Source organism: Frankia sp. QA3 (genome assembly GCF_000262465.1).
Classification (GTDB): domain Bacteria; phylum Actinomycetota; class Actinomycetes; order Frankiales; family Frankiaceae; genus Frankia.
This window is the reverse complement of sequence record NZ_CM001489.1, coordinates 3,854,010-3,969,352: the sequence shown is the minus strand read 5'-3', so window position 1 is coordinate 3,969,352 and position 115,343 is coordinate 3,854,010. Positions and strand designations below refer to the sequence as shown.

Below are 115,343 nucleotides of genomic sequence, written 5' to 3'. Positions count from 1 at the left end.
GAACCCGCGCGCCGGGCTGTTCGTCCGCGACGACGCCGAGCCGGGCGCGACCGCCTTCCTGTTCCCCGGCCAGGGCAGCCAGCGGCCCGGGATGCTCGCCGACCTGTTCGTAGCCTTCCCCCGGCTGCGGGGCGTGCTCGACCTGGCTCCCCAGTGGGTCGACACGATGTTCCCGCCGGCCGCCTTCACCCGGGAGCAGAAGGCCGAGCAGGCGGCGGCGATCACCGACACGCGGGCGGCCCAGCCGACGCTCGGCCTCGCCGGCCTCGCCGTCCACGACCTGCTCACCGGGCTCGGTGTCCGTCCGGACCACGTCGGCGGGCACTCCTACGGCGAGCTGGTCGCCCTGTGCGCCGCCGGCGCGCTCGACCGGGCCGACCTCGTCGGCCTGAGTGAGGCGCGGGCCGCCGCGATCCTCGCCGCGGCGGGGGACGACCCGGGCACGATGGCCGCCGTCCAGGCGCCCATCGAGCGGGTGCGCGAGGCGCTCGGCGGCATCGCCGGCGACGTCGGCGGCGGCCACGTCGGCGGCGGCCACGTCGTCGTCGCCAACCACAACGCCCCGCGGCAGAGCGTGATCTCCGGGCCGACCGCCGCGGTGGGCGACGCCGTGGCCGCCCTCGGCCGGGCCGGCGTGACCGCCCGGCCGATCCCGGTCGCCTGCGCGTTCCACAGCCCGGTCGTGGCCGCGGCCGCCGGCACGCTCGCCGACCGGCTCGCCGAGCTCGACGTCGCCGCGCCGGCGCTGCCCGTGTGGTCCAACGCCACCGCCGAGCCGTACCCGGCGGCACCGGAGCAGGTGCGGGCGACGCTCGCCGGCCAGGTGGCGGCGCCGGTGCGGTTCGTCGAGCAGATCGAGGCGATGTACGCGGCCGGTGTGCGGACCTTCGTCGAGGCCGGCCCCGGTCGGGTCCTCTCCCAGCTCGTCGGCAAGATCCTCGCCGGGCGGCCGCACCGGGTCGTGGCCACCGACGTCGCGGGCGAACCGGGGCTGCGCCGGTTGCTGCTCGCGCTCGCCGAGCTCGCCGCGGCCGGCGTCGGCGTCGACCCGGCGCCCCTGTTCACCGGTCGCGACGCCCGGATGGTGAGTGCCGCGGACGTGCCGCGACGGCCCGGCTGGCTCATCGACGGGGCCTACGTGCGCACCGCCGACGGCCGGTTCCTGCCGGGCGGGCTGCGGCCGCCGACCCGGCTGGCCCTCGCCGCCGGCCCGGGTGCAGACGACTCGGCGGCACCGGCCGCGGACGCCGCGGCGGCGCCCTCCGCAGCGGCACCCGCAGCGCCCTGCGTGGCAACACCTTCCGTACCTTCCGTGGCAACACCTTCCGTGGCGGCGCCCTCCGCAGCGGCCCGCTCCGCGCCGACGCCGGCCCCGGGGGAACGGCCAGCGGCCGGCGTGGAGCTTCCCGAGATCGCGGGCGTGCGGGGATTCGTCCCGCAGGACCCGGCGCCACCGCTCGTCCCCGCTGACCCGATCGACGATCCGGCGGTCCTCGCCACCGGACTGCCCGAGCTTGGAGGTGGCGGCCCGGTGGACGCCGTGGTGTTGGAGTTCCTGCGGACCACCCGCGAGCTGGTCGCGGCGCAGCGCGATGTGGTGCTGGGCTACCTGGGTTACGACCCGACCGGCCTCGGCCGCCCGGCGGCGCGCGACGGCATCGACAGCGCCGCCGCGGGTGCGCCCGCGACCCACGCCGACCCGCGGGACGCCCGTGGCGCCGTCACCCCCGCGGTCCCCCGCCAGGCCCAGCCGGCGCAGGCGCGGGCCGCCGGTGTACCGGCGACTCCCGCGGTGCCCCGGCCCGCCCCCGCGCCGGACGCGGCGGGCGTGGACCCGCCGCCGGTCGGCGCGGGGGCGGCCGCCGCGGCGCCGGTGGCCGCGTCCGCTGTGTTGGAGCGGTCGGCGGTGTCGGAGGCGGTGGTGGGGGTGATCGCGGAGCAGACGGGTTATCCGGTGGAGATGCTGGAGCCGGATCTGGATCTCGAGGCTGATCTGTCGATCGATTCGATCAAGCGGACGGAGATCCTGGGGGAGTTGGCGCAGCGGTTGGGGCTGGTGGAGGCGGGTTCGGGGGAGTTGGGCGAGGAGGTCGTCGAGGAGCTGGCGGCGATCAAGACCGTCCGCGGCATCGTCGACTGGATGATGGACCGTTTCGCCGCCGCCGCCGCGGGCTCGGCCTCGCCGGTGTCGCCCGTCCCGGCCGGGTCGAACGGGACCCACGCCGGCGCGACGGCGGCCTGGCCCGCCGCGCCGGGATCGAACGGCACGCATGCTGGGGCAGGCGACGCCTCCGTCGCGGCGATCCGTGCCGGCTCGAACGGCACGCACACCTCGGCCGCCGCGGCGCCGGTGGCCGCGTCCGCTGTGTTGGAGCGGTCGGCGGTGTCGGAGGCGGTGGTGGGGGTGATCGCGGAGCAGACGGGTTATCCGGTGGAGATGCTGGAGCCGGATCTGGATCTCGAGGCTGATCTGTCGATCGATTCGATCAAGCGGACGGAGATCCTGGGGGAGTTGGCGCAGCGGTTGGGGCTGGTGGAGGCGGGTTCGGGGGAGTTGGGCGAGGAGGTCGTCGAGGAGCTGGCGGCGATCAAGACCGTCCGCGGCATCGTCGACTGGATCGTCGGCTCCGCCCCCGGCGGGAACGCGCCCAGCGCTTCCACCGGGGGATCGGTGGTGACCATCGAGTCCCACGCGGCGTCGTCGGCCGGACTCCCGGTGGGGGAGCCGGTCGAGCCGCCCGCGTCGGTGCCCGCCGGGACTCTCGTGCCCGCCGGGTCTCCCGTCGCCGCCGGGTCTCCCGTCGCCGCAGGGTCTCCCACGGCCGGCGATCCGACCGGGGTCCCGCTGCGGCGCTTCGTCGTCGAGCCGGAGATCCTGCCCGCGCCGGCCGGCGCGGCGCCGGTCGACCTCGCCGGCTCCCGGTTCCTGCTGGTGGAGGGCGGTCTCGGGGTCGGCCTGGCGCTCGCCACCCGGCTGGAGCAGGCGGGCGCCGAGGCGCGGATCCTCGCCGCCGACGACACCGGCCTCGTCGACCAGATCCGGGCCGGGGTCGGTGCCGACGGTCTCGTCTGGATCGCCTCCGCCGACCCGGACGCGGACGAGCACGCGATCCTGCCCGGCGCGTTTCCCGCCCTGCGGGCCGCGGCGCTCGGCGGCAGCCGGCGGGTGCTCATCGCCACCGGCAACGGCGGGCGGTTCGGCCGGGCCGGCGCCGCGGGCCCCGGCGCGACGCCCGACCCGCGCGCGATCGACGCCCTGGAGTACGCCCGACGTGCCGACGCCGGGGGGTTCGCCGTCCGGCCGACACTGGGCGCGGGGCTCGCGGGCCTCGTCCGCACGATCGCCCGGGAGGTCCCCGGCCTGGCGCTGCGGCTCGTCGACGTCGAGCCGAAGGACGAGCCCCGCCGGATCGCGGACAGCCTGCTCGCCGAGCTGCTCACCCCCGGCGGGCCGCTGGTCGTGGGTTACCGCGACGGGGTGCGGGCCACCCCGCGGGTGCGGCCCGCGGATGCCGGTGGGGCCGGCGACCTGCCTTCCGGTCTCGGCCCGTCCTCCGTCGTGCTGCTCACCGGCGGCGCCCGGGGCATCACCGCGGCGGTCGCCGTCGAGCTCGCCCGGCGCAGCGGCTGCGCCATCGAACTGATCGGGCGCACCACGCCGCCCGCGGAGCCGGAGGACCCCGCGACGGCGGGCGCGGCCGACGCTCCGGCACTGCGCCGCGCGCTGATCGAGACCGGCGTGCGCCGCCCGGCCGAGATCGAGGCCCGCGTCGCCCGACTGCTCGCCGAGCGGGAGGTACGGGCGACGCTGGCAACTCTGCGCGGCCTCGCGTCCTCGGTGCGTTACCACGCGGTGGACGTGCGCGACGGCGCGGCCGTCGCCGCGGCGGTGGCCGACGTCTACGCCCGCCATGGCCGCCTCGACGGGCTGGTGCACGGCGCGGGCATCCTCGCGGACCGGCTGCTGCGCGACAAGACGCCCGAGTCGTTCGACCGGGTCTACCGGACGAAGGTCGACGGTGCCCGCGCCCTGCTCGCCGCGGTGCGCGACGACGTCGGCTTCCTCGCCCTGTTCGGCAGCGTCGCGGGGGTGTTCGGCAACCGGGGCCAGGCCGACTACGCCGCCGCGAACGACGCCCTCGACACGCTCGCGGGTGCGGCGGCGGGGCGCTTCACCGGCCGGGTCGTCAGCGTCGACTGGGGCCCCTGGGCCTCGCCGGCCGCCGCCGCGGGCGGCGGGATGGTCTCCGCGGAGCTCGCCCGCGAGTACGCCCGCCGCGGCATCGGCCTGATCGACCCGGCCGACGGGGTCGCCGCGCTGCTGCGGGAGCTGGCGGGCCCGCCCGGCGGCCCGGCGCAGGTCGTCTACATGTGCGCCGAGGCGGAGGCGTTCGATGCGTGACCCCGGTGGCGGGTCCGGGGTGCCGCCGATCGCCGTGGTGGGGATGTCGGCGCTGTTCCCGGGGGCCGGCGACCTCGACACGTTCTGGCGCAACATCGTCGGCGGGGTCGACGCGATCCGGGCGTTCCCGCGGGAGCGCTTCGACGTCGACGACTACTTCCCGCCCGAGCGGCCGCCCGGCGCGCCGGACGTGCGGCGGGGCGCGGGCACGGCGCCGGCCGGTGCGGCGGACGGCTTCTACTGCCGGCGCGGCGGCTTCGTCGACGAGTTCGCCACCTTCGACCCGACGGCCTTCGGCATCGTGCCGAACGCCGTCGACTGGGCCGAACCGGACCAGCTGCTGGCGCTGCGGCTCGCCGCCGAGGCGATCACCGACGCCGGCGGGCCCGACCGGCTCGGCGACGCCGAGCGGGTGGGCGTGGTGCTCGGCCGCGGCGGCTACGTGGGCTCCGGGGTGGCCCGGCTCGAACAACGGGTGCGCACCTCCCGCCAGCTCGTCACGACGCTGCGCGAGGTCCTGCCGGACCTGCCCGCCGACGCGGTCGAACGGGTCCGCGAGGCGTTCGTCGCCCAGCTCGGCCCGGCCCGGCCGGAGGCGTCGATCGGCCTGGTCCCCAACCTCGCCGCGTCGCGCATCGCGAACCGGCTCGACCTGCGCGGTCCCGCCTACACGGTGGACGCGGCCTGCGCGTCGTCGCTCATCGCCGTCGAGATGGCGATGCGCGACCTCGGCTCGGGCCGCACCGACACGATGATCGTCGGCGGCGCCCACCTCGTCCACGAGCCGTCGTTCTGGAGCGTGTTCTCCCTGCTGCGCGCGCTGTCGCCGAGCGAGGCGATCCGCCCGTTCGACCGGCGGGCGGACGGCATCCTCATCGGCGAGGGCGTGGGCATGCTGGTGCTGCGCCGGCTGGCCGACGCCCGCCGCGACGGCGACCGGATCTACGCGGTGCTGCGCGGGGCCGGCACGTCGAGCGACGGCCGTTCCGCCTCCCTGATGGCCCCCGCCGCCGACGGGCAGGCCCTCGCCGTGCGCCGCGCCTGGGCGGACGCCGGGCTCGACCCGACGGCACCCGGCGCGATCGGCCTGGTCGAGGCGCACGGCACGGCCACCCCGACCGGCGACGCCGTGGAGCTCGCCACGCTGGGCCGGATCTTCGGCACGGCGGCCGCGGCCGGCACGGGCGGCGCCGGACGGGCGGACATCGGGATCGGCTCGGTCAAGTCCATGATCGGCCATGCGATGCCCGCGGCCGGCGCGGCCGGCCTGATCAAGACCGCGCTCGCCCTGCACCACCGGGTGCTGCCGCCGACGCTGCACTGCGACGAGCCGCACGCCGCCTTCGCCGGCAGCCGGTTCGCGCCGGTGCGCGCCGCGACCGACTGGGACACCCCGGCGGGCGGCGGCCCCCGCCGCGCCGGCGTCAACGCCTTCGGCTTCGGCGGCATCAACGCCCACCTCGTCGTCGAGGAGGCGCCGCCGACCGCCCCGGCCACCCTGGCCCACACCTTCCCCGCCGCCGCCCCGACCGACCGGGCGGGTTCGCCGGACGCGGCGGCGCCGGCGGTCGGGCCACTGGCACCCACGGCGGCGGCACCCACGGCGGCGGCACCCACGGCGGCGGCGGTTGCGGTGGCGGCGCCGCGGGTGGCCGATCCGGCTGCGGAACCGGTCCTGCTGCTCGCCGGGAGCAGCCCGGCGGACCTGCTCGCCCAGCTCGACGCCGACGACGCGGAGCTGCTCGGCCGGGATGACGCGGCGAACCCGCCGCCCGGCGGCCCCTGGCGGCTCGCCCTGGTCGCACCGAACCCGCGCCGGCTCGCCCTGGCCCGCACGGTCGTGGGGCGGGGCAACCCGTGGCGGGGCCGCAACGACCTGTGGTTCACCCCGGCCGGCCTGCTCGACCCCGCCCGGCCGGACGGGACGCCCGCCGGGCAGACGGCGTTCCTGTTCTGCGGCCTGGAGGACAAGTTCTCCCCGCGCATCGACGACGTCTGCGCGCATTTCGGGCTCGCCCGCCCGGCCCTCGACGACACCGGGATGCTCGGCCGGCACGGCGTCGCGAGCGTCGAGGTGGGGCGCATCCTCGACGAGGCGCTGCGCCGGCTGGGGATCGTCCCGGACCTCGTCGGTGGGCACAGCATCGGCGAGTGGAACGCGATGGTCAGCGGCGGGCTGATCACCGACGAGTTCACCGACGCCTTCATCGCCGGCTTCGACCCGGCCTCGCTGGAGGTGCCCGGGGTCGTCTTCGGGGCGCTGGGCTGCGGTGCCGTGCGCGCCGCCGAGGTGATCGCCGACCTCGACGAGATCGTCGTCTCCCACGACAACTGCCCGCACCAGTCGATCATCTGCGGGCGCGAGACGAGCGTGCGCACCGCGCTGGAGCGGCTGCGCCGCGACGGCGTGCTCGGGCAGGTCCTGCCGTTCCGCTCCGGCTTCCACTCCCCGTTCCTGGAGCCCTACCTGGACCGGCTGCGGACCAACCTCGCCGGCGTCACCCTCGTCGAGGCGACGATCCCGATCTGGTCGGCGACGACGGTGGCGCCCTACCCTCGCGATCACGACGCCGTCCGGGCGCTCGCCCTGCGCCACCTCGTCGAGCCCGTGCGGTTCCGGGAACTCGTCCGCCGGCTGCACGACACCGGCGTGCGTGCCTTCGTCCAGGTCGGGGTGGGCAGCGTCGCCGGGTTCGTCGACAACACGCTGCCCGGCCACGACCACATCGCGCTGGTCACGAACTCCCCGAAACGATCCGGCCTGGACCAGTTGCGCCGGGTGGCCGCCGCGCTGTGGGTGGAGGGTGCGGCCCCGCGGCTCGATCTGCTGCCCTGCCGGACCCGCCCCGAGCCGCCCGCAGCCCTGGCGACGGCGCCGGTCCCGGCCGCTGCGCCCGCCTCCGGGCGGCGCATCGAGCTGCCGCGGCGCCGGGGTGCCCCCGTCCGGCTGAACCTCGGCACCCCGCTGGTGCGCCTCGGAGCCGCGGGCGCTGACCTCCTCGGCCCGGACATCGGCTCCCGGCTGCCCGGCGGCGAACGGATCCCGGCCACGCCCGCCGTCCCGCCGACCGGCGCGCCCGCGCCGCCGCGTGCCGAGCAGTCGCCGCGTGCCGAGCAGCTGCCGCGTGCCGAGCAGCTGCCGAGGCTGGTGGAGCCGGTCGCGCGCGGTGCAGCGCAGGCCCTGGGCGCCGCCGGCCGCCACCCGGTGCTCGACGAGCTGCGTGCGGCGCTCGCCGACGCGGACGCGGTGATGTCCGCGGTCGTCGATCGATGGGCGCTCGGCCCCGCCGTCCGGCCGGGATCGCCGCCTCGGCGGCGCGGAGTGCCGGCGCCGGGCGGTGCGAGCACCGTGCCCGCGCCCGGCGGTGCCGGCGCCGTGCCGGCTCCCCGCGGTGGTGGCGCGCCTGCCTGCGGGGGCCGCGCCGCGTCCGCTCCCGATGGCCGCGCCGCGCCTGCCTCCGGTGGCGGTGCCGCGTCTGCTGCCGGCGCCGGTGCCGCGCCGGTGCCCGCGCCGCGGACCGTCCGGCGTCGGTTGTCGCTGGCGTCGATGCCGCACATCGTCGACCACTGCTTCTATCGTCAGCCGCCGGGTTGGACCGACCCGTCCGACCTGTTCCCGGTCGTGCCGATGACCGAGGTGCTCGAACTCATGATCGCGCAGGCCGCGGCGCTGATGCCGGGTCGGGTGCCGATCGGCATCCGGGACGTCCGGGCGCTGCGTTGGCTCGCGATCGAACCCGCCGTGGAGGTGTCGGTCACCCTCACCCCCGCCGGGCCGGACGCGGTCCGGGTGACCATGGAAGGCTACGCCCGCGGCACGGTCATGTTCGCCGAGGGCTACCCGCAGCCCCCGCGGACGACCGCGGCCACCGCGGACCTGCCGGTGGGCCCGACCGGTCCCACCCTGCCCGGCGAGCGGCCCTCCCGCCACCAGGGCAGCGACCTCTACGGCGGTCACTTCCTCTTCCACGGCCCCGGATACCAGGGCATCGACCGCATCGAGGCGATCGCCGCGACCGGCATCCGCGGGCGGCTGCGGGTGCCGTCCGCGTCCGGCGCGCTGCTGGACAACGCCGGCCAGCTGTTCGGCTACTGGGCGATGGAGAACCTGCCCGAGGACTCGCTGCTGCTGCCGCAGTCCCTGGCCGACCTGCGCTTCCACGGCCCGGCGCCGGTGGCGGGCGACCTGGTCGACTGCGTCGTGCGGATCCGGCAGGTCGCCGAACGCACGGTGACCGCCGACATGGAGCTGCGCCGCCGCGACGGGTCGCTGTGGGCGGTCGTGTCCGCCTGGACCGATCGTCGCTTCGCCAACGACGACGTGCTCTGGGCCATGGTCCGCGCCCCGGAGGTGCACACCGTGGCCCAGCCCTCGGGCGAGGGCTGGGTGGTCGCGCTCGACCGCTGGTCCGACTCGGCCTCGCGCGAGCTGATCGTGCGCCACTACGCCGACGCCGCCGATCGGGCCCGGCTTGCGGGCCTCAACCCGCGGGCCGCCCGCGGCTGGCTGCTGGGTCGCATCGCTGTCCAGGACGCCGTCCGGCGCTGGTTGTGGGCGCGCGGCGCGGGGCCGGTCTGGGGCATCGAGGTCCGGATCGAGCACGACGAGCTGGGCGCCCCACTGGTCGGCGCCCTGCCGGCGCGGCCGGGCATCCCGGCCGGCGACCCGCCGCGGGTCTCCCTCGCCCACAAGCCGGAGCTGGCGGTGGCGCTGGTGTCCGCGGACGGGGCGGTCGGCATCGACATCGAGCAGATCGTCGCGCGGGCGCCCGGCGTCGAGCTGGCGGCGCTCGCCCCGGCCGAGCGTGACCTGCTCGACCGGGTCGCGGGCGGCGATCCCGGGCGGCGGGCGCTGTGGTTCACCCGCCTGTGGGCGGCGAAGGAGGCGGCCGCGAAGGCCGAGGGCACCGGGCTCGCGGGCCGGCCGCGCCAGTTCGTCGTCGACGGCCCGCACCCGCCCGGCCGGGCCTGGGCCGCGGCCGACTGGGCCGGGCATGACCCGCCCGAACTGGTCCGGGTCACCGTCTACGGAGATGGTCCCGACGGACCGCTCCCGCGGGGCTGCCGGTGGGTGGCGTTGCGTACGGTGGACGCCTCCGGCCGGATCCGGCCGGAGGGCGGCGAGCCCCGGGCCCCCGATGCGGACCCGGGCGGCGCCGGCGACCGGGCCGTGGCGACGGGCGTGCGCTCGACCACCGTCACCGGTCAGGATGCTGCGCGTGACGGCGCCCCCACTGATCGGGCCGGCGCCGCGACCTATGTGGTCGCCTGGACCTCCCCCGAGGTCGAGGCGAACGGCCTTCCCAACGAGAAGGAGTAGCGATCATGTCTGTTCAGGGGACGGCGGGACCGGGCGGCCCGGGCCGGGCCGAGGCCGAGGCAAGGGTCCTCGGCGAGGTCACCGAGGACCTGCGCGAGGTCATCGGCGAGGAGTACGTGATCGACATGGACATCACCATGGAGACCACCTTCAGCCACGACCTGGAGGTGGAGAGCATCGAGTTCGTGGCGCTCGCCGACCGGTTGCGGGAGCGCTACGGCGAGGCCGTCGACTTCGTCGGCTTCCTCGCCACGATGGACGTCGACCAGGTGATCAACATGCGGGTCGGCGAGGTCGTCCGGTTCATCGTCGACAGCCTGCCGGCGCCTGCGGTCGCCGGTTCGGCCTGACGGCCGCTCGTCGCATCCGATCCGACTGACGCATCCGATCCGACTGACGCATCCGATCCGACTGACGCATCCGATCCGACTGACGCGTCCGATCCGACAAGGAGACAAAGCCCGTGGCAGAGGTCATCGCGAACGGCGTCCGCCTGCACGTGCAGCGGCTCGAACCCCGAGGGGGAGCGTCCGCGGACTCGCCGATCGTCGTCATGGTGCACGGCATGGTGATGGACAACATCTCCAGCTTCTACTTCTCGCTGGGCACCTGCCTGGCCGACGCCGGCTGCGACGTCATCTGCTATGACCTGCGGGGCCACGGCCGCAGCGAGCGCCCCCGCGGCGGCTACCGCCTCGCCGACTCGATGGCCGACCTCGCCGGGCTGCTCGACGCGCTCGGAGTGGACCGCCCGGTGCACATCGTCGGCAACAGCTACGGTGCGACGCTGGCTCTGGCGTTCGGGTTGGAGTTCACCGCCCGGGTGGCGAGCCTGACGCTCATCGAGCCGCCGTTCCTCATCGAGGGCCTCGGCGAGGAGATGGCCCGCTCGCTGAGCCAGATCCTCGTCGCCATGACCGACGACGAGGTCCAGGAGTGGCTGGACAACGGTGCCGGCCGGGCGATCAGCCGGGCCACCCGCGCCGCCCAGCGGCTGCTGTCCGAGACGACGGTCGCCACCGACATGCTGGAGACGCCGCCGTTCTCCGCCGAGGCGCTCGCCGCGCTGGGAGTCCCGGTGCTCGCCGTCTACGGGGAGAACTCCGACATCATCGGGCAGGCCGCCGGGCTCGCCGCCCTCGTCCCCGATTGCACCCTGATCGTGCTGGAGCACCACACCCACATGGTGCTGCGCGAGGCCACCGGCTACCTGCGCAACCTGCTGCGCTGGTGGCTGTTCGACCGGCGCACGCCACCGCCGCCCTACGTCCGCGAGGCCGATCGGCGCTTCGCCACCCCCGAGTGGGTGACGCAGATGGTGCCGCCGCCCGACCTGAACGCCGGGCGCCGCCCGGCGGTGAGCTGACCGCCCGTGAGCCGCCTGCTGTTCGTCGTGCCGCCGCTGACCGGGCACGTCAACCCGGCCGTGGGGATCGCCGGGGAGCTCGCCGCCCGCGGTCACGACGTCGCCGTCGCCGGGCACGCGAGGGTGATCGGCGAGCTGGTCCCGCCGGAGCTGCCGCTGCTGGCGTTACCGGAGACGCTCGGCGAGGCCGACCGCGCCGACATCGTGGCCCGCTCGCGGGCACTGCGCGGCCCGGCGTCGCTGAAGTTCCTGTGGGAGGATTTCCTGCTGCCGCTCGCCGCGGCGATGGCACCGGCGATCGACGCGGCCGTCGACGAGTTCCGCCCGGACGTGCTGGTCATCGACCAGCAGGCGATCGGCGCGGCCTTGGTCGCCCGCCGCCGGCGGCTGCACTGGGCCACCCTCGCCACGACGTCGGCCGAGTTCGACGACCCGTACGGGGTGCTGGCCGGGCTCGGCCAGTGGGTCGCCGACCTGTTACGGGACTTCCAGCTCGCGCAGGGCGTGCCTGCCGCCGAGGCGGCCGCCGGCGACCTGCGGTTCTCCGACGAGCTCACCCTCGTGACGTCCGTGCGGGAGCTGCTGCGCAACCCGGACGTGCCCGGCCACGTCGCGTTCGTCGGCAGCACGGTCGGCCGGCGGGTGCGGACCGCCTCGTTCCCCTGGGAATGGCTCGATCCCGATCGCGAGGCGGTGCTCGTCTCGCTCGGCACGGTGACCCGGGAGGCCGGCGGGCGGTTCCTGCGGGCCGCCGCGGAGGGCCTGCTGGGCCTGGCCGCCCGCGCGCAGGCGGTCCTCGTCGCCCCGCCCGGCCTCGTCGACGACCTGGCCGCCGCCGCCCCCGACGACCTGTTCGTCGCCCCGTTCGTGCCGCAGGTCGACCTGCTGCCGAGGCTGTCCGCGGTGGTCTGCCACGCCGGCAACAACACCGTCTGCGAGTCGCTGTCCCACGGTGTCCCGCTGGTCGTCGCCCCGGTCCGCGACGATCAGCCGATCATCGGCGAGCAGGTCGTCCGCAGTGGCGCCGGCCTGCGGATCAAGTTCGGCCGGGCCGGACCGACGGCCGTGCGCGCCGCGGTGACCTCCGTGCTGGACACCCCCGGCCACCGGGAGGCCGCCGGGCGGCTGCGCGACGCCTTCGCCGCGGCGGGAGGGGTTGCGGCCGCCGCCAACCGGCTTGAGAAACTCGCCGTATGACGTTTCGCCGGCGCGGTGGCGCCGCAGTCGGGCCGGTACGGGGCTGACCGCCGTGCTCGACTGGCTGCCGGTCCTGGTCTGCGTCGGCCTGCTCATCAACGGGGTGCGGCTGCGCGGCCGGCTGCGCCGGCTGGAGACCCTGCCCGCCTCCGGCCGGCCGGTGGACTCCTCGCACGAGTTCCTCGTCGCGAACGGGGTGCGGCTGACCGACAGCGGGCGGCGCGCGGCCAGCTACCACGCCAGTCGGGACAAGCTCGACGTCCTCGACCTCGTCCCCGCGGACCTGACCGTCGAACGCGCCCTCGACCTCGCCCGCATGGTCGACACCCGCACCTACCGCACCGACCGGTGCGTGCCCGGCCGCGGTGCCTTTCAGGCATTGCTGGTCCGCTCGGAGATCCTCGACCGGGCCGGCATCACCCAACGCGACGGCTTCGACCCGGTGGAGCTCGTCGACATCACCGAGCGGCTGAAGACCTTCGCGTCCGGGTCGACCGACCTCGCCGTGCTGCCGGGGCTGCGTGCCGCCCGCGACGACGCGGCGATGCGGGTGCGGGTCCAGCAGCGGGCGTATCGGTTCACCCGGCGCAACCAGCTCTTCCCGTTCGTGCCCCAGCTCGCCACCGCCATCGGCGTGCACGTCAACCGGCCGTGGGGGCTCGCGGCCACGGCGCTGTTCTGGTTCCAGCCGTTCTTCGTCTGCGCGGGCCGGGTGCCGCTGTCCCCGCGCGACCTGATCCGCTCCCCGATCGTGCGCATCCTGAGCGGGGTGCTGTTCGTCATCGACTCCGTGCGCGCCGGTCGGGCGCAGGCCGCGAAGGCCGCCGAGGCCAAGGCCGCGGGGCGGCCCGCCGACCCGGTCAAGCACGCGAAGAAGCAGCGGACCGCGGCCAGCCGGGCCTCCTACGGCCGCGACCTCCGCGCCGGCCTGGCGCGGTTCCTGCGCCGCGGGCGCGCCGACTGCCCCTGGTGCGGTTCGGCGGAGCTGGCCACCCGGCTCGACTCGCCCGACATGTTCCTGCGTAAACCCGGCCGGTTCCGCCTCGACGGCTGCCGGCGCTGCGGACACGTGTTCCTCAACCCGGCGCTGAGCCCCGCCGGCCGGGAGTTCTACGACCGGGACCGCTACGACGGCCTGCGCGCCGGGATCGCCGAGCAGGCCCTGGCAGTGATCGCGCGCGACCGGCGCGGGCAGGCCGCCGCCGTGCGCCCGTTCACGGTCCCGCGTAGCTGGCTGGACGTCGGCTCCCGCTATGGCCACTTCCCGAACGCGGCGCGCGAGGTGTGGCCGGCGACGGTGTTCGACGGGGTCGACACGTTCGCCGGGCTGGACGAGGGCCTGCGGCGCGGTTGGCTCGACCACGCCCACCACGGCCGGCTGCCCGACGTCGTCGACTCGGTCGCCGGTCGCTACGACGTCATCAGCATGTTCGGCTACCTGGAACGCACCGACGACCCGTCGGCGGAGCTCGACGCCGTCGCCAAGGCGTTACCGCCCGGCGGGCACGTGCTGTGCGAGCTGGCGAACGCCGAGTGCCACCAGGCCCGCTGGCTCGGCCGGTTCTGGGCCGGCTGGGCCGTGCCGGAACGGGCGCATCTCATCCCGGTGGACAACCTCCTCGCGGCGCTGGAGGACCGGGGTCTGCGGCCCGTCCTGGTGCGCTTCGCCGCCAGCCGCGGGCTCGGCGACCTCACCGCCGCCCTGCTGCTCGCCGTCACCGCCATCGCACCGCGCCCCATGCCCTGGCTGCGCCAGGCCGCCGGCCCCGCCCACCTGGTGGCCTGGGGCGCCATGATGGCGGTGTTCAGCCCCCTGCTGATCACGGCCCGGCTCCTCGACCGGCTCGCCCGGCGCTACGTCCATGGCGCCGGCTTCGCGGGCACCTACCTGGTGATCGCCCGCAAGGAGGTCTGATTCGGGCGCTTGGGGCGCGTCGGGCGGTGATTGCCTGCGTGGCGGACTCTGATCAGGTGGATGCTGGGGGGCGGATGGCGAGTGGGATGCCATCGGGCCGTATTTGCTGATCGGCGGGCTCGGCCCTGTCCAGAGCGGGCGCGGGCGTAGTTCGAGGGTGTGCTCTGGCGGTTTCGGTCGGGTACGTGCTCCGTGGCGGGCGGCACGGTTCCGCGGAACACCGAGATTGCCGTAGCTTCCCGTGATCGGATATTCACGGAATCGAGCCGAGGTCCAGGCACGCTTTTTCGCCCTGAAACCGTGCTTGAACCTCGGCTCGATCTGGCCGGAATCTGGCCGGAAACCGGTATGGCGGGCAAGGTGGCCGTGGCTGGCTGTTCAGATCGGCTGGCTGTTCAGATCGGCTGGCTGTTCAGATCGGCCAGGTCTCGCGGCGCCAGGCGGCGTCCCAGAACATCCACTCGTAGCGTGCCGTCACCACGAAGTGCTCGGCGGCTCGCGACCGCTCCGCCGACGACGCGGACGCGCCGACCCGGTCGGTGAGGGCGACGACCCGGTCCGCCACCGCCTGGAAAGCCGGGTCGCCGTAGGCGGCGATCCACCGGGCGTACACCGGGTCGGGGGAGGAGTCGGCGAGCAGCCGCGCGCCGACCCGGGCGTAGATCCAGTAGCACGGCAGCACCGCGGCGAGCCCCTCCAGGAAGGAGCCGCCGTAAACGGTCGCGAGCAGGTAGCTGGTGTAGGCGCGGGTCGTCGGCGCCACCGCCGCCACGCCGCCCTCCCCTGCCACGCCGCCCGGCGGGGGGCCACCGAGCGCGGGGCCGGCGGGCGTGGGGCCGCTGGGCGTAGGGCCGCCGAGCGCGTCGAGGAGGTCGGCGTGCATGGCCTGCTCGGCGGCGACGGCCTCGGCGGCGTCGCTCGCGAGCGCCCGCACGTCGCCCTCGGTGGGCGCCTTCGCTGCGCAGACGGCCAGGGCGCGGGCGTAGTCGCGCAGGTAGTGCGCGTCCTGGACGACGAAATGGCCGAAGGCGGCCCGCGGCAGGCTGCCGTCGGTCAGCCCGGTGAGGAACGGGTGGCGCAGGATCGCCTCGTAGACGTGCTCGGTGGACGCCCACAGCCGCGCGCTGAACTGCGGCCGGGGAGTGCCAGCGGTGGTCAAGGCTTCGGCAGGTAGTCGTTGGTGACGACGTCCGTCGTCGGGACGGCCGCCTTGATCAGTCCCTCGGTGCGCATCCAGGTGATGAACGACGTCCAGGCGCCCGTGTCCATCCGGCCGAAGCCGGCCGGATTACGCAGCAGCGGCGCGGTGGCCTGGACCATCTTCGGCAGCAGTTTCGGGTCGTACCCGTCGGCGACGTCGGTCAGCGTGGCCCCGGCCTTCGCCGGGTCGTCGAGGGCCCTGGCGTTGCCCGCCGCGGTCGCGCGCAGGAAGTCGCGCACCAGGGTCGCGTACGCCGGGTCGCTGGCCAGCCGGCTGCGCCGGGCGACGATGACCAGCTCGTCGTACTCCGGCACCCCGGCCTCGGTCACTGGGATGATCTTCGGGGACAGGCCGCGGTCGGCGAGGGTGACGCCCTCGACGTTGCGGTAGGCGCCGAGGGTGGCGTCCACCTTCTTGGAGATCATGGCCGGCAGCAGGTCGGCGCCGACGTCGACGCGGCGGATCGAACCGGCGTCGAGGTGGTTGGCCTTCGCGATGGCGTCGAGGAAGGCCTCGTCGGTGCGCAGCCCGGCGGTGCCGATCGTGGCTCCGGCGAGGTCGGCGGGCTTCGTGATGCCGGCCGAGCCCACAGCCATGATCGAGTTCAGGGCGGTGGGGATGAGGGCGCCGACGGCGACGACGTCGAGCTTCTCGACCCCGGCGATGATCACCTCGGGTTCGTAGGAGATGCCCAGGTCGACGGTGCCGGTGCTGACGAGCTTGAGCGGGTCGGACGGGTCCGACGGTGAGCGCAGGGTGACGTTCAGCCCGGCGGCGGTGTAATCGCCGCCGTCCAGCGCCGAGTACAGCGCGAGATGGTCCGGGTTGGGCTCCCAGTCGAGCAGCACCGTGGCGGCCCGGCGCTCGGCGCTGGACGAGCCGTCGGAGCCGCAGGCCGTGACGGCCGCGAGCGTGACGGCGGTGAGTGCGGCCGCCGTCATGGTCAGCCGGCGGGAGCGCGGCGAGATCATTGGGTGTTCCCTTCTCGGGTGGGATTGCGGTGCCAGGGGACGAGCAGCCGTTCGGCGCAGCTCACCAGCGCGAACAGGGCCACGGACATCGCGGTGAGCAGCACGATCGCGGCGAACACCAGCGCGGACTGGAGTTGGGGGACGCCCTGGCGCATCACGTGGCCCAGCCCGTCGGAGGCGCCCGAGTACTCGCCGAAGACCGCGCCGGTCGCGGCGTAGGCGGCGGCCAGACGCAGGCCGGTGAACACCGAGGGCAGCGCCGCGGGGAACTCCACCCGGGTGAAGATGGCGACCCGTCGGCCGTGCAGCGTCCGCATCATCCGGACAAGCTCCGGATCGACCGAGGCGAGACCGTCGAGGGTGCCGACCACGACCGGGAAGAAGCAGATGAGCGCCACCAGGATGAGCTTCGGGGTGATGCTGTACCCGAAGATGATCGCCAGGATCGGGGCGAGGACGACGACCGGGATCGTCTGGGAGCCGATGAGCAGCGGGTAGAGGGCCCGGCGGGCCGCGGCGGAGAAGTGCAGCGCGCAGCCGAGGGCGAGCCCGGCGGCGACCGAGATGGCGAAGCCGAGGACAATCTCCGTGCCGGTGACCCAGGTGGCGCTGCGCAGGGTGCTGTCCCACCGGTCGACCAGCGTCGTCGCCACCTGGTCCGGCGCCGGCAGGATGTACTCCTCGACGTGCAGCACCCGGGTGACGAACTCCCAGGCGCCGAGCAGCACGCCACCGAGCAGGACGCTCGGCCACAGCGCCCGCCACCGCGCGCGTCCACGTCCACGCCTGCGCCCGGGTGTGGACGCCTCCCCGCGGCCCGGCCCCCCCGGCCCCCCCGGTCCGGCGCCGGTGGGTCCCACGCCGCCGGGCCCCAGGTCGGTCTGTCCGGCGTCCTGCGTCGCGGTCATCGCGCGCTCTCCAGGTGGGCGAGGACCGTGTCGCGCAGGGCGATGAAGTCGGGATCGGCGAGGCGGGCCCGCCGGGCCGCGGCGCCGGTGCCGGCGTAGGGGGGCACGTCGACCGACGCGACGATCCGGCCGGGGCGGGCCGACATCACCACCACCCGGTCGCACAGCAGCAGCGCCTCCTCGACGTCATGGGTGACGAGGACGACGGTGCGGGGCTCGTCGGCGAGCATCGCGCGCAGCCAGTCCTGCAGGTCCGCCCGGGTGATCGAGTCCAGGGCGCCGAACGGCTCGTCGAGCAACAGCACCGGCTTGTCCGCAGCCACCGTGCGCAGGAACGAGACCCGCTGGCGCATGCCGCCGGAAAGCTGCGCCGGCCGGTGGTCGGCGAACTCGGCGAGGCCGAACCGGTCGAGCAGCGGCCGAACGCGCCGTGACGCCTCCCGGCGGGACAGCCCCTGGTTCTCCAGCGGGATGCGGGCGTTGGCGAGGACCCCGCGCCAGGGCAGCAACAGGTCGCGCTGGGGCATCCAGGCGCAGCGGGCCAGCCGGCCCGGCGCGTCCGCGGCACCGAGGACGTCGATGGCGCCGGCGTCCGGGTCGGTCAACCCGCAGATCATCGACAGCAGGGTCGACTTGCCGCACCCGCTCGGGCCGACGATGCCCAGGCGGCTGTGCGCGGGGACGGACAGGTCCGCGCCGGCCACCGCGGTGGTGTCGCCGAACCGCTTGGCGATCCCACGGAGCTCGACGCCCGTCCCGACCGGCTGGAGGGGATCGGACGACGGCAGGGCCGTGCGCGGGCTCGATCGGCGGGCGAACACGAGTTCTCCTCCTTCCTGCGCTGCTGCTTCCTGCGCTGGTGCTGTCCTGCGGCGGCTACGAGCACGTGTCCGACGGGGCACGCAGGGGGCGCGTCACCGGCCAGGTGCGGACCGCCGGGCGGCGAACGCCTGACGGGGCCGGTCCGGCGGCGTCCGATCGGACGAGGACCGATCGGACGAGGACCGGGTCGACGAGGACCGGTCGGGCGCCGGCCTGGCGCGTAGGACTGGCCGGTCATGATCCGGGGCCGCTGCCGGGCATCGGTCGCAGCCGTCGGCACTTGGCAGGCGGTGCCAGGCGGGCTAGCGCCGTCCCGCACGGTACGTGGCCGACCGGGGACGGACGGCGCACCGCCGGTCGGCCGGGAACCGCGGCGGCCGGCGGCGCGGGGCGCTAGTGCGCCGTCCCGCCGCCGGCACCCATCGCGCTTGGTGGCGGTGCCGGCGGGCGGTGTGGCGGCGCCGGATGGCCCAGCGCCGACGGATGGCCCAGCGCCGCCGGACGCAGCGGCGCCCGCGGGCGGCGGATGGAGACGATCGGAGCCGGACGCGCCACGGCCATCACTCCCTACGCCGGAATTACCCGGACAGGTTCAGGCGGTCGGCGGCGCCGGGCTCCTGCCCAGCCGCCCTCTCAGCCTCCTCGGGTGGAAGCTCCCGCAACGTTCGCTCAAAGTTACGGCATGATCAGGCCGCCGCCAACCCCTCCGCCTGCGGCGGCGGTCGCCGCGTCAGGACGCCAGGGCCCGGTGGGGGCGGTCCGCCGGCGGCACCCAGCCCCGTTCGCGCAGGGCCCCGGCGACGATCGCGGCGGCGTCGTCCGGTGCGGTCCGCAGCAGGCGTGCCGGCAACCGGACCAGGATGTCCTGGCCGTGACCACCCTGCGTGACCGACTCGCCCACGACCGACCCGATCTCGACCCGCACCCGCCACGGCTCGTAGCGCACGGTCAACCGGGACGTCGGCTCGTCGGCCGGACCGTCGACCCCGTAGCCGGCGGGGGGCAGCTCGCGGCGCCGCTCGATCCGGCGGAACATGATCTCGGTGAGGTGCGGCGCGTCCTCACCCAGCCGATCAAGCGTCTCGGTGATCAGCGTGCGTCGGCTGATCGGGCCGCGGCGGGACAGCGCCTCACGAAGGCCGCGGATGGTGACGATGCGCTGGCGTACCGCGTCGCCGAGGAGGTCCTGCGCCAGCGCCCGGGATGCCGCCCACTCCGCCATGTCGATCACGGACCGGGCCGGCGTCGTCCGCCGGGGCAGCCGCAGCGGGTCGATCTCGGTGATCTCCAGGCGGGCGCTGTGGCGCAGCAGTACCCCCGGCGGGGCGCTGACGCGGCGGTCGGCCGGAACGAGCACCGTCACCGGCTGGGCGTCGTAGCCGACCAGTCCGGCGAGCGCCGCCGCGCACCCGCCCGCGAGCACCGCGTCCGGGCCGATGGCCTGCACGGCGGCCCACAGATGCTGCGTGCCGGCGGAGGGGGTGAGGTCGGTGATCAGGACGCCGCGGAAGGGCTGCCGCCAGCGGCCGTCGTTGAGCCGCCGGCGGATCTCGGTACGGGTGATGCCGGCGGCGACCGCGTCGCGGATCGTGATCACACCGGCCTGCGTGGTGGCGATCTCCTGCCAGGAGAGTCGGCCAGGGTTATGGGCCATGAGAAGACGATGACGGTTGTTCTTCCGTTGGGCCAGCATCTTTTTTTGATTGTGGATAACTACGTGTGGTGTTTGCCGGTCATGCCGGGTTCGGCGGCTGCCCGCCAAGGCGGCGCCGCCCCCTGCGCGGCGGCCTCCCCTCGGCACGCTGCCCGTAGGCCCCGGGGTCCTCCACTGGCCGCCCGGGGCCCTCGGCCTGCGGGTACGGCCCCGCCGCGGACTGCTCCCCGGCCGGGACCCAGCCGCCGGGGCGGGAGGGCCGTGGGGGCGGGCTCAGTCGGTAGGCCAGCTCCTCCGCGGCCGCCGCATGGATCGGGCCGATGCCGGGCGTAGCTGTCTCGATCGGACGCGGCCAGGCGCCGGCCGTCCGGCCCGCCGGCCCACCGACCGGAAGCTGGGCCGCTGGCGTGGGAGGCACGGCCAGGGGGACGGCGTCCGGAGCCGGGACACCCGGCCCCGGGGCCGCGGCTCCCGAGCCGCCTCGGGCCGCCGACCAACGGTCTACCGGCGAGACCCGGGGCAGCAGCACGGTGCCGGGGTTGCAGTCGCCCGGTGTCACCCGACCCGGTCCGTCGACCGGGCTGACCAGCAGGAAAGCGGTGGTGGGCAGGGTCTGCACGGTGGTGGGCTCGATGAGGAACTCATACACCCGCTGCGTGGTGCTGCCGTCGTTCGTCGAGTCGCTGACCGAGGTGTTCGTCGTGCGCTGCCAGGTCTTCGAGCGCGACGTCGTCACGGACTCCTGCCAGCCGGTGTTCGTCGAGGTGCTCTGCAGCCAGGGCAGCAGGCGGGTGCCGTCGTAGGTCCGGCCCGACCCGCCGCTGGTGCCGGTGGTGTCGGAGGTTCCGTCGGAGTAGCCGACACTGTCGCTGTCGCCCGTCGTGAAGCTACGCCCGATCTGCGTGGTCACCTGGGACAGGACGAACTTGTGACCGCGGCCGATGAACTCCGCCGCGGTCGCCGCGTCCTTGCCGTTACCGAGCCGCATGATGATCGTCGAGCCGCCCTGGCTGCCCAGGACCCGCTCGGCGTCGTCGGCGAGCCGCTCGAAGAGCAGCACGAGGCGCACCCCGGCGATCTCGGCGTGCCGGGCGAGACCCCCCAGCACCGGCCGGCCGAGGTGGTCCGCTCCGGCGACGACCAGCATGTCCCGCCCGGCCGCGGGGGCGAGCTCGCGGCGGCGGAGCTGGTGGAGTACCGCCTGGATGACGAGCCGGTCGGCGAGCTCCTTGTGATGCGTCGACGACGTGCGGCTGGAGGTCGCCACCACCCGCAGCCCCTGGACCGGCCACCACGCTGCCAGCCGCCGCAGGCCGCCGGCACCGGGCGCGCCGACGATCGCCGGCCGGTCCGGGGGCATGGCCGGGGCGCCCGGCGGGCAGAGAGCCTCCAGCGAGGAACGCAGGTAGCGCAGCTCGTCGGGGATCCGCTCACCGCGGCCGAAGGCGTTCATCCGGCTGACGAGCGCACCGGCCTCGGCTGTCGACAACGCCGCGGCCGCAGTGCCGTCGTCGAGACCTTCCAGCACGCGCAGGCCCTCGGCGAGCCGGCGGAAGGTCAGCCGTTCGCCGAGGACCTGACCGACCGTGCTCACGAGGTCGGCGTGCAGCGCCCGGCGGTGATGGTCCTGGTCACCCTCGCGGGTCGGGCCGAAGGCGTCCGCCACGAGCTCGCCGGTCTCCCGTGGGCCGAGCCCGTCGAGCAACGCGACCTCGTCGAGCTGGCGGGGCAGGTCCCAGGACTCGACGGGCCAGCGGGCCTGCCCGGCCAGCCGCGCCAGCCCGCCGCCGACCGTTCGCTCGCTGAGGTCGACCAGCAGGATGCCGGTGCCGCCGGTGAGCACCGAGCAGCCGGCGGTGGCCAGCAGGCTGGCCCAGCCGTTGCCGTCGCCGCCGAAGACGTCGACCCGCGGCGTCGCGGCCGGCGTCACGATGGGGAAGAAGGCGCTGGCGGCCTCCCGGCGACGCTCGTCGGCCCGGTTGTGCGCGTCGAGCTCGGCCCGCCAGGAGACCACCGCCTGCTCGTGCGTGGCGCGGGCGGTCGCCGTCGCCGTCGCCGCCCGGCGCCGGGCGCGGACCAGCCGGCGGTGGCGCGCCAGCGGGGGCAGGCCGGCGAGCAGCGCGAGGGCGAACCCGGCCGGCACGAAGAACAGCCCGCCCTCGGACGCCAGCAGCACCCCGAAGACGACGAAGGCGACGGGCAGCAGCAGCCGCGTCCACAGCGACCGGATCGCCCGGTCCCGCCGGGCGGCCAGCTCGGCCAGGTCGGGCAGTGCCGGTTCCGTCCAGACGGGGCGTTTGTCGGCGAGCGGGCTCGGCGCCGGCGGGCCGCCGTCGACGAACTCCCATCCCCAGCGTTCCCGGGGGACGAACAGCCCCTGGATCAGCTGGGCCTCCGCCGCCGTCAGGGCTGCGCCCCCCATCGTCGCCCCCCGCCAGTCGCGTCACCGCCGGACCCGGCCCGCCAGCCCGCACACCGCCCGGCCCGCCGCGCCGCCGTCGCCGGCGAGCACGCCCCGTGGCGAGACCCAATCCCTCCGTCTACAGTATGGCGCCGAGTGTCCGCTCTGTCGCGTTCTGCCGCCCGATCCCGCGGCGGCCCGGTGCTCCGCCCGCGCACCCCGGCCCGACCGGCCCCGGGACTTCCAGTGCCGCAGCGGCCTGCGGTGCGCCGGCTTGTCGGCTTACCGACAGCCCCCCGCCAGGCGGAGCCGTTCCCGCAGGCCAACTGTTGCGGGCCCGACCGAGCTCCGCGCGGGCCGCCCGCGAGATCCGCCGTTGCGGGCGGGCGTGGCCGCGAACTTTCCTACGCTCGCCTCGACATCACGCTCCTGCCACCCGTACTCCACGGCGTGCGGGCGGGACGCCTGGAGGTCGGGGCGGCGCGGCGGCCAGGGCGGGTGGACGAGGCGACGCGGGCCGGACGTGACGCGGGCCGGACGTGACGCAGGTCGGACGTGACGCAGGTCGGATGGGGGGATGGGCGATGGTGCGGGGCGCTCGGCGGCGGGTTCTCGGGACCGGCATCGCCGCGTTGGCGCTGCTGTGGGCGGCCGCCTGCGGTGGGTCTGATCCGGCGACGGGCCTACCCGCCCTCCCCTCCGGCACGGTCGCGCCCGCGTCGCCCCCGCGGCCTTCTCCCACGCCGACGGGCGTCGCCCCCGCGACCTACCAGCAGGTGCTGACCGGCCTGGACACCGCGCTCACCCCGGACTTCACAGCGGTCTCGGGTGCGCAGACGCCGACCGACCTGTCCGGGGCGCTGCGCACGGCCGCGGCGGACCTGACGACCCAGCGCACGACGCTGGAGCGCACCGCCCCGCCGGTGCGGGCGCGCGCCGCGCACGGGCAGCTCGTCGCCGCGCTGCTCGCCCTCGGCACCGATCTGGACAGCCTGCGCGCCGACGCCGACCGGCAGGTGCTGTGCACCGGCAGCTCGGGCGGGCGCCGTGCGTCGGCCGGCAACGGCGCGCACCTGACCCGGCTGGCCGTCGCGGCGCTCGCGACGGCGGACTCGACCAACCCCTACCGGGTCGGCTCGTTCCTGCCGGCCGGCCAGCCGGACCAGACCCGCCGGCCGGACAACGGCAGCATCGGCCCCGGCCGTCGAGGCGGCTACGGCAAGCTCACCGTCGAGGCGCCCGCGTCCCACGACGCCGTGGTCAAGCTGACCGAGGGGGGCGCGCGGGTACGCAACATCTTCGTCCGGGGCGGCAGCAGCACGACGGTCGATGGGCTACCCGATGGCTCCTTCGACGTCTTCTACACCCTGGGCGAGGACTGGGACACCGACGCCGCCCGGTTCACCCGCAACTGCTCGTTCAGCAAGTTCGACAGCGGTGTGGCCTTCACGACCCGGCGCCTGTCGACGTCGATCCAGTACAGGACGTACCGGCTCACCCTGTTCGCGGTGGCCGGCGGCAACGCCACCAGCGTGCCGGTCCCGGCGGCCCAGTTCCCCGCTTCCTGACCGCCGATCTCACCGGCCGGCCGCGGCCGGTGAGATCGGCGTCTCGGGCCCGGCCAGCGGGCCGCCCGCGCCCGTCTCGACGAGGTTGGCGATCTGGTCGACCAGGTCCGCCAGACCCGGGCCGGCGCAGGCGCGCTCCAGCGCGATCGCGACGGCCCCGGCATCCGTCCCGCCGACGAGCTCCCGCACCGCGTCGACCAGCCCGCTCGCCGTCACGTCGCCGACGCTGACCTGATCCTCGCCGCCGGCGTAGACCGGGCTGGCGCGCAGCCAGGCGAGCTGCTCGCCGACCGTGCCGCCGGCGACGGCCAGGCCGCGATCGTGCCAGGACGAGGTGAGCGGGTGGGGGCCCGCGTCCGGGCCCTGCCGGCGGACGGCCTCGCCGAGGGCCAGCCGGACGTCCTGCCAGCGGTAGACGCCCGCGGTGAACCGCCGGGAGTCCAACCGCGCGTCGGTGGGCGCCGGGACCAGCAGCCGGCGCAGCGTGGCGCGCAGCGCGGCGGCGAACTCGTCCGGATCGACGGACGGGCGCAGCAGCCGGGCGCGGGCATCGGTGGCCCGGTCGGTGGCGTGGGCGAGCAGGCAGTCGAGCCGCCGCGGCGGCTGCGCGGCCAGCATCGCCCGCAGCGCCGGCGCGGGGGCGAACGGCGCGAGGCCCAGCACGTGGGCGAAACCCATCACCTGGTGGGCCGCGACCGCCTCGACCCACAGCACCAGCCGGGGATCCTGGGCGGCGAGGGCGGCGGTCTCCGTCTCCTCCAGGGTGCAGGCCCGCCCGACGGCGCACGCGGCGCCGCAGCGCAGGCTGCGTCGGCCGGCCAGCGGGACCCGGTCGTAGCGGGCGAGGTGCGGCGTCTCCCGGGCGTCGCCGGCGACCATCCGGGCCAGCACCGGGCGGTCCATGCCGTCCACGCTGACGGCGGCCACGCCGGCCGGCAGCGCCACGACGGCCTCGGACTGCTCCGGGCGCAGGTTCATCGTGGCGCCGACGGCCTCCCGGTCGTCCGCGGCCGGCAGCCGGTGCATCACCTTCAGGGCGGTGTTCTTGATGACGTCAGGCAGGATCTTCGCCGGGATCTGCTCCACGACGACGAGGCCCTCGCCGTAGGCGCGGATCTCGGCGAGCAGGGAGGCGAACAACTCGACCGCGGCCGCCGCCGGCCCGTCGGTGACGTTCTTGAGCAGCCGGTGCGCCTCCTCGACGACGAGGACGTGACGCAGCCCGCCGGCGCCCGCGGCCCCGAACCGAACCCGCAGATGCTCGACGATGCGGATGAGAACCGCCCCGAGCAGGAACGCCTTGTCCTGGTCGCTGGTGATGTCCTCGAGCTCGATGACGACGTTGCGGGTCAGCAGCGCGCCGATGTCGATGGGGTGGCCGCCCTCGAAGAACCGCCCGGGGCTGCCCTCCCGCAGGCTGCCGATGCGCACGTCGACGAACCCGCGGACGTCGGCGGTGACCTCCGCCCCGTAGCCGATGTTCTCCACCACCCTGGCCGCGGTTCGCTGCAGGTCACCGAGGGTCGGGTAGCGCCGGCGCGCCTCGACCGGCGGATCCGCGTCCGGCCCGCTGACGCGGAATCGCGGCCGGTGCGGTGGCTCGGGCCGGTCGAGTACCAGGTTCCAGCCCAGGTCCCGGTAGCAGACGGTGAGCGCGCGGGCGAGGACCTGGGGGAACGGCTCGTGCGCCTCGAAGGCTGCGAGGAACAGCGCGCGGACCAGGTCGAGGTGGCTCTGCAACGGGAAGCCGGCCTCCGGCTCCAGCGGGTTCAGCGACGCCGGCGCGGCGTCGAGCCGGCCCGGCCGGATGACGAGCACCTCGCCGGGCCGCACGGCGTGCCCGACGCCCCCCGTGCCGTCGTGTCCCCCCGTGCCGTCGTGTCCCCCCGTGCCGCCGTGTCCCCCCGTGCCGTCGTGTCCCCCCGTGCCGCCGTGTCCCCCCGTGCCGCCGCGCTCCACCGGTCCGGCGAGATCGGCCAGCCGGCCGGCCATCCGCGCGTACTCCGCCTTCGCCGGCTCCAGGACCAGCCACGGCACCGGCGCCGGGGCGCGGGCCAGCGACTCCAGCAGGGACCGCACGGTCTGCGACTTCCCGGAGCCGGTGGCGCCGCAGACGAACGCATGCCGGTTCAGCGTGGACCGCGGGACGGCGAGCGTGCCGGCCGGCGACCAGCCGGCGTCGAGGACGTCGCCGAGCCGCACCGCCCCGGGCGCGCCGCGCGGGTCCGCGGGCCCGCCGCCGTCCGGGCTCTCCGGCGTCACGTCGAAGGTGTGCGGGGTGACGAGCGTGATGCCCGGAAGTTCCCGGCCGGGCGGGCGGGCCAGCGCGGCGAGCAGCTCGGCGCCGGCCCGGAACGGGCTACGCTCGGCCCCATCCGCGGGACCCGCCGGGCGCGGCGCCCAGGCGCCGGCGAACGACGTCGCGGGGCCCAGCGGGCGCAGCGTGTAGGGCAGTTCGTCGAGGTCGCTGGAGCTGCACAGCAGCGCCGCCAGGGAGAACGCGCCGGCCCTGCTGGCCCCGCCGACGAGGATCTCGACGTCCCACATCCCGCTCGCCGCGGCCCGCCCGAGCTCCCGATGGCGGTGCTCGGCCCGCTCCAGGTCGAGCCGGGCGTCCTGGTCGTGCTCGCGCAGGCGCAGCGCGGGGATGGTCCGGGCGAGGGCGTCGCGTTCCTCGGCGAGGCGGTGCGGCGGCACCGGCCAGGCCAGCACCAGCCAGGCGAACGGGCCGACGAGGTGGGCGGCGTAGTCGTCGAACGAGCCGCGTCGCGCGCCCGTCGGGGGTTGGACGCCGCTCTCCCCGCCCGGGGAAGGCGCCCACAGGGCGTCCGGGGTTCCGCCGCAGCGCAGCCAGTACGGGAAACGGGCGAGGTCGTCGAGGACGGCGCCGGGCGCCAGGGCCACCGCCGTCGACCCGGGCGGGTAGAGCAGCGGGGCCGGCCTGGCCGCCAGCGGCGCCGGCGCGGGCCGGGGGGGACTCGGGCGGGGCGGCCCGGGAAACGGCGGGAGCGCCGGCAGCCCCGCGCCCTCGGGACCCGGCCACCCGCCGGCCTGCGACGCCGGGATCTCAACAGCCGCTGGGAAGGTCCGGTCCGGCGGGAACACCCGGCCCGGTGGGAAGGCCGGGCCCGGTGGGAAGGCCGGGGGTGGTGGGGCAGCCGCGGGGATGGTACCCGGGGGAAAGTAGGGCCGGCCACCGGCGAGGAAGCGGATGTGCGACTCGCCCGGACCGCGCAGCCAGGCGACGGCGACGCCCGGCGCGGCCGGACCGGCGTCGAGCGAGGTCAGCTCGGCGTGCGCCCCGACGAGCGCGGCGAACAGCGCGGGCGGGACGGGGTCGGGACGGTCGGTCCCTTCCGGGCGCCGCGGGGTGGCCAGGATGCGGTGGAACTGGAAGCCGTCGAGCACGGTCGTCGGGCCTGATTCGGTGGGGGCCCGAGCGGTGACGGGCCGGATCGGTGGGGGCCGGGGCGGTGGCGGGGGTGCTCGGGCGGCGGCCTGGGAGCGCCGGTCCCGGCGACGGGCCTAACCCGGTCGGGCGTGATCCGACCCTCGTCGTTCGCGTGAGGGCGGCGGGCCCTGTTCACGGCGCCACGGCGGCCTGCCGACCCCGGCACGTCCAGCAACCGCCGGCCGGACGCGGCGAGAGCGGCTTCGATGTACTCGGCACCGAACCGGGCGAACCGATCACGGTGCTCGACGACGATCGTCGCGACCTGCGGGTCATGGAGCAACGCGGGCAACGCCCGTCGGTGGCCGTTCAGGGCCGAACCGACCTCGGTCACGACCCGACCGACCGGAATGCCCTGCTCACCCGCCCGCGTGGTGATCCGGGCGACCTGCCGGTCCACGTCACCACACTGGTCAGCGCACGACACCCGGGCATACACCCCCCTTTGGGCCCTGGTAACCACCGGCCTGCCGGCGGGCTGCCGATCGGCAGATCCGAGGTGGCAATCTATCGCCCTCTGCGTGGTGATCGTTCCGGATTGTATTCATCATTGCGCTGTTCTTGTCGGGTGTGCGCGTTTCGAGCTGGTTCGGGGCATGTCAGGTGACGAGCCGGAGGGGAGAGTGGGCGGATGATGCGGATCCGTCCCGGGTGGCATTCCCGGATGTCACCCAGCGTTCGCGTGTTGTGGCTGGATGGCGTGGGCAGTCCACTGGGGTACCCCGTGGAAGAGCAGGAGGCGATCCGTATCGTCGTGACCGGTGCGCCGTGGTCGCACCCCGGTGGCGCGGGCGCGGTCGCCGCCGGGAGCGTCGGCACTCGACAGCGCGACGCCGCCCCGCCCGCGGCGTCGTTCCGGAAGCCGGAGACATGGCCGATCACCGCAGCAGACCTCACCGGATCCGGGCACGCGCGGGCTCCGCGCGGGGCCGGTCGGTCGCCGTCGGCGTCGCGGCCGCCGGTGTGACTCTGGTCGTGGGCGCCGCGGGCGCCGTCCACTTCAGCGGTCCTGGCTCGGATCGGGACCCCAGGCCGCCGGCGTCGGCGGCCGCCGACGCTTCCGGGTCGTCGGCCGCACCGGCGGCGGCAGGCACGGAGCCGCTGCGGCCGAATCGGGCCGACGGCACGGACGGCGCGGCCGGGGACCGTGGCGCCGTCCCCGGCATCGGCGCGGTCATGTCGGCGAAGATCCCCAGGGACGCGCTCCAGGTGATCGTGGCGAGCGGCGCCGACCGGGACGCGAACACCAACAACGTGACGCTGTGGCAGCGCGCCAACCCGGACGCCCCCTGGGAGCCGTTCGGTGCCCCGCTGACCGGACGCAACGGCGCCAACGGGTGGACCTTCACCCACCATGAGGGCGACCTGCGCAGCCCGATCGGGGTGTTCAGCCTGACGGCGGCCGGCGGCCGGCTGGCCGACCCGGGCACCGGCCTACCCTACGAGTACCGGCCGGCGTTCTACCGGACGGCGGCGCCTCAGGGGCAGCCGATGGCTGACGCGTTCAACTACGTCGTCGCCATCGACTACAACAGACTGCCTGGGCGTCCCCCGTCAGACCCGACCCGGCCGCTGGGCGACCAGGTCGGCGGGGACATCTGGCTGCACGTCGATCACGAGGCGCCGACCCGGGGCTGCGTCGCCGTCGAGCAGGACGCGCTGACGTCCATCCTGCGCTGGCTGAAGCCCACCGCCCATCCCATGATCGTCATGGGTGACGTCTCCGACCTCGCCGCCGACACCTGATCTCGCCGCCGACACCTGATCTGTCCCCGCCGACGGGCTCAGCCGGCCGGCTTCGGGGCGTGCTTCTGCTCCGCGTGGCCGCCGAACTGCTTGCGCATCGCCGAGAGCAGCTTGTCCGCGAACAGGCTCTCGCCGCGGGAGCTGAACCGCTCGTACAGGGAGGCGGTCAGCACATGCGCGGGCACACCCTCCTCCACCGCGGCGAGCACCGTCCAGCGGCCCTCACCCGAGTCGGAGACCCGGCCGCTGAACTCGGCGAGTTCGGGATCCTCCTGCAACGCGGCGGCGGTGAGATCGAGCAGCCAGGAGCTGACGACGCTGCCCCGCCGCCAGACCTCGGCGATCGCGGCGGTGTCGAAGTCGTACTGGTAGAACTCCGGGTCGCCCAGCGGGGCCGTCTCGGCGTTGTGCTCCAGGGCCTCGCGGCCGATGTTCGCCTTGTCGAGGATGGCGAGCCCCTCGGCGAAGGCGGCCATCATGCCGTACTCGATGCCGTTGTGGACCATCTTGACGAAGTGTCCGGCGCCGTTCGGCCCGCAGTACAGGTAACCCCTCTCGGCCTGAACCGGCTCGCCGTCGCGGCCGGGCGTGCGGGGGATCGAGCCGACGCCGGGGGCGATCGTCTCGAACAGCGGCTCCAGCCGGGCGACGACCTCCGGCTCGCCGCCGATCATCAGGCAGTAGCCGCGCTCCAGGCCGAACACGCCACCGGAGGTGCCGACGTCGACGTAGTGGATGCCTTTGGCGGCGAGTTCCTTCGCCTTGCGGATGTCGTCCCGGTAGTACGAGTTGCCGCCGTCGATGATGATGTCGCCCGGCGCGAAGTGCTCGGCGACCGCGTCGACGGTCTGCCCGGTCAACCCGGCCGGCACCATGATCCAGGCGGTCCGCGGGGGACGCAGGGCCGCGGCGAACTCGGCGAGCGTCCGCGCCCCCGTGGCGCCCTCGGCCTCCAGGGCCTTGATGGCCTCGGCGTTCACGTCGTAGACCACGCACTCGTGGCCGTCGCGGATCAGCCGGCGCACCAGGTTGGCGCCCATCCGGCCGAGGCCGACCATCCCGAGCTGCATCTTGTCTCCCCGCTCGTTTCGTCACGGCGGCCCGATGCGGGGCGGCTGCGCCGCGCACCGGGCCCTGCTTCGCGCTCCCGACGCCATTGTTCCCTTGACACCCCGCGCCTCCCGGTCACGGGCGGCGCGCCGTCCGTTCGGGCCGGGTGCTTCTCGTCACCGTGTCCGCGCGTACGGTACGACCGGGCCGTCCCCGGCCATGCTGCCGGGGCCAGGTGACGGTTCGGGGTCGACGGGATAGCGGGTCCCTTACGGCCGCCCGGCCGGCCCTGCGGCGATGACCCGGCGGGGCCGGTAGGGAGGCGCGGGCGTGGACCAGGACGCGCAGGTGGATGTGATCGTGCTCGGTGCGGGACCCGCCGGGGAGAACGTCGCCGGCCGGTGCGCCGACGCGGGGCTCGCCGTGACCGTCGTCGAACGGGAGCTCGTCGGCGGCGAGTGCAGCTACTGGGGCTGCATCCCGAGCAAGACCCTCATCCGGCCGGGGGAGGTGCTGGCCGCGGCGCGGCGGGTGCCCGGCGCCGCGGCGGCGGTCACCGGCGCGCTGGACGCCGCGGCGGTGTTCGCCCGGCGCGACCGGCTGGTCGGCGGCTTTTCGGACGATTCCCAGGTGCCGTGGCTGACCGACAAGGGCGTGACGCTCGTCCGCGGGACCGGCCGGCTGACCGGGCGGCCGCGGCAGGTCGAGGTGACCGCCGCCGACGGCGACCGCCGGGTGCTGACCGCGTCGCGGGCGGTGGTGGTGGCCACCGGCAGCCGGGCGACGGTCCCGCCGATCCCGGGGCTCGCCGACGCCGAGCCCTGGGACAACCGTTCGGCGACCGCCGCCCGCTCGGTGCCGCGCCGGCTCGTGGTGCTCGGCGGCGGCGCCGTCGGCGCTGAGCTCGCCCAGGCGTTCCGCCGGCTCGGCAGCGCGGAGGTCACCCTCGTCGAGGGCTCGCCCCGGCTGCTCGCCCGGGAGGAGGAGTTCGCCGGGGAGCAGGTGCGGGCGGCGTTCGAGGCGGACGGCATCGCGGTGCGCCTCGGCACCCGGGCCGTGGAGGTGCGTCGAAGCCGCCCCGGCCCCGAGGCGCCGCGCGGCCCGGTGACCGTCACCCTCGCCGGCGTGGCGGGCACCCAGGCCGGGGCGGCGGGGTCGGACTCCGCCGGCGGCACCGTCGTCGCCGACGAGATCCTGGTGGCGGTCGGGCGCACCCCGGCGACCGGGGACCTGGGCCTGGCGGGCGTCGGCTTGTCGCCCGGCCGGTTCATCGAGGTCGACGACCGTTTCCTGGCGGTCGGGGTGAGCGGTGGATGGCTGTACGCGGTCGGCGACGTCTGCGGCCGCGCCCTGCTCACCCACATGGGCAAGTACCAGGCGCGGATCGTCGCCGACGTCATCACCGGCCGCCGGGACGCCGCCGGCGAGCCCGCCCGCGACGTGGCGGACAACGTCGCCATCCCGCGGGTGACCTTCACCGATCCCCAGGTCAGCGCGGTCGGGTTGACCGAGCGGGCCGCGCGGGAGGCGGGTCTGGCGGTGCGGGCGGTCAGCGTCGCGACCGGCGGGGTGGCGGGGGCGTCGGTGCGTGGTGAGGGAATCACCGGTACCTCGAAGATCGTCGTCGACGAGTCCCGGCGGGTCCTGGTGGGCGCGACGTTCACCGGCCCGGACACCCAGGAGATGGTGCACGCGGCGACGGTCGCGATCGTCGGCGCGGTGCCGGTCGAGCGGCTGTGGCACGCGGTGCCCTCGTTTCCGACGGTGAGCGAGGTGTGGCTCCGCCTGCTGGAGGAATACGGTTTTTGATACCGCTTTCGGCCGGCTGGAATGCGCCCGTCAACTGAACACCGAAACACCACCCGGCCCGATGAGCAGCCCGACGACGATGAGCACGATGCCGTAGATGAGACCCCCACGGACGATCGTGACAATTCCCGCGATGACGAAGATCGCCGCGATGATCCAGAGAATGGTAGCCATGCAGGCGTCGTTCCGCGCGCCGGCCTACTAAAACCCGGGCCGTTGCATTGCCCGGGTTCCGCCGTGGGACGGCTCAGCCGGCGGTCGGTGCGGGGGCGCGGCGTTCGGTGCGGCCCAGGCGGCGCACGTCGGGTGCGCCGAGCCGGGCCGCGTCCGCGGTGGCGTCGTCGGCCTGCCGCTGCGAGGCCCGTTCGGCCTGTACCCGGGCCAGGTAGTGCTCGACCTCACGGTCACGGGCGGCGGCGTCCCAGCCGAGCGTGGGGGCGATGAGCTCGGCGACGTGGCGGGCCGCCTCGACGCCGCGGTCGGCGGTCTCGATGGAGATGCGGGTCCGGCGGGTCAGCACGTCCTCCAGGTGCAGCGCCCCCTCATGGGTGGCCGCGTAGACCGCCTCGGCTGCCAGGTAGGTCGACGCTCCGGGCAGCGGCCGGGCGAGCTCCGCGCGGGACGCGGCGAGCTCCAGCACCTCCTCGGCGAGGGTGCCGTAGCGGTGCAGCAGGTGTTCGATCCAGCCGACGTGCAGCCCGGCCCGGCGGGCGAGGGTCTCCCGGGCGTTCCACAGGGCGGGGAAGCCGTCCGCCCCGAGCAGCGGGATCTTCTCGGTGCACGAGGCCGGCACCGCCCGGTTCATCCCACCCACCGCCGCGTCGACGGCGTCGGCGGCCATCACCCGGTAGGTCGTGTACTTGCCGCCGGCGACCATCGTCAGGCCCGGCACGGGGGTGACGACGGCGTGCTCGCGGGAGAGCTGCGAGGTGTCCTCGGACTCGCCGGCCAGCAGCGGCCGCAGGCCCGCGTACACGCCGGTGATGTCGTCCGCGGTCAGCGGGGTGCGCAGCACCCGGTTGACGGTGGTGAGCAGGTAGTCGATGTCGGCGCTGCTCGCGGCCGGGTGGGCGAGGTCGAGGTTCCAGTCGGTGTCGGTGGTGCCGATGATCCAGTGACCGCCCCAGGGGATGACGAAAAGCACGCTCTTCTCGGTACGCAGGATCAGCCCCGTCTCGCCGTGGATGCGGTCGCGGGGAACGACGATGTGCACCCCCTTCGAGGCCCGGACGGACAGCCGTCCCCGCCCACCCACCATCGACTGGATCTCGTCGGTCCACACCCCGGCCGCGTTGATGGTCTGCCGGGCGCGCAGCGCGATCTCCTCGCCGGACTCCAGGTCGAGCACCGTGACGCCGGCGACCCGCTCGCCCTCCCGCAGCAGGCCGGTGACCCGCGCGCTCGTCGCGACGAGCGCCCCGTAGCGCACCGCGGTCCGCGCCACGAACAGGGTGTGCCGGGCGTCGTCGACCTGGCCATCCCAGTACTGGATGGCGCCGACGAGGGCGTCGGAGCGCAGGGACGGGAAGACCCGCAGCGCCGCCTTGCGGCTCAGGTGCCGGTGGTGGGGCATGGTCCCGTCGCCGCCCGGCGCGATGCGGGCCAGGCCCTGGCCGAGGGTGTCGTACAGCAGCACACCGCTGCCGATGTAGGCGCGTTCCCAGCCGTGGTGGGTCAGCGGCAGCAGGAACGGGACGCTGTGGACGAGGTGCGGGGCGAGGGTGTCCAGCATGAGGGAACGTTCCCGCAGGGCCTCGCGGACCAGCGGGGCGTTGAGCTGTTCGAGGTAGCGCAGCCCTCCGTGGATCAGCTTGCTGGAGCGGCTGGAGGTGCCGGCGGCGAGGTCGCGGGCCTCGACGAGGGCCACCGACAGTCCGCGGGTGGCGGCGTCCAGCGCGACTCCTGCGCCGGTCACCCCGCCGCCGATCACGGCGACGTCCATCACCTCGGTGCGCATCCGGCGCAGCGCCTCGGCGCGGCGGGCGGGATCGAGGCCCGCGGTCGGCGCTGCGAGCCTGGTCGGCGTCATGCGGCTGTCCTCCTTCAGGCAGGCGGGTCCCGGCTTCATGCGGGCGGGTCCGGGCGGTGCCGCGGCGACCGCATCCCCATCGTGCCGGCTGGCGGTGACCGGCGCCTGTGCGCGGGTGAACGGCGGGCGTCCGGCGGGGGGCGCCGAGGCGTCGCCGGGGTCTGCGACCGGCGACCGGCGCACCACGCGGTTATCGAGTACTACGGTCTGGACTGAGCCCGGCTCCCGTGGCGGGCACACGCCGACAAGATGGGTTAGACCACGTGGATCTGAGCTACCCCCCGCAGGCGGAGGAGTTCCGCGACGAGCTGCGCGCCTGGCTCGCCGCGAACATTCCCGCGGCCTGGACGGAACCCGGCTTCTGGGCCACCGTCGGCGAGGACGAGGCATTCGACCTGCGCCGGGACTGGGAGCGGCGCAAGGCGCTGGCCGGGTTCGCCGGGATCGACTGGCCGGTCGAGTACGGCGGTCGCGGCGGCACCCCGGCGATGCGGGCGATCCACGACTCCGAGCTGGTGCGCGCCCGTGCCCCCCGCTCGGTGAACAGCCTCGGCCTGGTCTTCCTCGCCCCGACCGTCATGGCCGTGGGCACCCCGGAGCAGAAGGCCGAGATCATCGGGCCGATGCTGCGCAACGAGGTGATCTGGTGCCAGGGCTTCTCGGAGCCGGGCGCGGGTTCCGACCTCGCCGCCCTGCGCACCCACGGGGTGCTCGACGGAGACGAGTTCGTCGTCAACGGCCAGAAGGTGTGGACCACGTTCGCCGGCCGCGGCGACCGGATCTTCACGATGGTCCGCACGGAACCCGGCAGCAGCCGCCACCGTGGCCTGTCGCTGTTGCTCATCGACATGCACGCCCCCGGGGTGGAGGTGCGCCCGATCCGGCAGATGAGCGGGGTCAGCGAGTTCGGCGAGGTCTTCCTCACCGACGTGCGGGTGCCGGCGTCGCAGTGCCTGGGCGGGATCGGCAACGGCTGGGCGACGGCGATGCTGCTGCTGTCCTTCGAGCGCGGTGCGGCCGGGATCAGCCAGTACACCGCCTACCGGCAGGCCTACGACGAGATCGTGCGGGTCGCCCGGGCGCTGGGCCGTGACGGCGACCCGGTGCTGCGCCAGGAGCTCGCCCGGCGCCGGGTCGAGCTGGAGTGCCTGCGCTACCAGGCGATGCACGTGCTCACCGAGGTGGAGCAGGGCCGCGACCTGGGGGCGGCGTCGTCGGTGACGAAGCTGCAGTGGTCGCAGGCCTACCAGGGCCTGTTCGAGACGTTCGACGAGCTGCTCGGCGCCGACGTCGCCCTGCTGCGGCCCACCGCGGACCTCGACCTGACCGCACTGCGCCAGGAGAGCTTCTGGACCCGTTCGGTCACGATCTGGGGCGGATCATCGCAGGTGCAGCGCACGATCGTCGCCGAACGCGTGCTGGGCCTGCCCCGCGGGTCGTAGGCTGCCGCCCGGCGTCCCTCCGATCGGTGTCGCCCCTCCCCGCCTCGCCCCTCCCCTCCCCGCCTCGCCCCTCCCCGCCTCGCCTCTCCCCGCCTCGCCCTGCATCGCCCCGTCCCGCGTCGCTGCTCGCCCCGCCCGGCCCTCAGGAGAACCGCGCCCGTGTACTTCGCCCTCACCGACGAGCAGCGTGCCCTCGCCGAGACCGTCCGCGCCTTCCTCGCCGACCGCTTCGACCTGCGGGCGGTGCGGGCGGTCGTCGACGACGAACGGGGCGACGGCCATCCCGCCGACCTGTGGCGGGCGATCGGGGAGCAGGGCTGGCTGTCGGTGTGCGTGCCGCAGGACCACGGCGGCCTCGGCCTCGGTCTGCTCGACGCCCAGGTGATCGCGCGGGAGTTCGGCGCCGGGGTGATCCCCGGGCCATGGGCGGTGACCGTGCTCGCCGGTGCGGCCGTCGGGCGGGCCGGCACGCCGGAGCAGGCCGCGGCCGTGCTCGGGCCGCTCGGTGCGGGCGAGCTCGTCGCCACCGTGGCGCTGCGCGGCCCGGGTGGGCGCCTCGGCCGCGGCGGGATCGCCGTGCGCGCCGACGCCGCGGGCCGGCTCGACGGCGTCGTCTCCGGCGTCGAGTACGCCCACGTGGCCGACGTCATCGTGGTCGCGGCCACCGAGCCGGACGCGCCCGCCGGTGCCGGTGCCGGTGCCGGCCGTGGCGAGGGCGGCGTGGGTCTGTACCTGCTGGAACGTGGGGGGGCCGGCGTGCGGATCGAACGGCAGGCGAGCATCGACGGGACCACCCGGCTCGCCGCGTTGACGTTGACCGGGGCACCGGCCGCCCGCCTGCCGGGCTCGGGCGCCGCGGCGCTGGCGGACCTGCTGCGCCGCGGCGCCGTGCTGGCCGCCGCGGACCTCGTCGGCGTCGCCCGGGCGGCGCTGACCCGGACCGTCGCCTACGACACCGCCCGGGTCCAGTTCGGCCGTCCGGTCGGGTCGTTCCAGGCGCTGGCCCACCACCTCGCCGACCTGCACGTCGCCGTGACCATGGCCGAGCATGCCGTGCTGTACGCGGCGCACGCCCTCGACGAGGGCCGGCCGGACACCGACCTCGCCGTCGCCGTGGCGAAGAGCAAGGCGAATCAGGCCGCCGGCGACGCCACCGCCGCGATGATCCAGTACCACGGCGGGATCGGCTATACCTGGGAGCACGACACCCATTTCTTCTACAAGCGCGCGAAACGCCTCGTCGCCGCCTTCGGGGACACCCGCCAGCACCTGGAGCAGGTCGCGCGGCTCACCGTCGACACCGTGGGATGAGCGGCGCTTCCCGGACGGGATTCTCCGCGAAAGGCTGGGAATTATGGGATTCCCGTAGTCCGGCCCGGCCCGGACTACCACGTGCGGGATACCCGCCCCATGCGCGGGGGGCGGCGGCCATATCGTTCAGACTTATGCGACATGAACGGACGCTCGGTGCAGGCGTTGTCAACGGTGATGGTTCGGTGCACCGTCCGGCTGCGGGTCGCCCAGTTGGGCTACCTGCTGGTCTTCGTCGCCGCCTGGGCCGACTGGTACCGCGCGCACCCGGCGGCGCTGGCCGGCCCGGTCGTCGTGCTGGCGTGGGGAGTGCTGTTCGTCGTGCACCTGCGCCGCCGCCCGCGCCGGGCCATGGCGGTCGCCGACGTGGCCGTGGCGGCCCTCGTCGCGCTGGCCACGGGCTGGCTGACGCCTGACCCGTCGCGGGGGGATCCCGCCTCGTTCGCCTTCGTCGGCCTGCTCACCGCCGTGGTGGCGGCGGCGTTCGCCCTGCCGTCGCGGCGCTTCGCCGTCGCCACGGCGGTGCTGATGGCCGCCCAGCTCGCCGGCGCCGCCCGCCACCGGCCTCAGGTGTTCGCCTCGACGGCGATCCTCCTCGTCGTCGGCGGTCTGCTGCATCACGCCGCCGGGCGGCTGCGCCGGGTCGCGGTCGAGGCCGACCGCCAGCACCGCGACGCGACCGCCCGGCGGCGCCGGCAGATTGTCGCCGAGGGGCGCGAGCAGGACTCCCGCGAGCAGGAGCGGCTCCTGCACGACACGATCCTCAACACACTCACCGGCCTGGGCATGAGCGAGGACCAGCCGGTCGCCGACCTGCGCCGGCAGTGCGCCGAGAGTGTGCACGCCGTCGAGGAGCACCTGGCCAGCCGGCCGGACGCGGGTCCCACCCTCACCGAACGCATCGACCAGGCCGTCGGGAGCGCGCGCGGCGCCGGCCTGCGGGTCGATCTGGCCACCGAGACGCCGGAGGACGGGCCGGAGCCGGCGTGCGAGTGGGTGCCCGACGAGGTCGGCGCCGCCGTCGCCGCCGCGATGGGCGAGGCGCTGCGCAACGTCCGATCCCACGCCGGCACCGGCGACGCCCGGGTTCTCGCGCAGGTCGGCCCCGGCCGGCTGGAGGTGTCCGTCATCGACCGGGGACGCGGGTTCCGGCCGGCGGAGCTGGCCGCCGACAGCCGTCGCCTCGGACTGCGGCACTCGGTGTCCGCCCGGATGAAGGCCGTGGGCGGCTCCGCCGACATCTGGTCCGAACCCGGGCAGGGCACCCGGATCACGCTGAGGTGGGAGCTGCCCCCGCCGGTCGCCGCCGAGCCGGCCTGCGCCGACCGGCTGGAGGAGCAGTTCGCCGCGGCGGCCCGCCGGGCGTTCGCCCTCGCGGTGGTCGTGGGCTGGCTCGCCGCGTTCATCCCGGTCGTCGTCCATCGCGACGAGGCCCGGTCGACCCCGGCCGGCCTGGGGATCTGGCTGGTGACGGCCGTGGTCATCGGGCTGACGGCCCGCGTCGTCGCCCGCCGGCCGCTGCGTCGCCGCGAGTCGGTCGGCGTGCTGCTGGCGGCCGTCGCCTCGGCGGTCGCCGGCGCGGTCAACACGGTCGAGCCGCCCGGCGAGCTGGTCGTGAGCTGGGGCACCACCATGATCAACCCGCTGCTGGTGGCGCTGGCGGTGCTGTCCCGGCCGCACCGGGAACGCTACGCCGCCGCCGGCTTCGCGACCGTGGCCATGGTTGCGATCGTCGTCGGACTCGGCGGCGGAGACGACCCGCTCGTGCTGGCCCGGCTGGCCGCCGCGGTATACGCGCAGTGGATCATGCAGGTCCTGGTCACGATGTTCGGGCCGGTCCTGCGGGCCAGCGCGCAGGAGCGGGCGTGGGCCGACGACCTGGAGGCCGACCTGACCAGCCGGCGGGTACTGGACCGCACCGTCCGCCGGGACCGGCGCCGGCGGCTCGCCGAGCTGGACGCGCGGTTCCTGCCGCTGCTGCGCGACATCGCCGCCGGTCGGAGCGATCCGAGCCGGCCGGAGGTGCGTGCCCTGTGCACGGCGCGGGCCCGGGCGCTGCGCCGGGACCTCACCGGGGCCGGCGCCGACACGCTGCGCGACCTGGTCGGGCCGATCGAGCAGGCCGAGGCCCGGGGCATCGCCGTCACCGCCCAGACGGACGGCGACCTGTCCGTGCTGCCCGAACCGGTGCACCGGGAGTTCCTCGCCCGGGTCTCGGCGGTGCTGGCCGCCGTCCGCCAGGGGCCGGTCATGCTCACCGGCTACCTCGGCGCCGCGCAGGCGAGCATCTACCTCACCTATCCGGCGCGCCGTGCCCCCGCCCCGTCCGCCCTGCCGGCGCAGGGGGCGGTCGAAGGGCCGGCGAGGCCGGGACGACCTGTCCGCCCCGCGCCGACCCTGGCCGACTTCGGCCGGACCGGCGAGTTCGGCCCCGGCGGCTCGGGGCTCGTCCGCGCCGGCGGGACGATCGGCGAAGGCGTCGTCTGCGTCGAGATGCACTGGTCCGCGACCACCGAGGCTGGCATCGGCCCCGCCGCGCCGGACGATGAGGCGACGGCCAGGTCCGAGCGGTCCGGCGCTTCCGGCCGGTCCGAGGGTTCCGGCCGGTCCGAGGGTTCCGGCCGTTCCGAGGGGCCCGGCCGTTCCGAGGGGCCCGGCCGGTCCGAGGGGCCCGGCCGGTCCGAGGGGCCTGGTGGGTGCGAGGGGCCTGGTGGGTGCGAGGGGCTCGGTGGGTCCGAGGGCGGCGGCGAGACGGTCAGCTCGTCACCGCGTGGTCGAACAGGCGGGTGGCGGCGGCGAGCGCCGCGCGACGCTCGGCGGGGACGAGGCCGATCCGCGAGCGCCGGTCCAGCAGGTCCGCCGGATCGAGCGCCCCCTCGTGGCGCACCGCGAACAGCAGCTCCGCCCCCGTGACCGGAACCCCGCCGACAACCGGCGCGAGCAGCCCGGGGTCGTCGCCGGCGACCGCGAGCACCCGCGGCGCCTCCGTGCCGTACCGCTCGACCAGGCGGCGCGGCGCGGCGACCGCGGCGAGTACCGACCGCGGTGCGGCGCCGACGAGCCCGAGCCGCCGTGTCCGGCAGGGGCCGGCGGGCAGCTCGCCGGCCGCGATCGCCGCGTCCACCGCGTCGGCGGCCATCCGCCGGTAGGTCGTGAGCTTCCCGCCGACGACGGTGACCAGGCCACCCGGATCGGTGCGGACGAGATGGCGCCGGGACAGGTCCGCGGTACGCCCCGGGCGGGCGCTGTGGAGGAGGGGACGCAGCCCGGCGAACGCGCCGAGCAGGTCGGCGCGGTCCAGCGGCGCGGCGAGCACGGCCGACACGACGTCGACGAGCTCGGCGATCTCGCTCTCGTCGGGTTCGGGGACGTCGGTGATCCGGTCGACCGGAACATCGGTCAGCCCGACGTAGACCCGGCCGTCACCCTGCGGGAGCACCAGCGCGAACCGGTTACGCTCACCCGGCATCGGCACCGACAGTGCCCCGCGGGCTCCCGCCAGGGCGTCCGAGCTCAGCACCAGGTGCGTGCCGCGGCTCGGCCGCAGCCGGATGCCGGGCGTGAGGGCCGGCGCCCAGACGCCGGTGGCGTTCACGACGGTCCGGGCGCGCACCCGCACCTCGTCCCCGGTGCGCTGATCGCGGGCGGTCACCTCGAAGCCGCCGCGGTGCCGGGCGGCCGCGGACGTGCCGCCGCCCGCCGCGGCGGGCCCGTCGATGTGCTCGACCCGCAGCCGGGTGAGGATCCGGGCGCCGTAGCCGGCGGCGGTGCGGGCCAGGGCGACGACGAGCCGCGCGTCGTCGACGAGCTGGCCGTCCCAGTACACCAGCCCGCCGCGCAGCCCGGTCTCGCGCAGCGCGGGGGCGAGGCCGAGGGTCTCCACCGCCGTCAGCCGGCGCGGCCCCGGCAGCACGGTGTGCGGGGTGCCGGCGGCGCGGCGCAGCAGGTCGCCGATCCGCAGCCCGGTGTGCACCAGCGCGGCGGCCGAGCGCGGCACCTGCGGCGTCAGCGGCGTCACGATCGGCAGCGCCCGGACGAGGTGGGGCGCCGTGCGCCGCATCAGGATGTCGCGCTCCACCGCGCTCTCCCACGCCACCGCGACGTCGCCGCCGGCGAGGTAGCGCAGTCCGCCGTGGACGAGCTTGGAGCTCCACCGGCTGGTGCCGAAGGCGAGGTCGTGCGCCTCCGCGAGCGCGACCGACAGGCCGCGCGACGCCGCGTCCAGGGCGACCCCGGCGCCGGTGACGCCGCCGCCGACCACCAGCACGTCGACGGGATCGCCGCCGGCGGTGGCGGCCAGCTCCCGTTCGCGTCGCCGCGCGTTGACAGAGGTGTCCCCCGGCGGGGCCGGCCAGCCGGCGGCCGTCACGGCGTTACGCCCTGGGGCGGACCGCCGGCGGTCGCGGCCGACGGATCGGCGGCGTCCGGGGCGAGGTAGCCGTGCAGCAGGCGCCGCAGCTCGGCCGCCAGCGTCGCGACCGGTACCGGGCCGGCGAGGGCGCCCGCCGACAGCACGAACGACTGCACGACGAGCAGCACCATGACGGCCAGTGCCGCCGGGTCCACCGCGCGCACCGTGCCGTGCCGCGCGGCGGCGCCGAGCTGCCCGGCCAGCAGATCGACGATCATCTGTTGGGTGGCGCCGCGCCGCTCGGTCAGGTAGGGCAGCAGCAGCTCCGGGTCGGTCTCGATGATCCGCAGGTAGATCGGGTTCGTCCGGAACGCCTCCACGGTGGCGATGATGTGGTCGATGAGGTCATCCAGATCGCCCTCGGCCCGATCGGGGGGCGTCAGGTCCGCCGCGGCCGTGACCACCCTCGTCCACTCCCGGGTCATCACGTCGCCGACCAGCGAGCGCAGGTCCGGCCAGCGCCGGTAGAGGGTCATCCGGCTCACCCCGGCGCGGCGGGCGACCTCGGTCAGCGTGGTGCGGCGGACCCCGACCGCGAGCAGCGACGCCTTCGCCGCGTCGAGGACGGCGTCCTCGCCGGACCAACGCACGGGACCGCCGGGGGCCGCGGAGGCGTCGGAGGCGTCCGAGGTGTCGGGGCGCCGGTCGGTGTCGAGCATCGTGTGGCCGCCCTCCTGCTCGACTGCCACGATCGCGGCGCGGACGCCGCCGGGGGGCGCACCCGCCGCGGCTGTGTCATCGTGGAGCCGAGGTCTTGTGACAGTGTTACGTCGACTGTCACACTGTCTCGTGCCGAAGTCCAGCGAGTCGGATCGAGCAGGCGAACCGAGGTAGCGTTGACGAGCACCGGCGAAGTGCGCAGGATCGGCTCGACCGAACCCGTCTGGTGGGGCTGGGGGCTCGCGTCGGAGCACGAGCCGCTGCCCGACGAGGCCCGCGCGCTGCTGGCCCGATTGGGTATCCCCGTGCGGCCCACCACGCCGGTCCCGCTCGCGCAGGTGCGCCTGCCACCGGCCCGGCTGCCCGCGGCGGCGCGGGACGCGCTGGCGACGATCGTCGGCTCGGGCCACGTCCACACGCACGACGAGGCCCGCATCCGCCACTGCCGCGGGCGTTCCACGACCGATCTGCTGCGCCTGCGTGCCGGCGACGCCCGTGCCGCGCCCGACGCGGTCGTGCTGCCCGCGGACCACGACGAGGTGCTCGCCGTGCTGCGCCTGGCGAGCCGGGAGCGCATCACCGTCGTGCCGTTCGGCGGGGGCACCTCCGTCGTCGGCGGCCTCGAACCCGCCGGGTCCGCCGAACGGCCGGTGGTCGCCCTCGACCTGGCCAGGCTGGACGCGTTGGGCCGGGTGGACCGGGAGTCCGGCACCGCCGAGCTCGGCGCCGGGCTGCGCGGCCCACGAGCCGAGGCGCTGCTCGCCGAGCACGGGCTGACCCTCGGGCACGTCCCGCAGTCCTGGGAGTACGCCACCATCGGTGGCTTCGCCGCCACCCGGTCCAGCGGCCAGGCCTCCTCGGGCTACGGCCGCTTCGACGACCTGGTCGTCGGGCTGCGGGTGGCGACCCCGGTCGGCTCCTGGGAACTCGGCCGGGCCCCGGCTTCGGCGGCCGGGCCGGACCTGCGCGAGCTGCTGCTCGGTTCCGAAGGCGCCTTCGGCGTGATCACCCAGGTGGTGGCGCGGGTCCGGCCGCTGCCGGCGCGGCGGATCTTCGAGGGCTGGTCGGTACCGGACTTCGCGACCGGGACGCGGCTGCTGCGTACCCTCGCCGCGCGTGACCTGCGGCCCACCGTCTGCCGCCTGTCCGACGAGACCGAGACCGTCGGGGGTCTCGCCCGTCCGCCGCGCCCGGGCGGGCAGGCGTCGGCGACCGGGACCGACGCGCCGGACGGCTCCCCGGGCGGCTGCCATCTCGTCACCGGGTACGAGGGGTCCGGGCCGACGGTCGAGCGGCACGCCGCCGAGGTCGCGGAGGTGCTGCTGGCCGGAGGTGCCCGGCGGCTGGACGCCGCGGCCGGCCCCGACTGGGAGCGGGGCCGCTTCCGGGCGCCCTACCTGCGCGACGCCCTGCTCGACCTGGGGATCTTCGCCGAGACGCTGGAGACCGCCGGATTCTGGGCCACGCTGCCGGCGCTCTACGCGGGCGTGCGCGACGCGCTGGTCGGCTCGCTCGGTTCGGCGGGCCTGTCGCCGGTGGTGATGTGCCATATCTCCCACCTGTACGAGACCGGGGCCTCGCTCTACTTCACCGTCGTGTGCGCGCAGGGTACGGACCCGATCGGGAGCTGGCGGGCGGCCAAGGCGGCGGCCGGCGACGCGATCGTCGCCGCGGGCGGCACGATCACCCATCACCACGCCGTCGGTACCGAGCACCGCCCCTGGCTCGGCGCCGAGATCGGCGACCTCGGTGTCGACGTGCTGCGCGCGGTGAAGCGCACCCTCGACCCCGCCGGCATCCTCAACCCGGGGATCCTCATCGCCTGACCGCGCCCCGCCGGCCTGTGGACAGGCTCTCCTGCTTCTCCGGAGGCTTTGGTGTCCGAAAAATCCCTCTGGACAAGCAGGCCGGCCTGGATCGCCTCGTGCGTCACCCCCGGCCGGGGTGCCACGGAGCGCGGGTAGGCAGGCGACTGTGGGTAGGCAGATGACATGGAGACCTTTGGTGCGGTCGTCATCGCTCTACTGCTCCTGCTGATCCCGGCGATCATCGTCGGCGCCGCTCTCGGAGGGGCCTACGTGCGCTGCGCGCCGCTGCGGGCCGCCAACGCGGTAGCGGCCGCCCGGGAAGAGCGCACCCGAACCTGACCCGCCGGCCCGCCCGGCGTCACCGCGGCAACCGCGGCAACCGCGGCAACCTCCATCACCCGTAACCCGCGACCCGCCGTGCGTCGACCCGCCGCGCGCCGATCCGGCCATCCCCGACATCTCCGGCCGCCGCCTCGGCCAGGATGAGGGCATGAGCAGCACCGCACCGCGCGAGCCGGGCAGCGGGCGCCGCCGGGTCGACCCACCGTCGGCACCCCCGCCGGAGCCGGCCGGCGCCGCTGCCACGGTCGGCGCCGCCGCGAGCGGGGCCGGCGGGTCTGCCGACGCGGGCGCGGACGATGCGTCCGGGCCCCTGACGCGCGGTCTCGTCGTGGTCGGGCCGGGCACGAGCTTCGGCGTCGAGCTGTTGCGCCGGTACGGGCGGGAGGACTTCGCGCTTGGCGTGGTCTCCCGCTCCGCCGACACCCTCACCCGGGTGCGCGACGCGCTGGCCGGCGAGGGGCTCACGGTCGCCGGCGCGGTCGCGGACGTCACCGACTCCCCGGCGCTCGCCGGCGCGGTCGAGCGGGTGTCCACCGAGATCGGCGGGCTCACCGTGCTCGTCTACAACGCCAAGCTCAGCATCCGCGGGGCCGCGCTCACGGTGGCGGCCGAGACGATGAACCAGACCCTCGCGGTGAACGTCACCGGGGCGCTGGCCGCCGTGCAGGTCGCCGCCGGGCTGCTCGACGATCGGGTGGCCGCGACGATCCTGCTCACCACGGCGGGCCCGCGCACCGAACCGGTGGCCGGCCGCTTCGCCCTGGCCGTCGGCAAGGCGGGGCTGACTGCCCTCGCGGAGGCGCTGCGCCCGACGCTGGCCGCCCGCGGGATCCGGCTGCGCACGGTCGTCCTCGACGGGCGGGTGAGCTCGGCGGGCCCGCTTCGCCCCGACGAGGTCGCGGACCATTTCTGGCAGGCGTTCGCGGCGCCGCGCGGCGACGTATTCCGCCTGGCACCGGTCAGACGGGACACCGCGGTGGCGCAGCTGCCGCTGGAGGTGTGAGCTGTCCGTGCCGGACCGTGCCGTGGCTTGGTACCGAAGGTGCCTGTTCTGCCCGCTTCGGGTGAAGGTCGGTAATCCGACACGCCTGATCCGGGGATGATCGGACCCGCGGGCCTGCGGGACGCGCGGAACGTGCGACGATCCGGCAGAGCCTGGCGCATGACGGCCGTCAGGCGGAAGACCACATAGCGACGGCGTGCTCCGGCGCGGTACGGCAGGAGATGGTCCGGTGAACGACGGACGCGACGGTGACGGGCAGGCGGCGGACAGTACCCACGTGATGCCCGCCGACGGCGAGGGGGCGCGGCCGGCAGGTGCGGCACCCTCGGCGGGGCAGCGCCCTGCCCGGCCCGGGGGCGCCGTCCGGGCCGCCGCCACCCGCCGACTCGTTCCGGCCGTCGGGCCCGCCCCCGCCGGCCGACTCGTTCCGGCCGGTGCGCCCGATGGGCGCGTCCGGCGCCGGTCCCCACGGCCGGCCCGTCCCCGCGGCCGGCCCCACCGTCGCCGCGCGCCGGGACGCCGATTCCCGACCGGGCACCGATTCCCGACCGGGCGGCGAACCCCGACCGGGCGGCGATCAGCCCGCCGGCGCACCGACCACGAGCACGGCTGCCGTGCGCCGTCGCGGGGAGGCCGGGCCCGGCTGGTCGGACCCCGAGGACGCCGCCGAGGGCACGATGATCATTGGTCGGGGTGGTGCGGCGGCGGCCGGTCAGCCGTGGCCGGGTTCGACCCGGCCCGAGGACCCCCGAGCCGAGGACCCCCAGCCCGGGTACCCGCAGCCCGGCTATGCCCAGCCTGCCTACGCCCCGTCCGGCTACGGGCAGCAGCCCGGCCATGACCCGGGGTACGGCGCGGCGATCGGCCAGGACCGGCAGGCCGGTGACGGCGGGGCGGGACGGGACGGCTTCGCCGCAGGCGGGCCGCCGCCCGGCGCCACCGCCGCCGCGAAGCCGCCGCGGCGGCGCCGGCGCGGTCGGCTGCTGGCCATCGTGCTGGTCGTGCTGGTCGTGCTGTTCGTCGTGGGCGACCGGGTCAGCGTGGTGATCGCCAAGGGGCAGATGCGCAAGCAGGTCGAGGCATCCGTCGCCGAGAACCTCAAGCCCGGCGACCCGGTGCCGAAGGTGACGAGCGTGAGCATCGGCGGGTTCCCCTTCCTCACCCAGGTGCTGTTCGGCAAGTTCACCGACATCGGCGTCGGGATCGACGGCATCCCCACTCCCGGCCCGAAGATCTCCTCGGTGAAGGCGCATCTCAAGGGCGTGCACGTGCCGCTCGGGGACGCCCTGACCGACAACGTGGGGCAGGTCCCGGTCGACGACGTGCGGGCCACCGTCGGCATCACCTACGCCGACCTGAACGCCTTCCTCGCGAAGCAGGACCCCAAGATGCAGGTCAACCCGGTGAACGGGGGCAAGCAGGTGGAGGTCTCGGGCACCTTCGACGCGGGCAGCTTCGGCGCTCAGGAGGTGGGCGGCGTCACCACGTTCGAGGTCACCAACAACATGCTCGTCCTGGTTCCCACCGAGGTGAAGGTCAAGGGCACCTTCAGCTTCTCGTTCCCCTTGCCCGGGGCGCTGCTGCCGTCGATCCCGATCCCGGTGTCCGGGCTCCCCTTCCATCTGCGCATCGTCCAGGCGTCGACGAACGCCACCGGGCTGTCGCTCACCGCGACCGCCAAGGACGTCGTTCTCCCGGCGTCCTGACCTGCTGACCTGCCTGCCGATGACCAAGCCCGCCCGGAACCCGATCGTCCCCGGGCGGGCATGATTCCGGCCACATTCCCGGTGCCGTCCCGGCCGGCGTCACCTGCCCGAGCGCTCGGGGGGCCGCCGCGACGGCGCCGCCGCGGCGGTGGGCCGGGTCCGTCCGCGGTCGTCCGGCTGCCCGTCCGGGCCGGGCGGGTGCGGCGGGGCCCGTTACCGCCCCGAGGCGCGCACCCAGGCATTTCCCGGACGCGCAGCGAGCGGCTACGGCCCTGGTGGGGTGGCTGTGTGAATCGGTTGTGCGCGGACGGTCGACAGTTCGAAGCTGTCCGGTGCCCCCCTCGGTCGGATCGGCGACAGATGCCACTCCCGCGGACCACCGACCGGCATTCTCATAGGGTGCCGCACGGGAGCCGCGCGTCGTCACCGTCGCCGCCACCGCGGCACGGTCGCCGCAGTGGCGGGACGACCCGGGGTCGACGGCGAGAAGGTCCGTGCAGGGTAACCGGCATATCGAAGGATCATGAGGCGGCAGGGAACCGAGAGATGTCCAGAGGTCGAATGCGACGGCGGGCACGCCGTTCGGCTGGGCGGTCAACCGTCACCCGGGGTGGATCAAGGTCATCCCTCGACGCTACGATCGGACATCCGGCATGATCGGTCAACCCGCGTGACCGCCCGGCGTGGCATCACCGGTTGTACCGGGGGCGCCGCTCGAAGCGGTGGCATCGCTCGGCTTGGTGACACGACCTGGCGTAGTTACAAGGTGGAGTTCGGCGGGACAACCCGGCCAGCGTCCCGTCGCGAAGGGGGAAACACGTGCAGACGACCTTCCTGAGAGTCGTCACCGAGGCCGGTGCGGCCACTGTGCCAGCGGAGGCTCAGTTCATCATCGGCCGTGCCCGGACCGCCGACTACGTCATCGCCGACAGCCGGGTCTCCCGCCGCCACCTCCTTCTCGAACAGACCGGCAGCGGCTGGATCGTCCGCGACATCAGCTCCAACGGCACCTGGATCGACGGGCAACGGATGCCCGAGTCCGTGCCGGTGCACGACGAGGTGCGGCTGCGGCTGGGGACCCCCACCGGCCCCGAGGTCGTCGTCCACCCCGAGTTCCCGCAGGGGCGTGGCCCGATCGACGAGCCGGCCTACGACCCCGGCTACGACATGCAGACGATGCTGCCCAACGCCGCCGGCTACACCCCACCGCGGCCCACCGCGGGCCGGGGCAACCGGGCCCACCAGGGGCCGACGAGCCCGGCGCAGCGCGGGCGCGACTACGACGACTACGACGACCGCCGCCGCGGCGAGCGGCCCGGCGGCTCCACCAGCCTCGAGCAGGAGCACGAGCGGCGCACCACCTACCGGCTGCGCCAGGGCACGATGTCGATCGGCCGCGCCCGGGACAACGACATCGTCATCACCGACCTGCTCGCCTCCCGCCGGCACGCCGAGCTCTACATCGGCCGGTCGGGCCTGCAGATCGCCGACCTCGACTCGGCCAACGGCGTGTTCGTCAACGGCCGCCGCATCAACCGGACGGAGGTCGGCCAGGGCGACGTCATCGCCGTCGGTCACCACGTCTTCCAGCTCGAGGGCGATCAGCTCGTCGAGTACATCGACTCCGGCGACGTCAGCTTCGAGGCCGACGCCCTGAACGTCTGGGCCGGCCAGAAGCAGCTCATGCACGACATGACGTTCAAGCTGCCCGGCCGCGCGCTGCTCGGCGTCGTGGGGCCGTCGGGTGCCGGCAAGTCGACCCTGCTCAACGCCCTGACCGGGTTCCGGCCCGCGGACAAGGGGACCGTCCGCTACGCCGGCCGTGATCTGTACTCCGAGTACGACGAGCTGCGGCGCCGCATCGGCTACGTGCCGCAGGAGGACCTGCTGCACACCTCGCTCACCGTGCGCAAGGCCCTGGAGTACGGCGCCGAGCTGCGCTTCCCGCCGGACGTCACGAAGGCGGAGCGGCGCACCCGCGTCGACGAGGTGCTCGCCGAGCTCGGCCTCACCCAGCACGCGAACACCCAGGTGTCGCGGCTGTCCGGTGGCCAGCGCAAGCGGACCTCGGTGGCCCTGGAGCTGCTGACCCGGCCGACCCTGCTCTATTTGGACGAGCCGACCTCCGGTCTCGATCCGGGCATGGACAAGAACGTCATGGAGTCGCTGCGCAAGCTGGCGGACGACGGCCGGACGGTCATCGTGGTCACCCACAGCGTCGCCCAGCTCGACCTGTGTGACTACATCCTGGTCCTCGCGCCGGGCGGCTACGTCGCCTACTTCGGGCCGCCGCAGGACGCGCTGACCTTCTTCGGCAAGCGGGACTACCCGGACGTCTTCCTCACCCTGGAGGCGACGCCGGGCGCCGAGTCGGCCGCCCGCTTCCGCAACTCGCGGTACTTCGTGCCGGCGTCGATCACCGCCCCCTCGGCGCGCCCGGCGCCGGAGGAACTGCCCTCGCTGCGCCAGCAGTCGGTGGCCTCCCAGCTGGTCACGCTGAGTCGTCGAACTATGGCCGTCGTGGCGTCGGACAAGTCCTACCTACGGCTGATCATCGCGTTCCCGTTCCTGCTGGGGCTGATCCCCCGAGCCATCGGCGGGAACTTCGAGCTAACTCCAGAGCAGGCTCAACAGCTCTCGCCGAACTCCGACGGCCCGACGATCCTGCTGATCATGGTGCTCTGTGCCTGTTTCATGGGCATGGCGAACTCGGTCCGGGAGATCGTCAAGGAACGGGCGATCTATCGCCGGGAGAGAGCCATCGGCCTGTCCCGCACGGCGTACATCGGCTCGAAGGTCCTGGTCCTGATCTTCATCACGGTGGCGCAGGCGATCCCGTTCACGCTGATCGGGCTGGCCGGACGAACACCCAAGGCGGGGCTCATCCTCGGCAACTCGCTGCTGGAGATGCTGATCGCGGTGATCGTGGTGTCGCTGGCCTCGGCGATGCTCGGCCTGGTGATCTCCGCCCTGGTCGACAACGCCGACAAGACGATGCCCCTGCTCGTCCTGATCACGATGGCACAGCTGATCTTCAGCGGTGGCATCGTGCCGGTCAAGGGCACCGCCGGCCTGGAACAGGTCAGCTACATCGCGCCGGCCCGCTGGGGGTTCGCGTCGATGTCGTCGATCGCCGACATGAACCGCATCACCCTCGCCGGGGTGCCCCGCCCCGACAACAAGAAACCGATCAACCCGAAGGTCGTCGTCGACCCGTTCTACGACCACACGGCGTCGGCCTACCTCACCGACATCGTCGCGGGCGCCGCGATCGGCATCCTGTTCGTGATCGGCACCTCGCTGCTGATCCGCCGCATGGACCCCAAGACCGTCAAGCGCGCCCCCGCCGCCCCCGTCAGCGGCCCACCCCGCTAGACGCGGCGCCCTTCTCCCGCTGATCCGGAGGGATAAATCGGACGCCGATGCCCTCTGGATCAGCGGGAGGGCGCGCCGGCAGGCTCACGTCGGGCGTAACCGCCGTCCACCTCCGGGAGGCGCGTCGGCGCGGGCCCGACGGAGAGCGGCGCGTACGGTCTCCCGAAGTCCCCGCGCCCCGTCCATCGCATCCCGCCAGGTGAAGCGCAGAACGTCCCAGCCGAGGCGGACCAACGCGTTCTGCCGGGTCCGGTCCCGGTACAGCGCCGTGAGCTCACTGTGCGGTCCGGTGCCATCCGTCTCGATCGCCACGCGCAGCAACGGCCAGGCGAAGTCGAGCCTGGCCAGCGACAGACCCGTCGAGGGATCGCGGACCAGCCACTGAAGCTCGTCGGGTAGCAGGCCGGCATCACCGAGCAACAGCCGGACCCGCGTCTCCAGCGGAGACTCCGCTCGCCCGTCGATCTGCGACCACCAGCGCTGCGCGCGGTCGCCGTTGCGACGAGCTGTCACCCGCTCGCGCAGGTCGAGGACATCGTCGCGGGTCAGGTGTTCCTGCTGGAGCATGGCGTCGAGGACGCTGACGAACAGTTCGCGATCGCACAGCAACGCCAGATCCTCGAGAGTGCGCCGGATCGTGCTCGTCCGAATGCCGGCGAGATCGACGGTGTCCGCGTCGGGCATCGTCATCCAGTGCCGGAGGTAGCCGCGCCTGCGCGGAACCCACCGATACGCCATCTGTGGACAACCCGCTGGCCTGTGGACAGGCTCTCCTGCTCATCCGGAGGCTTCGGTGTCCGAAAAATCCCTCCGGATAAGCAGGGCGGGCGGGTGGGCGCGGGTCAGCCGGCGTTCCAGCGGGCGTGGCCGTTGAAGCCGCCGAGGGTGGTGAGCTGGCGGGCGCCGGCGGTGGGGTTGTTCGAGTCGAGGACGAACAGCTGGCGGGCGGCGGGGTTGGCGGGGTCGCGCTGGCCGGAGAAGACGATGCGGCCGTCGGGGCCGAAGGCGGGGTCCTGGTCGTTGCCGTGCGCGTGGGTGAGCTGGCGGACGTCGGAGCCGTCCGAGTTCATCTCGAAGATCTCCAGGTCGCCGTTCTGCTCCCGGGTGAACGCGATCCTGTCGCCGGTCGGCGACCAGACCGGGTCGGAGTCGGTGGTGAGCTTGTCGTTGATGACCGGCTGAGCCACCGCGTCGGGTTCGACGGAGATGGTCACGATGAACCCACGGTCGCCGCCGGCGGTGTTGGACCAGTACGCGATGCGCTCGCCGTCCGGCGACCAGGCCGGGTCGGTCGCCTGCGGCTTCGTCTTGAGCCGGCGCACGCTCGACCCGTCCAGCCGGACGACGTAGAGGCCGGGATTCGGGTTGCCGGTCTCGTCGGTGGTCGACCGGACGACCAGGAACGGGCTGTCCGGGGACAGCGAGGGCCGGGCGTCGCCCGCGATCGTCAGCTTCGCCGCCGGGCCCGAGGTGAACAGTTGCACGGGCTTGCCGGTGCCGTCGGCGGCGATCGCCTGCAGCGTGTTCGGGCTGCCCTTCTTGAAGAAGACGACCGTCTTCCGGTCGGCGGCGATCGCCGGCAGCATGTCGTTGTCCGGCCCGGTGACCAGCGGCTTGTCGTTCTGGAGGCCGCCGTCGCCGGTGACGTCGCCGCGGAACAGGTCGTAGTTGCCGGTGCGGTTGGAGGCGTAGACGACGGTGTCGCGGCCCAGCGGCTCGGTCGAGCGGGGTAGCGCGAACGCGGCAGGCTGTGCGGACGCCGCCGCGGTGGCGGCGGGCTTGACGGTGCTGCCCGTTTCGCCGGTATTGCTGTCGTCGCCGCCGGAGGCCAGGGCGAGGACGGTCGCGAGGATCGCGCCGACCACGACCACGCCGCCGCCGACGAGCAGCGGCGCGCGGTTCTTGCGGCCGCGAGCGCCGGACGGCGCACCAGGCCCGCCGCTCCCGCCGGGTCCACCCGGCCAGGAGGGTCCGCCTGCCTCGGCGCCGACCCGGGTGGGGGACTGGCCGGCGACGGTCCCGTCGCTTGCCGGCCGCGGCTGCACCGGAGCGCCGAGGCTGGTCGGCAGCCGGGTCGGGGCGTCGGGGTCCGCGGTGTACCCGCCGGCGCTCGCCGCCGCGGCGGCCACCCCACGCCCGCCGGTGCCCGCTGTCGGGCCGGTGCCCGCCGTCGGGCCGGTGGCGCCCGGCGCGGGCAGGTTCCAGCCCTGCAGGACGTTGGTGACGTCCTGCGGGTCGACGGCGGCGGCGGCGTCCGGGCCGGTGCCGGACGGGTCGCCGAGCAGGCGCAGCATGAGCTGCTGGGCGGTGGGCCGGGTGGCCGGGTCCTTGCGCATCGCGAGCCAGACGATCGGGCGCAGGGCCGGGTCGACGTCGTCGAGTCGCGGCTCCTCGTGCAGTGCCCGGTACAGCAGCACCTGGGCGGAGGCGTCGCCGAACGGGTAGTGGCCGGTGGCGGCGAAGGCGACCAGGCCGCCCCACGCCCAGATGTCCACCGCGGAGGTGATCGGCTGGCTCTCGATCTGCTCCGGGGACATGAACGCGGGCGTGCCGAGCTGCTGCAGGTCGCCGGTCAGGCCGCTGCCGGCGTCCACGGCCCGGGCGATCCCGAAGTCGATCACCCGGGGGCCGAAGGGGGAGAGGATGACGTTGGCCGGCTTGAGGTCGCGGTGCACGATCCCGGCGCTGTGGATGGCGGTGAGCGCCGCGGCGACGCCGACCGCGAGCTGTTCGAGGTTGGCGTCGGCGAGCGGGCCGTTGCGCTGGACGTAGCGTGCCAGCGTCTCGCCCTCGATGAACTCGGTGACGAGGTAGGGCCACTCGGCGTCGGGGTCGGCGTCGAGGACCTCGGCGGTGCAGACCCGGGCGACGCGCCGCGCCGTCTCCGCCTCCAGCCGGAACCGGGCCCGGAACTCGGGGTTGCCGACCGCCTCCGTCCGGATCACCTTGATCGCGACGAGCCGGCCCTTCTCCGAGCGTCCCAGGTAGACCATGCCCATGCCGCCCTGGCCGAGTTTGCCCAGCAGCGTGTACGAGCCGAGCTCACGGGGGTCGTCCGGGCCGAGAGGAACGGCACGCGCCGCCACACCAGCATCCGATGACGCCATCGACCTGTACCCCTGCCTGCCGCGCGCCGACCGCGGTCCGGTCGGGCGACGCGCAGCACGCGGGCCCGCCGGTGTCGCGCACCGACCCTTGAACGATCATGGTGTCCCGACCCGCCGGCACGGCGGATCACGTGGGGAAAATCTTAGGTGAGTGTCCCCTGTTGCAGGACTGTCGGGGCTCCGACTGCGCTTACGACCTGGTTGTCAGCGGATTGACAGGGTTCGCGCCGGTCTCGGGCGGCTCCCCACGCCCCGAATGTGCCATTGTCGTGGCAACGAGATCTTGTTGCGAGGGAGAGGCACCGCATGGCGAGGATGGCCGCGCGCATCGCCCGGGTCACGGGCGCGCTGGGCTGCGCGGCGGCGCTGCTGGCCCTGGCCGCCTGCTCGGACGGCGACCACCGCGGCGACGGCCGGTCCCGGGCGCGGGACGCGGCCCGCACGGTGAAGTCCGACCCGGACCGCCTCGGCGCCGGCGGCTCGGCCCGTTCGGCCACGCCGACCGGCGGCCCCGGGGCCGCCGCGGCGCCGGTGTGGGGATTCGCCCGTTTCAGCGCGGCCGGCAGCCCGGTGAACGCGCCCACGGCGGTCCCGGCGGCGCAGAGCTCGGGTAGCTGGCGCACCGCGGGCGGGGCGGGCGCCGCCGCGCAGGTCACGGTCGTGCGCCGGCAGACCGGCGGCTACCGGATCACCTTCCCCGGCATCGCCGTGGCCGCGGGGCGCGGCGCGGCGATCGTCACCGCGCTGGACCCGGTCGCGGCCGTCGGCACCACCGCCCCGGTCGTCTCCTGCCACGTCGTGCGCTGGGGCGCCGCCGGCCGGGACGAGCAGGTCGACCTGACCTGCCGCGACGCCGCGGGGGCGCCGGCCGACTCCGGGTTCACCGCGCTGTTCAGTCACGTGCCGGACACCGCGGCCCCGTCCCCGGGCGGCGCGTACGCCTACCTGCGGTCCGACGCGGCGTCGGCCGCCACCTCCCGCCCGGCGAACGCCTACAGCGTCAGCGGACCGGGCACGATCGAGGTCCACCGGGTCGGCGCCGGGCATTACACGATCGACCTGACCGGGCCGGCGTTCGCGAAGAACGGCAACAACCTGCAGGTCAACGCGATCGGCGACGGCCCCGTGGGGTGCAGTGCCCTCGGCCGCGTGGTGAAGAAGGACCGCCAGTCGGTGTTCGTCGGCTGCGCGCGCGGGTCGGCCTGGACGGACAGCCCGTTCGTGCTGCTCTACACCAGCGGCCACGCGCTGATCCCGACCGGCGCGGCCAGCTTCGGCCACGCGTTCACCGGCGTCATCCGTCCGGGCGGGCCGATCCAGCAGGTCCCGCCGGGCCCGCCGGTCAACGCCTGGGCCTGGTACTCGGCGAACAGCACCGGGGCGACGAACCAGATCAGCCGGGTCGGGGTCGGCCGCTACCAGGTGACCCTCCCCGGGATCTCGCGGACCCCGAGCTCGCTCCAGGTGACCCCCTACGGCGAGCCCACCGCCCGCTGCGCCGCGGCCGAGCTCCCGGCCGCCGCGGCCGCCGGCGGCGCACCCGCGGCCGTCACGGTGGCCGTGCGCTGCGTCGACGCCGCCGGGCGCCCCGCCGACAGCTACGCCAGCGTCGCCTACGTCAGCGCGGCCGGCCCATGACTGCCTGACTGACTCGCCCCGCCCGTACCGGAGTCCCCGGCGTCTTCGGAGTCCCCGGGGACACGGTGGTGGACCGTGGTGGTCGGTGCCCCCGGGACCCCCCGAGTCGGGACCGGGCCGCCGTCGGCGGGCCGCGACGCCCCCGAACGTCGGGCGCCGCCGTGAGCGACCCGGTCTGGTTCGATCAAACCGCCACGTGGCCGAGCAAACCCCGTATCTCGGCGGCTTTCGGGGAAATGACCCCGACGCGAGGTCAGCGGATGTGCATCCCGGAGATCGCTCGGGCGATGACGAGGCGTTGGATCTCCGACGTGCCCTCGAAGATTGTGTAGATCTTGGAGTCGCGGAACATCCGCTCGACGGGATGGTCGCGGCTGTAGCCGGCGCCGCCGAGGATCTGCACCGCCTTCTCCGTCGCCCACACCGCGACCTCGCTGGCCTTCAGCTTGCTCATCGACCCCTCGCCGGCCTCGAACGGCCGGCCGCTGTGGCCCATCCAGGCGGCCCGCCAGATGAGCAGCCGGGCCGCGTCGATCTCCATCCGCATGTCGGCGAGCGCGAAGGCGATCGCCTGATTGGTGATGATCGGCCGGCCGAACTGCTCACGCCCGCGGGCGTAGTCCAGGGCGTACTCGTACGCGGCGCGCGCGATGCCGATGGCCTGGGCCCCGACGATCGGCCGGGTGACCTCGAAGGTCGCCAGCGCCGCCTGGCCGGAGGCGCGCCGGCCGGCGCGGGCGGCGGCGAGCCGCTCGTCGAGCCGCTCCCGCCCGCCGAGCAGGCAGCGCCCCGGGACCCGCACGTCGTCGAGGAACACGTCCGCGGTGTGCGAGGCTCGCAGGCCCAGCTTGCGGATCGTGCGGGACGCGGTGAGACCGGGGGTGCCCGGCGGGACGACGAACGCCGCCTGGCCGCGCGAGCCCAGCTCCGGGTCCACCGAGGCGACGACGACGTGGACGGCGGCGATGCCGCCGTTGGTGATCCAGGCCTTCTGGCCGCTCAGGATCCATTCGTCGGTGGCGGGGTCGTGCCGGGCCCGCACCCGCATGGCCGACACGTCCGAGCCGGCGCCCGGCTCCGAGACGCAGAACGCCGCGACCTTCGGGTCGCTCGCGTCGCCGAAGCACTGCGGCGCCCACTCGCCGATCTGCTCCGGGGTGCCGGCGGAGACGATGCCGGCGACGCCGAGCGTCGTGCCCATGATCGACATGCCGATCCCGGCGTCGCCCCAGAACAGCTCCTCGGACACCAGCGGCAGCGACAGGCCGGTGGGATCCGCCCACAGCGTGGCCAGGGCGTCGAAGTCGTACAGGCCGATCTTCGCCGCCTCCTGGATGATCGGCCACGGCGTCTGCTCGCGCTCGTCCCACTCCGCCGCCGCGGGGCGGACCACGTCGGCGGCGAAGCCGTGCACCCAGGAACGCAGCTGGCGCTGCTCGTCGCTCAGGTCGAGCCCGAACCCCCCGCTCATCGACGCCGCGTCAGGCGCGCTCGTCGGAGCCGGCGACGTCGAGGACGTCGTCGACCCGCCGCCGCGGGGTCGGGCCGAGCGGCTCGGTGCCTGGCCGCAGGTAGCCGGCCCGCAGGATCATCTGGACGTGCCCCAGCCCGCCGGTGGCCCCGCGGAACTGCTCGCGCATGCCCTCGACGTCGATCGCCTGCGACATCGGCGACGTCGCGAGGCCGAGCGCCGTCGCGGTGAGCAGCACCCGCTGCATCGCCTCGCCGGCCCGCAACCGGTCGGCGGTGGTGTCCGCCTCGGTGCCGATCAGCAGGATGCCGGGCCGCTCCACGTCGTGCTCCTGCAGCAGCGTGCCGGCCTGGCCGACCACGTCGAGGTCACGCATCGGGAACTCGGACTGGCGGGGCGTGTCGGAGTGGACGACCGCGCTGCGCGGGATGCCGTCGGCGGCCGGCGCCGTCCGGCTCCACGACGCCAGCTCCTTGCGGTAGTCGTCGTTGTGCTCCTCGATCCAGTCCGCCCGCGAGAGCAGGACGCTGACCTGGACGCGCAGGTTCGGATCGGTCGGCGCGGTGAGCCAGGCGCCCTGCGCCTCGGCCGCGGCGCGCAACCGGCCGACGGCGTCCTCGGGCAGCGGCCGGTCGTCGAAGGGGCGGCGGTCGGTGTGCCGCCGGGGGATGGCCTCGACGAGGGCCCGCTCGGCGTCGTCGGCGGGCCGCTGCCCGATGACCGTGACGGTGGCCAGGCGCTTCGAGTGGAAGTCGTCGCCGTCCGGCAGGAGCTCGACGGCCGGGTCCAGGCCGCGGCCCCGTAGCGCCAGCCGGGCGTTGCACAGCGCCGCGCCGCAGCTGAGCAGCAGCTGCCGTCCCTCGGGGTCGGCGACGTCGAGTTGGCGGGAGCCGTCGGCAAGGAGGGTGAGCCCGTCCGCCTCGAGTCGCCACAGCCAGGGCTGGGTGTTGTGGATGGAGGGCGCCGCGGCGGCCGCCGCGACCACCTCCCGGGCCAGGCCGGGCGACAACGGGAGCGATGCGGACCGCGCTGCATCGTTGGACATGTCAGCCTCCCTTCTTCTCAAGTATCTACCCCCAGCCTGCGGGACGATCGCGTCCGGGGCATGCGCCGACCGGAACCCACAGGTCGGGACCGACGGCCGTGCGGCGGGAGCCGAGTGGCACGTGTCCCGCGCCTCGCCGGCCTGCTGGAACTGCGAAAAGCGACGAAATCGTTCCCCCTGGTGGCGGCCGGCGGCCGGCGGCGCCGGAGTGGGCGCGGGCAACGCGGGTAGTCCCAGTGCATGGTTGGAACTGACCCCGAGGCGGTGGTCACCGAGCTGCTCACCCGCCACGGGCGGACGTACGCCGACGAGATCGACGCCGATGTGCCGGCCGACACCGCCGAGGCGATGTTCAGGCTGATCGTCTTCGCCCTGCTCGCCAGCGCCCGCATCCGGACCGCGGCGGCGGTCCAGGCCACCTGCGCGCTCATGGACGCGGGCTGGACCGACGCCGCGTCGATGGCCGAGGCAACCTGGGAGGAGCGCACCCGCGTCCTGAACCGCAACGGCTACGCCCGCTACGACGAGAGCACCTCCCGTCAGCTCGCGGACGCCAGCCGCTACCTGTCGGACACCTACGACGGCGACATCCGGCACCTGCGCGAGGCCGCGGACCACTCCCCGGACCGCGAGCGCGCGCTACTGCAGAAGATCAAGGGCATCGGCCCGGTGGGGGCCGACATCTTCCTGCGCGAGGCCCAGGCCGGCTGGGACGAGCTCGTCCCCTACCTCGACGAGCGGGTGCGCCGCACCGCGAGCGAGCTCGGGCTGCCGACCAGCCCGCAGCGGTTCCTGGACCTGGTCGACCGGGGCGACCTGCCCCGGCTGGTCGCGGCGCTGGTGCGGGTGCGGCAGGAACGCGACGTCGGCGACCTGCACGAGTCGACCTCCGATCGGTCCTGACTCCCCGTTTGGTTCTGGCTTCCCGTTTGGTCCTCACCCCGTTTGGCGCAGCCCAGACGGATGAGTGGCCAGACGTCCGGGCCCGACATCCGTAACCTGGAACACGCGCCGGTGGGGCGTTGCGGCCACCGTGCCCCGGGTACGGTTCGGGACGCCGTCGCCGTCGTGGTCGTTTGCCCGCCCGATCCGACCCGTTCGTGTCGGACACGGGGCCCCGCGGCGGGCCGGGAAGGTTCGCGGGGAAGGTGCTGTTACCTTCCTGGCTCACCGGTCCGCGCCCGGCGGGCAGGTCGGGCCGTGGTCGGCGGCCGCGGTGGCTCGGCCGGATCGGCTGCCGCGTCGGTCCCAACACCGGGGCGGCGTGCTACGCCGTCGGCGCAATGGCGTGCCGTAGGCGGGCCGCAGCCCGACCCCGCCCACGAAGCCGACCCGACCCGACCAGCCATCGAACCGAATCCGACCGGGAGGAGCGCCGGTGCCGACCATGCAGGATGTCGAGCGCGCCCGCGAACAGGCATACCTGGACACGCTGTACACCCGGCTGGACGAGGTCCGGGAGATCACCCGTGAGCAGCTGCGCGGGGTGCTGCTCGACGTCGGTACGGGCACCCCGCAGTCGATCGTCGAGCGGGACGTGTTCGCCGCGGCGCACGCCGACCGGCTGGCCCGCCTCGACGCGGCCGAGGGCCGGCTCTGCTTCGGCGCCATGGACCACGATGACGGTCGGCGCACCTACATCGGGCGGATCGGTCTGTCCGACAGCGAGCAGGAGCCCATCCTCGTCGACTGGCGCGCCCCCGTCGCCACCGCCTTCTACCGGGCGACCCTCGCCGATCCGCAGGGCCTGGTCCGCCGCCGGCACCTGCGCACCCGCGGACGGGAGGTCACCGGGATCGCGGACGATCCGCTCGGGCCGCTCGGGTCGGCGCCGGGCGACGCGGTGGCGCAGTCCGGTGACTCGATGCTGCTGGAGACGCTCGCGGCGCCGCGCACCGGCCGCATGCACGACATCATCGCGACCCTGCAGGCCGAGCAGGACCGCATCATCCGGGCCCGGGCGAACGGCATCCTCGTCGTCGACGGCGGCCCGGGAACCGGCAAGACGGCGGTGGCGCTGCACCGCGCGGCGTACCTGCTGTACAACGACCGGGCCCGGCTCGACCAGTCCGGCGTGCTGATCGTGGGACCGAGCCCGGTGTTCCTGCGGTACATCGATCAGGTGCTGCCGTCCCTCGGTGAGACCGGGGTGGTCTTCGCGACCCCCGGGCGGCTGTTTCCCGGGGTCGACGCCACCGGCACGGAGCCGGTGGAGGTCGCCACCCTCAAGGGCGACCCGCGGATGGCCGAGGTCATCGCCGGGGCGGTCCGTGACTGCCAGCGCCTGCCCCGCCAGGAGCTGGTGATCAATTACGACGACCATGTGCTGCGGCTCGGCCAGGACACCGTCGCCCGCGCCCGCACCCGAGCCCGCCGTAGCCGCCGCCCGCACAACTCGGCCCGGCGGGTCTTCCTGCGCGAGCTGCTCGCCGAGCTCACCACCCAGGTGGTCCGTCAGATCCCGGGCGGCCTGCTCGACGCCGACGAGCGCAGCCAGATCACCCGCGACCTGTGGGCGGAGGAGGAGATCCGGGCGGTCCTCGACGGGCTGTGGCCGCTGCTGACGCCCCAGCAGCTCGTCGGCGACCTGTTCACCGACTCGGCTGCGCTGGCCCGGGCGGCGGGCAACCGCCTCACGCCGGCCGAACGCGCCCTGCTGCAGGACCCGCCCCCGGCCGCCGGCCCGGCCAGTCCCGACCCGTCTCGTCCCGGCCCGTCCCGTCCCGGCCGGGCGCTGCCCGGCGCCGATGTGCCGCGGGCGATCCGGGCCGGCGGCGTCGGCGGCCCCGAGACGGCGGCCGCGGACGATGCCGACGACCTGTTCGCCGCGGCGAACCTGCTCCCGACCGCCGCGGGCGCCGGCCCGAACGGCGGCCGTCCCGACGATCGGGGCCGGTCCGAGGACCGCGGCCGGTCCGAGGACCGCGGCCGGGTGGGCGAGCGGGTGGGTCCAGGCTCCGCCGATCCCAGGGCCGCGTCCCGGATTCCGGTCCCGCGGACCGGTGGCCCGACCTTCGGTGCCGACCTGCCCGCCGCTGCGCGGGCCGCCGGCGGCGAGCGACGCTGGACCCCGGCGGACGTGCCGCTGCTCGACGAGGCGGCCGAGCTGCTCGGTGACCCCGAGGAGGAGGCGGGCCTCGAGGCAGCCCGGCGCGCCGAGCGGGAACGGGCGGAGGAACGCGAATACGCCCGCGGCGTGGTCGACATGCTGGGCCTGGAGGGGCAGGTCGACGCGGCGGCGCTCGCCGACCGCTGGTCCGGCCCGCGGGTGCGGCGCACCGCCGCCGAGCACGCCCGCGCCGACCGAGGCTGGGCGTTCGGCCACCTGATCGTCGACGAGGCCCAGGAGGTCTCCCCGATGCTGTGGCGGCTGCTGTGGCGCCGCTGCCCGGGGCGGACGGCCACCCTCGTCGGCGACCTGGCCCAGACCGCCCGGCCGGGCGCGCCGACGAGCTGGGCGGAGCTGCTGGCACCGGTGGTCGACGAGCGGTTCACGGTGGAACGGCTCAGCGTCAACTACCGCACCCCGCAGGAGATCATGGACGTGGCGGCCGAGGTCCTGCGCGCGCAGAACCCGACCCTGACCGCACCGGTCTCGGTCCGCTCGGTGGGCCACCGCCCCACGGTGCTGCGGGTCGGTGATGTCGCCGTCGAGGACGTCCCCGGGCTCGCGCAGTTGCTGGGGGACGCGCCGTCCCCCGCGGGTGAGCCGTCCGCGCAGCTGCTGGCCGCCGTCGCGCACGCGGCCAGGCGGGAGGCGGCGGCGGCAGGCACCGGCCGCGTGGCCGTGATCACGCGGCCCCGCGACGTGCTGGCCCTGCGTTCCGCGCTGATGGCCCTGCTGCCCGACCTGGCCGTCGTCCCCGACTCGGTCGACCCGGCCAGCGCCGCCGGCAACGCGTTGGACGCGCCGGTCGCGGTGCTCAGCGTGGCGGAGACCAAGGGCCTGGAGTTCGACGCGGTGGTGCTCGTCGAACCGGCGGCGCTGCTCACCGAGCCGACCCGGGGCCTCGCCGACCTCTACGTCGCGCTGACCCGGGCCACCCGCTCGCTCAGCGTCGTCCACTCCGGCGAGCTCCCACCGGTGCTGGGCGGCCTCGAACAGGAATGACCTGTCCGCCGGTGCCGGTGCCGAGGGCGCCGGGGCGCGGGACGGTCAGTCGTCACCCATCGTCGCCGTCCGGGTCGCCATCTCCCGCGGAGGATAGTCACTGGGGATGGGGGAGACGTCGCTCATCGTGACCTTCTGGAGTTGGGGCGGCTAGGACGGATCGGGCTCAAGGGGGCGAACGGTCCGATCCCGTGCGGGCGGCCCGGTCGGGCCGCCAGGATGGAGGGGTGACGAGGGACGGGGACCGGGCGCCGCTCGGGGCGGGACGGGGGCATCGTCTCGCTCGGGTCCGACAGTTTCGGCCCACCGGCCGCGCGGTGCCGCCCCCCGGTGGCGCGGAGCGTGCCGAGCTGGTCGCCCGGTTGCGGGCGGCGCTGGGCGAGCGGCCGGGCGCGTCCGCCCCGATCGTCGACGCCTCCGCCCGGCGGCGGGCGGAGTACTCCTCGGACGCGTCGAACTACCGGGTGCCACCCGCGGTGGTGGTGTTCCCGCGGGAGGTCGACGACATCGCGGCGGTCGCCGAGGTCTGCCGGGCCACCGGCACCCCGCTGACCACCCGCGGCGCCGGCACCTCCATCGCCGGCAACGCGGTCGGCCCCGGCGTCGTGGTGGACGTCAGCCGGCACCTGGACCGCATCGTCGCGCTGGATCCCGCGGCCCGCACCGCCACCGTGCAACCCGGGGTCGTCCTCGACCGGCTGCAGGCCGCCGCCGGCCGGCACGGCCTGCGCTTCGGCCCGGACCCGTCCACCCACGCCCGCTGCACCCTCGGCGGGATGATCGGCAACAACGCCTGCGGTTCGCGCGCGATCGCCTACGGCCGCACCGCGGACAACGTCCTGGCCCTCGACGTGCTCGACGGCACCGGCCGCCGGCTGCGCGTCGGCGCCGGCGAGCAGGGCGAGGTCCCCGGGCTCGACGCGTTCGTCCGGGCCAACCTGGCGACCCTGCGCACGGAGCTCGGGCGGTTCGGCCGCCAGGTGTCCGGCTACTCCCTGGAGCACCTGCTCCCGGAACGGGGCGCCGACCTGGCCAGGGCGCTGGTGGGCACCGAGGGGACCTGCGTGGTCGTGCTCGGCGCGACGGTGCGGCTGGTGGCGCCCCCGCCCGCGACGGCCATGGTGGTGCTCGGCTACCCGGACATGCCGGCCGCCGCGGACGCGGTGGCGCCCCTGCGGGCCCACGCGCCGCTGGCGATGGAGGGGATGGACGCCCGGCTGGTCGACATCGTCCGCCGCCACCGCGGGGCGGGCGCGGTGCCGGCGCTGCCGGCCGGCACCGGCTGGCTGTTCGTCGAGGTCGGCGGGGACACCCCGCAGCAGGCCCTGGCGGCCGGCCGGGCGTTGGCGGCCGACGCGGGGACGGTGGCCGTCCGCGTGCTGGCGACCGGGCCCGAGAGCCGTGCGCTGTGGCGGATCAGGGAGGACGGCGCGGGGCTGGCCGGGCGGACCGCTGACGGCGAGCCGGCCTGGCCCGGCTGGGAGGACGCCGCCGTGCCGCCCGAGCGGCTCGGCGCCTACCTGCGCGACTTCGAGGAGCTGCTGCGCGCCCACCGGCTGGCGGGGGTGCCCTACGGCCATTTCGGTGACGGCTGCGTCCACGTCCGGCTCGACCTGCCGCTCGGGGCGGCGCCCGCCCGGTTGCGCGCCTTCCTCGGCGAGGCCGCGGACCTGGTCGCCGCACACGGTGGGTCGCTGTCGGGCGAGCACGGCGACGGCCGCGCCCGCAGCGAGCTGCTGCCCCGGATGTACTCGCCGGCCGCGATCGCCGCCTTCGCCGGGTTCAAGCACCTGTTCGACCCCGCGGATCTGCTCAACCCGGGCGTGCTGGTCCGGCCCCGGCCGGTCGACGCCGACCTGCGCCTGCCCGCCGCCCGCCCGTTGCCCCTCGCCGGCGGCTTCGCCTTCGCCACCGACGCGGGGGACTTCGGGCGGGCCGTGCACCGCTGCGTCGGGCTCGGGACCTGCCGGGCCGACACGTCGGCGGCGGGCGGGTTCATGTGCCCGTCGTTCCTGGCCACCCGCGACGAGAAGGACTCCACCCGCGGGCGGGCCCGGGTGCTGCAGGAGATGGCGAACGGGACGCTGGTCCGCGGCGGCCCCGCGTCCCGGGAGGTCGCCGAGGCGCTGGACCTGTGCCTGTCCTGCAAGGCCTGCGCGCACGACTGCGCGGCCGGGGTCGACATGGCGACCTACAAGTCCGAGGTGCTGCACCGGGCGCACCGCCACCGGATCCGACCGGTCGGCCACTACGTCCTCGGCTGGCTGCCGCGCTGGGCCCGGCTCGCCGGCCGGGCGCCCGCGCTGGTCAACGCGGTGCTGTCCCGGCCCGCGGCGCGCCGGGTCCTGCTGCGCCTCGGCGGCATGGACCCCCGCCGGGACGTGCCCGCCTTCGCGGCCGAGCCGTTCAGCCGCTGGTGGCGGCGACGGGAGGCGGCGCTGTCGGACGGTGGCGGGGGCCGTGCCGTCGTGCTCTGGATCGACTCGTTCACCGAGTCGTTCTCGCCCGAGGTCGGCCGGGCCGCCGTCGAGGTGCTGACCGCGGCGGGCTACCGGGTGATCGTGCCGGCCGGACCGGTGTGCTGCGGGCTGACCTGGATCACCACCGGCCAGCTCGACGGGGCGCGCCGGCGGCTGCGGGCGACCGTGGCCAGTCTGGCGCCGTACGCCCGCGCGGGCACGCCCATCGTCGGCCTGGAACCGTCCTGCACCGCCGTGCTGCGCGGCGATCTCACCGGGCTGCTCCCCGACGACCCGGCCGCGGCGCTGGTGGCGGGCGGGGTCCGCACGCTGGCCGAGCTGCTGACGGTCACCCCCGGCTGGGCACCCCCGCGCCTCGACGAGGTGCGGGTGCTCGCCCAGCCGCACTGCCACCAGCACGCGGTCATGGGCTTCACGGCCGACCGCGACCTGCTCTCGGCGGCCGGCGCCCGGCTGGAGGTGCTCGCCGGCTGCTGCGGTCTGGCCGGCAACTTCGGGATGGAGGCCGGGCACTACGACGTCTCCGTCGCGATCGCCGAGCGGGGCATCGGCCGGGCTGCCGCGGCGGCCCCCGCCGACGCGGTGCTGCTCGCCGACGGGTTCTCCTGCCGCACCCAGGCCGCCCACGTCACCACCCGGCACGGTCGCCATCTCGCCGAGCTGCTCGCCGCGCCCCCGACCGTCCCGGTCCCGGCCGCTGAGCCCTCGGTCGTCGAGCCCTCGGTCGTCGAGCCCTCGGTCGTCGAGCCCTCGGCTGGCGAGCCCCCGGCTGTCGCGACCTGACGCGGCGCGCCGGGCGCCGGTCCGGCGGACCGGCGGTCCTGACTCGTCCGTTCCGGGCGGCAGGTCCGGTTGTCCGGCTTTTCGGGTGTATGGGGTGAACGGCATTCCCGGCCCCGCCCGTGGTCGCGGGAGAAGGCGGCCGGGGACGCCGGCAAAGATGCGCAGGATTGCCGGGGGAAATGTCGTGGATTTCCGTGGCGGTTGGGTTCACTGACGGGTCCCGTAGCGGCGTCGGTTGTGTCTCGGAGTGTGCCTGGTGGGCGCCCGTGCCCACCTGTCGCGACCGTACGGTAATTTTTCGCTCGGCCTCGGGAGTTGTCAGGCCGAGATCGGGCCGGGGGTGTCAGGAAATTGGCCCGATTCGCTGTTTCTTTTTCGGCTCCAGCTGGGGGAAATTCGTCATGCTCATCGGTACAACCATGTCCGACAGACGTTGTGTCGCATTGCCGGCGACCGCCGCCCCCGGGAACGGGAACCACCCGGCGCCGGTCCACTTCCTGAGGGTGCGCGGACTGAGGGCGCGCGGACTGCTGGTGCGCGGACCGGGCGGAGGCCAGCCGCGATGACGCCGACGAGTACCGGGGATCTTCCCGACGACCTCACCGGCCTGTTGCGCCGACCCGTCCTGCCCCAGCCCCGTATCCCACCGGACGGCCTGGCCGCCGCCGCGGCAGCGAGCGAGGCCCGGACCGACCCGCCCCTGCCCGCCGACGCCGACCCACCGACGGCCGCCCACCGCATCGCACCGGTGGCGCCGCGGCTGTCCGTGGTGGTGCCGACCCGCAACGAGGCGCACAACATCGAGCCTCTGCTGCGCCGGCTCGACGACGCGCTGCGGGGCCTCGCCGGGGAGGTCATCTTCGTCGACGACTCCGATGACGGAACGCCCGAGGCGATCGCCCGGGTCCGGCCGACGGTGGGCCTGCCGGTGCGGGTGCACCACCGCGCGCCGGGCGACCGGGTGGGCGGGCTCGGCGGCGCGGTCAGCGAGGGATTCGCCCTGTGCGCGGCGCCCTATGCCGTGATCATCGACGGCGACCTGCAGCACCCGCCGGAGACGATCCCAGCCCTGCTCGCCGCGGCCCTGCACGACGCCGCCGACGTGGTCATCGGCAGCCGGTACGTGCCCGGCGGCAGCGCCTCCGGTCTCGCCGGCACCACCCGTCACCTCGTCTCCACCGGCTCGAACCTGCTCTGCCGGCTGGCGTTCCCGCGGCGGCTGCGCGGGGTCTCCGACGTGATGAGCGGCTTCTTCCTCGTCCGGGTGGCCGCCGTCGACCGGGCGGGGCTGCGGCCCGACGGCTACAAGATCCTGCTGGAGCTGCTGGCCACCGCCGGGCCGCTGCGCATCCGGGAGGTTGGCTACGCCTTCGCCGAGCGGCACGCCGGTGCCTCGAACGCCTCGGTGTCCGAGGGGGTCCGGTTCGCCCGGCGGCTGTTCTCGCTGCGGGTTCCCCGCCCGGCGCGGTTCGCCCTGGTCGGGGCGTCCGGCACCGTCCCGAACCTGCTCGGCACCGCCGGCCTGCACCATCTTGGCCTGCACTACCTGGCCGCGGCGATCCTCGCCACGCAGCTCGCGATCGCCTGGAACTTCGCCGGCTGCGAACTGCTGGTCTGGGACCGCCAGGCGGGGTCCCGGCTGCGCCGCTACCCGGCGTTCGCGATCATCAACAACCTCGACCTCGTCATCCGGCTGCCGCTGCTCGCGCTGTTCGTCGGCCGGTGGGGGTTCGGCGTCGGCACGGCCACCCTGCTGTCGCTGGCCGCCGCGGTGGTCGTCCGTTACCTGGTGGTGGAGCGGCTGGTCTACCGCCACCGGCCGGCGGGATCATCCGCCCCGACCGCACCGATCCCGCCGACGCCACCGATGCCGGCGACGCCGCGCCGGGGGTCCTTCGGACCGACACGGGCAGTCCGGCCAGGCCGGGCGCAGGGTGCGGGTCGGCCGGGTGGCCTGTCCTGGCCGGGGGGCACGCCGGGGGAGGAGGCCACCGATGCGGCCACGTGAGCCACGGCCGCGCCGGCTCGTCCGCCCGGCCCGTTCCGGCCGGGCGCTGGTCGCCGTGGTGCTGGCCTCGGCCGTCGGGCAGCTCGTCCTCCTGGTCGCCGCGGGCTCGCCGGCGGCGTCGGCGCAGACCTGCCCGGACGACCAGTGGAATGCCGAGTTCCACCCCGGCACCGATCTCGGCGGCGACCCGGCCGGCCAGCGCTGCGACGCAGCGATCGACTTCGACTGGTCGGCGAACGGCCCCGGCGTCACCGGCATCGGCACCACCGGCTACTCGGTGCGCTGGACCCGCCAGTTCACCCTCGCCGCCGGCTCCTACACGGCAAGCGTGACCGGCGACGACGGCGTCCGGGTGCTCATCGACGGGCAGTCCGTCACCGACGGCTGGGGCGACCACGGCCCGCAGACCTTCACCGGCACCCGCACCCTGGCCGCGGGCGCCCACACGGTCGTGGTCGAGTACTACCAGAACGCCGGCGGCGCCATGGTCGAGTTCGACCTCACCGGCGGGCCGGGGGAGCCGAGCGGCCCCGGGCCGGACTGCGCGGCGGGCGAGTGGGCGGGCAGCTACTTCCCGAACCGGACGCTGAGCGGTACCGGGGTGCCGCGCTGCTCGGCGAGCGTCGACTACGCCTGGGGCGACGACGGTCCCGGCCTGGCCGGCATCGGTGCCGACAACTTCTCCGCCCGCTGGACGCGGACGGCGACCTTCGCCGCCGGCACCCTGGCGTTCACCGTCACCGCCGACGATGGGATCCGGGTCTACCTCGACGACCAGCCGATCATCGACCGGTGGCGCGACCAGGGCCCCACCACCTACACGGCGAGCACGGCGGTCACCGCCGGCAGCCACGACGTCCGCGTCGAGTACTACGAGCACAGCGGGGGCGCGACCGCGCGGGTCGGCTACACCCTCACGCCCGCGGCGGCGTGCAACGGCCTGCAGTGGTCGGCCCAGTACTTCGGCAACGTCACGCTCGCCGGCACGCCGACGCCGGTGCGCTGCGAGACCGGCCTGCACCACGACTACGGCGACGGCGGCCCGAACGTGTCCGGCATCGGCACGGACGCCTTCTCCGCCCGCTGGACCCGGGTCGACCGCTTCGCCGCCGGCCCGATCACGATCACCGCGACGGCCGACGACGGGGTGCGCGTCTACGTCGACGGTACCCGGGTGATCGACGGCTGGAACGACCAGGGCCCGACCACCTTCACCGCCACCCCGACGGTGACCGCGGGCACCCATACGATCGTCACCGAGTACTACGAGCGGGCCGGTGGGGCGCAGATCCGCGTCGACTACACCGGCGGCGGCGACCCCGGTCCCGTCCCGCCCCCGCCGCCGGGTGGATGCACCGCCGACTGCGGCGGATCCTGGCAGACGCTCAGCTATCCGATGTCCGTCCGGTCCGTGCACGCCAGCGTCCTGCGCACCGGGAACGTGCTGCTCGTCGCCGGTTCCGGAAACGACCTGTCCGCCTTCGACGCGCACACCTTCAAGTCCACCGTGTGGAATCCGAATACCGGTCAGTTCAAAGATGTTCCTATTACGGACGACCTTTTCTGCTCCGGCCATGTCCAGCTTCCGGACGGTCGAATCCTGCTGGCCGGCGGAACGGCCGCCTACTCCACCGCGACGGCGAACTACAAGGGGCTGGCGAAGAGCTACGTCTTCGATCCCGTGGCCGACACGTACACGGCGACGAACGACCTGCCCGGCGGCGGCCACTGGTATCCCAGCCTGACCGCGCTGGGCGACGGCAACGTCCTCGCCGTGGGCGGCCTGGACCAGAACGCGGCCGGCAGCGTCGCCACCGAGATGTTCGACAGCTCCCGGCAGAGCTGGCTGCCCGCCGCCCAGGTGCCGCAGACGTTCTTCTTCTGGGGCCTCTACCCAGAGCTGAAGCTGATGACGGACGGGCGGCTGTTCTACGGCGGCGTCCACACCTTCGGCAACGCGCCGACCGCGGCCGGCTCGAACATCTACGATCCGGCCACGGCGACCGTCAACGACGTGCCCGGCCTGCGCGACGTGAACCTGCGCGACCAGGGCGCCTCGGTGCTTCTGCCGCCGGCCCAGGCCGGGCGGGTGCTGACCCTGGGCGGCGGCAACGGCGACGCCGGGGCCGACGCCATCGCCACCACCGACCTCATCGACCTGCGCCAGCCCGACCCGCACTGGCAGCCCGGCCCGGACCTGCCCGCGGCGAAGATGTACATCAGCGCCGTGATCCTGCCCGACGGGAAGGTCCTGGAGACCGGTGGGGGACGACACCTGAGGTCCGACCCGGTGCACGAGGCGTCCATCTACGACCCGGTGGCGAACAGGTTCACCCCCGTCCCGCCGGACCCCCAGGACCGGACCTACCACTCGCAGGCGTTCCTGCTGCCCGACGGCAGCGTCGTCGCGCTGGGGAACAACCCCCTGGACGGGTCGTTCAGCCAGACGATCTCCGTCTACCGGCCCTGGTACATGAGCCGGCAACGGCCCGCGATCACCCAGGCCGCCGACACGTTCGGCTACGGCTCGCGGCAGGCGCTGACGGTCGACGGCGACATCGGCCGGGTCACGCTGCTGCGGCCGGCGTCGGTGACCCACCAGGCCGATCCCAACCAGCGCAGCGTCGACCTGCCGGTGTCGACCGGCAGCCAGGGCGGCCGGATCTCGGTCGACGTCCCCGACAATCCGAATCTTCTTCCGCCGGGGTACTACATGATGTTCGCGCAGAACACCGCCGGGGTTCCCTCCGTCGCTCGATGGGTGCGGGTCGGATGAGCGCGCGCCTGGACGGGCCGCCCGTCCCGCCCGTCCCCTCGGCCGGGGGACGGCGGCGGGTGCTGGTGACGATCGCCCTCGCGGTGGCGCTCGTCAACGGCGCCGCCGGAGTGATCGGCCATGGTGGGTGGCCCGGCGGCGGCTCCGGCCGTCCCGGATCGCCCGGCCACGACTCCTCCGGGCAGGGTTCCGCCGGGCAGGGCATCGTCGCCGCGGTCGCGCCGGCCGCCGCGCTGTCCGGTCGGGTCGTGCCCCGGGGCAACGGCAGCCCCTCACCGGTCCCGGTCGGCCTCGACGGCTGCGACTACAACTACGTCGCGGCCGACACCGGCCGGCGGGTCTGCGTGCCGCGCACCCCGCCGGCCGGCCGGCGGCTCGACTGCGCCTACCTGCGCGAACAGGGAATCGGCTCCGTCCGGGTCACCGGTCAGGACACCCGGCGGCTCGCCGGCGCGGCGCCCGCGGCCGCACGGGGCACGGTGCTCTGTGCGCCCTGACCACCCCCCTGTGGCCGGTACGGACGGCGGCTGCCCCCGCGGCGCCGGCCTGCGGGCCTGGCCGGCGCGCCACGGGCTGGTGGTGCTGGTCGCCGTCATCGGGATCGGCGCGCTCGCCGGCTGCGGCGGAGCCGATCCCGCGGGCGGTGTGCCACCGGCGGTGGCCGACGGGCCGGCGCGCGGTTCCGGCGCGGTGGCCACGGCCGGCGGGGGCTGGCACGGTGCCGTCCCCGGGGTCGCCGTGCCCCGCCCGTCGTTCGTCCTGACCGACACCGCCGGGCACCGCTACGACTTCGCCCGCGCCACCGCCGGCCGCGCCACGCTGCTGTTCTTCGGTTACACGCACTGCCCCGACGTGTGCCCGACGACGATGGCGGACCTTGCGGCGGCCCGGCAGGTCGCCGGGCCCGCGACCGCGGCGAAGGTGACGGTCGTCTTCATCACGACCGATCCGGCGCGGGACACCCCGGCGGTGCTGCGCCGCTGGCTCGACCAGTTCGACGCCGGCTTCGTCGGGCTGACCGGCACCCCGGCGCAGATCGACGCGGCGCAGCGGGCGGTCGGCGTGCCGGTGGCTCTCGCCGACCCGGCCGTCCGCGCCGGCGACGGTTCGACGTACCTGGTCAGCCACGCCTCACAGGTCCTCGGGATCGGTCCGGACAACCGCGTCCGCGTGCGTTACTTCGCCGACACAAAAGTCGCCGAGTACGTCGCCGATCTGCCGAGGCTCGTCGCCGCGTTCTGATCCGACCCCAGCCTCCACGGCGCGATCCCGGAACGCGCGCGCCGCCCGCGGCGGCGGCATCCCGCCGTGCCGGGATCCCGGCACCCGCGTTCCGGCGCCACGCCGCCGCGTCCCCTCCCCGTCAGGCAGGTACAGGTGACATCCGACTCTGCACCATCGCGGCCCCGCACGTTCCCCTCCGCCCCGCCGCGGCACCCACCCGCGCGCAACCACCGCGCCCCGCGGGCGGCCGTCCGGCGCGGGCGGCTGGCGACGGCGGCCTGGGGGATCGCCCTGCACGTCGCCCTCGCCGCCTTGTTCGCCGGCCCGTTGGCCGTCGAGGACGGCCTGGCCTACCTGGTCCCGGCCGCGCTCGCGGTCCTCGCGCCCCGCACGTTCGGTCGCGCCGGCCCCCGCCGCCCGGCGGCGGGCTGGCCGCGGCCGATCGACGCCGGCGGCGGTCTCGCCCTGGTCCGCGTCGCCGAGCGTGTCGACCACCGTGGCGCCCGGCTGCCGCGGATCGTCCAGCTCGCCTGCGAGTCCGCCGGCTGGTACGTGTTCACGGTCGCCGGCTCCCCGGATCTCCGGGTCGCCTCGGTCGAGGGCCCGGACCTGCCCGGCTGGCTCGCCGCGACCCTGGGGGCGGCGGCCGCGATGGCCGGCACGCTGCTGTTGTCCCGCCGCGAGCTGCCGGCGCAGGCTGCGCGCCACCGCCGCCGCGGGATGTCCGTCCTGGCCACCGCTCCGCTCGCCGGGGCGCTGGCGGTCCGCGCGGCGCAGCATCACCACGCGGTGCTGCTCGCCGCGTGGACGGGGGTGTCGCTGCTGATGCTGCTCGTCGCCATCCTCACCCTGGTCCGCGGCCAGTACAGCTGGCAGCTCCCCGAGCGGGTGCACCACGTCGACCTCACCGACGTCCTGGCGCCGCGCCATCGCTTCTCGCTGATCGTCCCCGCCCGCGAAGAGCCGATCCTCGGCCGGACCCTGACCCAGATCCTCGCCGGCGACTACCCGGCCGACCTGCTGGAACTGGTGGTGATGGTCTCCCACGACGAGGTCGACCGGCCGACCCGGCGCATCGCCGAGCAGATCGCCGCCCGCCATCCCAACGTCCGCGTCATCGCTCCGGAGGGCAGCCGGCGCAGCAAGCCGCTGTCGCTGGAGGACGCCCGCCGGCACTGCACCGGGGACATCGTCGGCATCGTCGACGCCGAGTCGCTCATCGCCGGCGGCCTGCTCACCTACGTCAACACCCTCGCGCAGCGCCAGGCCGACGTCGGCATCTTCCAGGGCGGCGTCCAGCTCATGAACGTGCGCGCTCCGGCCCGGGAGGCCCGCCAGCCGCGGCCCGCCGGTGTCGGCCGGCTACGCGCGGCGCTGCGCCGGTGGGACACCGGGACCTCCTGGTGGCGGGCCCGCAACTGCCTGGAGTACTACATCTGGTTCATGTCCCGCCTGCGCTTCCAGGCGCGGGCGCGCTTCATCCCCCTCGGCGGGAACACCGTGTTCATCCGTCGGTCCGTGCTGGAGCGGCTCGGCGGCTGGGACGTTGCCTGCCTCACCGAGGACTGCGACCTCGGGGTGCGCGCCTCGGTCGCCGGCATCCGCACGACGGTGTTCTACCACCCGGACCTGACGACCCGGGAGGAGACGCCGGAGAGCCTGACGAAGCTCGTCGTCCAGCGCACCCGCTGGATGATGGGGTTCATGCAGGTCCTGTTCAAGGGGGACTGGCGCCTGCTGCCCGGGGCACGCCAGCGGCTGATGGCGGCGGAGATGCTGGCCATGCCGTTCTTCCAGGCGATGGCCGGGTTGCTGCTCCCCGTCTCGGCAGTCCTCACGCTGTTCCTCGCGGCGCCGACGGGCCTCGTCATCGTCTTCTGGCTGCCGCTGGCCGCCTCCGTCATGACCGTCTTCTCCGAACAGGCGGCGTTCCGGGAGTTCGCCGACGCCTACGATCTCGCCGTCGGCCGCTGGGACAGCGTCCGGCTCATCCTCAGCGCGCCGTTCTACCAGCTCGCGCTGTCGATCGCCGCGGTGCGGGCCACCGCCCGCCTGCTGCGCGGCCGGCTGGAATGGGAGAAGACGTCGCATTCCGGCGCCCACCACGGCGCCGGTGCCGCCGCGGGTCGCTTCGGGCTGGAGGCGGCATCGTGACCGTCCCCGACGTTCTCGACGCTCTCGACGAGACCCTGCCGCGCCCGGTGGCGCCGCGGCCCGCCGCCTGGGCCGCCGACCGGGCCCGGCTGCTGGGCGCCCGGGTGGCGGCCGGCGCGCGGGCCCACCGGCACAGCCTCGTCCTGCTCGCGGTGCTCCTGGGAGTCGTCGCGGTGGTCCACGGGATCAACTTCGACGGCTGGCCGGGGCGGGTCACCGACGACGAGGGCACCTACGCCGCGCAGGCCTACTCGATGCAGTACTGGAACCGCATCGCCCACTACACCTACTGGTACGACCATCCGTTCGGCGGCTGGCTGCTCATCGCGATCTACACGAAGCTGACCGACGGCTTCCACCGGGCGGCGACGGCGGTCACCGCCGCCCGGGAGCTGATGTTCCTGCTGCACCTGGCGAGCTGCGTGCTGCTGTACCGGCTCGGCCGGCTGCTGGGCCTGCGCCGGTTCTTCGCCGGCCTGGCGCTGCTGGTGTTCTCGCTGTCGCCGCTCGCGCTGTGGTACCAGCGAATGGCGTTCCTGGACAACATCGCGGTGATGTGGCTGCTGGCCGCGTTCGTCTGCGCGGCGTCCCCGCGGCGCAGCGTGGCCGCGGCGGCGCTCGCCGGGACGTTCATGGCGTTCTCGTTCTGGTCCAAGGAGACGACGCTGCTTTTCCTGCCCGGGTTGTACGTGCTGCTCTGGCAGCACCGGGACCCGCGGAACTGGCGGTTCGTGCGGCGTAACTTCCTCGGCTGCCTGATCGGGATCTGCGGCATCTACATCCTGTACGCGGCGGCGAAGAACGAGCTGTTCGAGGGGCCCGGCCACGTCTCGCTGGAATGGGCGGTGCGCTGGCAGCTGTTCGACCGGGCGCCGAGCGGCAGTGTGCTCGACACGAGCAGCGACACCTACAACGTGGTCCGCTCCTGGCTCGACCTCGACCCGTACCTGGTGCCCGCCGGCATCGTCGCGGCCGTGCCACTGCTCGCCCTGCGCCGCCTGCGGGTGGTCGCGGCGCTGCTGCTGTTGCAGTTCGGGTTCATCTTCCGTAACGGCTACCTGCCCAACCCGTACGTCACCGCGATGCTGCCGTTCGCCGCCCTGTGCGCCGCCGGCCTGCTCGACGCCGCGTTGCCCCGGCGCGTGCCCGAGGCGTCTGCCACGGCGGCTCGGCTCCCGCCGGATGGCCGTGCCTCGGCGGGATGGCTGCCCGTCGTCTGGCGCGGCCTGCGCCGAGGCGCGGTGGCGGTGGCCGTGGTCGGCTCGGTGGTGACACTGGCCTGGGACTGGACGCCGAAGATCCACACAGCGGTGACCGTCGACGCGAGTGCCCCGAGCCGGGATGCCACCCGCTGGTTCCTCGCCCACATCCACGACGACGGCACCGTCATCACCGACGACATCGCCTGGACCGATCTCACCATCGCCGGCCGCCGCCCGCTGCCGGTGTGGTTCTACAAGCTCGACCTCGACCCGGAGGTCCGCGGCCACTTCCCGAACGGCTGGAAGGACGTCGACTACCTGATGATGGGCAAGCCGCCGGACTCGGTGCTCGCCGAGGTCCCGATCGTCGCCGAGGCGCTGCGCCACTCGGTGGTGCTGAAATCCTTCGGCAACGGCGAGATCGAGATCCGCCGGGTCCTCCCTCCCGGCTGCCGCCCCGAGATCCCACCCGCCCACTGCGGCCCGTGACGAGTCTGAACGGTCACTCATGACAGCCCAGGAAGAACGTGAAGGCCTGCACGAGACCTTGGAGATCCTCGTCGATGCCGAGCTGATGTCCGCCATCCTGGCGGCGCGGGAGGAGATCGCCCGAGGTGAGGTCCACACGACCGACGAGGTGCTCACGGCGTTCCGTGAACGAGGCCAACGGAGCGCGTGAGCGGCCTCCACGACGGGCGGTGGTCGCGGCCGGCACGTCGGGCGATCGCCGAGGAGCTTCCGGAGTTCGTGGCATCCACGATGCTGGAACTCGCCACCGGCGCACTGAGGGAGGACCCGCGTCGAGTGGGTAAGCCGCTGCACGAGCTGTTCGACGGCACGTCTTCGGCGAGTCGGGCCACCCTCCGAATGATCTTGCAGCATCGATGACGATGAACGGCTCGTTCTGATCGAGGTGGTGAACCATCGGTGGTACTCCTACTGCCTGCGATCCGGGTTCTGCTCGGCGAGCAGTTTGGCGGCAATTGATGATCCGGCCCTCGCGTCTCCTGAGTAGCCGGCCGGGCGTGGCGCTGCCCATCGTGGGAGAGGCCAAGTACTATTCGCCACATGCGCCCGCCGGCCGGCTGCAAGGCAATAGCCTGGGTGAAAGGCCCTGGTAGACAGTGCGTCCAACCAGCATCAATGTGAACCTGAACCCGCGGGTCAACGGTCCGCCGCTGTCGGTGGCAGCTTCCCATTCCGATAGCCGGCGCGACGGCTACACCGGCAACACGAACGCTTTGAAGATCGGGTAGCGGCTGGTGGTGGGAGATGCCGGTCCGTGTGCCAAGCGCGATGGTCAAACCTCTGCATGCCGCGGATCATGGGGCGTCGTTGGCGAGGTCAGGCGATCCAGGAGGCCAGCGGCGGCAACGTCGAGTCCCGGGAGTACCGGATGCTGGTCAATTTCTGGCCGGTCACGATCGGGTAGACGATCCATCCGCGGACGCAGGTGCCCGGGTCGATGTACCCCTGGGTCGGGTACTGGGGGGCGGGGAACTGGTTGTAGATCACGCTCGATGGTTCTGTCAGCCCGTTGGCGGCGTCGGTGACCGTCCATGCGCTGTTCCGCAGTTCCCCGCCAGGGTTTCTGGCCTGCAGACATGTCTGGACGTCGATCGCCACTCATTCGGTTCCCGCCTGCTCGGGTGCGGGTGCGGCCGTTGCGGCTGGCCTCTGCTGGCCGAAGTACGTCACCGACCCCCAGTCGGTTGCGATCTCGACGCCGGGGCCTGGTCGGGTGATGCTCACTGTGCCTGACGTGGCCGATGTGGGCGAGGGCATCGAGGCGGGGGAGACAGCAGAAGTGGGTGCTGTGGCACCCTTCGCGGTACCGCCGTTGCTGCCACAGCCGGCAAGGCCTGCGGCCGCGGTCGCCAGACTCAGGCAGACAGCTACTCGTCTCATCTCGTGCCCCCGTGTGGTGTGTTCGTCCCGTTATCTCGATATCGTGTCCGCACCGGCCAACGATGTCGCGGTCAGGTGAGGATAGGGCGCAGCCGATGGCGCACTCCCTCGGGGTGCTTGACATTCTGACTGCAAGATCGCCGCCTGCCGGGAGACATGCCGTCCCGGCGGGAGCTGATGACGTTGCGTGGCTCCGCGCTGAACGTCCCGACCGTGGAACCGAATCGGGTCCAGTGGATGACCTCGGGGGAACGGCAGGCGTTCCGCGCGGGCTACCGCGAAGCTCTCGACACCATGCGCCTGTTCCTCGGCCGCATCGCCGGCGGACTTCCCGCGCCCGGTGACGAAGACGCTTCGGATTCGACGCCGGCAGACTGACCGAGCCTCATGGGCAATGGGCGGAACGGACAGCGGAGCTACACCGCTGCCGGGTCCGGCCTGTTGCCGTTGCGGTCGGGGGCTTGGTCTCGGCAGCCGACCGATTCTTCTCGTCGCTTGTTGCCTGAAGCCGAGGGTCAGCTCAGCGCGAGAAGCGCGCCGAGGGCGAAGCCGGCGGCGGCGAGCCAGACGAGGGTCGGTAGCGCGTGCAGCCAGTGGGCGAGTGGTCGCCGTCCGGCGCTCCCGGTCGCCGCGTCCGCCGGTCCTGGCTGGGCGGGCACCGGCTGTCCGGACGCCGGCGACTGGCCGGGCGTCGGTGGATGACCGGCTGCCGGCGCCCCCGGTGGCGGGCCTGCCCGGTGAGGGAGCCGCTGGTCATCCTGACAAAGGCCGATCTGCTCGTCGACGACATCCGGCACGCCAGTCCTTCTCCTGTCGACGTCGTGACCGCTGCCGCGCCCGGCGTCGATGTTCTCGTCGTCTCGGCGTTCGACGGGACCGGTATGGATGTGCTGCGGGCCTTGCTTGCCGGAACCCCGCCGACCGCTTTCCCGGGCACCGGACCAGGACCCGACCCGACGGCGCCGCGCGGTAGGTCGGCGGTGCTGGTCGGGCCATCCGGCGTCGGCAAGTCCACCCTGGCCAAGGCCCTGCTTGGCGAGAAGCGGCTCGCAGTGGGGCCGACCCGGACAAGCGATGGGAAGGGCCGCCACACGACCGTGCGACGGGAGCTGATCGTCCTACCATCCGGCGGGGTTCTCATCGATACCCCTGGGATCCGCGGTGTAGGCGTCTGGGACGTCGACCAAGGGCTCGATTCGGCCTTCGCCGACATCGCCGAGCTCGCCGCGGACTGCCGGTTCGCGGATTGCGAGCACCACACGGAGCCCGGCTGCGCGGTGCTCGCCGCGGTCGAGGACGGTTCACTCCCCGAGCGCCGGCTGGCCAGCTACCGCAGGCTGCTGCGCGAGAACGCCTGGCTGGATTCTCGGCGGGACGCCCGCTTGGCCGCGGAGCAGCGTCGACGCTGGAAGACGATTGAGATCGAAAACCGCCGCCGATTCGCTGGCCGCGACCGCCAGGGACGAAACCGCTGACCAGCCTTCCGGTCGCACATCACGCATCGGCTTTTTCGTCATCGGTGTCAATGCCGCCGACGCCCTTGGAAGTGCTCGCAGCGGTTGATTCCCTGACCGGGGAGACCGTGTTCATGGTCGCCGGCCCGGCCTGTACGGCCGGGCCGGCCACAATTTGGGCGGGCAGTCCGGGCGGCGTGCGAGAACACGTCGACACGGCCGTCCACGACCGCCACGATCTGGCCGTGCGATGCCAGGCCGTGGCACCAGGTCGTGGGGTCAGCGACTTGGATTGGGCTGGGGACGTGTCTGCGCCGAGGGTACGGCGGTGGTGGGTGGGTCGGTTGGCTGACAGGTGAACTGGTTCGGGTCGGCTCCCGCCTTGGCGAGCAGCACGTGGAGGTGGTGGCGGTCGTCCGGTGAAAGTCGGGCGAAGGGGGAGCCGGTCGTCAGGGCCTGAACGAGCCGGCCGCGGGCCTCGACGCCCCGGTCGGTCAGGGTGACGATCTTCTGGCGGCGGTTGGTCGGCACCGGCTGGCGCCGGATGAGGCCGCGCTGTTCCAGACGGTCCGTGAGGAACGTGACGGTGGACGGGTCACAGTTCAAGGCGGCCGCGAGCGTGCGCATCGATGGTGCGGGTGCGTCGGGGTCCAGCCGCCACAGGGTGTTCGCGAGCGGCTCCGTGAGATCGAGTTCCTTCAACAGGTCCGCGGCGAGTGCGCTGATCATGCCCGCGAGGAGGACCACCTGCTTGACGACGGCGTGGGTCAGCGCGTCGTCGTCGGCAGGGCCCGCGGTGTCAACCACCGGCCGACATTACGTGGATCCTCCAACACTTGACGACTCCGACTAACCCAGTCGATGCTTTGAGTCTCCAAGTATTTCCTCGAGGGGAAGGGCACACAGCATGCATCTGGCGGTCTTCGGCGGCACCGGCCACACCGGGCGCCACCTGCTTGACCAGGCGCTGCGGCAGGGCCACACCGTCACGGCGCTGGCCCGCGACCCGGATCGTCTCGTGGTCCACGAACGCCTGCGGGCGGTGGCCGACAGCCGCCACCGCAACCTCTACGTCGCCATCGCACGGGTCGCGATCAGATCGCTGATGCGGGACAAGGAGGGGATGGAGGAACTCATCCGCGCCAGCGACACCGCCTGGACCGTCGTGCGACCGGCCATCCTCACCGGCGGCCGGCACACCGGCCACTACCGCACGGGCACCGACCTGCGCCTGACCGTCGCGTCCAGGATCTCGTACGCCGACGTCGCCGACTTCATGCTTGCCCAACTCGCCGACGACACCTTCGTCCGTCGAGCAGTCGCCATCACCTCGTAGGCGGCGAGCGGGAGTCCACGACGTCGGGCCTGGGTAACCACGGAGAGCCCGGGGTCAGGTGAGCGCGATCAGCGCGCCGAGGGCGAAGCCGACTGCGGCGAGCCAGACGAGGGTGGGTAGGGCGTGCAGCCGGCGCGCGAGTGGTCGCCGTCCAGCCAACAGCGCCGCTGCCTGCGCGGGTCCCGGCTCGGCGGGTGTCGGCTGTCCGGAGGTGGGCCGTCTGGAGATGGGCTGTCCCGGTGTCGGTGTCGGTGTCGGTGACGGGCCGGGCGTCGGCGGCCGGCCGGCCGCCGGTGCCCCCGGCTGCGGGCTTGCCTGGCGGGGGAGGGAAACGGGTGCGGGCCGGGGGGCGCCCTGGCCAGCGAGGATCGTCTCCTGGTCGGCGACGTCCGGGTCGGGAGGCGGGGCGGCCGGTCGCGGGGCCGGGCGCGGGGGTATCAGGACGACGAGTGGGCCGTTCGCGGCGCCGAGGTGCACCCGGATCTCGCCGCCGGTGAGCGGGACGCTGACCCGGCGGGTGCCGTCGACCCAGATGCCGTTGGAGCTGATGTCGCGGGCCAGCCAGCCGGCGCCGCCGGGCTCCAGACGCAGGTGGCGGCGGGATACCCGGCCGTCGGCGATGACAACGTCGCAGTCCCGGCCGCGGCCGACGACGTGCTCGCGGTCGGGCGTCAGCACGGCCTCGCCGGCTGGGGCGACGATGCGCAGCCCTGTCGGGTCCACTGCTTGTCCTCTCGAAGCGGCCCGGCCGGTGGCGGGGCTGGGGTCGGCTGGGCAGGTCGGCCGGGCGGGTTGGTACGGCTGGTCGGCTGGGCGGTCAGGTGGGGAAGATCTCATCGCCGCGGACGGTGACCGGAACCGCGGGTAGCGGTGCTTTGGCCGGGCCGGCGACGCGTTGCCCGGTGCGGGTGTCGAAGGCGCTGCCGTGGCACGGGCAGCGGATCCGACCGTCCGACACCGCGTTCACCGTGCAGTTCAGGTGGGTGCACACGTTCGAGAAGCCCTGGACCTTGCCGGCGGCGTCCCTGGTCAGCACGATGCCCGCGTCGTCGAGGATGAGCCCGCCATCAGCCGGCACGTCGTCGAGTCGGGCCAGTGGCTTCGCGCCGCCCCTCGCCCCGCCCGAGTCGTCGGAACTCCCCGAACCACCGGCTCCGGCGGCGCCACCGGCGGTGCCGGAGCCGGCCGACGCCCGGCCGTACTCGCCGGACCGTCCGGACGTCGACTTCGCCGCGTCACTGTGGTCGGCCACGACGTAGCCGACCGCCCCCGCGGCCACGGTCACCGCGATTCCCGGAATGATGGTCCGTCGGGTCGGCGCTTCCTGGGTCATTTTCTCTTCCTCGATATCGGGCCCGGGAGCGTCGGCTCAGACATGGGGAATTCCGGACTGGGTGAAGAACCACAGCGAGGCGGTCAGCCAGAGCGCGACGAGTGACGCCAGAACCGTGGAACCCAACACCGGCAGCGCCCAACCGGGCAGCCCGCGCACCCGCAGCCCGAGCATCTTCGCCGCATAGGCACCGTAGAAGGCGCAGCCGATGATGCTGTGCACCAGGACGCGGGCGTCGGTGTCGGCGAACCCGAGCGCCCAGATGCAGTGGAGGGCGACCGGCAGGGTCAGGACGAACGCGGCCGTGCCGCTCCATCGATGCAGCACGCCGGCCCAGGACGGAGCCGGGCCCGCGCCGGGCAGCCGGCCCCACATCCACAGCGCGGTGACGAGCTGGACGACCAGCAGAAGGGTGGCCGCCGTCGTCAGCCACGCCTTCATCGGCAGCATTCCGGAAAAGCCAAGCGTGAACAACGACCGTCCGGTAGGGTCGTGGACTTTCGCATACACGCCCATCGATACGGCGACGACGGCGCCGAGCAGAAGAACCCCGGCCGTTGTCACGCCCCGGCCGGTTGATTGATTGGGCGCCTGTGCGCCGACTGCCATGCCGCCCCCATCCCGCGAACGTTCGTTTCTTCGGCAACTATGCCCGAGAAATTCGGTTCGCGGCGGCGATCGTCGGCGGGATGACAAATTCGTTGCGGACCTTCCGGGTCCGCTTATCGCACCGGCCGGTCACATCGGCCGGCCGTACCGGCGCGGGGGAGGATCCGCCCGCGCCGGCCGGGTCAGGCGTGGGCGCGAGCGCGGACGGCGCGGCGCAGTTCGTCGGTCGCGTCGACGATGACCCGGCGCAGCACCGGATCGATGCCGCCCCGGTCGAGCAGGGCGTCCGCGTCCCGCAGCGTCGCCGTGGACACGGCGTACTGCGGATAGGCGAAGGTGGCGATCTGACGGGCGGCGTGCGGGGTGCGCCGGGCGGTCATCGCCGGCATCTGCTCGAAGTACCGGGACACGTATCCGGCGGTCAGGGCATCCTGTTCGGGCTGCCAGAAGCCCTCGGCGGTCGCCCCGATCAGCCGCGCGGACACGCTGTCGTCGGCCACGATCATCTCCCAGGCGCGCGCCTTCGCCGCCGGGTCCGCGATGGCCGCTCGGGCCCGCGCCGCGTGTTCGGCAGCCCGCGCGCTGCGATCGCGCCGACCCTCCGCGACGATCTCCGCCTCGCCGGCCCGGCCCAGCACGACCAGCCGGTGCAGCAGCGTCCAGCGCAGCTCCGGGTCGATGAGCAGCCCGGCGGGCACGTCCTGCCCGGCGAGCCAGGCGGCGAGCCCGTCGACCTCGTCCGGTCCGCTGCAGCCGATGACGCCGCGCGCGGCCGACAGCTGGCGGCCGCTGCCCGGGGNGGCGTCGGCCAGCGCCCGCAGGCAGGCGGCGTGCAGCCGCGCCGCCGCGGCGGGCCGGGCGGACGGGGCGAGGTAGCGGCTGAGCGCGGTGGCGCGGGCGAAGCGCAGGGCGTCCTCGAAGACGGCGAGCTGGGTCTCCGACGGCAGCGCGGTGGCGGCGAGCGCCAGGTAGTCGGCCGCGGGCCACTGCGCGTCGCGGGTCGCGTCGGCCGCCGCCGCCCAGATCACCGCGCGGGCCAGCGGATCGGCCACCCGGGGCAGCACGGCCGGCAACGCCGCCAGGTCCTGCGGGGTGAACCGCACCTTCGCGTAGGTCAGGTCGCCGTCGTTGACGAGCAGCAGCCGGCCGGCCTCGGCGCCGGTCAGCGCGGTGACCGCGGTGCGGCCGTCCGCCGCGGCCGGGTCGACGTCGACCTCGACCCGGCGCAGCAGCTCGATCGGTGCCGCGCCGCTGGCGCCGTCCGTGAGGCCGTAGATCCCGATGCCGAGCCGGTGCGGGCGCAGCGTCGGGTACGCCTCCGGTGCCGTCTGGAGCACGGCGACCTGCTGGTAGCGGCCCTGGGCGTCGACGGTGACCTGCGGGCGCAGGGTGTTGACCTGCTCCCGGCGCAGCCACAGCTCCGCCCAGCCGGCGAGGTCGCGCCCGCTCGCCTCGGTCAGCGCGGCCAGCAGGTCGGCCAGGGTCGCGTTGCCGTAGGCGTTGCGGGTGAAGTAGGCGCGCAGCCCCGTCAGGAACGCCTCGTCACCGACCCAGGCGACGAGCTGGCGCAGCACGGAGGCGCCCTTGGCGTAGGAGATCCCGTCGAAGTTCAGCAGCGCGAGCGCGGTGTCGTCGACGTCCGCCGGCGCGACCGGATGCGTCGAGGGCCGCTGGTCGGCGGCGTAGCCCCAGCCCTTGCGGCCGACGGCGAAGCTGGTCCAGGCCTCGGTGAACCGGGTCGCCTCGGCGGTCACCCGGTAGCCCATGTACTCGGCGAACGACTCGTTGAGCCACAGGTCGTCCCACCAGCGCATGGTGACCAGATCGCCGAACCACATGTGCGCCATCTCGTGGGCGATCACGACGGCGCGCAGCTCGCGTTCGGTGTCGGTCACCGCCGAGCGGTAGACGAACTCGTCGCGGAACGTCACGCAGCCCGGGTTCTCCATCGCCCCGGCGTTGAACTCGGGCACGAACGCCTGGTCGTAGGTGCCGAACGGGTAACGGTCGGCGAACAGCTCGTGGTAGCGATCGAGGCACGCCCGGGTGACGTCGAAGATCTCCGCGGCGTCGGCGTCCAGGTAGGGCGCAAGCGTCCGGCGGCAGAGCAGGCCGAGCGGGATGCCGTCGTGGCTGTCCTCGACGACGTGGTAAGGCCCGGCGACCACCGTCACGAAATAGGTCGCCAGCGGCGGGGTCTCGGTGAACTCCCAGCGGCCCGGGGCGGTCTGGTGGCCCGCCCCGTTGGCCCGCACCACCCAGTCGGGGGGCGCCAGGACCGTCAGCCGTACCGGCGCCTTGAGATCGGGCTGGTCGAAGCAGGCGAACATCCGCTGGGCGTCGTCGAGGAACGTCTGGGCGTACAGGTACACCTCGCCGTCCTCGGGATCGGTGAACCGGTGCAGCCCCTCACCCGTGTTCGAGTAGCGCATCGTCGCCGTCACCGTGAGCTCGTTCGACGGGCCGAGGCCGGTGAGCGGGAGCCGGTTGCCGTCGAGCGCCGCCGGGTCCAGGGGCCGGTCGTTGAGCCGCAGGAGGTGCGCGGTCACCGGCTTGAGCTCGGCGAACGTCGCCGGTCCGGCCGGGCTCGGGTTCGCCGGTCCGGCCGGGCTCGGGGCCGGCGTGCCGGCCACGTCGACACCCGGATCGACGCCCGGGGCGGTACCGGCCGCCGGTTCGCGCAGGCTGAAGCGCACCCTGGTCGTCGAGCCGAACTGCGTCGACGTGCGGGCCGCCGTCAGGTCCAGCTCGATGTCGTACCCGTCGACGCGCACCAGGTTCGCGCGCGTCACGGCCTCGTCCCGGGTAAGGGTGTGCATACCGCGAACCTACGAGATGGCCGGCCCGGGGGACGGCGGTCCCGGCAGACTCCGGTCAGGGGCCGACGGACGCCTGGGCTGCCCGACCGGTCACCCGCCCGCGCGACGCCCGGTCCTGCGCAGCCAGGTCAGGCCGAGAACGGGCAGGATGACCGGGATGAGCAGGTAGCCGCTGCCGTAGTTCGACCACACCGCCTGGTCGGGGAACGCCGCCGAGTCCACGACGCTCGCGGTCCCCACGGCGAGCACGCCGACGAGCTCGGTGGCGCAGGCGGCGACGGCGACCCGCTGCCAGGCCGCGCCGGGACGGGCCAGCGCCACCGTCGCGACCACGTAGACCACGGCCGCGAACGCCGAGAGCAGGTAGGCCACCCGGGCGTGGTCGAACTCGGTGGAGATCTGCACGGCCGACCGCGAGCAGGCGGCCACCGCGAAGATCGCGTAGACCGTGACGAGGATCCGCCCCGGCCCGCTCGCCGTGCGCGAGGCGCCGCGGCCGCGCTCCGCCGAGCCCGCCGGCCTTGTCTCATCCACCTGTGCTCTCCCAGACCTGACCCAGCCGGACGACGATGATGGCGACGGCGAGGCAGGCTATGCCCAGCACCCCGCTGCCCCACCGGGACCGGTCGCCCAGGGACCACCACACGCCCACGGGCAGCGCCACGACCGAGGCGACCAGGTACAGCACGAAGTTCACCGGCTGGTCGGCGTGCGAACCCCCGGCCACGACGACGATCGCGGCGATCACCTGGGCGAGCAGGACGGCCTCGACCACCCCGGCCGTGGCCAGCAGCCCCACCCCGACGGCCCGATCGCGCCAGGTCTGCAGCAGGCAGGCCACCCCGGCCACGAGCGCGCAGGCGATGGACGCGGCCGCCAGTCCGTCGATCATCGGCCGCGCCCCGGCCCGCTGTCCACCCGCATCCGTCCGCCCCTTCCGAGCCTGCCCCGCGTCCCGTCGCACGGTCGTCCGCGCGCCTGTCTACGACGGATGGTAGAAGGTTGCCGCCGAACCTGTCGGACGGGACATCGCGCGCGGCACCCTGCCACGCCGGCGCGGCCTCAGCCCCGGCGATCGCGCGGTTCCGTCGCGCGGTTCCGTCGCGCGGTTCCGCGGTTCCGCGGAACCGCGCCACGCCTGTCGCCCCCGGGTCCCGCCCCCGGCGATGCACGCCTGCACGGGCGGCGGGAACAGCGGGCCGGCCGGGTCGGCGAGGGGAAGTTCCACGACCGCGTCCGGGGCGAACAGCGCCGCGAGCTCGACCCGGCGACCGCCGCTGGCACCGGGCGGAAACGGGTCGGGCGGTGCGGTAGCGTCGGCGTCCCGCCGCAGGCACGAGACGACGGCCGGTGCCGTGGTCGCCACCCCCGGTCGCGGCGGCGGATCCGGGCGGGGGCGGTTCGGCGCGGCGAGCGCGAGGGGGCCGGCGTGGACGTCGAGGCGAACCTGCGGCTCGTCGGGGGCCTCGCGCTGCTGCTCGCCGCGGCGGTGGCCTGCCTGACCTGGGCGCGGGTGCCGCGGCGCCGGGACGTGCTGACCGCGTCGGCCCGCGCGGTGGGCCAGCTCGCGCTGATCGGCCTCGCGCTGCGGGGGGTGTTCGCCGCGCCGCCGGCCGCGGCGGCCGTGCTCGCCGTCATGCTGGCGGCGGCGGTGGGGACCGCGTCGCGCCGGCTGGTCGGCTTCCCGGCGGTCGTCCGCCGGGTCGGCGTGTCCTGCCTGCTCGGCGCGACGGTCGCCCTGGGACTGGTCTTCGCCGCCGGGGCGGTGGAGGCGACCGTGCGCAACCTCGTCGCCCTCGCCGGCAGCGTGGTCGGCGGGACGATGACGGCCTGCACGCTGACCGGCCGCCGGCTCGCCGACGGGCTGCGCCGCCGCCGCGACGAGGTGGAGGCGTGGCTGGCGCTCGGCGCGACGCCGCGGCGGGCCGTCGCCGACATCGCCCGCGAGAGTGTGGCCGAGGCGCTCGTCCCACCGCTCGACCAGACCCGCACCGTCGGGCTCGTCTCGCTGCCCGGGACGTTCGTCGGCGCCCTGCTCGGTGGCGCATCCCCGGCCGCCGCGGCCCGCTTCCAGGTGATCATCCTGGTCGCCATGCTGTCCGCGCAGAGCATCGCGGCGGTGTCGCTGTCCTACCTGCTCGGCGCGCCGGCGCAGCTCCCGCCGGCAGCCGCGGAGTCGTCCCCACGGCCCCCGGCCGGGGCACGAGGCGGGGGAACCCGCCGACCTCGCTGGTCCCACCGGCCGGGCGCGCCGTGGCGTGGTCGGACGCCGTGAGCTGCCGGGCGCGCCGGCCGACGGAGGCGGGTCAGCCCGCGGCGGGTTCGAGCACGAAGACCGGGATCTCGCGCTCGGTCTTGCGCTGGTAGTCGGCGTAGTCCGGGTAGGCGGCCACGGCGCGCTCCCACCACTGGGCCTTCTCGTCGCCCGTGACCTCGCGGGCGACGTAGTCCCGCCGGACCGGGCCGTCCTGGAGCTCGACGTGCGGGTCGCCGATGAGGTTGTAGTACCAGACGGGGTGCTTGGGCGCGCCGCCGACGGAGGCGACCACCGCGTAGACGCCGTCGTGCTCGACCCGCATCAGCGGCGTCTTGCGGATCTTGCCGGACTTCGCCCCGCGGGTGGTCAGGATGATGACCGGCAGGTCGCGCAGGGACGTGCCCCGGGTACCGCCGGAGCTTTCGTACTCCTCGACCTGGTCACGGACCCACTTCGCGGGACTCGGCTCGTACTCTCCGGTGAGTGGCATGCGTACCAGTCAACACCACCGGGGTACCCCGGGACCGTGCGGACGGGCCGGCTGGCAGGCTGGTCAGGTGGCAGGAACACAGGCGGCGGACGGCGGCCTCGCCGCGGCCCGGCTGGCGGCTCAGGGGCTGACGGGGCCACCGGCCCGAGACCCCGTCGACGTCGTCGGGCGCCTGCTCGCCGTGCAGGCCCAGGACCCGCGCGGCCTGCGGCTGGCGATCCGGTCCCGGACCCGCGGGTTGCACGCCGCGGACGTCGACCGGGCGCTGTCCGCCGACCGATCGTTGGTCGTGACCTGGCTCAACCGCGGCACCCTGCACCTCGTGCGGGCCGAGGACCACTGGTGGCTGCGGGAGCTGACCGCGCCGGCCATGGCCGCGCAGATCCGGCGCCGGCTGGCGCAGGAGGGCGTCTCGCCGGACGCCGCCGAGCGGGGCGTGGCCCGGATCGAACGCGCCCTGACCGACGACGGCCCGCTGGCGCGCGGTGAGCTGCGGGAACGGGTCGACGCGGCCGGGGTTCCCACGGCCGGACAGGCCCTGATCTACCTGCTCATCGTCGCCGCGACGCGGGGCCTCGTGGTGCGCGGACCCGTCGTCGGCACCGAGCAGGCCTACGTGCTGGTCCGCGACTGGCTCGGGCCGCCGCCGCGGGCGTTCGACCGGGACGCGGCGCTGGCCGAACTGGCCCGCCGCTACCTCGCCGGGCACGGCCCGGCCGACGAGCGCGACCTGGCCCGTTGGGTGGGCCTGCCGCTGCGCGACGCCCGCCGCGGCCTCGCCGCCGTCGCCGCCGAGCTGGTGACACGGGCGGACGGCCGGCTCGACCTGCCCCGCGGCGACGGGCCGGGGCCGGGGCTGCCGGCGCCTCGCCTGCTCGGACCGTTCGACCCCGTCCTGCACGGCTGGGACGGGCGGGACTGGGTGGGCGCGACCGGGCGGCTCGTCACCAGCAACGGCATCTTCCGGCCGGTGATCCTCGTCGACGGGCAGGCGGCGGGAACCTGGTCGATGCCCGCCGGCCGCGTCGAGCTGGCGCCGTTCACCGACCCGCCGGGCTGGGGGCCGACGGTTGCCGAGGCACTGCGCGGCGAGGCCGCGGACGTGCGGCGCTTCCTGGCGCCCCGGCCCGGCTGAGCACTCGGGAGGAGTGCTGGGCGCTCAGGAGGAGAACAGCATCCGGGCGAAACCGCCGTGCTTGTGGCCGTGACCGCCGTGGCCGTGCCCCCAGGCGGGCTGGGCGTAGTGGCCGGGCTGCGCGTAGTGCCCCGGCTGCGCGTACGGCGCCGCCGGCGGCGGGGGCGGGGCCGGCTGGGACCACTGCGCCTCCAGTCGGGTGAGCGCCTCCAGCTCGCCGTAGTCCAGGAAGATGCCGCGGCACCCGTCGCACTGCTCGATCTGGATGCCGTTGCGGTTGTAGGTCCGCATCATCGCGTGGCACTTGGGACACTGCAGCGTGTAGCTCACGGGCGCAACCTGCCGTTCGGTGTGCGGGAGACATCCGACGTCGCTGGTAGCGTACCGACCGCCTTCAGATCATCCGCCGCACAGTCGGGATGGCGACGCGTCGCCGGCCGTCCCCGCGATGCGGGCGCAGGCGTCGACGAAGGCCAGGGAGACCGAGTCCAGGCCGGTCCCCGGGTGGTCGGCGCCGAGCCGGCCGCCAGGACGGGCGTCCGCACCGAGGTGGCGGTCGTCGACGTGGGCGGCGCCGCCCGAACGGGGTGCGGCGCCGGCGGGTTCTGCGTCCAGGCGGGCGGCGACGGCGGTGGCGGCGTACTCCACCGTGAGAGCCCGCGCGGGCAGGTCGAGCGTCGCCCAGGGATCGTCCCGGTCCGGCACCGCGGGGCCGCCGCACGCCGTGTAGGTGCCGAGGAAACGCGCCCACGACTCCACCGGCAACAGACCCGTCGCGAACCAGGCGGCGGGGCGGCCCAGGTCCCAGGCCGGATCCCCGAGTCCGAGGTCGTCCACGTCGATGATCCGCCAGCCAGCCGCGGGCAGGTTGACGAGCTGCCCGAAGTGCCAGTCGCCGTGGATGACGGTCGTGGGCCGCCCAGGCCGGATCGCGGACGGGGCGGGCTCGGTCAGCGTGGCCCAGGCGGCGAGGACGGGGGCGACCAGGGGGTGACCGGCGTGGCGGCGCAACCGACTGACCCGGTCGGTGAGCCGGCGCAGCACGGTGGCCGGCGGCAGCACGGCCAGGTCCGCCGGACCCACCGGGACGCGGTGCAGCCGGGCCAGCAACGCCGCGGCCTGCTCCCAGGGAGCGTCGTCGGCGTCCTCCGTCCCCAGGCTCACCCCGGCCGGCCAGGCGCTGACCTGGTGGCCGCCGACCCGGATCGTGTACGTCCCCGGTACGGACGCCAGCTCCAGCGGGGCGAGCAGCACGGGGCGCAGGGCGGGCCGGGCGGCGAAGCGCAGCCGGGCGGCGAGGCGGGCCGGGTCGGCGGTGTCGGCGTGCGCCTTCAGCACCACCTCGCCGCACCGCACGATCAGCCGGTCGTCGCGCCGCGACACCACGGCGGGCGGGCCGCCGGCCTGGCCCGGCCGCAGCCGTCCGGCAAGCCGCGCCATGCCGGTCAGCAGACCGGCCTCGGCCATGTCCGCGTCGGTCATGTCCGCGTCGGCCATGTCCGCGTCGGTCATGTCCGGGGCGGCCGCCTGCGGGTCGGTGGCGTCCGGGTCGGTTGTCTCCGGGCCGCTCATCCTGGGGTCAGCGGGCCGGCTTGCGCAGGCGCCAGATGCACTCGGACGGCCACCGCCGGGCCCATGCCTCGTCGCCCCGCTCGGGCTGCTCGGCCCGGTCCCGGGTCGACCCGCCCGCCGCCTCCACGTCGTACACCTGCTCGCCGGCGTACCCAGGCGCCGGCGGGCGGGGCTCCAGCAGATCCTCGATGATCAGTCCGCAGTCCCGGAACAGCCTGATCCAGGTCCCGTACGGCAGGTTGGCGCTGACCAGGCCGTCCGCCTCGGGCAGCAGGCGCAGCGCGAAGTAGTCCCGGGTCAGCCGGGTGCCGGGGGTGTCCCGGCCCGGCCGCACGGTGATCTCGTAGATCGGGCTGACGTGGCTGAAGGCCAGCAGGCCACCGGGCCGCAGCACCCGCGCCGCCTCCGGCATCGCCCGCATCGGGTCCGCGAAGCAGAACGCGCCGTGATCGGCGAAGACGATGTCGAACGACTCGTCGGCGAAGGGCACCGACTCCGCGCTCGCCTGCACCAGCGGGAAGGTCAGCCCGGTGTCCGCGGCGAGCTTGCGGCTGTGCAGCAGCTGCCGCTCCGACAGGTCGAGCCCGACCGCGCGGGCGCCCCGGCGGACCAGCGCCGTCGACCACTGCCCCCCGCCGCACCCCATCTCCAGCACGTCCCGCCCGGCGACCTCGCCCAGCACGCCGAGACTGGACTCGGGGATCGCCCACAACCCCCAGGAGATGTCGCCGGTGAACGCCTGCCGGCGTATCTGCGGGGCGTTCAGGCGCTGGTAGTCGTCCGAGATCTCGTTCCAACGGGCCCGGTTCGTCCGTACGTGGGCGTCGCCGTCGATCATCCTGGCCTCGTCCTTCTCCCGGCGGACGCGGCTCGGCGTTCCACCCGCACCACCGGAGGGCGGCTCGGGTCAGGACGGGGCGGACCGGGGTGCCGGGTCGCCGGGCGGGATCGTCGTCCCGATCGGCGGCTGTCGTGATGGATCAGGTCGCTCGATCGGCCATCGTATGAGACCAGGACGAACGCGGACGCCGAGGACACCATGACCGGCTCGCCACCACCGTCGCAGCCCGGTGCGACCCGTCGTCACAGGCGGCGAGAGCCTGCATTGCGGGCGCCACCCGTAACAACCGGGCCGGAGATTTGACCAAGATTGATAGTGGTCGTCCTAAAATGCAGAGACCGTGTGGTGAGCAACCTCCCGGGACGGTCGGGAGGGGCGTTGTCCCCTGCGTTTGCCGCTGGCCGAATGGCCTGGACGGAATTCGGTGTGCCGGGCACCCTCGATCTCGTGGCAAGAGAGCGCAAGAGATCCAGCCGGTACTTCCGGCCGCCCGACGAGCAGCTCGTCCTGGGCCTCATGACCTGCCCATCCTGCAACGGGACCCGGTACCAGACCCGTCCGCAGGCCGAGGTCGACGAGGATGGACTCTTCGACGGCGACGCCAACATCAAATGCCGGGAATGCGGGGGTAGCGGAAAGGTTCCGCCGCGATGAAAAGGTCGGTGCCGGTGCAGGCGGATTTCCTCTACCTTCGGTGCCCGGAACATCGGGGTCGTCAGCCGCGGCAGGGCCTGAAGACGATGCTGCGGCCCGGCGCGGAATGCCCCCGGTGCCGCCTGGTCCGGGCGCCGGAACCGCCGCCCGACCCGGGACAGCGGCCGGGCAAACCCGGACACCCGACGGACGGCGGCCCGACCCCGGCCACCTGACCCCTGACCGCCTGCCCTGACCGCCTGCCCCGACCGTCTGACCGTCTGACCGCCTGACCGCCTGACCGCCTACTCCCGCCGACGGCAGGCCCGACCCTGACCGAATGATCCGGCGGACCCGGATCATCGTCGGGCCGCCCCAGCGTCAGTCCTTGGGGTCGGCGACGATCGTCGCGGTGCGCGTGCCGCCGTCGACCGTGGCGCGGACCGAGACCGTCGCACCCTGGTGGATGTCGGTGACCTTCGCGGGCTTCTCGTCGGCGCGGAACCTCGTGTCGCCGTCGATGACGTAGGTGGCGGCATAGCCATCCTCGCTGGTCAGGCTGATAGAGATCGGGCTGATCGCGGTCACCTTGCCGCGCTGTCCGGCGATGACCTGGAAGCCCTCGGCCGTCTTGATGGTCGCCTCGCCGTGCAGGCTGCGTTCGGCCGGGCGGTGCTCGCGCCGCACCCGGCGTGCCTCGGCCGGCTTCGGGTCGTCCTCGGTGGACGGCGGCACCGCCGCGGAGGCCGGTGCCGCCGCGGCGGTCCGCGCTGCCGGCACCGGCGCTGGCGCGGCGGACGCGGCCGTGCCACTGAACCCGAGACCGACCCCCAGACCGAGTCCGAGCAGTCCCGCCGCCGCCACGCCCGCACCCCGTCGTCCCGTCAGGAATTTGCCCATCTCTGCCGTCCTTTCCCAGGGGCGCCCGCACGCCGTGCCTGGACCCGGCGACCCGCACTCGGTCGCCAACCGATCCGGCGTCGCGCGCCGCTGCGGCGCGCTGGCAGACCCACGATGCGACAGCCGCATGTGAGCGGGATGCGAACCCGGTCGGGAACGGATCTCAGCCGGCGGGCACCGGTGCCGGGGGTGTGTCCTGCGCCAGGGCCGGACCGGCGCCGGTACTTCCGGCGGACGGATTACTGGAAGCTGACCGCCGTCGGACGGACCGCGTAAGCCACCCGGTGCGGCGCGTCCGCGGGCGGCCCGTCCAGCCGCATCGAGTACCGGTCGGCGAGCCGCATGAAGAACTCGGCGTTCGGATCGGGATCAATCCGCTCGACGACGCCGCGGATCTCCAGGTACCGGTAGGGCGCCTCGGGATCGTTGACGGACACCGCCACCTGCGGCGTCCCCGTCACGTTGCGGTACTTCTGCCGGGTCGTGGTGTTCGTGAACCACAGGAAGGTGCCGTCCCAGAGCACCCACATCGGGTTCACCTGGGGGGTGCCGTCCGGCCGGATCGTCGCAAGATGCCCGAACAGCGGCCGCTCCAGCAGATCACGATGACTCTCGGGGATGACTGTCATATCCCGACGATATATCAGTACCTTGATAGTCGATGATTGTGCCTACCGATCCGGCGGCCTGAACCGCACGGGGAAGCGGACCGAACACGCGAGGCCGAGGAAAGTGCCTACCTTCGCCTGCAAGGATCAACGCCCTGACCTGGGCAGTTGCATCACCGCCGGTCCGCTGCAACGATCATGTTGTACGCCCCTCAGGCATCCTCCCTGACCTGCGGCTTTACTATGGGGTTCGTGATCATCCCTGGAGGGATCGCAACGCCCGCAGACCGTCGAGGCGGTGTACCTGTCCGAGGCCCAGTTCGTGATCATCCCTGGAGGGATCGCAACGGCGCCGGCACGTCGGGCGCCGGCACGTCGGGCGTTCGTGATCATCCCTGGAGGGATCGCAACCGCAGCTCGTCCGCGCCGACCCGGATGCTGGGCCCGGTTCGTGATCATCCCTGGAGGGATCGCAACCCGTCGGTCGTGCCTGCGAGTGTGGGTAGGCCAGGTCGCATGGTGGTCGTGGGGTCGGGGGCGTCGCGACGGCGGGCTCGCGTTCGACGGCGCGGCGCGGTTCCGCGGAACACCTTGATCGTCGGGCGGCGGGTTCGGACCGCACCCGCATCGCCAACGAACTGCGCTCCCTGCTCCGCGAGTACTACCCCGCCTTCCTGGCCCTGTTCGCCGGCAAGCCCTCCGGGGTCGCCAACCGGGTTGCCCGCGCGGTCCTGGCCGTCGCGCCGACCCCGGCCGTGGCCGCCCGCTGCTCGCGGCCGCGGTTCGCCGCGGCGCTGCGTCGCGCGGGCCGGAAGCGGGGGATCGACGGGTCGGTGGAGATGATCCGCGCCGGGTTGCGGGCACCGGCACTGCGCCAGCCGGGCGGGGTGGAGGATGCCTTCGGCCGCCAGGCCCTCGCGCTGCTGGGCATCCTCGACGCCGCCTGCCGGGCCGCCGACGACCTCGCCGACGCCGCCCGCGAAACGTTCGCCGCGCACCCCGACCATCAGGTCATCACCAGCTTCCCCGGCCTCGGTGACCTCCTCGGCGCCCGGGTCCTCGCCGAGATCGGCGACGACCGCACCCGCTTCCCCGACGCCCGCAACCTCAAGGCCTACGCCGGCTCCAGCCCAGTCACCCGCGCCTCCGGACGCAGCCGCACCGTCGTCCACCGCCGGGTCAAAAACCAGCGGCTGGCCGCCACCGGGCATCTGTGGGCCTTCGGCGCCCTCACCAGCTCGACCGGGGCACGGGCCCACTACGACCGGCGCCGCGGCGGCGGGGACCGGCACAACGCCGCCAGCCGCCACCTGTTCAACCGACTCCTCGGCACCCTGCACCACTGCCTCGCCCACGGCCTGACCTACGACGAGGCGACGGCGTTCCCCTCCCCGACCAGCCCACCGCAAGCCGTCGCGGCCTGACCCGCGCGGTCGCGCCGCCCGGCCACCCAGTCGAGATCATCATGCGGACCACGACCAGCCCAGCACCCCTATGAAGAGTTTCGTGTACGCTGCTGGGCATGGGGAAACGTCGACAGACCGGGCCGCGGATCACGCTGCCCACCGCGATGGTCCTCCGACTCATGCTCGACAACCCGGCCGCCGACTACTACGGCTTCGCCCTCGCCGAGGCTTCCGGTTTCCCGTCCGGGACGATCTACCCGATCCTCGCTCGCCTCGAGGCCGCTGGCTGGCTGGCCAGCTACTGGGAGGAAGGCGAACCCGCTGAGCTCGAGCGGCCCCGGCGGCGGATGTACAAACTGACCGGCTCCGGCGCACTCGCCGCCCGCGAGGCACTCACCACCACCCAGCGCCTCCTCGGCATCCAGCCCGCCGCTCTGCCCCAGACAGGAACGGCATGACCCCCCGCCTCGGCGGCGACGCCGTCGCCGTCGCCGTCACCGTCGCCGTCATCGCCGGCGGCGCTGCCGGCGGCGTCGCCGTCACCGCCGTCGCCGCCGGCGTCATCGCCGGCGGCGTCGCCGTCGCCGTCGCCGTCACCGCCGGCGGCGCCGCCGCCGGCGTCATCGCCGGCGTCGCCGACGGCGTCGCGGGTCGTTTGCGGTCGCGGCGCGCTTCGGGATCTCGACAGAGCGAAAGGGCGTCCGGCTCGTTGCGAGGCTGGGTCCACCGGGCTAACAACAGGGGTGAGAGACGGCGACTACCGCAGATGTGCGGAAACGTGGACCGACTCGTCGATCACCTGCTGGCCCGGGCCGTGCAACAGTTTCCGGAGCACGACCGGGACCGGTGGGACGAGGAATGGGCCGACAACCGCACCCATCTGAAGGGCTGGCGGCAGCTGTGGTGGGCGCTGTGCGTACGGGCCACAGCGACCCGCACTGCCCACGAACTACGCGCCACGCAGCTTCCACACACCACCGATCGGTGACCCAGGACAGCGGATCCCGCCGTCCCCGCACTTCCCGACACCCTGACCACTAAAAGAAGCCATCGATCGTCACGTGACGATCGTGGGTAGGGCTCTCCAATAGGACCCTATGAAGAGTTCCGGATAGAGGAGGTAGCCCATGCCGTCCCCCTGGCTCACCGGCCTACGCGCCGTAGTGCAGCCGGTCGCCGGAGCACTCCCCGCGGTCCTGATCGTGCTGTTCGCCGGCATCCTCGCCCTCACCGGCCTGGCCTGCGAACCCGGCCGCCGCTCCTACGCCCTGGCCTACGCCGACCGCCTCATCGACCTCGCCGCCGTCATCGTCGGCCGCCCCCGGACCCCCACCAAACCCACCCCAGCACTCCCGACGACTTGACGTCACAGGCCCATCGGATGTCTTGCTCCCATGATCACCAGTTCGTGATCATCCCTGGAGGGATCGCAACCCGTCGGTCGTGCCTGCGGGTGTGGGTAGGCCAGGTCGCATGGTGGTCGTGGGGTCGGGGGCGTCGCGACGGCGGGCTCGCGTTCGACGGCGCGGCGCGGTTCCGCGGAACACCTTGATCGTCGGGCGGCGGGTTCGGGCTGAGCTGGAGAGGGTGCGATGCGCCGAGGCGGGGGACGATCGGCTGGAACTGTCAGAGGGTGGGGAAGCGCTCGATCCAGCGGCGTTGCCAGGGGGTTTCGACGGCTCGCGGGTGATGGTGCGTGCGGGTCCAGGTGACGGCGTCCGCGGGGGACAGGCCGGCCAGCACGGCGAGGCAGGCGAGCACGGTTCCGGTGCGGCCGACGCCGCCGCCGCAGGCGAGCTCGATGCGGTCGGACGTCTGCGTGTGCGCGTGCAGCGCGCGGATGCGGGCGGCGGCCGTCGTGGGATTGCGCGGGAGGAGGAAGTCCGGCCAGTCGATCCACTCGTGCGGCCAGGGCAGCTGACCGCCATGCCGCCGCCGTAGCCGGGCGCCGCCCAGATAAAGGCCGCGATCGGGGTGCGGGCCGGGTGGCAGAGGGTGGCGCAGCCCGCGCGGTCGGATCCAGCCTCCGTCCGGCAGCCGGATCGCCCCCGGTAGCGTGCTCGCCGCGGACGGGTCGCTCGTCCCGAGCGGGTCGCTTGCCTCGGGCAGTTCGACGGCGGTGGGCAGTTCGACGGCGGCGGAAGGCTTGGCGCTGTCCTCGTCGGGGCGGGCGGCGGGGTCGGTGGATCGGATCGGTCCGGACGACGCGCGCACGGTCGAGGCCGGTGCGGGGGACTGCGGGCCGCCGTCGGTCGGATGGGCCGGCGGAACATCGGCACTGGCGGGGGGTGCGCCAGCTCCCTCGAAGGTGGGGGCCGGGGATTCGGGCCGCCGGATGGTGGCCGGCCCGACGGTGCCCGGCGACGCATCCGCGCCGACCGAGGCACTGAGGGTGCCGGGGGTGCCGCCGGGTACGACGCCGGTCATGGGTTCTCCGATCCGCGGTAGCCTCGGATCAGTGTGGCCCTTCCGGCCATCCGTGGGTCGCCCACCCCAGTGAGTCGAGCGGGCGCAGTGAGGACCGTGGCCGCCAGATCCCGCCCGGTCGACGCGGGGGCCGAGCGGCTCGGCCTGGCGATCAAGCGGGCCGAGCAGGTGCTGATCGCGGAGAAGGCCAGGGTGCTGCGGCCGTTCGGCCTCACCGTGGCGCAGTACGTGGCGATGGTCGCGATCGCCGCCACTCCGGGAATCTCCGGCGCGCGGGTCGCCCGGCAGAGCAACGTCACGCCCCAGACGATGGCCGTCGTGCTGGCCGGGCTGGAGGCGAAGGGGCTCATCGAGCGGCAGCCGTCCGGCGACCACGCGCAGGTCCTCGTCACCCGCCTGACCCGGGCGGGCCAGGCGCTGTTCCGGCGCGCCGACGCCGCGGCACTCGAGGTCGAGGAGCGGCTCGCCGCCGCGTTCAGTGACGCCGAGCTTGCCACCCTGCGGGAGCTGCTCGCCCGGGCGACGGAGGCGATCCCCGCCCCGGCCGCGGCCGGCTGACATCCCACGTCGCGGCACACACGACGACCGCCCGGCGGGAGTTCGTCCCGACCGGGCGGTCGTGTGGTGGTGCGTGCGGCTGCGGCTACGCGGCCTGGGCCGTGCGACGCCGGTGGTCTAGACCCGGGTGGGTTCCCGGCTCTCCGTGCCCTGGGGCGGGACCTGGGTGCGGGCCGCGCCCGTCCAGGACGGGGCCTCGTCGGCCTTGGGCGGCAGTGACGGGGCGAAGTTCTCCCCGAGCCGCTCCAACGCCGCGCGGGCGAAGATCTGCTGCTCGGTGACCGTGCGCTCCGAGCGGCCCCGGCCGATGAAGCTCACCGTCCAGTGCAGCAGCGTGGTCAGGCGGTGCTTGAAGCCGATGATGTAGACGAGGTGCACGGCCAGCCACACCAGCCAGGCGAAGAAGCCGCTGAACTGGATGTTGCCGATCTTGGCCACCGCGCTGAACCGCGAGATGGTGGCCATGCTGCCCTTGTCGTTGTACTTGAACGGCCGGCCGGTCTGCTTGCCGGCGACCCAGGCCTGGATCTCCTTCGCGGCGTGGCGGCCGCCCTGGATCGCGACCTGGGCGACACCCGGCAGCCGGTTGAGGCTCATCATGTCGCCGATGACGTAGACCTCCGGGTGGCCCGGGAGGGTGAGATCGGGCAGCACCTCGACGCGGCCGGCGCGGTCGATGCCGGCGCCGGTCTGCTCCGCGAGCTGCTTGCCGAGCGGGCTCGCGGCGACACCGGCGGCCCAGACCTTGCAGACCGAGTCGATCCGCCGGCGGGTGCCGTCGCTGTCCTCGACCTCGATGCCGGTGGCGTCGACGTCGATGACCTTGGCACCGAGCTGCACCTCGACGCCGATCTTCTCCAGCTTGTCAGCGGCCTTCGCGCCGAGCCGCTCCCCGAAGGGCGGGAGCACGGCGGGCGCGGCGTCGAGCAGGATCACCCGGGCCTTGGTGGGGTCGATGCTGCGGAAGTCGCGGCGCAGCGTGCGCCGCGACAGCTCGGCGATCTGGCCGGCCATCTCCACGCCGGTGGGGCCGGCGCCGACCACGACGAAGGTCAGCAGCCGCTCGATGTCGGCCGGGTCGGTCGAGCCCTCGGCGAGCTCGAACATGCCGAAGATCCGACCGCGCAGCTCGAGGGCGTCGTCGATGCTCTTCATGCCCGGCGCGTGCGTGGCGAACTGGTCGTTGCCGAAGTACGACTGCCCGGCGCCGGCGGCGACCACGAGGCTGTCGTAGGGGTGGACCGTCGTCCGGCCGAGCAACTGCGACGTGACGGTCTTCGCCTTCACGTCGATCGTGGTCACGTCGCCGAGGACGACCTGGGCGTTCTCCTGCCGGCTGAGCACCTCGCGGGTGGTCGGGGCGATCTCGCCCTCCGACAGGATGCCGGTGGCCACCTGGTAGAGCAGGGGCTGGAACAGGTGATGAGTGGTCTTTGCGACGAGGGTGATCTCGACGGGCGCCTTGCGAAGAGCCTGCGCGGTGAACAGGCCCCCGAAACCCGAGCCAATGATCACTACGCGGTGCGGGGAGCTCTGCCGCCCCTCGAGCCGTTCCGGTTCGTCGGCATGCCCTGTGCGGGCGCTGTCCGTGCTCACGATCCTTCTCCGCTCAACCTCTTGACTCCCAGCGGTGCCCGTTGGCGCCGCGGAGACCTTATCCCCGATAGCACGTCGGTCTCCACTAACTATTTTCCGCCGTATGCCGGCCGCTGGATCGTGTTCATCGTCACCCCGAGCCGGAAACATCGACTACGGACTATGTGGCGTGGAACACACTTCCAGTGGCGGCCGGTAGGCTTAGCCCGGATCTTGATCGACATGTGCGGCCGGTCCGTCTACCGGTCGCCGGGGGAGGTGCCGCGTGCCGGCTCGGAAATACGGCCCATCGACGCCCGCGGTCGACCATACCGTCCGCGCCCTGGCCGAGGTCGGCGGGGATCTCTCGGGGCAGTCGCATGATCACGTCGCCTTCGTCGACCTCGAGCTGACCGAGGTGCCGACCACGGGTGCGGTTCTGGACTCGTGCACCTTCCGCGGGGTCCGCTTCAACGCATCGGGTTATTCAGATACCGCTTTCATCAACTGCGTCTTCGTCCGGTGCTCCTTCTTCGACACGAGCTTCGACGCGTGCAAGTTCACCGGCAGCCTGTTCGACGGATGCACGCACGACCTCATGAAGGTCGGTGGCGGGGATTGGTCCTTTGTTGGTCTGCCGCGGGCAAAACTGAGTCGCGCGTCCTTCGTCGGGGTCCGGATGCGGGAGGCCGACCTGACCGGCTCGCGCTGCGATGGCGCGACGCTGCGTGACAACGATCTCTCCGGCGCGTTGTGGGACGGGGCCGACCTGTCCGGCGCCGACCTGCGCGGCAGCGACCTGTCCGCGCTGGATCCCCTGGCCGTCACGCTGCGGGGCGCCCGCATCGACCCCTGGCAGGCCATCGTCGTCGCGACCGCGCTCGGCCTCGCGGTGGACTGACCCGATCCGCCCGGTCTCCCCGCCGGCCCCGCAACCGCCCCCGTCCGGTGCCGTCGGCGCAGGTCGGCGGCCCGTCGCGTGAGTTGTCGCCGCCCTCGTGGGAATTGTTCACGATGCCTATCGTGCGCATGGGGAAGGTGGGCGGTGTATGGATCTCGATCCGTTGATCACGCTTGCCGGGTTCGTCGTCGGGTTCGTCGTCGGTATGACCGGCATGGGCGGCGGTGCGCTGACGACGCCGCTGCTGGTGCTGCTGTTCGGCGTCCAGCCGCTTGCCGCCGTGTCCAGCGACCTGGTCGCCTCGGCGGTGATGAAACCGGTCGGCGCCACCGTCCACCTGCGCCGCGGCACGGTGCACCGCGGCCTCGTCGGCTGGCTGTGCCTGGGCTCGGTGCCGGCCGGCTTCTGCGGCGTGCTCATCCTGCGGGCGCTCGGCGACGGGGACGCCGTCCAGGAGCGGATCAAGGTCACCATGGGGGTGCTGCTCGTCCTCGCGGCGGCGGGGATGCTGGCGAAGTCCTGGGTCGACCGCAGCCGCCCGCCGGCGCGCGCGGGCGAGGTCGACCTCCGGCCACGGCCGCTGCCGACCGTCCTGATCGGTGCCCTCGGCGGGCTGGTCGTCGGGCTGACCTCGGTGGGCTCCGGCTCGCTCATCGTCGTGATGCTGCTCGGCCTCTACCCGCGCATCCACTCCTCCCAGCTCGTCGGCACCGACCTCACCCAGGCGGTGCCCCTGGTGGCCAGTGCCTCGCTGGGGCACCTGCTGTTCGGTGACTTCCAACTCGGCCTGACCGGTTCGCTGCTGCTCGGCTCCCTGCCCGGGGTCTACCTGGGGGCACGGGTCTCTGCCGGCCCGGCGACCAGCCGGATCATCCGACCCGCGCTCGTCGTCATGATCTCGCTCAGCGGCCTGAAACTGGTCGGCGTGCCGACAGCCTGGCTCGGCGCGATCCTGTTCGCGATGCTCGCCGCGGCGGGGCTCGTCGTGGCGCTGCGACGCCGCGCCCGGGCCGCCGCCGCCGGCACCGCCGCCGCAGGCACCGGCACCGGCACCGGCATGGCCGATGATCTCGCCGGGGCAGCCGCAGCCGCTGCGATCGGGCCTGGCGCGCGACCGATCGGGCCTGGCGTGCGACCGATCGGGCCTGGCGCGCAACCGGTCGGGCCGTCTCCGGCCGTTGCCGTCACCCGGGATCCCTGGGCGATCACCGGCGTGCGGGTGCTGGCCGCGTCCACGGCCGGGATCCCCGCCGCGGTGGCGGTGGGAACTCAGCCGCTCAGCGGGTCGCGGGCGAACGCCGCCATTCCCGCGGCGAAACCGCCCCGAGCCCGGTAGCCGGGCAACTCGGCGGCGCCGACCGATGAGGCGACGAGGTGCCGCATGTCGCCGATCCGGACTCGACCCCTACGAGGTATCCCGCGGCATCCGCGGGCCGCGGACGTCGTCGCGCCGCCCCGGCCCGGTTCCGCGGAACACCATGATCGTCCGGATCTGGGCCAGCCGGACTCGGCCTCGGGCCCCGACGCGCGGCGCGGTTCCGCGGCGGTTGACCTGACCACCCGCGTTCCCGGCCATAAGGCGGTCAGATCGTGCCGAGGTCTAGACACGGTTTCAAGCCAGAAACCGTACCTAAGCCTCGGCGCGATTCTGTGCGCACCCGATGACGGAGGGGTGGTGATCGGACGGCGTGGACTGGGAGCCGAGCCGCGCGGTCGGGCCCCTCGGCCGGCCGCGGCCCGGCTATACCGGCGATCCCTGCGGTACCGGCAATCCCGGCGATCCCTGCGGTACCGGCGATCCCTGCGGTACCGGCGATCCCGGTGGTACCGGCGAGCTCGGCGGGCCACGATGAGGGCGGCGCTGCCGCTGGATTCTGGAGTGTCGGTTCCAGAGAGGTAGGGTTCGTCGATGATCCCACCCGTCCCCGCCGGCGTCGGCGGCCAGGACGGTCGCCGGCTCACCCGCAAGGGCCAGGCCACCCGCGCGCGGATCGTCGCGGCCGCCGCCGGGCTGATGTACGCCCGCGGCGTCGCCGGAACCAGCACCGAGGACGTCCGCGTCGCCGCCTCGGTGAGCAGCTCGCAGCTCTACCACTACTTCGCGGACAAGAACGCGCTGGTCCGCGCCGTGGTCGCCTACCAGACCGAGGCCGTTCTCGCCTTCCAGCAGCCCCTGCTCAGCCGCCTGGACAGCCTGGCGGGGCTGGCGGCCTGGGCGGACACGCTCGTCGAGTTCCACCTGGGTCTGCACCTGCGCGGCGGCTGCCCGCTGGGGTCGCTCGCCAGCGAGCTCGCCGACGCGGATCCGGTCGCGCGCGAGGCCCTGGTGGCGGCGTTCGCCCGCTGGGAGGGGGCCATCCGTGACGGGCTCGCGGCCATGCGCGCCCGCGGCGAGCTGCGCGGCGAGGCGGACCCGGAGCGCCTCGCCGTCACCCTGCTCGCCGCCGTGCAGGGCGGCCTGCTGCTTGCCCAGACCCGCCGCGAGGTGGCGCCGCTGCGGATCGCTCTCGACACCGTGCTGGACCACATCCGCTCCCTCGTTTCCGACGTTGTCCGTCCGTATCCGGTCGGGTCGGCCTCGGCGGTGGTGACCTCCGGCGTCCCGGTTCGGGTCGAACGGCACTGACCTGGGCGTTGTTCATGCCGGAGGCTGGAACCGCCAACAGCCGATAACGACTGCGCATTGGCGCGCAGGGCGGAGGAGGAGCAATGGCCGGTGTGCAGTTTCCCCGTCACAAGCCCGTCACGGTGCCCCGCGAGATGACCATCGTCGAGGCGGCCCGGCGGATGGACGTGCAGGGGGTGGGATCACTGCTGGTCATGGACGGCGAGGACCTCGTCGGGATCGTCACCGACCGGGATCTGGCGCTGCGGTCGCTGCGGCGGCGCATCCCCTTCGACGGCCGGATCGAGACCGTGATGACCCGCGGCGTCGTCACCCTGGACGTGGACGCCGACCCCGCCGACGTGGTCCGCATGTTCCGCGAGCACACCGTCCGGCGGCTGCCGGTCACCGACAACGGCCGGGTGGTCGGCCTGATCGCCCTCGACGACGTCGTCGCGGCCCCGGCGTCGGCCGCGGTGCCGGCCGGTCGGGCCGTCGGGGTCGGCATGCCCGCCGCATCCGCCCCGGCGGACCGGGGGCCCACGGCCGACCTCGCGGATCTGCCGGGACTGGCTGATCTCGCCGCGGCGGTGGCCGCCGAGATCCCGCGTTCCTCCCACGAGGGCGGGCTGCCCGGTCCGAAGACCGTCACCTGGCTACCCGAGCCCCGGCTCGGCCGCTGGCGCGCGTCCGTCGGCGACCGGCTGGTCGTGTCGCCGCCGAACCCCGGCCGGCCACCGTGCGGCGGGGAGATCCTCGAGGTCCACTCGCCCGCCGGTGACCCGCCCTACCTCGTCCGCTGGGGCGACGGCGGTCATGCCACCTTCGTCTACCCGGGCCCGGACGCCGAGGTCGAGCACCTGCGGGGCGGCGCCGGCCCGGTAGCCCCGGTCTGACCGGCCTCGGTCCGGCGGGCCTCGGTCCGGCAGGCCCCGGTCCGGCGGCCCAGCTCGGTGATGGGCGTCCGATCTGGGGGCGCGCGTCTGACCGGAGCCGGAGGCGAGGATGGGCGTGGTGCACGCGATGGTCGCGGGCCAGGGCGAGGGGAAGAACTCGTGCGCGCGCTTCGGATCACCCGCCACCAGTCGGCTCCCGAGCTCGTCGAGGTGCCCGATCCCGTCCCCGGGCCGGGTCAGGTGCGGCTGCGGGTGGCCGCCGCTGGGGCCTGCCACAGCGACCTGCACCTGATGGAGATGCCGCCGGAGCAGCTCGCCGGGCAGGGGCTGCGCCTGCCGTTCACCCTCGGCCACGAGTCCGCCGGCTGGGTCGACGCGGTCGGCCCCGGGGTCGGCGCGGTGCGGGTGGGTGACGCCTGTGCCGTCTACGGGCCCTGGGGCTGCGGCCACTGCCGGTCGTGCGCCCGCGGCGCCGAGCAGTACTGCGAGGTCACCCACGGGGCGGGCGGTCCGGGCCTCGGCGGGGACGGCGGCATGGCCGAGTACCTGCTCGTCGACGACGTGCGTCACCTCGTCCCCCTCGGAGATCTCGACCCGGTGGCCGCCGCGCCGCTCACCGACGCCGGACTCACCCCGTACCACGCGATCCGCAAGGCGCTGCCGCTGCTCGGGCCGGGTTCGACCGCGGTGGTCATCGGGGCCGGCGGGCTCGGCCACCTCGGCATCCAGATCCTGCGGGCGATCACCCCGGCCCGGGTCGTCGCCGTCGACGTCGCCCCGGCCAAGCTGGCCCAGGCACTGGACCTCGGGGCGCACGCGGCGGTGCCGGCGGGCAAGGACGCGGCCGCCGCGATCCGGGTGGAGACCGCCGGCGGCCGGGGCGCCCAGGCCGTGTTCGACATGGTCGGCAGCGCCGCGACGATGGCCACCGCCGCTGCCGCCGTCGGCGTCGAGGGGCGGCTCACCGTCGTGGGACTGGGAGGCGGGGCGCTGCCGTTCCGGCTCGGGGCGGTGCCGTTCGACGTCGACGTCTCGCTGCCGTACTGGGGCACCCACGGCGAGCTGTTCGAGGTCCTCGACCTCGCCCGCGCCGGCCTGATCCGCGCCCACGTCGAGACCGTCCCGCTGGCCGGCATGCCGGCGGCCTACGACCGCCTGCGCGCGGGCGAGGTCACCGGCCGCGTCGTCATGGTCCCTTCGGCCTGACCAGCGAGTGCGGGTGCAGGTGAGCGCACCTGTGGGTGCGGTGATGGGGAGGGGGATCCGGACGCGGCGTGTCCGTTCTGTGTAGTCGTGGGTGCCCTGTGTGGTGACGAAGGTCGCGGGGGTGGACAATCCACTCACGTTAGGTCGCCGATCGGACCGCGCAGGGGATGAGTGGATCATGGATGAACTGCCCGGGTGGGCCGCGGGTGTCGACGTCGACCGGCCGAGTGCCGCACGGATGTACGACTACGCGCTCGGTGGGTCGCACAACTTCGCCGCCGACCGGGAGGCCACCCAGGCGGTGATCGCGGCCTTCCCGGACGGGCCGCTGGTGGCGCGGTCGAACCGGCTGTTCCTGCACCGGGCGGTCCGCTTCCTCGCCGCCGAGGCGGGGATCACCCAGTTCCTCGACCTCGGCTCGGGCGTGCCGACCGTCGGCAACGTGCACGAGGTCGCCCAGGGGGTCAACCCGCAGGCGCGGGTCGTCTACGTGGACATCGACCCGGTGGCCGTCGTCCACTCCCGGATGCTGCTCGCCGACAACCCGCTGGCCACGGTGCTGCACGCGGACATCCGCGAGCCGGCTTCCATCCTCGGGTCGAGCGAGGTCACCGGGCTGCTCGACCTCTCCCGGCCGACCGCGGTGCTGATGGTCACCGTGCTGCACTTCATCTCCGACGGCGACGACCCGGCCGGGATCATCGGGGCCTTCCGGGCGGCCACGGTGCCCGGCAGCTACCTGGCGGTCTCCCACGTGACCGCCGACGAGCGGGCCGAGCAGGTGCACGGCGCTGGCAAGGTGTACGAGTCGACGCCGACCGGGGTCACCCCGCGGTCCCGGGCCGCGATCGCCGACCTGCTCGCTGGCTACGACCTCGTCGAGCCGGGGCTGGTCTACCTGCCCTCCTGGCGGCCGGACGAGAAGCACGGCGGGATCGATCCGCTGGCGGACGACCCGAGCCGGGCCGTGGCGCTGGCCGCCGTCGGCCGTCGATAGTCCATCGGACAGTCCGGCCCGCGATCGCCGGGGCTCGATCGCCGGCGCTCGATCGTCGGCGCTCGATCGCCGGCCGGTGTCGGGACCGGCCCGCCGGGCGCCGTGTGCGGCCGCGGCGGGGGTCTGTGAGGAGCGGTGTGGAGAGGTCCCTGTCCCCGGCTGCCCGCAGGCGCGGGGTGGCGCGTTTCGCGCAGGTCTGGGCCCGTGCCATCGTCGGCGCGAGCTACCCGGCCACTGGTCTGGTCGACGTCGAGGAGCGGCTGCTCGGCCTCACCGAACGGCTCGTCGACGCCCTTTTCGGCGAGCCGTTCGCGGCGGAGCCGGCGGCCGCGGTCGGGGCCGTCGTCGCCGAGCACACCTTCGCCGCCGCGGACGCGCTCGCCGCCACGATCCGCGTCTGCGGCGCCCGGCTGCTCGCCGAACTGCGCCTCGACGCGGACGACGAGCTCGCCGGCCGCGTCGCCGCGCTGCAGGGAGCCCTGGCCCACGGGTACACCCGAGCCCTGCGCGAGCGGATCCTCGCCGGCCAGGACTCGATCCACCGTGCCGCGCACCTGGCCACCGACGCCCGGTTTCGGACGATCTTCAACGGGGCCGCGATCGGGATCGTGCTCGCCGACGCCGCCGGGCGGATCGTCGACGCCAACGACGCCTTCCTGCGGATGCTCGGCGTCGCCCCGCACCGGGTGCACGGCCGGGCGCTGCACGAGTTCGCCCATCCCGAGGACGCCGCCGGCCTGCGCGACGCTCACGCCGCCCAGCGCCTCACCGGACCGGCGCACCTGCGCACGGAGCTGCGCTTCGCCGGACCCGCCGGGGCCACGGTGCGGGCCGAGCTCACGACCTCCTGCCTGCGCCGGGCGGACGGGCGGGGCGAGGTCCAGCTTTCCATGATCGTGGATGTCACCGAGCGCCACCGGTTACAGAGCGAGTTACGCCGGCAGGCCCGGCACGACCCGTTGACCGGGCTGCCCAATCGGACGGTGCTCGCCGAGCGGGTCACCGAGCTGATGTCCGCGGAGCCGGACCGGCGCCTCGGGCTGTGCTTCATCGACCTCGACGGGTTCAAGGCGGTCAACGACAGCCTCGGGCACGACGTCGGCGACCGGCTGCTCGTCGCGGTCGCCGGGCGGCTCACCGGCGCCCTGGCCGCGGGGCAGCTCCTGGTCCGGATGGGCGGGGACGAGTTCGTCATCCTCCTCGCCGACACGGCCGGCATCGACGACGTCACCGCCACCGCCACCGCCGTGCTCGCGGCGCTGGCCGAGCCCGTCCGGGTCGGCGACCAGGCGTTGTCGATCGGCGCCAGCATGGGTCTCGTCGAGCGACCCGCGACCGACGGCGACCTCGCCGACCTGCTGCGCGCCGCGGACATCACCCTCTATCAGGCCAAGGACGCGGGCCGGGGGCGGTGGGAGGTCTTCGACGCGGAGCGCAACGCCCGTCAGGTGACCCGGCACACCCTGTCGACGATGCTGCCGGGCGCCGTCGAGCAGGACCAGTTCACCGTCGTCTACCAGCCGATCGTCACCCTCGGTGAACAGTCCGGCGTGGGTGGCGTGGGCGGCGTGGGCGGGGTGATGGTCGGGGTGGAGGCGCTGGTCCGCTGGCGGCATCCCCGGTTCGGGCTGCTCAGCCCGGAGGCGTTCATTGGCCTGGCCGAGGAGACCGGTCAGATCGTCCTGCTGGGCCGCCGGGTGCTCGAACTGGCCTGCCGGCAGGCAGCCCGCTGGCGCGAGCTGTGCCCGGACGGCGTGGGCGCGCCCTACGTCAGCGTGAACCTGACCGCCCGCCAGACTCGCGAGGCCGACCTGGTCGACCAGGTCGCGCGGATCCTCGACGAGACTGGGCTGCCGGCGCGACTGCTTCAGCTTGAACTCACCGAGAGTGCGCTAATGAGCGCAGCTGGTGAGCCGATGCGGGCCCTGGACGACCTCGCCGCGATGGGCGTGCGGATCGCCATCGACGACTTCGGCACCGGCTACTCCAACCTTGCCTATCTGCGCCGGCTGCCGGTGCACACCCTCAAGCTCGCCGGGCCGTTCGTCGATGGCTTCGGCTCGGCTCACCAGCACGACCCCGACGGCGAGAAGATCGTGCGGATGCTCGTCGAGCTCGCCCATTCGCTGCGCCTGACGGTGACGGCCGAAGGTGTCGAGACCGCTGCCCAGGCCGAGCGGCTGCGCCAGGTCGACTGCGACAGCGCCCAGGGCTACCTGTTCGCGCCACCGCTGCCGCCCGGTGAGATCACCCGACGGCTGCGTGCCACTCCCGTCGGCGCCCCGCCCGCCGCGCCCTCGACCGTCTCGACGCTGCCCGCGCCGCGGGTAAAGGGTGCGGCTACCTCCCGTTTTGTCTCGTGAGCAAACACTCTTGACTTGGCATGTGACCGCCCTAACATCGTTTACTACGTAAACGGCGCATTGCGGGGCCGGTGCCGGCGGGACGGCCCGACAGGGAGGGTCACATGCCAGAGGTCGCGGCGATGCTCGGCGAGCCGTCCCAGCATCCGGCGGACCGGCTGGCCGTCGTGATGGCCGACGGCAGCGCGCAGCTCACCTTCGGCGAGCTGGAGCGCCGCAGCCGGCAGGTCGCGCACCTGCTCGCCGGCTATGGTCTGCGCCCCGGCGACCACGTGGCGATCCTGCTGCCGAACCGGCCCGAGTACTTCGAGGCCGCCTGGGGCGCGCAGCGCAGCGGTCTGTACTGGACGCCGGTCAACTGGCATCTCACCGCCGAGGAGACCGCCCACATCGTCGACGACTGCGGGGCGAGGGTGCTGTTCACCTCCGCCGAGCTGGCCCCGATCGTCAAGCGGGTCCGGGCGTCCGCCGCCCGGCTGGAGCACATCGTCATGATCGACGCGGGGCCGGCGGACGTCGCCGAGGGCATCGGCGACTACCGCGCCGCCCTCGCCGGCCAGCCGGACAGCGAGCCCGCCTACCAGGCCGAGGGCATCTACATGTTCTACTCGTCGGGCACGACGGGCCGCCCCAAGGGCATCGAGCCGGCGTTGCCGCTCGACCCGTTCGGCACCGGCCTGGCCATCGACCGTGCGATGGTCGGCTCGTTCGGCTTCGGCCCCGACAGCGTCTACCTGTGCCCGGCGCCGCTCTACCATGCGGCGCCGACGGGCTGGAGCACCGCGACCCAGCGCCTGGGCGGCACGGTCGTGCTCATGGAACGCTTCGACCCGGTCGAGGCGCTGCGGGCCATCGAGCGCTACCGGGTCACCCACGTCCAGGTCGTGCCCACGATGTTCGTCCGCCTGCTGAAGCTGCCCGCCGCGCAGCGCACCGCGTTCGACCTGTCCAGCCTGCGCCTGGTCGTGCACGCCGCGGCGCCCTGCCCGCCCGAGGTCAAGCAGCAGGTGATCGACTGGCTCGGGCCGATCGTCTTCGAGTACTACGCCGGCAGCGAGGGCGGCGGCATGTGCGCGCTGACGTCGCAGGAGTGGCTCACCCACCGCGGCTCGGTGGGGCGGGCGGTCATCGGCGTCGTGCACATCGTCGGCGAGGACGGCGCGGAGCTGCCCGCGGGCGAGATCGGGCGGGTGTTCTTCGAGAGCCCGACCCGGATGGAGTACCACAACGACCCGGAGAAGACCGCCGCCGCCTACGACGACCGCGGCTGGCTCACCCTCGGCGACCTCGGCCACCTCGACGCCGACGGCTACCTCTACCTCGCCGACCGCCGCACCGACCTGGTCATCTCCGGCGGGGTCAACATCTACCCGCAGGAGATCGAGAACGCGCTGATCCTGCACCCCGCCGTCGCCGACGTCGCGGTGATCGGCGTACCGGACGCCGAGATGGGGCAGCGGCTGCTCGCCGTGGTCCAACCGGCTGCCGAGGCGGTCGCCGGACCGGAGCTCGCCGCCGAACTGCAGGTGTTCGGCCGGGAGCGGCTCGCCGGCTTCAAGGTCCCGCGCACGGTCGAGTTCGTCGAGGAGCTGCCGCGGCTGCCCACCGGCAAGCTGCAGCGCATCCGGCTGCGCGAGCGCTACACCGGCTGACGGGCGCCCCGCGCCGCGGTCAGCCGGCCGACGGCGCCTCAGCCGCGGTCGGCGCCCAGCCGCGCCCGGTTGCCGGCCATCACCTCGACCCGGCGCTGCTCGATCTCCGCGAACGCCGGCGGGGTCTCGATCGTGCCGCGCGCCTCGGCGGCGCTTGCCGGGCCGGTGTAGGTGGCGATGCCGTCGGCGTAGACCTTCTTCAGCCCGCGCATCATCCGCGGGTCGACCTCGCCCACGGACGCGGCCACCGCCAGCGCCCGGTCGCGCAGCTCCGCGTGCGGCACGACCTCGGTGACCAGCCCGATGCGCAGCGCCTCGGCGGCGTCGACGACCGCCCCGGTCATCGACATCCGCCGCGCGTTGCCGATGCCGACGAACAGCGGCAGGTGGGCGGTCAGCCCGCCGCCGGGCAGCACCCCGACGCGGACGTGGGTGTCGGCGAACACGGCGCGCTCGGAGGCGATGAGGAAGTCGCAGCCCAGGGCGATCTCCAGGCCGCCGGTGAACGCCGGCCCGTTGACGGCGCCGATGACCGGGGTCCGCATCCGCGAGACCTGGCTGACGGCGTTGGTGTCCTGGAACTGGTCGAAGTACTTCTTGCCCCCCCGGGCGGCCTCCTTGAGGTCGACGCCGGCGCAGAACGCCGGGTCCGCGCCGGTGAGGACGACCACGTGCACGTCCGGATCCTCGTCCGCGGCGACTAACGCCGCATACAGCGCGGGGATGAGCCCATCGCCGAGCGCGTTGCGGGCCTGGGGCCGGTTCATGGTGATCAGGCGCGTGGTGCCGAGTGTCTCGGCGATCAGGATCTCACTCATCCGAGGAGTATTTCCCAGCGCCGTCGCAGCCGCGACCCTTCCCACCTGCGCCGGTGGGTACCGCAAGAGGCGGCCGCGCCGGGACCCGGGGGAGTAGCGTCGCCAGCATGGACCGTGGCGGTCGCCTGGTCGGCATCTACACGACGCCCGACCGCGGCGCGGCGATGCGGGCCCGCTCCCGGGTGCGGGTGATCGAGGGCCTTGGCCTGGCCGGTGACCGGTACGCGGCGGGCACCGGGACCTACTCCGCGCGCGGCGGCTCCGGGCGGGCGGTGACGCTGATCGCCCGGGAGGCGGTCCGGGCCGTCGTCGAGGATGCCCGGGTGGAGTTCGCCGAGCACGAGACCCGGCGGAACCTGGTGACCGAGGGGATCGACCTACCGGATCTGATCGGCCGGGCGTTCCGCGTCGGGGACGTGGTGCTGTACGGGGCCCGGCTGTGCCCGCCCTGCGGGTACCTCGAGCGCCTGCTCGACCGCCCGGGCGTCTGGCGGGCGCTCGTGGAGCGGGGCGGCCTGCGGGCGGACGTCGTGCGCGGCGGCACGCTCGAGCTCGGCGCCGCCGTCGTCGCGCTGCCCACTGCCTGAGCCGGCCGGAGTCGCGGAGGCGACACGTTCGAAACCCACAGCGCTGTGTCCGTTGCGGAGCGAGACCGTAGGCTGGATCGGTGTCGTCTTCGCGTGGTTCCGGCGCTTTGAGATTGCCGGCCGGCCGGTGGTCCGTCCGTGCGCGGTCCACTGGCCCGGCCGGGCGGGTCGTCGCGGGTGGGCTCGCGCTCGGGCTCGCCGTCGGTTTCGGGGCGCTCGCGGCGGGCTGTTCCTCCGACGGGTCCGGCGCGGCGGCGGACGTCCGGATCACCGACTGCGTGCGCGACCCCGACAACCACCGGGCGGTGGTGACGGGCGAGGTGTACAACGGCTCGTCCAAGCGGTCGAACTACGTTATCCAGGTCGACGTCAAGGCCAACGACAGCAAGATCGAAAGTGGGCTGGCCTCCCTGTTCAAGGTGAACTCGGGTGCCCGCAAGACGTTCACCATCCGTCCGGTGGGCGCGGACGTCCCCAGCGGCACCAAGCTGACCTGCACCGTCGCCCACGTCGGGCGGATCGCCGCCGAATAGCGCCCGGACAAGCCCGCGATGGCGCGGCCTGGCCGGTGCCCCGGCGGCCGGTAATCGCTTGTCCCAGCCCGACGTGACGGCATACACAGGGAACGGCGCTTCAACAGCGTCACCAGCGAGCAGTCCCTGGCCCGGGTGATCCGTGGAGGATGCCGATGTCCGACCCTGAGCGCGTGTCCGTCATCCGGCGGGTGCCGGCCCCCGCGAGCGATATCTTCGCGCTCATCACGGACCCGCACGGCCATGTGCGCATCGACGGCTCCGGGATGCTCGTCGCCCCGGTCGACGCGAAGCGCCTCGAGCAGGTCGGCGACACCTTCGAGATGGACATGGATCGCGAGCCGCTCGGCGATGTCCCCCTCGGCCGCTACAAGGTGATCAACACGGTCACCAGATTCAGCCGGGACGCGCAGCTCGAATGGAGCGTCGTGGGGGTCGGCCAGCCGAACGTCGGTCACGTCTACGGCTACCTGCTCGAGCCCGTCGACGCGACCACCACCGACGTGACGTCCTACTGCGACTGGAGTGGGTCGCCGCAGCGGTGGAAGGCCCGGATCAGCTGGCCCGTCGTCCCGGTGGAGTCCCTGGAGAAGTCGCTGGAGAACCTGGCCCGGGTCGTCGCGGCGCCGGCCGGCTGACCACCCGGTGCCGCGCCGTCAGGGCCGGGTGATCATGACTTCCCGGTCGCGGCGGTCCGTCACCCGCAGGTCGGCGGCGCGGACGTGCGTGGCGGGGCACTGGTCGGGCCGGTAGCCGGCCCCGGCCGGGTGGCCGGCCGCGGCGGGCGGCCCGGGTGCGGGCGCGGGCGCGGCGAGGCGGCGGGCGGGCGACGCGGGCCGGCCGGGTTGCCGGTCGGCTGGTGCGCACCCCGAACTGGCTGGTCGGGATCGGGCTGGTCGGGATCGGGCTGTTCGCGCAGCAGGCCGACCCGAGCCGCGACCCCGAGGCTGTACAGCAGGGAGCGCACCCGGGAGTCGATCTCGTCCCGGATCGGCCGGACGTCCTCGAGCGGCTTCTCCGCCGGGTCGTCGAGCTCCCAGGTGAGGTACCGGGTGTGCGGGTAGATCGGGACGGTGTCGGCGCAGCCCATGCTGATGACGACCGAGGCGGCGCGCACGGCGTCGTCGGTGAGCCGGGTCGGGCAGGCACCGGACAGGTCGATGCCGACCTCGGCCATGGCGGCGACCACCGGCAGATGCAGGGTCGCCGCGGGCGCCGTACCGGCGGAGCGGGCCTGAACCCGGCCGCGGCCGTGCTGGTCGAGCAGCGCGGCACCCATCTGGGAGCGCCCCGCGTTGTGCACGCACACGAACAACACCTCGGGCGGGCGCGCCACGCCCACCCCGGGGTGGGCGTGGCGCAGCGGGGCGAGGCCGACGGGCAACGAGTCGGGCGGGGACGGTGCACGTCCGGTCATCGGGGCCACGGCGTCAGAAAATGCCGGGTGCGCCGGGACGAACGCCGCCGATCCGTACAGCGGGGCCACCCGCAGGCTGACCGGAAGGTGACGGCGCACCTGCCGCCGGCCGCATGGACGGGTGCCTTGCCCGGCGCTGACGTGCCTCGCCCGAGGGCATCCGCGCAGAATCTCCGGTCCGTGGCGTCCGTACATGAATTTTAGGCATTCATCCCATCCTACAGGTACCGGCCCAGCCTTTATCGGCAATTCCGCAGGAGTGAGGGGCCGACGGCCGCGCCGGCCGGTCTCAGCCGAGACCGTCGAGCAGCGCGGGGAGGTCGGCGAACGAGTCGATGACGTGGTCGGGGCGCCCGGAGGCCGCCGCGAGGGTGTCGGACCGGAACTTGCCGGTGCGGACCAGTACCCCGGTCAGGCCGTGGCGGGCGGCGGCGAGCACGTCGTGCTCGACGTCGTCACCGATCATCACGGCCTCCTCGGGCCGCGAACCGAGCGCACGCAGCGCCGTGGCGAAGAACTCCGCCGCCGGCTTGCCGACGACGACCGCCGGCCGGCCGAGCGCCTGCTCCAGACCGTGCAGGTAGGCGCCGGTGTCGAGCTGGAGCCCGCCGCCGGTGCGCCAGAACAGGTTGCGGTGCAGCGCGACGAGCGGCACGCCGTCGGTCGCCCAGGCGAAGACCTGGTTGACCGCCTCGTAGCTGAACTCAGGCCCGGCGCCGCCCAAGACGATGACGTCCGGCCGTTCGTCCGGGGCACGCAGCGTCACCCCGGTCAGGTCGGCGCTGATGTCCCCGCTGTTGAGCACGTGGCAGCGGGCCCCCGGATGGTGCTGTCGCAGGTATGTCGCGGCCATGGCGGGCGCGGTGAACACCTCCGCGGGGTCGACCGTGAAGCCCGCCTCCACGAGCGCCGCCGCGATCGACGCCCGGTCGCGGGAGGTGGTGTTCGTGACGAGGGCGACGCCGAGCCCCGCCGCCCGCAGCCGGTCCAGCGCCTGCGGCGCGCCGGGCAGTGCCTGCCAGGACACCGTCAGCACGCCGTCGATGTCGATGAGCACGGTCCGGATGCTTCCCATGCGCCGAGACGCTACCGAGACCGCCGCCCCCGTCCGGCTGGCGGACGAGGCGGCCCGCACGGGCCCGGGCTGGTCGCCGCGGCGAGGCTCCCGGCCGGGACGGTGGCCGGGGCGCAGCGGGCGGATGCCAGGGGTACGGCCGGCGCCGCCTCGGTGCGGCTCGCCGGTCCCGGCCGGCAGGACGCCCTGGGGCGGCCGGCGGCCGTGGGAGCCGGTGGCGACCGTGTCCCGGCCCGGGCACCGTGCCGGCCGGCGGGCCCGGGATCATCGTCGCATCAGCAGCGAGCCGCCCAGCAGGTAGGCGCCGACCATCTCGAAGTTCGTCGGCGACAGGGTGATGTGCGCGGCCGCGCTGTGGACGTCGCGCAGGCAGCGGTCCAGCCGCCCGCCCGCGCCCAGCGCACGGGTGCCGGCCATGCTGTGCAGGCTGTCCACGGCCTTGACCGTGTTCTCGCCGACGGTGGCGGCGGCCAGCCTGATCAGTGCGGACAGTTCCTCCCCGCCGATCAGGCAGCGCAGGCTGGCGTGGTTGGCGGCGTCCTCCAGCAGCAGCTCGGCCGAGCGGACCAGCGCGGCAGCGCGGGCGAGGCCGGCCTGGACGGTGTGGCTGGAGCCCAGGGTCTGCGTCCCGCGGGCGGGGACCGTGCCCACGGCGATGCCCGGGAATGCGCTCAGCGCGTCCTGGGCGATCCCGAGGATCGTCGACGCGGTGGTGAACGGTCCGAAGTCGTAGTAAGCGATGGGGTAGCCGCGGGAGGGGCGGGCGGCCGGCGGGCGGCGCAGCAGCCCGCCGTCGACGGTGAACTCCTCGGGCACGAACAGGTCGTCGACGGTGAAACTGACGCTCCCCGTCCCCCGCAGCCCCGTCGTGAACCAGTCGTCGTCGAAGCGCACCGCGCCGGCGGGGACGAACAGCATCCGGGTCCGCGCGGTGGCCGCCTGCGCGGCATCGCCTCCCGGGGGGTCGCCTGCCGCAGGTTCGCCTCCCGCGTCATCGGCCTCCGCGGCGAGGCCCACCTCCGCGGCGAGGCCCACCTCCGTGACGAGGCCCACCTCCGTGACGAGGGAGGCACAGACGAGCCAGTCGGCGTGCGTGGAGCCGCTCGCGAACGACCACCGGCCACGCAGCCGGTAGCCACCGGGCACCGGCTCGGCCTGACCGGACGGGTTGATCCCGCCGACCACGAGCCCGTCGCTGTCCTGGAACAGCTGGCAGGCGACCTGCTCCGGCAGGTAGTCCGACATCCGGGAGATCACGCCCTGCACCCCCATCTGCCAGGCGACCGAGGCGTCGACCCGGGCGAGGGCCTGCAGGACGGCGGATCCGGTCCGGACGCTGACGCCGCCACCGCCGAACGACGGGGATACCCACATTCGGTGAATGTTCTGGTCCCGCAGCGCGGCGATGACGGCGGGCGGCGTCACCCTTTCCCGTTCGGCCTGCTCGCGGTGCCGGACCAGGACGGGAGTGACCTTCTCGACTCGCGAGAGCCACTCGGTCGTCTCTTCATGGGAGTGCGCGGAGCCGCTCCAGGACACGTCAGATACCTACTCTGCTCGGATTTCGCGTCGGGTCTGCGGGCAAAGGCCGGAACGGAAGTGCCGGTAGGCTCTTGACCGGCAGGTTTCCGGCTCTTTGCGGGGACGGGCGGCCGGTTGTCATTCTTGTTGACAGGTCGATACGCGCCGGCACCGGATGGCATCAAGGTGGTGGGTGCCGGGCGGCCGATCGTCGGAGCGGGAGGCTCGACGGGGCGGTGCGTCGCGGTCGTAGCGGCGCTGAGCTGCGCGGACATCCGCCGCCTCTTCCTCGTCGGGGGCAGATGGCCGCGGGTCGCGGCTATCTTGCGGCCGACATCCAGACGCATCCACGGTTCGATCCTACCAATTTAAACGCAGATGCGGACCCATGGAGGAAAAATGGTCCGTGAGTGCGGTCCGATTAACCGGGCCGGGCGGTCCGATGGGCCCCAGTGTGACCCGACAGTTCGGGGGTATTCGCTGGCCGCAGCGTCGCCCGAACGGCCAGATGGCGGCCGCGTGACTCGGATAACACTGCCGTCATGCAACTCGTCCGATACATGCACTGGATAAGGTCTAATTCATGATCCTTAGTATTCGCAACCGATTCACGGGAATTATTACCGAAATAGTCGGCGGCTCGGTCATGGGAACTGTCGCGATGGAGACGCCCGGCGGCCAGGCGCTCACGGCCACGGTCACGATGGACGCGATCAAGGATCTCGGTATCGCCGTCGGCACCGCCGTGGAGGCGCTCATCAAGTCGACCGACATCTCGGTGGCGACCGCCGAGGTGGCCGGACTGAGTATCCGAAACAAGCTGCGGGGCACGCTCGTCGGCCTCGATTCCGGCGGTGCGATGTCGGTCGCCCGCATCAGGATCGGCGAGGGACTGGAGCTCACCGCGGCGATCACCCGGGCGGCGGCCGAGGAGCTCAAGCTCGAGCCCGGCATCCCGGTCACCGCGCTGATCAAGTCCACGGAAGTCTCCTTCTCCGCCGTCTGACGCACCTTCCGCGCCGACCGGCGCCCCGCCGGTCGGCG

General features: G+C 74.4%; 87 protein-coding genes, 3 pseudogenes, 1 CRISPR repeat array and 1 riboswitch (1 of these 92 only partly in view). Of the genes and pseudogenes, 52 read left to right on the top strand and 38 right to left on the bottom strand.

The window, feature by feature from the left end; all coding sequences use genetic code 11:
• The 6 genes from FRAQA3DRAFT_RS16200 to FRAQA3DRAFT_RS16175 all read left to right on the top strand — a co-directional run.
• A protein-coding gene (locus tag FRAQA3DRAFT_RS16200) for a type I polyketide synthase (RefSeq protein ID WP_009740118.1) crosses the window boundary here: on the top strand, positions 1-4,402 show its 3' portion. 3,938 nt of this gene lie to the left of the window's left edge; 4,402 of the gene's 8,340 nt are visible here — the last part of the coding sequence; its start codon lies beyond the left edge, outside the window; its stop codon occupies positions 4,400-4,402.
• Positions 4,395-9,722: a type I polyketide synthase gene (locus tag FRAQA3DRAFT_RS16195; RefSeq protein WP_009740117.1), complete on the top strand. Its 5,328-nt coding sequence runs from the start codon at positions 4,395-4,397 to the stop codon at positions 9,720-9,722. Before FRAQA3DRAFT_RS16200 ends, FRAQA3DRAFT_RS16195 begins: the two co-directional genes overlap by 8 nt.
• Before the next feature lie 5 nt (positions 9,723-9,727).
• The gene (locus FRAQA3DRAFT_RS16190) at positions 9,728-10,072 is read left to right on the top strand and encodes a phosphopantetheine-binding protein (RefSeq protein ID WP_009740116.1); all 345 of its coding nucleotides are present in this window, start codon (positions 9,728-9,730) and stop codon (positions 10,070-10,072) included.
• Between the two features lie 113 nt (positions 10,073-10,185).
• Entirely contained in the window at positions 10,186-11,088 is a 903-nt protein-coding gene (locus FRAQA3DRAFT_RS16185) for an alpha/beta fold hydrolase (RefSeq protein ID WP_009740115.1), read from the top strand.
• A 6-nt stretch (positions 11,089-11,094) separates the two neighbouring features.
• Complete coding sequence (locus tag FRAQA3DRAFT_RS16180) at positions 11,095-12,285, top strand: glycosyltransferase (protein WP_009740114.1); 1,191 nt, start codon at positions 11,095-11,097, stop codon at positions 12,283-12,285.
• A 52-nt stretch (positions 12,286-12,337) separates the two neighbouring features.
• Positions 12,338-14,200, top strand: coding sequence for a class I SAM-dependent methyltransferase (locus tag FRAQA3DRAFT_RS16175; RefSeq protein WP_009740113.1), 1,863 nt, complete (start codon positions 12,338-12,340; stop codon positions 14,198-14,200).
• Between the two features lie 412 nt (positions 14,201-14,612).
• On the opposite strand, the gene FRAQA3DRAFT_RS16170 is transcribed toward FRAQA3DRAFT_RS16175, so the two are convergent.
• The 6 genes from FRAQA3DRAFT_RS16170 to FRAQA3DRAFT_RS16145 form a co-directional block, all read right to left on the bottom strand.
• Complete coding sequence (locus tag FRAQA3DRAFT_RS16170) at positions 14,613-15,359, bottom strand: TenA family protein (protein ID WP_009740112.1); 747 nt, start codon at positions 15,357-15,359, stop codon at positions 14,613-14,615.
• Positions 15,356-16,372 carry an ABC transporter substrate-binding protein gene (locus FRAQA3DRAFT_RS16165; RefSeq protein WP_009740111.1) on the bottom strand — a complete coding sequence of 339 codons (1,017 nt, stop codon included), beginning with the start codon at positions 16,370-16,372 and terminating at the stop codon, positions 15,356-15,358. The genes FRAQA3DRAFT_RS16170 and FRAQA3DRAFT_RS16165 overlap by 4 nt, the downstream gene beginning before the upstream one ends.
• The gene (locus FRAQA3DRAFT_RS16160) at positions 16,369-17,280 is read right to left on the bottom strand and encodes an ABC transporter permease (RefSeq protein WP_009740110.1); all 912 of its coding nucleotides are present in this window, start codon (positions 17,278-17,280) and stop codon (positions 16,369-16,371) included. The genes FRAQA3DRAFT_RS16165 and FRAQA3DRAFT_RS16160 overlap by 4 nt, the downstream gene beginning before the upstream one ends.
• Positions 17,277-18,101: an ABC transporter ATP-binding protein gene (locus FRAQA3DRAFT_RS16155; protein ID WP_009740109.1), complete on the bottom strand. Its 825-nt coding sequence runs from the start codon at positions 18,099-18,101 to the stop codon at positions 17,277-17,279. The genes FRAQA3DRAFT_RS16160 and FRAQA3DRAFT_RS16155 overlap by 4 nt, the downstream gene beginning before the upstream one ends.
• 546 nt (positions 18,102-18,647) lie before the next feature.
• A riboswitch (TPP riboswitch) is annotated at positions 18,648-18,772 on the bottom strand.
• 60 nt (positions 18,773-18,832) lie between these two features.
• Positions 18,833-19,756 carry a type IV toxin-antitoxin system AbiEi family antitoxin domain-containing protein gene (locus FRAQA3DRAFT_RS16150; RefSeq protein WP_035921052.1) on the bottom strand — a complete coding sequence of 308 codons (924 nt, stop codon included), beginning with the start codon at positions 19,754-19,756 and terminating at the stop codon, positions 18,833-18,835.
• Positions 19,757-19,835: 79 nt separating this feature from the next.
• A complete protein-coding gene (locus FRAQA3DRAFT_RS16145; protein ID WP_009740107.1) occupies positions 19,836-22,178 on the bottom strand; it encodes a hypothetical protein in 2,343 nt (780 codons plus the stop codon).
• 563 nt (positions 22,179-22,741) lie between these two features.
• Here FRAQA3DRAFT_RS16145 and FRAQA3DRAFT_RS16140 point away from each other — a divergent pair.
• Positions 22,742-23,725, top strand: a complete 984-nt coding sequence (locus FRAQA3DRAFT_RS16140; protein ID WP_009740106.1) for a hypothetical protein — start codon at positions 22,742-22,744, stop codon at positions 23,723-23,725.
• Positions 23,726-23,734: 9 nt separating this feature from the next.
• Here the strand turns inward: FRAQA3DRAFT_RS16140 and FRAQA3DRAFT_RS37335 are convergent, their stop codons facing one another.
• Together FRAQA3DRAFT_RS37335 and FRAQA3DRAFT_RS16130 are read right to left on the bottom strand one after the other, a co-directional pair.
• Positions 23,735-27,133: a helicase HerA domain-containing protein gene (locus FRAQA3DRAFT_RS37335; RefSeq protein ID WP_009740105.1), complete on the bottom strand. Its 3,399-nt coding sequence runs from the start codon at positions 27,131-27,133 to the stop codon at positions 23,735-23,737.
• Between the two features lie 206 nt (positions 27,134-27,339).
• A pseudogene (locus tag FRAQA3DRAFT_RS16130) lies at positions 27,340-27,642 on the bottom strand (recombinase family protein); the annotation flags it as partial.
• A gap of 497 nt (positions 27,643-28,139) precedes the next feature.
• Between FRAQA3DRAFT_RS16130 and FRAQA3DRAFT_RS16125 the strand changes: the two are divergent.
• A complete protein-coding gene (locus FRAQA3DRAFT_RS16125) occupies positions 28,140-28,922 on the top strand; it encodes a hypothetical protein (RefSeq protein ID WP_009740103.1) in 783 nt (260 codons plus the stop codon).
• 38 nt (positions 28,923-28,960) lie between these two features.
• Here FRAQA3DRAFT_RS16125 and gnd read toward each other — a convergent pair whose 3' ends face one another.
• A complete protein-coding gene (gene gnd / locus FRAQA3DRAFT_RS16120; protein WP_009740102.1) occupies positions 28,961-29,992 on the bottom strand; it encodes a phosphogluconate dehydrogenase (NAD(+)-dependent, decarboxylating) in 1,032 nt (343 codons plus the stop codon).
• A gap of 310 nt (positions 29,993-30,302) precedes the next feature.
• Here gnd and FRAQA3DRAFT_RS16115 point away from each other — a divergent pair, with 310 nt between their 5' ends.
• The gene (locus tag FRAQA3DRAFT_RS16115) at positions 30,303-31,781 is read left to right on the top strand and encodes an NAD(P)/FAD-dependent oxidoreductase (protein ID WP_009740101.1); all 1,479 of its coding nucleotides are present in this window, start codon (positions 30,303-30,305) and stop codon (positions 31,779-31,781) included.
• Between the two features lie 30 nt (positions 31,782-31,811).
• Here the strand turns inward: FRAQA3DRAFT_RS16115 and FRAQA3DRAFT_RS36110 are convergent, their stop codons facing one another.
• Entirely contained in the window at positions 31,812-31,955 is a 144-nt protein-coding gene (locus tag FRAQA3DRAFT_RS36110; protein ID WP_009740100.1) for a GPGG-motif small membrane protein, read from the bottom strand.
• 73 nt (positions 31,956-32,028) lie between these two features.
• Positions 32,029-33,810 (bottom strand): glycerol-3-phosphate dehydrogenase/oxidase, encoded by a 1,782-nt coding sequence (locus FRAQA3DRAFT_RS16110; protein WP_009740099.1) that lies wholly within the window; start codon positions 33,808-33,810, stop codon positions 32,029-32,031.
• A gap of 263 nt (positions 33,811-34,073) precedes the next feature.
• Between FRAQA3DRAFT_RS16110 and FRAQA3DRAFT_RS16105 the strand changes: the two genes are divergently transcribed.
• The 3 genes and pseudogenes from FRAQA3DRAFT_RS16105 to FRAQA3DRAFT_RS38780 form a co-directional block, all read left to right on the top strand.
• Positions 34,074-35,252, top strand: a complete 1,179-nt coding sequence (locus tag FRAQA3DRAFT_RS16105; RefSeq protein ID WP_035921051.1) for an acyl-CoA dehydrogenase family protein — start codon at positions 34,074-34,076, stop codon at positions 35,250-35,252.
• 159 nt (positions 35,253-35,411) lie between these two features.
• Positions 35,412-36,563, top strand: a complete 1,152-nt coding sequence (locus FRAQA3DRAFT_RS16100) for an acyl-CoA dehydrogenase family protein (RefSeq protein WP_009740097.1) — start codon at positions 35,412-35,414, stop codon at positions 36,561-36,563.
• A gap of 99 nt (positions 36,564-36,662) precedes the next feature.
• Positions 36,663-37,796 (top strand): annotated as a pseudogene (locus FRAQA3DRAFT_RS38780) (ATP-binding protein); the annotation flags it as partial.
• A gap of 1,522 nt (positions 37,797-39,318) precedes the next feature.
• On the opposite strand, the gene FRAQA3DRAFT_RS16095 reads toward FRAQA3DRAFT_RS38780, so the two are convergent.
• The gene (locus FRAQA3DRAFT_RS16095; RefSeq protein ID WP_009740095.1) at positions 39,319-40,932 is read right to left on the bottom strand and encodes a glycerol-3-phosphate dehydrogenase/oxidase; all 1,614 of its coding nucleotides are present in this window, start codon (positions 40,930-40,932) and stop codon (positions 39,319-39,321) included.
• Positions 40,929-41,633 carry a TetR/AcrR family transcriptional regulator gene (locus FRAQA3DRAFT_RS16090; RefSeq protein WP_009740094.1) on the bottom strand — a complete coding sequence of 235 codons (705 nt, stop codon included), beginning with the start codon at positions 41,631-41,633 and terminating at the stop codon, positions 40,929-40,931. Before FRAQA3DRAFT_RS16090 ends, FRAQA3DRAFT_RS16095 begins: the two co-directional genes overlap by 4 nt.
• Positions 41,634-41,810: 177 nt before the next feature.
• Between FRAQA3DRAFT_RS16090 and FRAQA3DRAFT_RS16085 the strand changes: the two genes are divergently transcribed.
• From FRAQA3DRAFT_RS16085 to FRAQA3DRAFT_RS16065, 5 genes are all read left to right on the top strand, one after another.
• Complete coding sequence (locus FRAQA3DRAFT_RS16085; protein WP_009740093.1) at positions 41,811-43,460, top strand: FAD-binding oxidoreductase; 1,650 nt, start codon at positions 41,811-41,813, stop codon at positions 43,458-43,460.
• A 165-nt stretch (positions 43,461-43,625) separates the two neighbouring features.
• Positions 43,626-43,781: a hypothetical protein gene (locus tag FRAQA3DRAFT_RS36105; RefSeq protein ID WP_009740092.1), complete on the top strand. Its 156-nt coding sequence runs from the start codon at positions 43,626-43,628 to the stop codon at positions 43,779-43,781.
• Positions 43,782-43,932: 151 nt separating this feature from the next.
• Positions 43,933-44,787, top strand: coding sequence for an SDR family oxidoreductase (locus FRAQA3DRAFT_RS16080; protein ID WP_009740091.1), 855 nt, complete (start codon positions 43,933-43,935; stop codon positions 44,785-44,787).
• Between the two features lie 614 nt (positions 44,788-45,401).
• Entirely contained in the window at positions 45,402-46,493 is a 1,092-nt protein-coding gene (locus FRAQA3DRAFT_RS36100) for a DUF2993 domain-containing protein (RefSeq protein WP_009740090.1), read from the top strand.
• Positions 46,494-47,312: 819 nt separating this feature from the next.
• Entirely contained in the window at positions 47,313-49,868 is a 2,556-nt protein-coding gene (locus FRAQA3DRAFT_RS16065) for an FHA domain-containing protein (RefSeq protein WP_009740089.1), read from the top strand.
• A gap of 84 nt (positions 49,869-49,952) precedes the next feature.
• Here the strand turns inward: FRAQA3DRAFT_RS16065 and FRAQA3DRAFT_RS16060 are convergent, their stop codons facing one another.
• Entirely contained in the window at positions 49,953-50,552 is a 600-nt protein-coding gene (locus tag FRAQA3DRAFT_RS16060) for an endonuclease domain-containing protein (RefSeq protein WP_157467414.1), read from the bottom strand.
• 158 nt (positions 50,553-50,710) lie between these two features.
• On the bottom strand, positions 50,711-52,975 hold the full coding sequence (locus FRAQA3DRAFT_RS16055) for a protein kinase (RefSeq protein ID WP_009740087.1): 2,265 nt from the start codon (positions 52,973-52,975) through the stop codon (positions 50,711-50,713).
• Between the two features lie 306 nt (positions 52,976-53,281).
• Between FRAQA3DRAFT_RS16055 and FRAQA3DRAFT_RS16050 the strand changes: the two genes are divergently transcribed.
• Positions 53,282-54,613 (top strand): hypothetical protein, encoded by a 1,332-nt coding sequence (locus tag FRAQA3DRAFT_RS16050; protein ID WP_009740086.1) that lies wholly within the window; start codon positions 53,282-53,284, stop codon positions 54,611-54,613.
• A 253-nt stretch (positions 54,614-54,866) separates the two neighbouring features.
• Here FRAQA3DRAFT_RS16050 and FRAQA3DRAFT_RS16045 read toward each other — a convergent pair whose 3' ends face one another.
• Positions 54,867-56,084 (bottom strand): acyl-CoA dehydrogenase family protein, encoded by a 1,218-nt coding sequence (locus FRAQA3DRAFT_RS16045; protein WP_009740085.1) that lies wholly within the window; start codon positions 56,082-56,084, stop codon positions 54,867-54,869.
• Positions 56,085-56,094: 10 nt separating this feature from the next.
• Positions 56,095-57,129, bottom strand: coding sequence for a nitroreductase family protein (locus FRAQA3DRAFT_RS16040; RefSeq protein WP_009740084.1), 1,035 nt, complete (start codon positions 57,127-57,129; stop codon positions 56,095-56,097).
• 240 nt (positions 57,130-57,369) lie between these two features.
• Here FRAQA3DRAFT_RS16040 and FRAQA3DRAFT_RS16035 point away from each other — a divergent pair, with 240 nt between their 5' ends.
• The 11 genes from FRAQA3DRAFT_RS16035 (at position 57,370) to FRAQA3DRAFT_RS15990 (ending at position 74,755) form a co-directional block, all read left to right on the top strand.
• The gene (locus FRAQA3DRAFT_RS16035; protein ID WP_009740083.1) at positions 57,370-58,032 is read left to right on the top strand and encodes a hypothetical protein; all 663 of its coding nucleotides are present in this window, start codon (positions 57,370-57,372) and stop codon (positions 58,030-58,032) included.
• A 475-nt stretch (positions 58,033-58,507) separates the two neighbouring features.
• The gene (locus FRAQA3DRAFT_RS33210; protein ID WP_009740082.1) at positions 58,508-61,240 is read left to right on the top strand and encodes an ATP-binding domain-containing protein; all 2,733 of its coding nucleotides are present in this window, start codon (positions 58,508-58,510) and stop codon (positions 61,238-61,240) included.
• Between the two features lie 227 nt (positions 61,241-61,467).
• Positions 61,468-64,503 (top strand): FAD-binding and (Fe-S)-binding domain-containing protein, encoded by a 3,036-nt coding sequence (locus FRAQA3DRAFT_RS16025; protein ID WP_009740081.1) that lies wholly within the window; start codon positions 61,468-61,470, stop codon positions 64,501-64,503.
• A 562-nt stretch (positions 64,504-65,065) separates the two neighbouring features.
• Complete coding sequence (locus FRAQA3DRAFT_RS16020) at positions 65,066-66,511, top strand: glycosyltransferase family 2 protein (protein WP_009740080.1); 1,446 nt, start codon at positions 65,066-65,068, stop codon at positions 66,509-66,511.
• Positions 66,498-69,287 (top strand): PA14 domain-containing protein, encoded by a 2,790-nt coding sequence (locus tag FRAQA3DRAFT_RS16015; protein ID WP_009740079.1) that lies wholly within the window; start codon positions 66,498-66,500, stop codon positions 69,285-69,287. Before FRAQA3DRAFT_RS16020 ends, FRAQA3DRAFT_RS16015 begins: the two co-directional genes overlap by 14 nt.
• A complete protein-coding gene (locus FRAQA3DRAFT_RS16010) occupies positions 69,284-69,784 on the top strand; it encodes a hypothetical protein (protein WP_009740078.1) in 501 nt (166 codons plus the stop codon). Before FRAQA3DRAFT_RS16015 ends, FRAQA3DRAFT_RS16010 begins: the two co-directional genes overlap by 4 nt.
• 10 nt (positions 69,785-69,794) lie before the next feature.
• Positions 69,795-70,529 (top strand): SCO family protein, encoded by a 735-nt coding sequence (locus FRAQA3DRAFT_RS16005; RefSeq protein WP_009740077.1) that lies wholly within the window; start codon positions 69,795-69,797, stop codon positions 70,527-70,529.
• A 135-nt stretch (positions 70,530-70,664) separates the two neighbouring features.
• The gene (locus tag FRAQA3DRAFT_RS16000) at positions 70,665-72,665 is read left to right on the top strand and encodes a glycosyltransferase family 2 protein (protein ID WP_009740076.1); all 2,001 of its coding nucleotides are present in this window, start codon (positions 70,665-70,667) and stop codon (positions 72,663-72,665) included.
• Positions 72,662-74,356 carry a glycosyltransferase family 39 protein gene (locus tag FRAQA3DRAFT_RS15995; RefSeq protein WP_009740075.1) on the top strand — a complete coding sequence of 565 codons (1,695 nt, stop codon included), beginning with the start codon at positions 72,662-72,664 and terminating at the stop codon, positions 74,354-74,356. The genes FRAQA3DRAFT_RS16000 and FRAQA3DRAFT_RS15995 overlap by 4 nt, the downstream gene beginning before the upstream one ends.
• Before the next feature lie 19 nt (positions 74,357-74,375).
• Positions 74,376-74,546: a hypothetical protein gene (locus FRAQA3DRAFT_RS35135; protein WP_009740074.1), complete on the top strand. Its 171-nt coding sequence runs from the start codon at positions 74,376-74,378 to the stop codon at positions 74,544-74,546.
• Positions 74,543-74,755: a hypothetical protein gene (locus FRAQA3DRAFT_RS15990; RefSeq protein WP_009740073.1), complete on the top strand. Its 213-nt coding sequence runs from the start codon at positions 74,543-74,545 to the stop codon at positions 74,753-74,755. The genes FRAQA3DRAFT_RS35135 and FRAQA3DRAFT_RS15990 overlap by 4 nt, the downstream gene beginning before the upstream one ends.
• A gap of 456 nt (positions 74,756-75,211) precedes the next feature.
• On the opposite strand, the gene FRAQA3DRAFT_RS15985 is transcribed toward FRAQA3DRAFT_RS15990, so the two are convergent.
• Complete coding sequence (locus tag FRAQA3DRAFT_RS15985) at positions 75,212-75,493, bottom strand: hypothetical protein (protein ID WP_009740072.1); 282 nt, start codon at positions 75,491-75,493, stop codon at positions 75,212-75,214.
• A gap of 519 nt (positions 75,494-76,012) precedes the next feature.
• On the opposite strand from FRAQA3DRAFT_RS15985, the gene FRAQA3DRAFT_RS35130 reads away from it, so the two are divergent.
• Positions 76,013-76,153: a hypothetical protein gene (locus FRAQA3DRAFT_RS35130; protein ID WP_157467410.1), complete on the top strand. Its 141-nt coding sequence runs from the start codon at positions 76,013-76,015 to the stop codon at positions 76,151-76,153.
• A gap of 137 nt (positions 76,154-76,290) precedes the next feature.
• Here the strand turns inward: FRAQA3DRAFT_RS35130 and FRAQA3DRAFT_RS35125 are convergent, their stop codons facing one another.
• Entirely contained in the window at positions 76,291-76,434 is a 144-nt protein-coding gene (locus FRAQA3DRAFT_RS35125) for a hypothetical protein (protein WP_232291631.1), read from the bottom strand.
• A 78-nt stretch (positions 76,435-76,512) separates the two neighbouring features.
• Here FRAQA3DRAFT_RS35125 and rsgA point away from each other — a divergent pair, with 78 nt between their 5' ends.
• Positions 76,513-77,250: a ribosome small subunit-dependent GTPase A gene (gene rsgA / locus FRAQA3DRAFT_RS15975; RefSeq protein WP_232291630.1), complete on the top strand. Its 738-nt coding sequence runs from the start codon at positions 76,513-76,515 to the stop codon at positions 77,248-77,250.
• 258 nt (positions 77,251-77,508) lie between these two features.
• On the opposite strand, the gene FRAQA3DRAFT_RS15970 is transcribed toward rsgA, so the two are convergent.
• A complete protein-coding gene (locus FRAQA3DRAFT_RS15970) occupies positions 77,509-78,036 on the bottom strand; it encodes a MarR family winged helix-turn-helix transcriptional regulator (protein WP_009740069.1) in 528 nt (175 codons plus the stop codon).
• Positions 78,037-78,136: 100 nt separating this feature from the next.
• On the opposite strand from FRAQA3DRAFT_RS15970, the gene FRAQA3DRAFT_RS15965 reads away from it, so the two are divergent.
• Positions 78,137-78,565: an NAD(P)-dependent oxidoreductase gene (locus tag FRAQA3DRAFT_RS15965; protein WP_009740068.1), complete on the top strand. Its 429-nt coding sequence runs from the start codon at positions 78,137-78,139 to the stop codon at positions 78,563-78,565.
• Positions 78,566-78,619: 54 nt separating this feature from the next.
• On the opposite strand, the gene FRAQA3DRAFT_RS15960 is transcribed toward FRAQA3DRAFT_RS15965, so the two are convergent.
• From FRAQA3DRAFT_RS15960 to FRAQA3DRAFT_RS15935, 6 genes are all read right to left on the bottom strand, one after another.
• Positions 78,620-79,288, bottom strand: coding sequence for an FHA domain-containing protein (locus tag FRAQA3DRAFT_RS15960; RefSeq protein ID WP_009740067.1), 669 nt, complete (start codon positions 79,286-79,288; stop codon positions 78,620-78,622).
• Between the two features lie 94 nt (positions 79,289-79,382).
• Entirely contained in the window at positions 79,383-79,898 is a 516-nt protein-coding gene (locus tag FRAQA3DRAFT_RS15955; RefSeq protein ID WP_009740066.1) for a Rieske (2Fe-2S) protein, read from the bottom strand.
• Between the two features lie 36 nt (positions 79,899-79,934).
• On the bottom strand, positions 79,935-80,507 hold the full coding sequence (locus FRAQA3DRAFT_RS15950; RefSeq protein ID WP_009740065.1) for a DUF6529 family protein: 573 nt from the start codon (positions 80,505-80,507) through the stop codon (positions 79,935-79,937).
• Between the two features lie 182 nt (positions 80,508-80,689).
• Positions 80,690-83,326, bottom strand: a complete 2,637-nt coding sequence (pepN, locus tag FRAQA3DRAFT_RS15945; protein WP_009740064.1) for an aminopeptidase N — start codon at positions 83,324-83,326, stop codon at positions 80,690-80,692.
• Between the two features lie 90 nt (positions 83,327-83,416).
• Positions 83,417-83,860: a membrane protein gene (locus tag FRAQA3DRAFT_RS15940; protein ID WP_009740063.1), complete on the bottom strand. Its 444-nt coding sequence runs from the start codon at positions 83,858-83,860 to the stop codon at positions 83,417-83,419.
• Positions 83,853-84,218: a hypothetical protein gene (locus tag FRAQA3DRAFT_RS15935; RefSeq protein WP_009740062.1), complete on the bottom strand. Its 366-nt coding sequence runs from the start codon at positions 84,216-84,218 to the stop codon at positions 83,853-83,855. Before FRAQA3DRAFT_RS15935 ends, FRAQA3DRAFT_RS15940 begins: the two co-directional genes overlap by 8 nt.
• A gap of 537 nt (positions 84,219-84,755) precedes the next feature.
• Between FRAQA3DRAFT_RS15935 and FRAQA3DRAFT_RS15925 the strand changes: the two genes are divergently transcribed.
• Entirely contained in the window at positions 84,756-85,601 is an 846-nt protein-coding gene (locus FRAQA3DRAFT_RS15925; RefSeq protein WP_009740061.1) for an ABC transporter permease, read from the top strand.
• Between the two features lie 31 nt (positions 85,602-85,632).
• On the opposite strand, the gene FRAQA3DRAFT_RS15920 is transcribed toward FRAQA3DRAFT_RS15925, so the two are convergent.
• Positions 85,633-86,073 (bottom strand): nitroreductase family deazaflavin-dependent oxidoreductase, encoded by a 441-nt coding sequence (locus tag FRAQA3DRAFT_RS15920; protein ID WP_009740060.1) that lies wholly within the window; start codon positions 86,071-86,073, stop codon positions 85,633-85,635.
• A gap of 67 nt (positions 86,074-86,140) precedes the next feature.
• Here FRAQA3DRAFT_RS15920 and FRAQA3DRAFT_RS15915 point away from each other — a divergent pair, with 67 nt between their 5' ends.
• Positions 86,141-87,208 carry a winged helix DNA-binding domain-containing protein gene (locus FRAQA3DRAFT_RS15915; RefSeq protein WP_009740059.1) on the top strand — a complete coding sequence of 356 codons (1,068 nt, stop codon included), beginning with the start codon at positions 86,141-86,143 and terminating at the stop codon, positions 87,206-87,208.
• 24 nt (positions 87,209-87,232) lie between these two features.
• Here the strand turns inward: FRAQA3DRAFT_RS15915 and FRAQA3DRAFT_RS15910 are convergent, their stop codons facing one another.
• The 3 genes from FRAQA3DRAFT_RS15910 to FRAQA3DRAFT_RS15900 all read right to left on the bottom strand — a co-directional run bounded on the left by FRAQA3DRAFT_RS15910 (position 87,233) and on the right by FRAQA3DRAFT_RS15900 (position 89,618).
• Positions 87,233-87,526 (bottom strand): zf-TFIIB domain-containing protein, encoded by a 294-nt coding sequence (locus tag FRAQA3DRAFT_RS15910; RefSeq protein WP_035922990.1) that lies wholly within the window; start codon positions 87,524-87,526, stop codon positions 87,233-87,235.
• Positions 87,527-87,607: 81 nt separating this feature from the next.
• Positions 87,608-88,780, bottom strand: a complete 1,173-nt coding sequence (locus FRAQA3DRAFT_RS15905) for a phosphotransferase family protein (RefSeq protein ID WP_009740057.1) — start codon at positions 88,778-88,780, stop codon at positions 87,608-87,610.
• 7 nt (positions 88,781-88,787) lie between these two features.
• Entirely contained in the window at positions 88,788-89,618 is an 831-nt protein-coding gene (locus FRAQA3DRAFT_RS15900) for a class I SAM-dependent methyltransferase (RefSeq protein ID WP_009740056.1), read from the bottom strand.
• Between the two features lie 429 nt (positions 89,619-90,047).
• Here FRAQA3DRAFT_RS15900 and FRAQA3DRAFT_RS35120 point away from each other — a divergent pair, with 429 nt between their 5' ends.
• Positions 90,048-90,275: a hypothetical protein gene (locus tag FRAQA3DRAFT_RS35120; RefSeq protein ID WP_157467405.1), complete on the top strand. Its 228-nt coding sequence runs from the start codon at positions 90,048-90,050 to the stop codon at positions 90,273-90,275.
• A 360-nt stretch (positions 90,276-90,635) separates the two neighbouring features.
• On the opposite strand, the gene FRAQA3DRAFT_RS15895 is transcribed toward FRAQA3DRAFT_RS35120, so the two are convergent.
• Entirely contained in the window at positions 90,636-91,154 is a 519-nt protein-coding gene (locus tag FRAQA3DRAFT_RS15895) for a hypothetical protein (RefSeq protein WP_009740053.1), read from the bottom strand.
• Positions 91,155-91,393: 239 nt separating this feature from the next.
• Positions 91,394-91,783: a PPOX class F420-dependent oxidoreductase gene (locus FRAQA3DRAFT_RS15890; RefSeq protein WP_009740052.1), complete on the bottom strand. Its 390-nt coding sequence runs from the start codon at positions 91,781-91,783 to the stop codon at positions 91,394-91,396.
• A 227-nt stretch (positions 91,784-92,010) separates the two neighbouring features.
• Positions 92,011-92,239: direct repeats of the CRISPR family, unit length 30 nt; unit sequence GTTCGTGATCATCCCTGGAGGGATCGCAAC.
• Between the two features lie 362 nt (positions 92,240-92,601).
• Between FRAQA3DRAFT_RS15890 and FRAQA3DRAFT_RS15885 the strand changes: the two genes are divergently transcribed.
• From FRAQA3DRAFT_RS15885 to FRAQA3DRAFT_RS15870, 4 genes are all read left to right on the top strand, one after another.
• Positions 92,602-93,186, top strand: a complete 585-nt coding sequence (locus tag FRAQA3DRAFT_RS15885; RefSeq protein ID WP_232292124.1) for a transposase — start codon at positions 92,602-92,604, stop codon at positions 93,184-93,186.
• 98 nt (positions 93,187-93,284) lie between these two features.
• Entirely contained in the window at positions 93,285-93,626 is a 342-nt protein-coding gene (locus tag FRAQA3DRAFT_RS15880; protein WP_009740050.1) for a PadR family transcriptional regulator, read from the top strand.
• On the top strand, positions 93,623-94,156 hold the full coding sequence (locus FRAQA3DRAFT_RS35115) for a hypothetical protein (RefSeq protein ID WP_009740049.1): 534 nt from the start codon (positions 93,623-93,625) through the stop codon (positions 94,154-94,156). The genes FRAQA3DRAFT_RS15880 and FRAQA3DRAFT_RS35115 overlap by 4 nt, the downstream gene beginning before the upstream one ends.
• A 139-nt stretch (positions 94,157-94,295) precedes the next feature.
• Entirely contained in the window at positions 94,296-94,532 is a 237-nt protein-coding gene (locus FRAQA3DRAFT_RS15870; RefSeq protein WP_009740048.1) for a hypothetical protein, read from the top strand.
• Between the two features lie 262 nt (positions 94,533-94,794).
• Here the strand turns inward: FRAQA3DRAFT_RS15870 and FRAQA3DRAFT_RS38775 are convergent, their stop codons facing one another.
• A complete protein-coding gene (locus tag FRAQA3DRAFT_RS38775) occupies positions 94,795-95,277 on the bottom strand; it encodes a protein-tyrosine phosphatase family protein (protein WP_051054593.1) in 483 nt (160 codons plus the stop codon).
• 414 nt (positions 95,278-95,691) lie between these two features.
• On the opposite strand from FRAQA3DRAFT_RS38775, the gene FRAQA3DRAFT_RS15860 reads away from it, so the two are divergent.
• Positions 95,692-96,153 (top strand): MarR family winged helix-turn-helix transcriptional regulator, encoded by a 462-nt coding sequence (locus tag FRAQA3DRAFT_RS15860; RefSeq protein ID WP_035921048.1) that lies wholly within the window; start codon positions 95,692-95,694, stop codon positions 96,151-96,153.
• A 117-nt stretch (positions 96,154-96,270) separates the two neighbouring features.
• Here FRAQA3DRAFT_RS15860 and FRAQA3DRAFT_RS15855 read toward each other — a convergent pair whose 3' ends face one another.
• A complete protein-coding gene (locus tag FRAQA3DRAFT_RS15855) occupies positions 96,271-97,749 on the bottom strand; it encodes an NAD(P)/FAD-dependent oxidoreductase (protein WP_009740045.1) in 1,479 nt (492 codons plus the stop codon).
• Positions 97,750-98,014: 265 nt separating this feature from the next.
• On the opposite strand from FRAQA3DRAFT_RS15855, the gene FRAQA3DRAFT_RS15850 reads away from it, so the two are divergent.
• The 8 genes from FRAQA3DRAFT_RS15850 (at position 98,015) to FRAQA3DRAFT_RS15815 (ending at position 108,348) form a co-directional block, all read left to right on the top strand.
• Positions 98,015-98,629, top strand: coding sequence for a pentapeptide repeat-containing protein (locus FRAQA3DRAFT_RS15850; RefSeq protein WP_009740044.1), 615 nt, complete (start codon positions 98,015-98,017; stop codon positions 98,627-98,629).
• 148 nt (positions 98,630-98,777) lie between these two features.
• The gene (locus FRAQA3DRAFT_RS15845) at positions 98,778-99,965 is read left to right on the top strand and encodes a sulfite exporter TauE/SafE family protein (RefSeq protein WP_009740043.1); all 1,188 of its coding nucleotides are present in this window, start codon (positions 98,778-98,780) and stop codon (positions 99,963-99,965) included.
• Between the two features lie 573 nt (positions 99,966-100,538).
• Entirely contained in the window at positions 100,539-101,255 is a 717-nt protein-coding gene (locus FRAQA3DRAFT_RS15840) for a TetR/AcrR family transcriptional regulator (protein ID WP_009740042.1), read from the top strand.
• An 83-nt stretch (positions 101,256-101,338) separates the two neighbouring features.
• Positions 101,339-102,130 carry a CBS domain-containing protein gene (locus tag FRAQA3DRAFT_RS15835; RefSeq protein ID WP_009740041.1) on the top strand — a complete coding sequence of 264 codons (792 nt, stop codon included), beginning with the start codon at positions 101,339-101,341 and terminating at the stop codon, positions 102,128-102,130.
• Between the two features lie 159 nt (positions 102,131-102,289).
• Positions 102,290-103,336, top strand: coding sequence for an NAD(P)-dependent alcohol dehydrogenase (locus tag FRAQA3DRAFT_RS15830; RefSeq protein WP_009740040.1), 1,047 nt, complete (start codon positions 102,290-102,292; stop codon positions 103,334-103,336).
• A 178-nt stretch (positions 103,337-103,514) separates the two neighbouring features.
• Positions 103,515-104,333 carry an SAM-dependent methyltransferase gene (locus tag FRAQA3DRAFT_RS15825; protein WP_009740039.1) on the top strand — a complete coding sequence of 273 codons (819 nt, stop codon included), beginning with the start codon at positions 103,515-103,517 and terminating at the stop codon, positions 104,331-104,333.
• A gap of 137 nt (positions 104,334-104,470) precedes the next feature.
• On the top strand, positions 104,471-106,696 hold the full coding sequence (locus FRAQA3DRAFT_RS15820; RefSeq protein ID WP_009740038.1) for a bifunctional diguanylate cyclase/phosphodiesterase: 2,226 nt from the start codon (positions 104,471-104,473) through the stop codon (positions 106,694-106,696).
• Positions 106,697-106,800: 104 nt separating this feature from the next.
• Positions 106,801-108,348: an acyl-CoA synthetase gene (locus FRAQA3DRAFT_RS15815; protein WP_009740037.1), complete on the top strand. Its 1,548-nt coding sequence runs from the start codon at positions 106,801-106,803 to the stop codon at positions 108,346-108,348.
• 38 nt (positions 108,349-108,386) lie between these two features.
• Here the strand turns inward: FRAQA3DRAFT_RS15815 and FRAQA3DRAFT_RS15810 are convergent, their stop codons facing one another.
• Positions 108,387-109,166 (bottom strand): enoyl-CoA hydratase, encoded by a 780-nt coding sequence (locus tag FRAQA3DRAFT_RS15810; RefSeq protein WP_009740036.1) that lies wholly within the window; start codon positions 109,164-109,166, stop codon positions 108,387-108,389.
• A gap of 107 nt (positions 109,167-109,273) precedes the next feature.
• On the opposite strand from FRAQA3DRAFT_RS15810, the gene FRAQA3DRAFT_RS15805 reads away from it, so the two are divergent.
• The 3 genes from FRAQA3DRAFT_RS15805 (at position 109,274) to FRAQA3DRAFT_RS15795 (ending at position 110,924) form a co-directional block, all read left to right on the top strand.
• Positions 109,274-109,753, top strand: a complete 480-nt coding sequence (locus FRAQA3DRAFT_RS15805) for an MOSC domain-containing protein (protein WP_009740035.1) — start codon at positions 109,274-109,276, stop codon at positions 109,751-109,753.
• A gap of 107 nt (positions 109,754-109,860) precedes the next feature.
• A complete protein-coding gene (locus FRAQA3DRAFT_RS15800; RefSeq protein WP_157467401.1) occupies positions 109,861-110,286 on the top strand; it encodes a hypothetical protein in 426 nt (141 codons plus the stop codon).
• 155 nt (positions 110,287-110,441) lie between these two features.
• Positions 110,442-110,924, top strand: coding sequence for a polyketide cyclase (locus FRAQA3DRAFT_RS15795; RefSeq protein ID WP_009740033.1), 483 nt, complete (start codon positions 110,442-110,444; stop codon positions 110,922-110,924).
• 305 nt (positions 110,925-111,229) lie between these two features.
• Here the strand turns inward: FRAQA3DRAFT_RS15795 and FRAQA3DRAFT_RS37325 are convergent.
• From FRAQA3DRAFT_RS37325 to FRAQA3DRAFT_RS15780, 3 genes and pseudogenes are all read right to left on the bottom strand, one after another.
• Positions 111,230-111,565, bottom strand: a pseudogene (locus FRAQA3DRAFT_RS37325) (arsenate reductase ArsC); the annotation flags it as partial.
• Between the two features lie 427 nt (positions 111,566-111,992).
• A complete protein-coding gene (locus FRAQA3DRAFT_RS15785) occupies positions 111,993-112,778 on the bottom strand; it encodes an HAD-IIA family hydrolase (protein WP_009740031.1) in 786 nt (261 codons plus the stop codon).
• A 264-nt stretch (positions 112,779-113,042) separates the two neighbouring features.
• Complete coding sequence (locus tag FRAQA3DRAFT_RS15780) at positions 113,043-114,317, bottom strand: acyl-CoA dehydrogenase family protein (RefSeq protein WP_009740030.1); 1,275 nt, start codon at positions 114,315-114,317, stop codon at positions 113,043-113,045.
• 565 nt (positions 114,318-114,882) lie between these two features.
• On the opposite strand from FRAQA3DRAFT_RS15780, the gene FRAQA3DRAFT_RS15775 reads away from it, so the two are divergent.
• Entirely contained in the window at positions 114,883-115,305 is a 423-nt protein-coding gene (locus FRAQA3DRAFT_RS15775; RefSeq protein ID WP_009740029.1) for a molybdopterin-binding protein, read from the top strand.
• The last annotated feature ends 38 nt before the right edge of the window (positions 115,306-115,343 follow it).

What these genes read in the sequence shown, in the direction of transcription:
- FRAQA3DRAFT_RS16195 (WP_009740117.1), top strand. Translation starts at nt 4,395, where the DNA reads ATGCGTGACCCCGGTGGCGGGTCCGGGGTGCCGCCGATCGCCGTGGTG.
- FRAQA3DRAFT_RS16190 (WP_009740116.1), top strand. Translation starts at nt 9,728, where the DNA reads ATGTCTGTTCAGGGGACGGCGGGACCGGGCGGCCCGGGCCGGGCCGAG.
- FRAQA3DRAFT_RS16165 (WP_009740111.1), bottom strand. Translation starts at nt 16,372, where the DNA reads ATGATCTCGCCGCGCTCCCGCCGGCTGACCATGACGGCGGCCGCACTC.
- FRAQA3DRAFT_RS16160 (WP_009740110.1), bottom strand. Translation starts at nt 17,280, where the DNA reads ATGACCGCGACGCAGGACGCCGGACAGACCGACCTGGGGCCCGGCGGC.
- FRAQA3DRAFT_RS16150 (WP_035921052.1), bottom strand. Translation starts at nt 19,756, where the DNA reads ATGGCCCATAACCCTGGCCGACTCTCCTGGCAGGAGATCGCCACCACG.
- FRAQA3DRAFT_RS16145 (WP_009740107.1), bottom strand. Translation starts at nt 22,178, where the DNA reads ATGGGGGGCGCAGCCCTGACGGCGGCGGAGGCCCAGCTGATCCAGGGG.
- FRAQA3DRAFT_RS16140 (WP_009740106.1), top strand. Translation starts at nt 22,742, where the DNA reads ATGGTGCGGGGCGCTCGGCGGCGGGTTCTCGGGACCGGCATCGCCGCG.
- gnd (WP_009740102.1), bottom strand. Translation starts at nt 29,992, where the DNA reads ATGCAGCTCGGGATGGTCGGCCTCGGCCGGATGGGCGCCAACCTGGTG.
- FRAQA3DRAFT_RS36110 (WP_009740100.1), bottom strand. Translation starts at nt 31,955, where the DNA reads ATGGCTACCATTCTCTGGATCATCGCGGCGATCTTCGTCATCGCGGGA.
- FRAQA3DRAFT_RS16110 (WP_009740099.1), bottom strand. Translation starts at nt 33,810, where the DNA reads ATGACGCCGACCAGGCTCGCAGCGCCGACCGCGGGCCTCGATCCCGCC.
- FRAQA3DRAFT_RS16090 (WP_009740094.1), bottom strand. Translation starts at nt 41,633, where the DNA reads ATGCTCGACACCGACCGGCGCCCCGACACCTCGGACGCCTCCGACGCC.
- FRAQA3DRAFT_RS36105 (WP_009740092.1), top strand. Translation starts at nt 43,626, where the DNA reads ATGGAGACCTTTGGTGCGGTCGTCATCGCTCTACTGCTCCTGCTGATC.
- FRAQA3DRAFT_RS16080 (WP_009740091.1), top strand. Translation starts at nt 43,933, where the DNA reads ATGAGCAGCACCGCACCGCGCGAGCCGGGCAGCGGGCGCCGCCGGGTC.
- FRAQA3DRAFT_RS16060 (WP_157467414.1), bottom strand. Translation starts at nt 50,552, where the DNA reads ATGCCCGACGCGGACACCGTCGATCTCGCCGGCATTCGGACGAGCACG.
- FRAQA3DRAFT_RS16055 (WP_009740087.1), bottom strand. Translation starts at nt 52,975, where the DNA reads ATGGCGTCATCGGATGCTGGTGTGGCGGCGCGTGCCGTTCCTCTCGGC.
- FRAQA3DRAFT_RS16050 (WP_009740086.1), top strand. Translation starts at nt 53,282, where the DNA reads ATGGCGAGGATGGCCGCGCGCATCGCCCGGGTCACGGGCGCGCTGGGC.
- FRAQA3DRAFT_RS16045 (WP_009740085.1), bottom strand. Translation starts at nt 56,084, where the DNA reads ATGAGCGGGGGGTTCGGGCTCGACCTGAGCGACGAGCAGCGCCAGCTG.
- FRAQA3DRAFT_RS16040 (WP_009740084.1), bottom strand. Translation starts at nt 57,129, where the DNA reads ATGTCCAACGATGCAGCGCGGTCCGCATCGCTCCCGTTGTCGCCCGGC.
- FRAQA3DRAFT_RS16035 (WP_009740083.1), top strand. Translation starts at nt 57,370, where the DNA reads ATGGTTGGAACTGACCCCGAGGCGGTGGTCACCGAGCTGCTCACCCGC.
- FRAQA3DRAFT_RS16020 (WP_009740080.1), top strand. Translation starts at nt 65,066, where the DNA reads ATGACGCCGACGAGTACCGGGGATCTTCCCGACGACCTCACCGGCCTG.
- FRAQA3DRAFT_RS16015 (WP_009740079.1), top strand. Translation starts at nt 66,498, where the DNA reads ATGCGGCCACGTGAGCCACGGCCGCGCCGGCTCGTCCGCCCGGCCCGT.
- FRAQA3DRAFT_RS16010 (WP_009740078.1), top strand. Translation starts at nt 69,284, where the DNA reads ATGAGCGCGCGCCTGGACGGGCCGCCCGTCCCGCCCGTCCCCTCGGCC.
- FRAQA3DRAFT_RS35135 (WP_009740074.1), top strand. Translation starts at nt 74,376, where the DNA reads ATGACAGCCCAGGAAGAACGTGAAGGCCTGCACGAGACCTTGGAGATC.
- FRAQA3DRAFT_RS35130 (WP_157467410.1), top strand. Translation starts at nt 76,013, where the DNA reads ATGACCTCGGGGGAACGGCAGGCGTTCCGCGCGGGCTACCGCGAAGCT.
- FRAQA3DRAFT_RS15965 (WP_009740068.1), top strand. Translation starts at nt 78,137, where the DNA reads ATGCATCTGGCGGTCTTCGGCGGCACCGGCCACACCGGGCGCCACCTG.
- FRAQA3DRAFT_RS15955 (WP_009740066.1), bottom strand. Translation starts at nt 79,898, where the DNA reads ATGACCCAGGAAGCGCCGACCCGACGGACCATCATTCCGGGAATCGCG.
- FRAQA3DRAFT_RS15950 (WP_009740065.1), bottom strand. Translation starts at nt 80,507, where the DNA reads ATGGCAGTCGGCGCACAGGCGCCCAATCAATCAACCGGCCGGGGCGTG.
- FRAQA3DRAFT_RS15935 (WP_009740062.1), bottom strand. Translation starts at nt 84,218, where the DNA reads ATGATCGACGGACTGGCGGCCGCGTCCATCGCCTGCGCGCTCGTGGCC.
- FRAQA3DRAFT_RS15920 (WP_009740060.1), bottom strand. Translation starts at nt 86,073, where the DNA reads ATGCCACTCACCGGAGAGTACGAGCCGAGTCCCGCGAAGTGGGTCCGT.
- FRAQA3DRAFT_RS15905 (WP_009740057.1), bottom strand. Translation starts at nt 88,780, where the DNA reads ATGAGCGGCCCGGAGACAACCGACCCGGACGCCACCGACCCGCAGGCG.
- FRAQA3DRAFT_RS15900 (WP_009740056.1), bottom strand. Translation starts at nt 89,618, where the DNA reads ATGATCGACGGCGACGCCCACGTACGGACGAACCGGGCCCGTTGGAAC.
- FRAQA3DRAFT_RS15895 (WP_009740053.1), bottom strand. Translation starts at nt 91,154, where the DNA reads ATGGGCAAATTCCTGACGGGACGACGGGGTGCGGGCGTGGCGGCGGCG.
- FRAQA3DRAFT_RS15890 (WP_009740052.1), bottom strand. Translation starts at nt 91,783, where the DNA reads ATGACAGTCATCCCCGAGAGTCATCGTGATCTGCTGGAGCGGCCGCTG.
- FRAQA3DRAFT_RS15885 (WP_232292124.1), top strand. Translation starts at nt 92,602, where the DNA reads ATGATCCGCGCCGGGTTGCGGGCACCGGCACTGCGCCAGCCGGGCGGG.
- FRAQA3DRAFT_RS15880 (WP_009740050.1), top strand. Translation starts at nt 93,285, where the DNA reads ATGGGGAAACGTCGACAGACCGGGCCGCGGATCACGCTGCCCACCGCG.
- FRAQA3DRAFT_RS35115 (WP_009740049.1), top strand. Translation starts at nt 93,623, where the DNA reads ATGACCCCCCGCCTCGGCGGCGACGCCGTCGCCGTCGCCGTCACCGTC.
- FRAQA3DRAFT_RS15870 (WP_009740048.1), top strand. Translation starts at nt 94,296, where the DNA reads ATGCCGTCCCCCTGGCTCACCGGCCTACGCGCCGTAGTGCAGCCGGTC.
- FRAQA3DRAFT_RS15845 (WP_009740043.1), top strand. Translation starts at nt 98,778, where the DNA reads ATGGATCTCGATCCGTTGATCACGCTTGCCGGGTTCGTCGTCGGGTTC.
- FRAQA3DRAFT_RS15840 (WP_009740042.1), top strand. Translation starts at nt 100,539, where the DNA reads ATGATCCCACCCGTCCCCGCCGGCGTCGGCGGCCAGGACGGTCGCCGG.
- FRAQA3DRAFT_RS15835 (WP_009740041.1), top strand. Translation starts at nt 101,339, where the DNA reads ATGGCCGGTGTGCAGTTTCCCCGTCACAAGCCCGTCACGGTGCCCCGC.
- FRAQA3DRAFT_RS15825 (WP_009740039.1), top strand. Translation starts at nt 103,515, where the DNA reads ATGGATGAACTGCCCGGGTGGGCCGCGGGTGTCGACGTCGACCGGCCG.
- FRAQA3DRAFT_RS15815 (WP_009740037.1), top strand. Translation starts at nt 106,801, where the DNA reads ATGCCAGAGGTCGCGGCGATGCTCGGCGAGCCGTCCCAGCATCCGGCG.
- FRAQA3DRAFT_RS15810 (WP_009740036.1), bottom strand. Translation starts at nt 109,166, where the DNA reads ATGAGTGAGATCCTGATCGCCGAGACACTCGGCACCACGCGCCTGATC.
- FRAQA3DRAFT_RS15805 (WP_009740035.1), top strand. Translation starts at nt 109,274, where the DNA reads ATGGACCGTGGCGGTCGCCTGGTCGGCATCTACACGACGCCCGACCGC.
- FRAQA3DRAFT_RS15795 (WP_009740033.1), top strand. Translation starts at nt 110,442, where the DNA reads ATGTCCGACCCTGAGCGCGTGTCCGTCATCCGGCGGGTGCCGGCCCCC.
- FRAQA3DRAFT_RS15785 (WP_009740031.1), bottom strand. Translation starts at nt 112,778, where the DNA reads ATGGGAAGCATCCGGACCGTGCTCATCGACATCGACGGCGTGCTGACG.
- FRAQA3DRAFT_RS15775 (WP_009740029.1), top strand. Translation starts at nt 114,883, where the DNA reads ATGATCCTTAGTATTCGCAACCGATTCACGGGAATTATTACCGAAATA.